The organism is Halomarina pelagica (assembly GCF_024228315.1).
Classification (GTDB): domain Archaea; phylum Halobacteriota; class Halobacteria; order Halobacteriales; family Haloarculaceae; genus Halomarina; species Halomarina pelagica.
Genome location: NZ_CP100454.1, coordinates 3,251,288 through 3,359,642 on the forward strand (window position 1 = coordinate 3,251,288; position 108,355 = coordinate 3,359,642).

General features: G+C 68.7%; 117 protein-coding genes and 1 tRNA gene (2 of these 118 cut by a window edge). 66 read left to right on the forward strand and 52 right to left on the reverse strand.

Annotation, left to right across the window (positions count from 1 at the left end; genetic code table 11):
* A protein-coding gene (locus NKI68_RS16990) for a bile acid:sodium symporter family protein (RefSeq protein WP_254544312.1) crosses the window boundary here: on the forward strand, positions 1-781 show its 3' portion. Its footprint begins 143 nt before the window's first position; 781 of the gene's 924 nt are visible here — the last part of the coding sequence; its start codon lies beyond the left edge, outside the window; it ends in the stop codon at positions 779-781.
* Here NKI68_RS16990 and NKI68_RS16995 read toward each other — a convergent pair.
* Positions 773-1,231 (reverse strand): winged helix-turn-helix transcriptional regulator, encoded by a 459-nt coding sequence (locus NKI68_RS16995; protein ID WP_254544313.1) that lies wholly within the window; start codon positions 1,229-1,231, stop codon positions 773-775. The two genes, NKI68_RS16990 and NKI68_RS16995, sit on opposite strands and share 9 nt — an antisense overlap.
* Between NKI68_RS16995 and NKI68_RS17000 the strand changes: the two genes are divergently transcribed.
* Positions 1,230-1,568, forward strand: coding sequence for a hypothetical protein (locus NKI68_RS17000; RefSeq protein ID WP_254544314.1), 339 nt, complete (start codon positions 1,230-1,232; stop codon positions 1,566-1,568). The genes NKI68_RS16995 and NKI68_RS17000 overlap by 2 nt on opposite strands.
* A 152-nt stretch (positions 1,569-1,720) precedes the next feature.
* Here NKI68_RS17000 and NKI68_RS17005 read toward each other — a convergent pair whose 3' ends face one another.
* Positions 1,721-2,026 carry a chorismate mutase gene (locus NKI68_RS17005; protein WP_254544315.1) on the reverse strand — a complete coding sequence of 102 codons (306 nt, stop codon included), beginning with the start codon at positions 2,024-2,026 and terminating at the stop codon, positions 1,721-1,723.
* Complete coding sequence (locus tag NKI68_RS17010) at positions 1,984-2,898, reverse strand: shikimate kinase (RefSeq protein WP_254544316.1); 915 nt, start codon at positions 2,896-2,898, stop codon at positions 1,984-1,986. Before NKI68_RS17010 ends, NKI68_RS17005 begins: the two co-directional genes overlap by 43 nt.
* A gap of 159 nt (positions 2,899-3,057) precedes the next feature.
* Between NKI68_RS17010 and NKI68_RS17015 the strand changes: the two genes are divergently transcribed.
* A complete protein-coding gene (locus NKI68_RS17015) occupies positions 3,058-3,492 on the forward strand; it encodes a DUF5796 family protein (protein WP_254544317.1) in 435 nt (144 codons plus the stop codon).
* A 24-nt stretch (positions 3,493-3,516) separates the two neighbouring features.
* Here the strand turns inward: NKI68_RS17015 and NKI68_RS23615 are convergent, their stop codons facing one another.
* Positions 3,517-3,651, reverse strand: coding sequence for a DUF7128 family protein (locus NKI68_RS23615; RefSeq protein ID WP_256562647.1), 135 nt, complete (start codon positions 3,649-3,651; stop codon positions 3,517-3,519).
* A 74-nt stretch (positions 3,652-3,725) separates the two neighbouring features.
* Here NKI68_RS23615 and NKI68_RS17020 point away from each other — a divergent pair, with 74 nt between their 5' ends.
* Both NKI68_RS17020 and NKI68_RS17025 read left to right on the forward strand, forming a co-directional pair.
* The gene (locus NKI68_RS17020) at positions 3,726-5,945 is read left to right on the forward strand and encodes an AAA family ATPase (protein WP_254544318.1); all 2,220 of its coding nucleotides are present in this window, start codon (positions 3,726-3,728) and stop codon (positions 5,943-5,945) included.
* Between the two features lie 89 nt (positions 5,946-6,034).
* The gene (locus NKI68_RS17025; RefSeq protein ID WP_254544319.1) at positions 6,035-6,577 is read left to right on the forward strand and encodes a hypothetical protein; all 543 of its coding nucleotides are present in this window, start codon (positions 6,035-6,037) and stop codon (positions 6,575-6,577) included.
* Here the strand turns inward: NKI68_RS17025 and NKI68_RS17030 are convergent, their stop codons facing one another.
* The 3 genes from NKI68_RS17030 to NKI68_RS17040 all read right to left on the reverse strand — a co-directional run bounded on the left by NKI68_RS17030 (position 6,578) and on the right by NKI68_RS17040 (position 10,971).
* On the reverse strand, positions 6,578-7,228 hold the full coding sequence (locus tag NKI68_RS17030; RefSeq protein ID WP_254544320.1) for an HAD family hydrolase: 651 nt from the start codon (positions 7,226-7,228) through the stop codon (positions 6,578-6,580).
* 69 nt (positions 7,229-7,297) lie between these two features.
* Positions 7,298-7,693, reverse strand: a complete 396-nt coding sequence (locus NKI68_RS17035) for a RidA family protein (RefSeq protein WP_254544321.1) — start codon at positions 7,691-7,693, stop codon at positions 7,298-7,300.
* A 428-nt stretch (positions 7,694-8,121) separates the two neighbouring features.
* Positions 8,122-10,971: a DEAD/DEAH box helicase gene (locus tag NKI68_RS17040; protein ID WP_254544322.1), complete on the reverse strand. Its 2,850-nt coding sequence runs from the start codon at positions 10,969-10,971 to the stop codon at positions 8,122-8,124.
* Positions 10,972-11,080: 109 nt separating this feature from the next.
* Between NKI68_RS17040 and NKI68_RS17045 the strand changes: the two genes are divergently transcribed.
* On the forward strand, positions 11,081-11,953 hold the full coding sequence (locus tag NKI68_RS17045; protein WP_254544323.1) for a CPBP family intramembrane glutamic endopeptidase: 873 nt from the start codon (positions 11,081-11,083) through the stop codon (positions 11,951-11,953).
* Positions 11,954-11,963: 10 nt separating this feature from the next.
* On the opposite strand, the gene NKI68_RS17050 is transcribed toward NKI68_RS17045, so the two are convergent.
* From NKI68_RS17050 to NKI68_RS17060, 3 genes are read right to left on the reverse strand one after another with little or no spacing between them, the layout of a single operon-like run.
* Positions 11,964-12,716 carry a metallophosphoesterase gene (locus NKI68_RS17050; RefSeq protein ID WP_254544324.1) on the reverse strand — a complete coding sequence of 251 codons (753 nt, stop codon included), beginning with the start codon at positions 12,714-12,716 and terminating at the stop codon, positions 11,964-11,966.
* A gap of 2 nt (positions 12,717-12,718) precedes the next feature.
* Positions 12,719-14,398, reverse strand: a complete 1,680-nt coding sequence (locus NKI68_RS17055; RefSeq protein WP_254544325.1) for an RPA family protein — start codon at positions 14,396-14,398, stop codon at positions 12,719-12,721.
* Complete coding sequence (locus tag NKI68_RS17060; protein ID WP_254544326.1) at positions 14,395-15,666, reverse strand: Single-stranded DNA binding protein; 1,272 nt, start codon at positions 15,664-15,666, stop codon at positions 14,395-14,397. The genes NKI68_RS17055 and NKI68_RS17060 overlap by 4 nt, the downstream gene beginning before the upstream one ends.
* 86 nt (positions 15,667-15,752) lie before the next feature.
* Here NKI68_RS17060 and NKI68_RS17065 point away from each other — a divergent pair, with 86 nt between their 5' ends.
* Positions 15,753-16,409 carry a 2,5-diamino-6-(ribosylamino)-4(3H)-pyrimidinone 5'-phosphate reductase gene (locus NKI68_RS17065; RefSeq protein ID WP_254544327.1) on the forward strand — a complete coding sequence of 219 codons (657 nt, stop codon included), beginning with the start codon at positions 15,753-15,755 and terminating at the stop codon, positions 16,407-16,409.
* A gap of 104 nt (positions 16,410-16,513) precedes the next feature.
* Positions 16,514-17,857 carry an NRAMP family divalent metal transporter gene (locus tag NKI68_RS17070; RefSeq protein WP_254544328.1) on the forward strand — a complete coding sequence of 448 codons (1,344 nt, stop codon included), beginning with the start codon at positions 16,514-16,516 and terminating at the stop codon, positions 17,855-17,857.
* 20 nt (positions 17,858-17,877) lie between these two features.
* On the opposite strand, the gene NKI68_RS17075 is transcribed toward NKI68_RS17070, so the two are convergent.
* A complete protein-coding gene (locus NKI68_RS17075; protein ID WP_254544329.1) occupies positions 17,878-18,168 on the reverse strand; it encodes a DUF7545 family protein in 291 nt (96 codons plus the stop codon).
* 645 nt (positions 18,169-18,813) lie between these two features.
* Between NKI68_RS17075 and NKI68_RS17080 the strand changes: the two genes are divergently transcribed.
* Positions 18,814-20,190 (forward strand): UDP-N-acetyl glucosamine 2-epimerase, encoded by a 1,377-nt coding sequence (locus tag NKI68_RS17080; protein ID WP_254544330.1) that lies wholly within the window; start codon positions 18,814-18,816, stop codon positions 20,188-20,190.
* A 10-nt stretch (positions 20,191-20,200) separates the two neighbouring features.
* Here NKI68_RS17080 and NKI68_RS17085 read toward each other — a convergent pair whose 3' ends face one another.
* Positions 20,201-21,250: an NAD(P)/FAD-dependent oxidoreductase gene (locus NKI68_RS17085; protein ID WP_254544331.1), complete on the reverse strand. Its 1,050-nt coding sequence runs from the start codon at positions 21,248-21,250 to the stop codon at positions 20,201-20,203.
* A 186-nt stretch (positions 21,251-21,436) separates the two neighbouring features.
* On the opposite strand from NKI68_RS17085, the gene NKI68_RS17090 reads away from it, so the two are divergent.
* A complete protein-coding gene (locus tag NKI68_RS17090; RefSeq protein WP_254544332.1) occupies positions 21,437-22,537 on the forward strand; it encodes an aminotransferase class V-fold PLP-dependent enzyme in 1,101 nt (366 codons plus the stop codon).
* A gap of 58 nt (positions 22,538-22,595) precedes the next feature.
* Entirely contained in the window at positions 22,596-22,880 is a 285-nt protein-coding gene (locus tag NKI68_RS17095; RefSeq protein ID WP_254544333.1) for a DUF357 domain-containing protein, read from the forward strand.
* A gap of 137 nt (positions 22,881-23,017) precedes the next feature.
* Here NKI68_RS17095 and NKI68_RS17100 read toward each other — a convergent pair whose 3' ends face one another.
* Positions 23,018-24,538 (reverse strand): sodium:solute symporter family transporter, encoded by a 1,521-nt coding sequence (locus NKI68_RS17100; protein WP_438267786.1) that lies wholly within the window; start codon positions 24,536-24,538, stop codon positions 23,018-23,020.
* Positions 24,539-24,822: 284 nt separating this feature from the next.
* Here NKI68_RS17100 and NKI68_RS17105 point away from each other — a divergent pair, with 284 nt between their 5' ends.
* From NKI68_RS17105 to NKI68_RS17115, 3 genes are all read left to right on the forward strand, one after another.
* On the forward strand, positions 24,823-25,797 hold the full coding sequence (locus tag NKI68_RS17105; protein WP_254544334.1) for a transcription initiation factor IIB: 975 nt from the start codon (positions 24,823-24,825) through the stop codon (positions 25,795-25,797).
* Between the two features lie 49 nt (positions 25,798-25,846).
* On the forward strand, positions 25,847-26,029 hold the full coding sequence (locus tag NKI68_RS17110; protein WP_254544335.1) for a DUF7836 family putative zinc-binding protein: 183 nt from the start codon (positions 25,847-25,849) through the stop codon (positions 26,027-26,029).
* Between the two features lie 205 nt (positions 26,030-26,234).
* Complete coding sequence (locus tag NKI68_RS17115; RefSeq protein ID WP_254544336.1) at positions 26,235-26,471, forward strand: UPF0058 family protein; 237 nt, start codon at positions 26,235-26,237, stop codon at positions 26,469-26,471.
* A 26-nt stretch (positions 26,472-26,497) separates the two neighbouring features.
* On the opposite strand, the gene NKI68_RS17120 is transcribed toward NKI68_RS17115, so the two are convergent.
* On the reverse strand, positions 26,498-26,983 hold the full coding sequence (locus NKI68_RS17120; protein ID WP_254544337.1) for a DUF555 domain-containing protein: 486 nt from the start codon (positions 26,981-26,983) through the stop codon (positions 26,498-26,500).
* Between the two features lie 82 nt (positions 26,984-27,065).
* On the opposite strand from NKI68_RS17120, the gene NKI68_RS17125 reads away from it, so the two are divergent.
* The 6 genes from NKI68_RS17125 to moaC all read left to right on the forward strand — a co-directional run bounded on the left by NKI68_RS17125 (position 27,066) and on the right by moaC (position 31,627).
* Complete coding sequence (locus NKI68_RS17125) at positions 27,066-27,980, forward strand: DNA-3-methyladenine glycosylase family protein (RefSeq protein WP_254546446.1); 915 nt, start codon at positions 27,066-27,068, stop codon at positions 27,978-27,980.
* A gap of 263 nt (positions 27,981-28,243) precedes the next feature.
* Positions 28,244-28,684, forward strand: coding sequence for an arsenate-mycothiol transferase ArsC (locus NKI68_RS17130; RefSeq protein WP_254544338.1), 441 nt, complete (start codon positions 28,244-28,246; stop codon positions 28,682-28,684).
* A 37-nt stretch (positions 28,685-28,721) separates the two neighbouring features.
* On the forward strand, positions 28,722-28,997 hold the full coding sequence (locus tag NKI68_RS17135; RefSeq protein ID WP_254544339.1) for an acylphosphatase: 276 nt from the start codon (positions 28,722-28,724) through the stop codon (positions 28,995-28,997).
* Positions 28,998-29,152: 155 nt separating this feature from the next.
* Positions 29,153-29,647 carry a double zinc ribbon domain-containing protein gene (locus NKI68_RS17140; protein ID WP_254544340.1) on the forward strand — a complete coding sequence of 165 codons (495 nt, stop codon included), beginning with the start codon at positions 29,153-29,155 and terminating at the stop codon, positions 29,645-29,647.
* A 25-nt stretch (positions 29,648-29,672) separates the two neighbouring features.
* Positions 29,673-31,109 (forward strand): NAD(P)H-hydrate dehydratase, encoded by a 1,437-nt coding sequence (locus NKI68_RS17145; RefSeq protein ID WP_254544341.1) that lies wholly within the window; start codon positions 29,673-29,675, stop codon positions 31,107-31,109.
* Entirely contained in the window at positions 31,106-31,627 is a 522-nt protein-coding gene (moaC, locus tag NKI68_RS17150; protein ID WP_254544342.1) for a cyclic pyranopterin monophosphate synthase MoaC, read from the forward strand. The genes NKI68_RS17145 and moaC overlap by 4 nt, the downstream gene beginning before the upstream one ends.
* Here the strand turns inward: moaC and NKI68_RS17155 are convergent, their stop codons facing one another.
* Positions 31,628-32,218 carry a hypothetical protein gene (locus NKI68_RS17155; protein WP_254544343.1) on the reverse strand — a complete coding sequence of 197 codons (591 nt, stop codon included), beginning with the start codon at positions 32,216-32,218 and terminating at the stop codon, positions 31,628-31,630.
* A gap of 97 nt (positions 32,219-32,315) precedes the next feature.
* Positions 32,316-33,635: a GTPase HflX gene (hflX, locus tag NKI68_RS17160; protein ID WP_368410873.1), complete on the reverse strand. Its 1,320-nt coding sequence runs from the start codon at positions 33,633-33,635 to the stop codon at positions 32,316-32,318.
* Positions 33,636-33,719: 84 nt separating this feature from the next.
* On the opposite strand from hflX, the gene NKI68_RS17165 reads away from it, so the two are divergent.
* Together NKI68_RS17165 and NKI68_RS17170 are read left to right on the forward strand one after the other, a co-directional pair.
* The gene (locus NKI68_RS17165) at positions 33,720-34,034 is read left to right on the forward strand and encodes an FUN14 domain-containing protein (protein WP_254544345.1); all 315 of its coding nucleotides are present in this window, start codon (positions 33,720-33,722) and stop codon (positions 34,032-34,034) included.
* Between the two features lie 87 nt (positions 34,035-34,121).
* Positions 34,122-34,328, forward strand: coding sequence for a hypothetical protein (locus tag NKI68_RS17170; protein ID WP_254544346.1), 207 nt, complete (start codon positions 34,122-34,124; stop codon positions 34,326-34,328).
* A gap of 56 nt (positions 34,329-34,384) precedes the next feature.
* Here NKI68_RS17170 and NKI68_RS17175 read toward each other — a convergent pair whose 3' ends face one another.
* The 3 genes from NKI68_RS17175 to NKI68_RS17185 all read right to left on the reverse strand — a co-directional run bounded on the left by NKI68_RS17175 (position 34,385) and on the right by NKI68_RS17185 (position 36,457).
* Complete coding sequence (locus tag NKI68_RS17175) at positions 34,385-35,110, reverse strand: ribosome assembly factor SBDS (RefSeq protein WP_254544347.1); 726 nt, start codon at positions 35,108-35,110, stop codon at positions 34,385-34,387.
* A 118-nt stretch (positions 35,111-35,228) separates the two neighbouring features.
* Complete coding sequence (gene psmA, locus NKI68_RS17180) at positions 35,229-35,975, reverse strand: archaeal proteasome endopeptidase complex subunit alpha (protein ID WP_254544348.1); 747 nt, start codon at positions 35,973-35,975, stop codon at positions 35,229-35,231.
* 2 nt (positions 35,976-35,977) lie between these two features.
* The gene (locus tag NKI68_RS17185; RefSeq protein ID WP_254544349.1) at positions 35,978-36,457 is read right to left on the reverse strand and encodes an Rpp14/Pop5 family protein; all 480 of its coding nucleotides are present in this window, start codon (positions 36,455-36,457) and stop codon (positions 35,978-35,980) included.
* 335 nt (positions 36,458-36,792) lie between these two features.
* Between NKI68_RS17185 and NKI68_RS17190 the strand changes: the two genes are divergently transcribed.
* Complete coding sequence (locus NKI68_RS17190; protein ID WP_254544350.1) at positions 36,793-37,455, forward strand: helix-turn-helix domain-containing protein; 663 nt, start codon at positions 36,793-36,795, stop codon at positions 37,453-37,455.
* 425 nt (positions 37,456-37,880) lie between these two features.
* Here NKI68_RS17190 and NKI68_RS17195 read toward each other — a convergent pair whose 3' ends face one another.
* The 8 genes from NKI68_RS17195 to NKI68_RS17230 form a co-directional block, all read right to left on the reverse strand.
* The gene (locus NKI68_RS17195) at positions 37,881-38,501 is read right to left on the reverse strand and encodes a class I SAM-dependent methyltransferase (RefSeq protein ID WP_254544351.1); all 621 of its coding nucleotides are present in this window, start codon (positions 38,499-38,501) and stop codon (positions 37,881-37,883) included.
* Entirely contained in the window at positions 38,485-39,180 is a 696-nt protein-coding gene (locus NKI68_RS17200) for an RNase P subunit p30 family protein (RefSeq protein ID WP_254544352.1), read from the reverse strand. The genes NKI68_RS17195 and NKI68_RS17200 overlap by 17 nt, the downstream gene beginning before the upstream one ends.
* 279 nt (positions 39,181-39,459) lie before the next feature.
* The gene (locus NKI68_RS17205) at positions 39,460-39,885 is read right to left on the reverse strand and encodes an RNA-binding protein (RefSeq protein ID WP_254544353.1); all 426 of its coding nucleotides are present in this window, start codon (positions 39,883-39,885) and stop codon (positions 39,460-39,462) included.
* Between the two features lie 10 nt (positions 39,886-39,895).
* Positions 39,896-40,096 (reverse strand): DUF1918 domain-containing protein, encoded by a 201-nt coding sequence (locus tag NKI68_RS17210; RefSeq protein ID WP_254544354.1) that lies wholly within the window; start codon positions 40,094-40,096, stop codon positions 39,896-39,898.
* Between the two features lie 186 nt (positions 40,097-40,282).
* Complete coding sequence (locus tag NKI68_RS17215) at positions 40,283-40,948, reverse strand: helix-turn-helix domain-containing protein (protein WP_254544355.1); 666 nt, start codon at positions 40,946-40,948, stop codon at positions 40,283-40,285.
* Positions 40,949-41,146: 198 nt separating this feature from the next.
* On the reverse strand, positions 41,147-41,554 hold the full coding sequence (locus NKI68_RS17220; RefSeq protein ID WP_254544356.1) for a DUF7344 domain-containing protein: 408 nt from the start codon (positions 41,552-41,554) through the stop codon (positions 41,147-41,149).
* Between the two features lie 105 nt (positions 41,555-41,659).
* The gene (locus NKI68_RS17225; RefSeq protein WP_254544357.1) at positions 41,660-42,316 is read right to left on the reverse strand and encodes a helix-turn-helix domain-containing protein; all 657 of its coding nucleotides are present in this window, start codon (positions 42,314-42,316) and stop codon (positions 41,660-41,662) included.
* Positions 42,317-42,391: 75 nt separating this feature from the next.
* Positions 42,392-43,060: a helix-turn-helix domain-containing protein gene (locus tag NKI68_RS17230; RefSeq protein ID WP_254544358.1), complete on the reverse strand. Its 669-nt coding sequence runs from the start codon at positions 43,058-43,060 to the stop codon at positions 42,392-42,394.
* Between the two features lie 304 nt (positions 43,061-43,364).
* Here NKI68_RS17230 and NKI68_RS17235 point away from each other — a divergent pair, with 304 nt between their 5' ends.
* A complete protein-coding gene (locus NKI68_RS17235) occupies positions 43,365-43,919 on the forward strand; it encodes an NUDIX hydrolase (RefSeq protein WP_254544359.1) in 555 nt (184 codons plus the stop codon).
* 56 nt (positions 43,920-43,975) lie between these two features.
* Here the strand turns inward: NKI68_RS17235 and NKI68_RS17240 are convergent, their stop codons facing one another.
* The 6 genes from NKI68_RS17240 to pyrB form a co-directional block, all read right to left on the reverse strand.
* Entirely contained in the window at positions 43,976-44,863 is an 888-nt protein-coding gene (locus tag NKI68_RS17240) for a hypothetical protein (RefSeq protein WP_254544360.1), read from the reverse strand.
* A gap of 1 nt (position 44,864) precedes the next feature.
* Positions 44,865-45,308: a Zn-ribbon domain-containing OB-fold protein gene (locus tag NKI68_RS17245; protein WP_254544361.1), complete on the reverse strand. Its 444-nt coding sequence runs from the start codon at positions 45,306-45,308 to the stop codon at positions 44,865-44,867.
* The gene (locus NKI68_RS17250) at positions 45,305-46,471 is read right to left on the reverse strand and encodes a thiolase C-terminal domain-containing protein (protein ID WP_254544362.1); all 1,167 of its coding nucleotides are present in this window, start codon (positions 46,469-46,471) and stop codon (positions 45,305-45,307) included. The genes NKI68_RS17245 and NKI68_RS17250 overlap by 4 nt, the downstream gene beginning before the upstream one ends.
* 122 nt (positions 46,472-46,593) lie before the next feature.
* On the reverse strand, positions 46,594-47,421 hold the full coding sequence (locus tag NKI68_RS17255; protein WP_254544363.1) for a hypothetical protein: 828 nt from the start codon (positions 47,419-47,421) through the stop codon (positions 46,594-46,596).
* A gap of 235 nt (positions 47,422-47,656) precedes the next feature.
* Positions 47,657-48,109: an aspartate carbamoyltransferase regulatory subunit gene (pyrI, locus tag NKI68_RS17260; protein ID WP_254544364.1), complete on the reverse strand. Its 453-nt coding sequence runs from the start codon at positions 48,107-48,109 to the stop codon at positions 47,657-47,659.
* Positions 48,106-49,011, reverse strand: coding sequence for an aspartate carbamoyltransferase (gene pyrB / locus NKI68_RS17265; protein ID WP_254544365.1), 906 nt, complete (start codon positions 49,009-49,011; stop codon positions 48,106-48,108). Before pyrB ends, pyrI begins: the two co-directional genes overlap by 4 nt.
* Before the next feature lie 82 nt (positions 49,012-49,093).
* On the opposite strand from pyrB, the gene NKI68_RS17270 reads away from it, so the two are divergent.
* The 3 genes from NKI68_RS17270 to NKI68_RS17280 all read left to right on the forward strand — a co-directional run bounded on the left by NKI68_RS17270 (position 49,094) and on the right by NKI68_RS17280 (position 51,051).
* Positions 49,094-49,768 carry a MinD/ParA family ATP-binding protein gene (locus NKI68_RS17270; protein ID WP_254544366.1) on the forward strand — a complete coding sequence of 225 codons (675 nt, stop codon included), beginning with the start codon at positions 49,094-49,096 and terminating at the stop codon, positions 49,766-49,768.
* Positions 49,769-49,787: 19 nt separating this feature from the next.
* Entirely contained in the window at positions 49,788-50,414 is a 627-nt protein-coding gene (locus NKI68_RS17275) for an RAD55 family ATPase (RefSeq protein WP_254544367.1), read from the forward strand.
* Between the two features lie 310 nt (positions 50,415-50,724).
* Complete coding sequence (locus NKI68_RS17280) at positions 50,725-51,051, forward strand: DUF7344 domain-containing protein (RefSeq protein WP_254544368.1); 327 nt, start codon at positions 50,725-50,727, stop codon at positions 51,049-51,051.
* Between the two features lie 162 nt (positions 51,052-51,213).
* Here the strand turns inward: NKI68_RS17280 and NKI68_RS17285 are convergent, their stop codons facing one another.
* Positions 51,214-52,236, reverse strand: a complete 1,023-nt coding sequence (locus tag NKI68_RS17285) for an FKBP-type peptidyl-prolyl cis-trans isomerase (RefSeq protein ID WP_254544369.1) — start codon at positions 52,234-52,236, stop codon at positions 51,214-51,216.
* Positions 52,237-52,353: 117 nt separating this feature from the next.
* Here NKI68_RS17285 and cyaB point away from each other — a divergent pair, with 117 nt between their 5' ends.
* From cyaB to NKI68_RS17315, 6 genes are all read left to right on the forward strand, one after another.
* Entirely contained in the window at positions 52,354-52,881 is a 528-nt protein-coding gene (cyaB, locus tag NKI68_RS17290; RefSeq protein ID WP_254544370.1) for a class IV adenylate cyclase, read from the forward strand.
* Positions 52,882-52,950: 69 nt separating this feature from the next.
* Positions 52,951-54,156 carry a methionine adenosyltransferase gene (locus NKI68_RS17295; protein WP_254544371.1) on the forward strand — a complete coding sequence of 402 codons (1,206 nt, stop codon included), beginning with the start codon at positions 52,951-52,953 and terminating at the stop codon, positions 54,154-54,156.
* Positions 54,157-54,523: 367 nt separating this feature from the next.
* Complete coding sequence (locus NKI68_RS17300) at positions 54,524-54,991, forward strand: DUF5804 family protein (protein WP_254544372.1); 468 nt, start codon at positions 54,524-54,526, stop codon at positions 54,989-54,991.
* Positions 54,992-55,082: 91 nt separating this feature from the next.
* Positions 55,083-56,186: a glutamate--cysteine ligase gene (locus NKI68_RS17305; RefSeq protein WP_254544373.1), complete on the forward strand. Its 1,104-nt coding sequence runs from the start codon at positions 55,083-55,085 to the stop codon at positions 56,184-56,186.
* Positions 56,187-56,234: 48 nt separating this feature from the next.
* Complete coding sequence (locus NKI68_RS17310; protein ID WP_254544374.1) at positions 56,235-56,729, forward strand: winged helix-turn-helix domain-containing protein; 495 nt, start codon at positions 56,235-56,237, stop codon at positions 56,727-56,729.
* Positions 56,730-56,793: 64 nt separating this feature from the next.
* The gene (locus tag NKI68_RS17315) at positions 56,794-57,294 is read left to right on the forward strand and encodes a phosphopantetheine adenylyltransferase (RefSeq protein WP_254544375.1); all 501 of its coding nucleotides are present in this window, start codon (positions 56,794-56,796) and stop codon (positions 57,292-57,294) included.
* A 45-nt stretch (positions 57,295-57,339) separates the two neighbouring features.
* Here the strand turns inward: NKI68_RS17315 and NKI68_RS17320 are convergent, their stop codons facing one another.
* On the reverse strand, positions 57,340-57,648 hold the full coding sequence (locus NKI68_RS17320; protein ID WP_254544376.1) for a transcription initiation factor IIB family protein: 309 nt from the start codon (positions 57,646-57,648) through the stop codon (positions 57,340-57,342).
* A 122-nt stretch (positions 57,649-57,770) separates the two neighbouring features.
* On the opposite strand from NKI68_RS17320, the gene NKI68_RS17325 reads away from it, so the two are divergent.
* The 4 genes from NKI68_RS17325 (at position 57,771) to NKI68_RS17340 (ending at position 63,595) form a co-directional block, all read left to right on the forward strand.
* Positions 57,771-57,854: transfer RNA gene (locus NKI68_RS17325), tRNA-Leu, on the forward strand.
* A gap of 232 nt (positions 57,855-58,086) precedes the next feature.
* Positions 58,087-58,410 carry a hypothetical protein gene (locus tag NKI68_RS17330; RefSeq protein ID WP_254544377.1) on the forward strand — a complete coding sequence of 108 codons (324 nt, stop codon included), beginning with the start codon at positions 58,087-58,089 and terminating at the stop codon, positions 58,408-58,410.
* Between the two features lie 72 nt (positions 58,411-58,482).
* Positions 58,483-62,505 (forward strand): Eco57I restriction-modification methylase domain-containing protein, encoded by a 4,023-nt coding sequence (locus NKI68_RS17335; protein WP_254544378.1) that lies wholly within the window; start codon positions 58,483-58,485, stop codon positions 62,503-62,505.
* A 538-nt stretch (positions 62,506-63,043) separates the two neighbouring features.
* Complete coding sequence (locus NKI68_RS17340; protein WP_254544379.1) at positions 63,044-63,595, forward strand: hypothetical protein; 552 nt, start codon at positions 63,044-63,046, stop codon at positions 63,593-63,595.
* Positions 63,596-63,755: 160 nt separating this feature from the next.
* On the opposite strand, the gene NKI68_RS17345 is transcribed toward NKI68_RS17340, so the two are convergent.
* On the reverse strand, positions 63,756-63,992 hold the full coding sequence (locus NKI68_RS17345) for a hypothetical protein (RefSeq protein ID WP_254544380.1): 237 nt from the start codon (positions 63,990-63,992) through the stop codon (positions 63,756-63,758).
* A gap of 187 nt (positions 63,993-64,179) precedes the next feature.
* Here NKI68_RS17345 and NKI68_RS17350 point away from each other — a divergent pair, with 187 nt between their 5' ends.
* From NKI68_RS17350 to NKI68_RS17365, 4 genes are all read left to right on the forward strand, one after another.
* The gene (locus NKI68_RS17350) at positions 64,180-64,575 is read left to right on the forward strand and encodes a CBS domain-containing protein (protein WP_368410883.1); all 396 of its coding nucleotides are present in this window, start codon (positions 64,180-64,182) and stop codon (positions 64,573-64,575) included.
* Between the two features lie 76 nt (positions 64,576-64,651).
* A complete protein-coding gene (locus NKI68_RS17355; RefSeq protein WP_254544382.1) occupies positions 64,652-65,005 on the forward strand; it encodes a hypothetical protein in 354 nt (117 codons plus the stop codon).
* Between the two features lie 171 nt (positions 65,006-65,176).
* Complete coding sequence (gene dacZ, locus NKI68_RS17360) at positions 65,177-65,989, forward strand: diadenylate cyclase DacZ (protein WP_254544383.1); 813 nt, start codon at positions 65,177-65,179, stop codon at positions 65,987-65,989.
* A gap of 1 nt (position 65,990) precedes the next feature.
* Entirely contained in the window at positions 65,991-66,776 is a 786-nt protein-coding gene (locus tag NKI68_RS17365) for a mechanosensitive ion channel domain-containing protein (RefSeq protein WP_254544384.1), read from the forward strand.
* A gap of 19 nt (positions 66,777-66,795) precedes the next feature.
* Here the strand turns inward: NKI68_RS17365 and NKI68_RS17370 are convergent, their stop codons facing one another.
* The 3 genes from NKI68_RS17370 to NKI68_RS17380 form a co-directional block, all read right to left on the reverse strand.
* Complete coding sequence (locus tag NKI68_RS17370) at positions 66,796-67,299, reverse strand: acyltransferase (RefSeq protein WP_254544385.1); 504 nt, start codon at positions 67,297-67,299, stop codon at positions 66,796-66,798.
* Positions 67,300-67,367: 68 nt separating this feature from the next.
* A complete protein-coding gene (gene purD, locus NKI68_RS17375) occupies positions 67,368-68,723 on the reverse strand; it encodes a phosphoribosylamine--glycine ligase (protein ID WP_254544386.1) in 1,356 nt (451 codons plus the stop codon).
* Positions 68,724-68,814: 91 nt separating this feature from the next.
* Positions 68,815-69,762 (reverse strand): DMT family transporter, encoded by a 948-nt coding sequence (locus NKI68_RS17380; protein WP_254544387.1) that lies wholly within the window; start codon positions 69,760-69,762, stop codon positions 68,815-68,817.
* Between the two features lie 329 nt (positions 69,763-70,091).
* Between NKI68_RS17380 and NKI68_RS17385 the strand changes: the two genes are divergently transcribed.
* Positions 70,092-72,194, forward strand: coding sequence for a thioredoxin domain-containing protein (locus NKI68_RS17385; RefSeq protein ID WP_254544388.1), 2,103 nt, complete (start codon positions 70,092-70,094; stop codon positions 72,192-72,194).
* A 38-nt stretch (positions 72,195-72,232) separates the two neighbouring features.
* Here the strand turns inward: NKI68_RS17385 and NKI68_RS17390 are convergent, their stop codons facing one another.
* From NKI68_RS17390 to NKI68_RS17400, 3 genes are all read right to left on the reverse strand, one after another.
* Positions 72,233-72,481: a DUF8015 family protein gene (locus NKI68_RS17390; RefSeq protein ID WP_254544389.1), complete on the reverse strand. Its 249-nt coding sequence runs from the start codon at positions 72,479-72,481 to the stop codon at positions 72,233-72,235.
* A gap of 49 nt (positions 72,482-72,530) precedes the next feature.
* The gene (locus NKI68_RS17395; RefSeq protein WP_254544390.1) at positions 72,531-72,908 is read right to left on the reverse strand and encodes a thioredoxin family protein; all 378 of its coding nucleotides are present in this window, start codon (positions 72,906-72,908) and stop codon (positions 72,531-72,533) included.
* Between the two features lie 117 nt (positions 72,909-73,025).
* The gene (locus tag NKI68_RS17400; RefSeq protein ID WP_254544391.1) at positions 73,026-73,463 is read right to left on the reverse strand and encodes a DUF488 family protein, N3 subclade; all 438 of its coding nucleotides are present in this window, start codon (positions 73,461-73,463) and stop codon (positions 73,026-73,028) included.
* 101 nt (positions 73,464-73,564) lie between these two features.
* Between NKI68_RS17400 and NKI68_RS17405 the strand changes: the two genes are divergently transcribed.
* Positions 73,565-74,554 (forward strand): PLP-dependent cysteine synthase family protein, encoded by a 990-nt coding sequence (locus NKI68_RS17405; RefSeq protein WP_254544392.1) that lies wholly within the window; start codon positions 73,565-73,567, stop codon positions 74,552-74,554.
* Positions 74,555-74,560: 6 nt separating this feature from the next.
* Here the strand turns inward: NKI68_RS17405 and NKI68_RS17410 are convergent, their stop codons facing one another.
* Positions 74,561-75,043: an acyl-CoA thioesterase gene (locus NKI68_RS17410; protein WP_254544393.1), complete on the reverse strand. Its 483-nt coding sequence runs from the start codon at positions 75,041-75,043 to the stop codon at positions 74,561-74,563.
* 254 nt (positions 75,044-75,297) lie between these two features.
* Here NKI68_RS17410 and NKI68_RS17415 point away from each other — a divergent pair, with 254 nt between their 5' ends.
* The 5 genes from NKI68_RS17415 (at position 75,298) to purM (ending at position 79,417) form a co-directional block, all read left to right on the forward strand.
* A complete protein-coding gene (locus NKI68_RS17415; protein ID WP_254544394.1) occupies positions 75,298-75,576 on the forward strand; it encodes a HalOD1 output domain-containing protein in 279 nt (92 codons plus the stop codon).
* A 67-nt stretch (positions 75,577-75,643) separates the two neighbouring features.
* Positions 75,644-77,131: a TraB/GumN family protein gene (locus NKI68_RS17420; RefSeq protein WP_254544395.1), complete on the forward strand. Its 1,488-nt coding sequence runs from the start codon at positions 75,644-75,646 to the stop codon at positions 77,129-77,131.
* Entirely contained in the window at positions 77,131-77,745 is a 615-nt protein-coding gene (locus NKI68_RS17425) for a zinc metalloprotease (protein ID WP_254544396.1), read from the forward strand. The genes NKI68_RS17420 and NKI68_RS17425 overlap by 1 nt, the downstream gene beginning before the upstream one ends.
* Positions 77,746-77,960: 215 nt before the next feature.
* A complete protein-coding gene (locus NKI68_RS17430) occupies positions 77,961-78,326 on the forward strand; it encodes a hypothetical protein (RefSeq protein ID WP_254544397.1) in 366 nt (121 codons plus the stop codon).
* Between the two features lie 44 nt (positions 78,327-78,370).
* Entirely contained in the window at positions 78,371-79,417 is a 1,047-nt protein-coding gene (gene purM, locus NKI68_RS17435; RefSeq protein ID WP_254544398.1) for a phosphoribosylformylglycinamidine cyclo-ligase, read from the forward strand.
* Between the two features lie 56 nt (positions 79,418-79,473).
* Here the strand turns inward: purM and NKI68_RS17440 are convergent, their stop codons facing one another.
* From NKI68_RS17440 to NKI68_RS17450, 3 genes are all read right to left on the reverse strand, one after another.
* Positions 79,474-79,908 (reverse strand): universal stress protein, encoded by a 435-nt coding sequence (locus NKI68_RS17440; protein ID WP_254544399.1) that lies wholly within the window; start codon positions 79,906-79,908, stop codon positions 79,474-79,476.
* Between the two features lie 105 nt (positions 79,909-80,013).
* Positions 80,014-80,730: an archaeal proteasome endopeptidase complex subunit beta gene (psmB, locus tag NKI68_RS17445; RefSeq protein ID WP_254544400.1), complete on the reverse strand. Its 717-nt coding sequence runs from the start codon at positions 80,728-80,730 to the stop codon at positions 80,014-80,016.
* A 44-nt stretch (positions 80,731-80,774) separates the two neighbouring features.
* Positions 80,775-80,972, reverse strand: coding sequence for a hypothetical protein (locus NKI68_RS17450; protein WP_254544401.1), 198 nt, complete (start codon positions 80,970-80,972; stop codon positions 80,775-80,777).
* 273 nt (positions 80,973-81,245) lie between these two features.
* Between NKI68_RS17450 and NKI68_RS17455 the strand changes: the two genes are divergently transcribed.
* The 4 genes from NKI68_RS17455 (at position 81,246) to NKI68_RS17470 (ending at position 83,828) form a co-directional block, all read left to right on the forward strand.
* The gene (locus tag NKI68_RS17455) at positions 81,246-81,605 is read left to right on the forward strand and encodes a DUF555 domain-containing protein (protein WP_254544402.1); all 360 of its coding nucleotides are present in this window, start codon (positions 81,246-81,248) and stop codon (positions 81,603-81,605) included.
* Between the two features lie 82 nt (positions 81,606-81,687).
* Positions 81,688-82,233 (forward strand): CBS domain-containing protein, encoded by a 546-nt coding sequence (locus NKI68_RS17460; RefSeq protein ID WP_254544403.1) that lies wholly within the window; start codon positions 81,688-81,690, stop codon positions 82,231-82,233.
* Between the two features lie 166 nt (positions 82,234-82,399).
* Positions 82,400-83,035: an HTH domain-containing protein gene (locus NKI68_RS17465; RefSeq protein ID WP_254544404.1), complete on the forward strand. Its 636-nt coding sequence runs from the start codon at positions 82,400-82,402 to the stop codon at positions 83,033-83,035.
* Positions 83,036-83,078: 43 nt separating this feature from the next.
* Positions 83,079-83,828 (forward strand): MBL fold metallo-hydrolase, encoded by a 750-nt coding sequence (locus NKI68_RS17470; protein WP_254544405.1) that lies wholly within the window; start codon positions 83,079-83,081, stop codon positions 83,826-83,828.
* Between the two features lie 106 nt (positions 83,829-83,934).
* Here the strand turns inward: NKI68_RS17470 and NKI68_RS17475 are convergent, their stop codons facing one another.
* The 3 genes from NKI68_RS17475 to NKI68_RS17485 all read right to left on the reverse strand — a co-directional run bounded on the left by NKI68_RS17475 (position 83,935) and on the right by NKI68_RS17485 (position 87,749).
* Positions 83,935-84,180, reverse strand: a complete 246-nt coding sequence (locus NKI68_RS17475; RefSeq protein ID WP_254544406.1) for a hypothetical protein — start codon at positions 84,178-84,180, stop codon at positions 83,935-83,937.
* 74 nt (positions 84,181-84,254) lie between these two features.
* Positions 84,255-85,358 (reverse strand): DNA topoisomerase IV subunit A, encoded by a 1,104-nt coding sequence (locus NKI68_RS17480; protein ID WP_254544407.1) that lies wholly within the window; start codon positions 85,356-85,358, stop codon positions 84,255-84,257.
* Between the two features lie 3 nt (positions 85,359-85,361).
* Positions 85,362-87,749 carry a DNA topoisomerase VI subunit B gene (locus NKI68_RS17485; RefSeq protein WP_254544408.1) on the reverse strand — a complete coding sequence of 796 codons (2,388 nt, stop codon included), beginning with the start codon at positions 87,747-87,749 and terminating at the stop codon, positions 85,362-85,364.
* A 168-nt stretch (positions 87,750-87,917) separates the two neighbouring features.
* Between NKI68_RS17485 and gyrB the strand changes: the two genes are divergently transcribed.
* The 11 genes from gyrB to NKI68_RS17540 all read left to right on the forward strand — a co-directional run bounded on the left by gyrB (position 87,918) and on the right by NKI68_RS17540 (position 101,654).
* Positions 87,918-89,834 carry a DNA topoisomerase (ATP-hydrolyzing) subunit B gene (gyrB, locus tag NKI68_RS17490; protein ID WP_254544409.1) on the forward strand — a complete coding sequence of 639 codons (1,917 nt, stop codon included), beginning with the start codon at positions 87,918-87,920 and terminating at the stop codon, positions 89,832-89,834.
* 85 nt (positions 89,835-89,919) lie between these two features.
* Positions 89,920-92,427 (forward strand): DNA gyrase subunit A, encoded by a 2,508-nt coding sequence (gene gyrA / locus NKI68_RS17495; protein WP_254544410.1) that lies wholly within the window; start codon positions 89,920-89,922, stop codon positions 92,425-92,427.
* Between the two features lie 89 nt (positions 92,428-92,516).
* Entirely contained in the window at positions 92,517-92,975 is a 459-nt protein-coding gene (locus tag NKI68_RS17500; RefSeq protein ID WP_254544411.1) for a DUF5793 family protein, read from the forward strand.
* A gap of 115 nt (positions 92,976-93,090) precedes the next feature.
* Positions 93,091-94,458, forward strand: a complete 1,368-nt coding sequence (locus NKI68_RS17505; RefSeq protein WP_254544412.1) for a phosphohexomutase domain-containing protein — start codon at positions 93,091-93,093, stop codon at positions 94,456-94,458.
* Between the two features lie 148 nt (positions 94,459-94,606).
* A complete protein-coding gene (locus tag NKI68_RS17510) occupies positions 94,607-95,731 on the forward strand; it encodes a BMP family ABC transporter substrate-binding protein (protein ID WP_254544413.1) in 1,125 nt (374 codons plus the stop codon).
* Positions 95,732-95,770: 39 nt separating this feature from the next.
* Positions 95,771-97,450, forward strand: a complete 1,680-nt coding sequence (locus NKI68_RS17515; RefSeq protein WP_303657479.1) for an ABC transporter ATP-binding protein — start codon at positions 95,771-95,773, stop codon at positions 97,448-97,450.
* Complete coding sequence (locus tag NKI68_RS17520) at positions 97,447-98,760, forward strand: ABC transporter permease (RefSeq protein WP_254544414.1); 1,314 nt, start codon at positions 97,447-97,449, stop codon at positions 98,758-98,760. Before NKI68_RS17515 ends, NKI68_RS17520 begins: the two co-directional genes overlap by 4 nt.
* The gene (locus NKI68_RS17525; RefSeq protein WP_254544415.1) at positions 98,753-99,856 is read left to right on the forward strand and encodes an ABC transporter permease; all 1,104 of its coding nucleotides are present in this window, start codon (positions 98,753-98,755) and stop codon (positions 99,854-99,856) included. Before NKI68_RS17520 ends, NKI68_RS17525 begins: the two co-directional genes overlap by 8 nt.
* Before the next feature lie 59 nt (positions 99,857-99,915).
* Positions 99,916-100,329 (forward strand): cytidine deaminase, encoded by a 414-nt coding sequence (cdd, locus tag NKI68_RS17530; RefSeq protein WP_254544416.1) that lies wholly within the window; start codon positions 99,916-99,918, stop codon positions 100,327-100,329.
* Positions 100,330-100,374: 45 nt separating this feature from the next.
* Positions 100,375-101,181, forward strand: a complete 807-nt coding sequence (locus tag NKI68_RS17535; protein WP_254544417.1) for a nucleoside phosphorylase — start codon at positions 100,375-100,377, stop codon at positions 101,179-101,181.
* A gap of 47 nt (positions 101,182-101,228) precedes the next feature.
* Entirely contained in the window at positions 101,229-101,654 is a 426-nt protein-coding gene (locus NKI68_RS17540; protein ID WP_254544418.1) for a rhodanese-like domain-containing protein, read from the forward strand.
* A 1,206-nt stretch (positions 101,655-102,860) separates the two neighbouring features.
* On the opposite strand, the gene NKI68_RS17545 is transcribed toward NKI68_RS17540, so the two are convergent.
* Together NKI68_RS17545 and NKI68_RS17550 are read right to left on the reverse strand one after the other, a co-directional pair.
* Positions 102,861-104,039 carry an NAD(P)/FAD-dependent oxidoreductase gene (locus tag NKI68_RS17545; protein ID WP_254544419.1) on the reverse strand — a complete coding sequence of 393 codons (1,179 nt, stop codon included), beginning with the start codon at positions 104,037-104,039 and terminating at the stop codon, positions 102,861-102,863.
* Between the two features lie 152 nt (positions 104,040-104,191).
* On the reverse strand, positions 104,192-104,731 hold the full coding sequence (locus NKI68_RS17550) for an HTH domain-containing protein (protein WP_254544420.1): 540 nt from the start codon (positions 104,729-104,731) through the stop codon (positions 104,192-104,194).
* A 90-nt stretch (positions 104,732-104,821) separates the two neighbouring features.
* Here NKI68_RS17550 and NKI68_RS17555 point away from each other — a divergent pair, with 90 nt between their 5' ends.
* Positions 104,822-105,736 carry an NAD-dependent epimerase/dehydratase family protein gene (locus tag NKI68_RS17555; RefSeq protein WP_254544421.1) on the forward strand — a complete coding sequence of 305 codons (915 nt, stop codon included), beginning with the start codon at positions 104,822-104,824 and terminating at the stop codon, positions 105,734-105,736.
* Positions 105,737-105,742: 6 nt separating this feature from the next.
* On the opposite strand, the gene NKI68_RS17560 is transcribed toward NKI68_RS17555, so the two are convergent.
* Complete coding sequence (locus NKI68_RS17560) at positions 105,743-107,032, reverse strand: TIGR00341 family protein (protein ID WP_254544422.1); 1,290 nt, start codon at positions 107,030-107,032, stop codon at positions 105,743-105,745.
* Positions 107,033-107,222: 190 nt separating this feature from the next.
* On the opposite strand from NKI68_RS17560, the gene rocF reads away from it, so the two are divergent.
* Both rocF and NKI68_RS17570 read left to right on the forward strand, forming a co-directional pair.
* Entirely contained in the window at positions 107,223-108,125 is a 903-nt protein-coding gene (gene rocF, locus NKI68_RS17565) for an arginase (protein WP_254544423.1), read from the forward strand.
* 132 nt (positions 108,126-108,257) lie between these two features.
* Positions 108,258-108,355: the 5' portion of a class I SAM-dependent methyltransferase gene (locus NKI68_RS17570; protein WP_254544424.1), read on the forward strand. The gene runs 550 nt beyond the window's last position; 98 of the gene's 648 nt are visible here — the first part of the coding sequence; it begins with the start codon at positions 108,258-108,260; its stop codon lies off the right edge, out of view.

Genomic DNA, 108,355 nt, shown 5'->3' on the forward strand with positions numbered 1-108,355 from the left:
GATCGGAGCGGTCTCGTTGACCCTCGCCCCCGAACGATTTCGGCGACTGCGTGGGCGAACCGTACTCACGATTCTCGTCGTGCAGATGGGAATGCCGCTGCTCGCATTTGTCATCGCCCGGACGCTCGGGCTCTCCCTTGCATTCACCGCAGGGTTCGTCGTCCTCGGTGCGGTGACGCCCGAACTCGTCACGCCCACGATGACCGAACTCAGTGGTGGGGACACTGCTCTTGCGACCGTTGTCCTGGTCCTGGTTGGCCTCGGTACACTCGTGTTCGTCCCGGGAGTCGTCACCGTCGTCTTAGGCACCTCGGTCGCGGTTGAGCCGCTGGTAATCGTCGAGCAGTTGTTGCTCGCTGTGGTCCTCCCGATGAGCCTCGCAGTCGGGGCTCGGTACCGGTGGCCCGACCCCATCGGACAGTACGACGACCTCTACCCGTCGGTATCGGGTCTCATGGTGATCCTCATCATCGGCATCGTCGCTGCGGCCAACGCGTCGCTCGTTCGAGAAAGTGGGAGTGTCCTCCTCCTCGTCTTGCTCGGTGCAGTCGTCCTCAACGGGACCGGCTACGTCGCGGGGTGGCTCGCCAGTTGGACGTTCTCCCGTCCGGAGCGAATCGCGGCGACACTGTCGATAGGAATGCGTGACTTCGCCGTCGCCGCTGCACTCCTCGTCGGAGCCGGGTTCCCGACGGCAGCAACGCTTCCTGCTATCGTGTTCGGCATCGTCGAGATGACGACGAGTGCGGGGCTCGTGAAGTTGTTCAGCCGATCATCCTGAACGTTCTCCTCGGGGCTCCTGTTCGTCCACCCATTCGAGGAGCGGGCCGAGTTTCTCTCTGAGTTCGTCGCCCTTATCGGTGAGTTCGTACTCGACGCGGGGTGGGATCTCCGCGTACTGTTCTCGGGAGAGGTACCCTGCCTTAACGAAGTCGTCGAGGCGGGTCGAGAGTGTCGAACTGCTCACGTCGCCGAAGGCGTTTTCTATGTCGCCGTACCTGGCGGGACCGATTGCGCCGACGATGCAGATCACCTGCATGGCGTAGCGGCGACTCAGCAGGTCCATCACCCCACCCAGCGGGCAGTAACAGTCTATCTCGGTGTTCTTCGATTTGGAGGCGTCGGTTGATGTGTCGGGTATCTTCGCCATAGCTTTCATCCACCGCAGTTCGTTCAATACTTCGGACTTGACAGTATAAGCGTTTCCGGATTCGAAGTAATTCTGTACCATGCGTCAGAACGACTCGACACCAGATGTTGCATGTACGCTGACTGAAGAACAGGAGAAGGAACGGAGCGAGGAAGTTCGCTCGCGTCTCATCACCAGCTACGTCGGGTTCGACGAGTTCGAAAACGGTCTGAGGATTCGTTTCGACGGAACTGAGGAGTCGCTGCTAGCGGTCGCAGAATTCACGTCGGCTGAACTGAAGTGTTGTGCGTTCGCCGAGTACGCGATCTCGGTATCGCCGCCGTACGAGGAGACAGTTCTGACTATCACCGGCCCCGAAGGGACGAGACAGATATTCCGCGATGGTCTGGTTGACCGACTGGAGGTAGAAGCCTCATAGACGCAGTACCGAAAAACGGTTTAGCACGGTAGAAACTGACATAGTGACTCTATTCTGCGTTTCGTTAAGATAGCGATGGTCGAAAGAGCAACCGCCGGGAGAAGATTTAGCCACCCGACCAGCAATAGAGGGTCTGAAACAGTCGAATTCGGCTACCTGCTCTCCCTTTGCTCAACTTTGTTCAACTCGATCAACAGCCGAAAGACCGCCTTCACGAGGTTCGAGTCCACGTCGAATCGTTCCGCGTTCTCGCCCGCGCGTTCCATCACCTGCTCCTCTTGCGCCTCGTCGGTCGTGGCGAGCCCGCGCTCCCGTTTCACGCCGGCGATGGACTCCGCGACGTAGGTTCGCTGGGCGATGAGTTCCACGATCTCCCGGTCGATGCTCTCTATCTCCTCGCGGAGCGCGTCGAGGCTCACGTCCTCCGAGCGCCCGTCTGTTGCGTTCTCGTCAACCATGTGGTTCCCTCGTAGGTGTTCCAGATCTCCCGGACGGGATCGAGCGCCTCCCGGTCGCCGACGGCGACGAAGCTCGGCCCGGTTCCCGACAGCGAGACGCCCTCCGCGTGGGGCATCGCCGCCACGAGCGGGTCGGTCGGGAAGTCGAGCGCGGCGCAGAAGGCGAGGCCGTTCACGGTCATCGCCCGGCCGTAGTCGCCGGCCATCGCGAGGTCGGCGACGAGGTCGGCCATCGGGGCGACGCGCTCGCAGTTCGCCACGTCGGCGTCGGCGCTGAACGCCCGCTCGTCCGGCGTCCAGACGAGCACGTCCCACTCGACGACGTCGCGCTTCAGCACCTCGTCGCGCTCGTTGTCGGTGACGGTCAGGCCGCCGAGCATGGACGCGCTGGCGTCGTCGAACGCCCCGGTGACGGTGACGCCCGCCTCGCGAGCGGCGCGCACGCCGATCCGGGCTGCGTCCTCGCGGTCGACCGTCGCGTCGGGGTCGTCGGGGCCATCCGACGCGTCGCGGCCGTCGGCGTCGTCCGACGGTTCGACGCCGAGCGCGCCGAGGGTCGCGAGCACCGTCGCGTTGGCCGCGGCGCTCGAACTCTTCAGTCCGCCCGCCATCGGCACCTCGCTCTCCGTGCGGACGCGCCCGCCCTCTCCGTCGCCGAAGCGCTCGACGACGAGTTCGACGCACCGCTCGACGAGGCGGGTGTCGGCGTCCGGCGCGCCGGCGATCTCACCCACGACCGCGTCGCTGCCGGCGTCGAGTTCGACGGTCGCCGTCGTGTGCGCGTCGATGGCGAAGGCGCTCCCGACGCCCGTGGCGAGCGCGTTGAGCACCGTCCCCGCCGCGGGGGCGGTCGCCCGTCCGGTCCCGGTCACGGACGCTCATCGCCCGCGCGAACACTTACCGCTGCTGATCGCGGTAACGGTCGGCGTCGTCGGTTCGGCCGGCCGCGTCGAACGCCGCCGACGATCATCCCTGTCCGTCTCGGCGGTCGCGAACGCGGCGCTTTTCCGCGCTCCGACGGAAGGACCGACATGGAGTTCCGCAGCGACATCGCGCCGGACACGCTCCCGGTCGAACTCGACCCGGCGGGCGTCGGCGTCGAGTACACCGACGGCCGGACGGTCTTCTACCACGGCGTCCCCGAGCGGGCCGGAGGGTCCGTCCTCACGCCGCCCGGGAAGGAGGTCCACGTCCTCGTCACCGACCCGACGGGGACACAGGGCGTCATGGTCTACGTGAACGATCGGAAGACCGCGGACGAGATCCTGGAGGACACCGGCGTCGGGCGCGTCCTGCTCGATCAGGGGGGGGAGTCCTCGATCTTCCCCGGCGTCACCGTCCGACAGAAGCCCTACCGCGTGGAGGTGGAGGCCGACCTCGAGGAGGTCGACGGGCGGGTGTTCGTCTTCGCCGAGGACGAACGAGGCGAGTTCTCCTGGGAACTCGGCACGGCGGACGACTCGTGACGCGTGAGTAGCTCCGCCACCGTGTCACTGGATGTAGGTCGGTTCCTCGGCGTCACAGTGCTCCTCGTGGCGCTTCGCGTCGTCGCGGTTGTCGAACATGAGTCCGCAGTCCTCACAGGAGTACCACGTCATGTCGTCCCGTTCGACCTGTGTCACCATACCCGATACTCTCCGCCCCTCGCCTATAGCCGTTACCCCGGTGGGCTGAAGACGCCCCGGTGGAAAGGGTCGGTATGACACGCGGGGTCGATCTGACCGTGCAGGGCGCGGAGAAGCGCGACGCCGGCCGCGGCATCGCGCGCCTCTCGAACGCGACCTCCCGGACGCTCGGCATCCTGAGCGGCGAGACGGTGGTGATCGCGGGCGACGACGGCAGCGAGACGGTCGCGAAGGTGTGGCCCGGCGGCGAGGACGGCGTCGTCCGCATCGACGCCGACACCCGCCGCAACGCGGGCGTGACGATCGGGGACACCGTCACCGTCCGGAAGGAGGACGTCGAGGACGCCCGGAGCGTCACCGTCTCGCTGCCGAACACGCCGGAGCACGAGGACCTCCCCGAGTACGTCAAGCGGCGGTTGCTCGACCGACCGATCCGGACCGACGAGCGCATCCACCTCGGGGGTATCGACGAGTACGCCGTCATCTCGGCGACCGATCCCGACGGGACGGTCCGGATCACAGACGACACCCGGGTGACGGTCGTCCCGGGCCAGGTCGCCGAGGGCCGATCGACCGGCGGGTCGTCGACCTCGACCGGCGGGCCGGGAGCGGCCGGCGGTTCCGACGGTGGGTCCGGATCCAGATCGGATTCGGAATCGCTCCCGCCCGCCGCGTCGACGCCGACGGGACCCGCCGCGAGCGACGTCACCTACGAGGACATCGGCGGGCTGGACGACGAACTCGACCTCATCCGCGAGATGATCGAACTCCCGCTTGCCGAGCCGGAGCTGTTCCGCCGACTCGGCGTCGAGCCGCCGAAGGGCGTCCTCCTGCACGGCCCGCCCGGCACCGGCAAGACGCTCATCGCGAAGGCGGTCGCCAACGAGGTCGCCGCGCACTTCATCACCATCTCGGGGCCCGAGATCGTCTCGAAGTACAAGGGCGAGAGCGAGGAGCGCATCCGCGAGAAGTTCGAGGAGGCGCGGGCGAACGCCCCGACGATCCTCTTCATCGACGAGGTCGACTCCATCGGCGGCGCGCGCGACGAGGACGCCGACATGGAGAACCGCGTCGTCGCCCAGCTCCTGACCGAACTCGACGGGCTGCGCGGGCGCGACGAGATCGTCGTCATCGGCGCGACCAACCGCGTCGACGCGATCGACCCGGCGCTCCGGCGCGGCGGCCGGTTCGACCGCGAGATCGAGATCGGCGTGCCGAACGAGGGGGGTCGACGCGAGATCCTCGACGTACACACCCGCGGCATGCCCCTCGCGGACGACGTGGACCTCGACGCGCTGGCCGGGCGCACGCACGGCTTCGTCGGCGCGGACGTGCGCTCGCTCACGACCGAGGCCGCGATGAGTGCGCTCCGGCGCTACCGGGACGAGCGCGACGACGGGGAGGGGGACGCCCCCGACCTGCTCGTCACGCGGGCCGACTTCGAGTCCGCGATGGCCGCCGTCGACCCGAGCGCCATGCGCGAGTACGTCGTCGAGACGCCCCTCACCACCTTCGAGGACGTGGGCGGGCTGGCGGAGGCGAAGGCGACGCTCCGCGAGACCGTACTGTGGCCCCTCTCCTACGAGCGGCTGTTCGCGGCGACGAACACCGCGCCCCCCTCGGGCATCCTCCTCTACGGTCCGCCGGGGACAGGAAAGACGCTCCTCGCGCGAGCCATCGCGGGCGAGAGCGGGGTGAACTTCATCCACGTCGCCGGGCCGGAACTCATCGACAAGTACGTCGGCGAGTCCGAGAAGGCCATCAGGGAGGTGTTCGAGCGCGCGCGTCAGACCGCCCCGACGATCGTCTTCTTCGACGAGATCGACGCGCTGGCCGGGCGACGTGGCGAGAGCCACGAGGTGACCGAGCGGGTCGTCTCCCAACTCTTGACCGAACTGGACGGGCTCGCCGCCAACCCGAACCTCGTCGTCCTCGCCGCGACGAACCGCTACGAGGCGCTCGATCCGGCGCTCCTCAGGCCCGGTCGCCTGGAGGCCCACGTCGAGGTGCCGCTGCCGGACGAGGGCGCGCGACGGGCCATCCTCGCGGTCCACACCGACGGCAAGCCCCTCGCGGAGGACGTGGACCTCGACGAACTCGCCGCCGACACGGTCGGCTACTCCGGCGCGGAACTGGAGGCGCTGGTCCGGCAGGCGTCGCTGCTGGCGATCCGCGAACTCGCCGGGGAACTCGGCCCGGAGGAGGCGAACGAGCGGGCCGACGAGATCAGGATCGGCCGCGGCCACTTCGAGGACGCCCGAGCGAAGGTCGAACCGCCCGGCGGCGGGCACTGAACGCGACTGTCGCGGGCCGATCGGTCACGCGCCGCCCGCGAGCACCTCTCCCGACAGGTCCATTCACCTCGGGAGCGTAGGGGAGCGCTATGAACGCCGCCCGAGTGCTCGCTCCGATCGTCTCGGCCCTCGCGGTCTGCGCGTACCGGCTGGTCGGTCCCGCCCGGTTGGATCCGGACGCCCGCTGGCCCGAGCGCCTGCACCGACGCTGGTTCCCCGCGCTCACGTCCCCCGTGCGGCGGTGGCTCCCGGGAACCGCCGCGCGCGAGGTGTCCGAGGACGAGTACGCGCTGACGCTTCCGCTCCCGCCCGGGGAGGTCGAGCGAGGGCTCCACGAGCGCGGGTTCGTGCGTCACCCCCTCTCCCGGGTGAAGACGCGCGAGGGGGTCGAGAGCGTCGGGTCGTGGGTCCGCCTCGATCGCCTCCTCGCCCGTCGGATGCTCCACGTGATGCTGTTCGCGGGCGAGGACGGCGAGACGACGCACGTCTACGCCCACGAGGAGTACTCCAGTCTGAACCCGCTGGTCGCCTACGCCCACTACGCGGGCGAGGGCCAGAGCGCGGCGGCGGGCGTCGAACGGGTGCGCGAACTACTGCCCCGCCCCTCGCGTGACGTCACGCCGTCTCCGTAATCACGCGCAGAGCGCCTCGACGCGCTCGCGCAACGCCGCCGGCCCCGTGGCGATCGCGTCCGCGGACGAGAGGTCCTGCGACTCGTTCGCGTCGGTCCGGTAGCCGACGCAGTACATCCCGGCGGCGGCCGCCGCGGCGACGCCGTGGGCCGAGTCCTCGACGGCGACGCACCGCTCGGGGGCGACGTCGAGGCGCGCGGCGGCGCGCTCGTACACGTCGGGCGCGGGCTTGCTCGGGCCGTCGACGTCCTCCGCGCTCACGACCGCGTCGAACGTCCCGCGGAGGTCGAACCGATCCAGAACGAGACGGATCCAGCGGTTGGGCGACGAGGAGACGATCGAGAGCGCCGTGCCGCGATCGCGCAGGCGCTCGCACAGCGGCTCGAACCCCTCCAGGAGCGCGACGCGCTCCGTGTACAGTTCCTCCGCGGCCTCGTCGTACAGCGCGACGAACGCCGCCTCGCTCATCGTCGTCCCGTACTCCTCGGCGAGGTGGGCGTGGAGGTCGGTGACGTTCATCCCGGTGATGTCGCTCGCCGTCACGGTCCCCGACTCGACCGCCCGCGGGAGGATGCGCTCGTTCTCCAGGGGGACCCAGTGGCGCTCTGAGTCGACGATCACCCCGTCCATGTCGAAGCAGACGGCGTCCATGTCCCGACGGTCACGCGACGTGACGATAGTCGTACCGGCGGACGGCGTCGCTGGTCGGCGTAGGGTCGATCAGTCCTCCCCGTCGACGATCGCGTCGGCCTCGATCTCGACCAGCATGTCGGGGTCGACGAGCCGGCTCACCTCGACCATGCTCGTCGCGGGTCGGATCTCGCCGAAGTACTCGGCGTGGGCGTCCCCGATCCGCTCCCAGTCGTCGATGTCGGTCACGAAGATACGGGTGCGGACGACGTCCGCCAGGGAGGCGTCCGCGCGTTCGAGGGCCGCCTCGACGTTCTCGATCGCCCGGACGGCCTGCCGGTAGGGATCGCCGCGGCCGACGATCGCGCCGTCCTCGTCGGTCGCCGTCGTGCCGGACACCCGCACGTGCGGGCCGACGCGGACGGCCCGCGAGTAGCCGACGCGCGACTCCCACTCCGTCCCGCTCGAAACGCGGTGGCGCTCCATGCCCGCCCATCGCGCGGCGGGAGGATAGCCGTGGCGGCGTCCGACCGCTAAAGCACGGTGCTTTCCCCTCGACGTTCCGTAACGGAGAACGGAGAGGCGGTCGAGCGGAACTCCGAATCCCTCGTGCTATGGACTCGCCCTTCGAGTCTACCAAGACGGATGCACCAGGCGACAGCTCGGCACTGGCTGGATTGACCAACCGCCCCTGGCGGATTGAAAGGGCGAGCGCTCTCGGTCCCTCCCGGACGAAGCAAGCACTACAGCGAGCGACCGAGGGGAGCGAGCGAAGCGCGCAGCGAGGCCCGGAGCGGTCGAGAGCGCGAGGGCTTTCGAGAACTGATCTTCGGGTCGACCGTCGTGACGTCCACGTCCTACGTCTACACGAACTGACGGAGTACACGACTCGTTTCGCAAATGTCGCTGTAAGCTCAATCCCAGAACGACTTCGTTCGGGCGTACTGGCGCTCCTGGGCGAGGATGTCGCGGTAGAAGTCGTCCTCGTTCTCGCGGAGCTTCGAGATGATTCGGGCGGCGTTGTGGGGGCCGACGCCGCGCGCCGCCAGCGCGATCACCGCCCGCTTGCCGTGGCTCTGGACGAGTCCGGCCGCGCGGTGGGCGCGCCGGGTCTGCTTCTCCTGCTCCTCGTCCTTCTCGGTCGCCCGGACGGCCGTCACCACCTCGTCGGCCCACGGGTTGAGCGCGGCGATCCGCGTCGACCCGCAGTGCGGACACTCGGGTTGCTCGGGGACGCGCCTCACCTGCTGGGTGCGCTTCCACTCCTCGCAGTGGACGCAGAACAGGAGGACGCGGTCCTCCCGGATGCGCTCGCGCACCGTCTCGACGACGCTCGCGTCGGCGTTCTCGGGCGCGAGCAGTTCGCGCCCGGACGAGCGGCCGCCGCGCCCGATCGACGTGCGCTCGTTGATCGCCTCGACGGCGACCTCGCCCGATCGGATCCGGCGCAGGACGGCGCTCGCGGTCGGAACGTCGAGGTCCTCGTGGAGCACCTCCCGGACGGCCTCGTCGTAGATCGGCGTGTCGCGGAGCGCTTCGAGCAAGCGCGAGCGCCCGAAGCCGTTCGTCCCCCCGCGCCAGCGCTTGAGCGCGCCGAACTTCGCCGCGACCTGCGCCAGCTTGAACTTCAGCGCGTCGGCGTTCTTGAGCGACAGTTCGATGAGCGTTCGCACGTGGTCCGGGTCGGTTTCTTCGAGCACTTCGACCACGTCGTAGCCCGTCACCCCGCGGGGGACCTCCAGTTCGATCCGGTAGGGGTCGACGTCCATCGCCACCGACGACCCGGTACGCTGGCCGAGCAGCGCGGAGACGAGCCGCCCGAGCGTCTCGTTCGCGCGGTGGCCGAAGGCCGCGTTGACCACGACCTCGCGGCCGAAGAACTCGACGACGACGCGGTCGGCCGCGGGCACCGCCGCCTCGTGGGCCTCGATCTGCTTCAGGGCCTCGCCCGCCGTGTGCTCGTCCGTCGGGTACCGCTCGCCGAGCCAGCGGGCGACCGCCTCGCGCGACTCCCCGGCGTCGAACCGCTCGCGCGCCCGCGCCCGGAGGTCGGCCACCTCCTGGGCCACCGGGAACGGGACGGGGATCTCCTGACCGGTCCAGGAGGGCACCTCGCCGGCGGGATCCCCGACGGGCGTCACCTTCACCTCCTCGTCCTCCTCGTCGACCTCCGTGATGCGCCACATCTCGCCGCGCTGGATGAACACCTCCCCCGGCGTGGCGAAGTTGACGACGAAGCGCTCGTCGAGCGTCCCCACCCCCCGCCCGGCGGCCATGTCGTACACCCGGTAGGTGGACTCGTCGGGGATCATCGAGAGGTTGGCGTAGACGTACTGCCACGTCCCGCTCGACTTCTCCAGCCGGTCGGCCGCCTCGTCGAGCCAGAGGATGCGGTTGCCCGAGAGTTCGCGCACCACCTCGCGGAACGCCTCCGGTTCGAGGTCGCGAAACGGGTAGGCGCGGGTGACGATCTCGTACGCCCGCACCGCGTCGATCTCGCTGAAGTCCATCAGCAGGCCGGCGATCTGGTTCGCTACCGTGTCGAGGCTGCCGTGGTGGATGTTGGCGGGTTCGACCGCGCCGCGTCGCGCCCGGTCCGCGATGACCAGCGCCTCGAACGTGTCGTCCGGGCGCGTCGTGACGACCGTCCCCGAGGAGACCACGTCCCGGCGGTGGCCCGCTCGCCCCACGCGCTGGAGCAGACGGGAGACCTGCCGCGGACTGGAGTACTGCACCACGTGGTCGATCCGACCCACGTCGATGCCGAGTTCCATCGACGACGTGCAGAGGAGCGCGTCGAGCGCCCCCGCCTTGAAGTCGTCCTCCACCTCGATCCGCGCCTCCTTCGAGAGCGAGCCGTGGTGGATGCCGATGTTCACGTCGAGTTCCTTGAACCGCGAGCCGAGCGCCTCCGCCGTCTGCCGGGTGTTGACGAACACGAGCGTCGACTCGTTGGCCTCGATCACGTCCCGGATCGCCCGGACGTGGCTCGCGACGTCGGGGTCGGTCATCAGCCGCCCCGCGAGGCGCTCGTCCTCCGGCGTGACCTCGGGCGTGAGCACGCGCAGGTCGAGTTCGCTCCCCACGTCGACCTCCACGATCGCGCACCTCCGGTCGCCCGTGAGGAACCGCCCGACCTCCTCCGGGTCCCCCACCGTCGCCGAGAGGCCGACGCGCTGGAAGTCCCCGGCGAGTTCGTACAGCCGCTCCAGCCCGACGGTCAACTGCGCGCCGCGCTTCGAACTCGCCAGCTCGTGCACCTCGTCGACGACGACGTGGCGTACGTCCGCGAGCGCCCGCCGGAGCTTCTCGCCCGTGAGCATCGCCTGGAGCGTCTCGGGCGTCGTCACGAGCACGTCGGGCGGGTCGTTCGCCTGCTGCGTGCGCCGGTACCGCGAGGTGTCGCCGTGGCGGACGTCGATGTCGAGGTCAAGCTCCTCGCCCCACCACTCCAGGCGCTCGCGCATGTCGCGGTTCAGCGCCCGCAGCGGCGTGACGTAGAGCGCCGAAATGCCGTGGACGCCCGCCGCCTCGTCGGCCCGCCGCCGCACGACGGCGTCGAGCACCGGCAGCATCGCCGTCTCGGTCTTCCCCGTCCCCGTCGGCGCGATGACGAGCGCGTTGCGCCCGGCGACCAGGGCGGGGATCGCCCGGCGCTGGGGCTCCGTGGGCGTCTCGAACCCCCGCTCGGACAGCGCCGCCCGCACCCGGTCGCCGAGGTGCGTGAACGCGTCCATCCCCGCCGTCACCTCGCGCTCACCCATTCGGGTTCGGTAGGACCCTCGGCCGATTAAGGCCTGCGTGTTCGCGGTTGGCACGGCCCCAACGTATCAGAAAGCGTAATGTACCATTGAGCTTTGATATCACACCACGATGGATTCGACGATCTCGGCGCGAGGGAGTCACACCCGACGGTTGAACGCGGACGGGAAGGGACTGGCGGCGTTTTTCGCGCTCGCCTTTTTCCTCTCCTGGCTCCTCTGGATCCCCGCCGCGCTCGCTTCGCGCGAGATCGTCGAAGCGCCGTTGTCGACCGGAACGGCGCGGTTTCTCGGAGTATTCGGGCCGACCGTCGCTGCGCTCGTCGTAACCGGTGCGACGGAAGGTCGGCCGGGCGTCCGTCGCCTGCTCGCCGGGCTCCACAGGTGGCGCGTCGGTGGCAGATGGTACCTCTTCGTCCTGCTCTGGCCGCCGGCTCTACTGCTCGGCGTCGGAGTGCTCGCGACTGCGCTCGGCGGCCCGTTCCCCGACTACGCGACCCCACCGGTACTCGATCTGTATCCGGTCCCGCCCGAGGTGGCGGCGCTCGGTCCGTGGCCGCTCTTCCCCGTCGTCTTCCTCCAAACGCTCCTGCTCGGTAGTCCGCTGGGTGAAGAACTAGGGTGGCGGGGATACGCACTTCCGCGACTTCAGGCGGGACGGAGCGCCCTCGTAGCGAGCGTCCTGATCGGGTTCGCCTGGGGTCTCTGGCACCTCCCGCTTGCACTGACAGTCGGCGATCCGCTCAACGGCACGCGGTTCGCGCCGTACCTGGCGACGGTCGTCCTCGACGCGATACTGTTCACGTGGGTGTTCAACAACACGGACGGTAGCCTCCTGCTCGCGATACTCTTCCACACGTCGATCGCCGTAGCGGGACTGTTCGTCGCCGCACCGGACGCACCGCTGCTCTCACTCGGACTGCGCGCCGCGACCGTCGGGGCGGTGCTCGCGCTGACCGATCCGGCGACGTTGACGAGGCGGTGAGCGCCGTCCGTCACACCCGCGTGTACTCCCCCAGCCGCGTCCCGTCGAGCAGGTACGCCTGCGCGCCGTCCATCCCCTCCGGGAGGAACGGCGCGAGGAAGCCCTGGCCGGCGTTCGTCCACGTCCCGCCGAGGAGGTCGTTGAACGCCGGGCAAACGACGAGTTCGCCGTCGATCTCCACCGACCCGTGGAACGCCTCGAACGGCTCGGGATCCAGGCGGCCGCGGAGCCACGCGCGCTCGGCGCGGCTGCCGCCCACCTCGTCCTCCAGTCGGACCATCGGGTGCTCGTGACCCATCGCGACCACGTCCGCCCGGAGCACGTCCGGGCCGGGCCACGTGTGCCCGTGGACGAACCCGACCCGACCGAAGCGCGCGCCGCGGCTCGGGGTCGTCTCGATCGGGTGGGCGGCGTCGATCGCGTCGGCCGCGTCCTCGACGCCGCCGTCGTGGTTGCCCCGTACCACGGTGACGGGGACGCGCGCCGCGACCGCAGACAGCAGGCGCTCTAACTCGCGGCGCTCCTCGCGGCCCGGCGCGCCGATGGCGTTCCCGAGGTCGCCGAGGAAGACGACGCGCTCCGCGTCGGTGCGCGAGAGCAGGTCGAGCACCGCCTCGCGTCGCGCCGCGGCGCGGCTGCGCAACTCGACACCGTCGTACCGGAGCGCGACCTCCAGGCCCGCGTGGTAGTCGGCGACGACGAGCGCGCGGTCCCCGTCGAGCGTCGCGACGGCCGCCGGCTCACCCGGGACCGGCTCGAACACCGCTAGATGGGCTTGAGGCGGTCGTCGCTCGGCTCGTAGCACTGGCCGCTCATCAGCGCGTCCTGTATCGCGTCCTCGACCTCGTCCCCGCCCGCGCCGGTGGCGTCGGCCACCCGCCCGATCAGCTCGTCGCGCGGCGCGCCGTCGCCGTCGTCGAGTTCGCGCATCGTCGCCAGCAGAACCTCCTCGAGGTCGAAGTCCTCGGCCGGTGCCTCGGCCGGTTCGTCACCGGCCGACGCCTCGGGTGTCTCCGTGGGCTCGGGCTCCTCGGCGGGTTCGTCGCTCACCTCCGCCGCGAGTTCGCGGTCGGAGTCGAGTTCGGGTTCCCCCCCGGCGGTGGGCTCCGCCTCGGCCTCTGTCTCCGACTCGGACTCGGACTCCGGCGTCGGTTCCGGTTCGGGTTCCGCCTCGGACGCGCCCTCGGGTTCGGCGGCGGGCGTCTCGGGTTCGATGTCGGCCTCGCCCGCGGGCTCGACCTCGCCGCCGGTCGAGAACTCCGTGCCGAACTCCTCCTCGACCTCCTGGCGGGTCTCCTCGTCGAGTTCGAAGTCGTCCGGGTCGAACTCGCCCGGATCGAAGTCGCCGAGTTCGTCCTCCGCGGTCGGTTCACCCTCGGCGGCCGCGCCCTCCGCGGCGTCTTCCGACTCGGCGGCGGGCTCGGAGTCGGCGGTCGATTCGGTCTCGGCGGACGCCGATTCGGCCTCGGCGGCGTCCCCCGTCGGCGTCGGTTCGGGCGACGCCGATTCGGGTTCCGGCTCGGGTTCGGGCTCTGTGTCCCCGACGTCGGCCTCCCGCTCCTCAGCCGCCGCCTCGGACTCGGCGTCCGCGTCCGCCGCCGTCCGCTCCGTCGTCTCGGGGTCGGCCTCCGACGCCGACTCGGTCTCCGCGGTCCGCTCCATCTCCTCCGCGTCGGTGCTGGTCGCCATCGTACCCGGCGCGACCGCCTCCACGTCAAGGTCGAGGGCCACGTCGACGGCGGGCGCGAACGGTTCGTCGCCGCCCTCGTCGGGCGCGACGGCGAGGTCGCCAACCTCGTCCACCTCGTCGGCGACGAGGCGCGCGGCGTCGAGTGCGAGGTCCTGTAGCGCAGCGAGGTACCCGCGGGTGGTTCCGTACTGCTCCATCGCGATGGGGATGCCGGCGGCGAGGCTCGCGTCCACGCCGGCGTCGGAGAGCGCCTCGCGCAGCCCCGATCCGCTCAGCCCGGAGTCGAGCGCCGCCGCGAAGGTGGCGACGCGTTCGAGCGTCCGCTCCGCGGCGTTGACCGTCCAGCGGTCGCGCGTGTCGGCGTCGATCTCGCTCACGCTCTCCGGGCGCACGGAGGTGTAGACGACCGCAGAGTCCTCCGGCTGGAAGGTGCGAGCCTTGCCGGTCACGGCGACGAACGCGGGCGGTTCGGCGCGGTCGAGGAACGCCATCGCCTCGGGCTGGTACTGCCCGGCGTAGACGACGAACGCGCCCGTCGGGTCCACGACCCGCGCCCGGAGGATGTTCTCGCCCGCCTGGGTCACCTCCGTGAGGACGCCCGCGACGAACAGCCGGTTGACCCGCGCGCCCGTCGGCGTGACGACGTAGTTCGGCGCGCGCTCCTCGTCGCTCTCCGAGTAGGAGTACTCCGCGTCGTCGAACTCGGCGGCGAACAGGCGGTGGGCGACCTCCCGGCGGCCGGGCGCGGAACTCACGCGCTCACCTCCGTCAGGAGCGCCCGAGCGCGTTCGCCGGGGTCCTCCTCGACGAGGTCGAACTCGCTCGCGTCGAGGTTCGCGCCGTACTCGTCCACGGAGAGCACCCCGCGGACGCGGTACTCCTTGCCGACGACCCGCGCCGCGATGTCGTCGGCGACGACCTCCTTGTCCATCGCGTCGCGGGCGTGTTCGAGGGCGTCTGCGAGCGTCCCGCCGTAGACTTCCTCGGTGAGGTCGCGGTCGAGGACGGCGGTGACGGTGCCCGTTCCGTCGTCGAGGATGGCCTTCACGCGCAGGTCGTCCACGCCGTCCACCTCGCCGTGGCTGCGACACTGGCCGTTCTGGATGACGCGGTTGCACTCCGGACAGCGCTGGATGAGGCCGGAGCCGTCGCGCACGTCGAGCAGGTTGCCGACGAGTTCGACGTCGAACGCGCCGCCCTCGTCGACCGCCTCCCCCACGGCCCTGCGCGGGGCCGCGTCGCTCACCTCGACCGCGCGGTCGAGCGGCGTCACCGTCGTGAACTCAGACAGGTTGACCGAGGGGACGCCCCGGAACTCGCGGACGTAGCAGTCCTCGAGTCTGAGCGACGCGCCCTCGGCGACGTCGGGGTGCGGGTTCCAGTCGGTGAACGGGAGGCGGGCGGTCTCGTCGGCGAGCACGCCGCTCAGGATGTCCGTCGGGCCGTCGCGCCCGTCGATGGTGCGCGACTCCACCTCGATGACGGCGACCTCGACGTTGGCGCCGCGGTCGCCGGGGTCGAGGTCCGCGAGCGACGCGTCGCCGCCGACCTCGTAGGGGACCGAGAGCGTCTCGTCTGCGAACGTGACGTCGGTGCTCTCGCCGAGGTTGAGTTCCGGCTCGCCCTCCCACTCGCGGACGCCCGCGTTCCCGGCGGTGATCGTCGCGCCCGGTTCGAGGCCGAAGTCGGTCCAGGCGGTGTAGGAGATCCTCCCGCTCTCGTCGGCGAGTTCACCCTCGAAGATGGTGTAGTCGTCGCCCTGGTAGCGGATGGTCCGCTTGCCGACGGTCAGGACGCGGGCGGTGACGGTCACGCTCGCGTCCTCGGTCGTGACGTCGCCGATCGACTTCGAGGCGGGGGCCGCCCCGCCGCCGCTCCCCCCGCCGTACTTCCGGCGGAGGCTCTGGACGGCCTCGTCGATCGGGACGTCGTACTCCAGGAGGTTCTGCAGGTCCGCTTTGACCTCCTCTGTGTCTGCGCCGAGGTCGGAGGCGAGTGCCTCGGCACGGTCGTCGATGTCCATCGGGAGAGCATTGCCCGGTCTGTAATAAAAGCGTTCGCACCACCGGGATCCGAAATTCCGATACCCCTCGGCGGTGCACTCACCCCATGCACGTCCTCGTCAACGCCGCGACGAGCGCGGACGGGAAGCTCTCGACTCGACGGCGCGAGCAGGTTCGCATCAGCGGCGACGACGACTTCGCCCGCGTCGACCGCCTGCGGGCGGAGGCCGACGCCGTGATGGTCGGCGTCGGGACCGTCCTCGCGGACGACCCCTCGCTCGTCCGGTTCGACCGCCGGCACCGCGAGCGGATCGGGAAGTCGGGCGTCCCCGCCCGCGTCGTCGCGGACTCGCGGGCGCGCACGCCCCCCGACGCGGAGATCCTGCGAGGCGACGCGCCGACCTACGTCCTCGCGAGCGAGGCCGCCCCCGCGGACCGCCGCGAGGCGCTCGTCGGGGCGGGGGCGGAACTCGTCGTCGCCGGGGAGGGGCGCGTGGACCTCGACGCCGCCCTCGACGCGCTCGCGGACGACGGCGTCGCCGACCTCATGGTCGAGGGGGGCGGCGAACTGATCTTCTCGCTGGTCGAGGCGGGCCTCGTGGACGAACTGTCGGTGTTCGTCGGCCCCCTCCTGATCGGCGGCCGGGACGCGCCGACGCTCGCCGACGGCCAGGGGTTCGTCGAGGACTTCCCACGCCTCGAACTCGACGACGTGGAACTCCTCGACGGCGGCGCGGTGCTCACCTGGACCGTCGTCGGATGACCGCGTCCCACCGGATCGCCGTCGAGCGACGCCCTCCTCCGAGCGAGACCGGAATCACCAGGTAATACCACTCGATTTATACCCGCCTCGTCGGAGGGTGACGTATGTTCGACCGACTGACCCGACTCCGCGAGGTCGCACGGTGGATGGGTCCCTCGTGGCTCGCGGGGGCGATCGCGGCCGGCCCGGCGACGATGGCGAGCCTCCTGACGGCGGGGGCGGCGTTCGGCTACGACCTGCTCTGGGTCGTCGTCCTCTCGGCCGTCCTCGGCACCCTGGCGCAGTACCTCTCCATGCGTCTCGGCCTGCTGACCGAGCGCGGCATCGTCGCCGCCGTCGAGCGGCACCTCGGCGGCGGCTGGGCGTGGGTGCTCGTGGTCGACGCCGTCCTCGCCGCGGGGCTGGCGCAGCTCGTCATCATGAAGGGGCTCGCGGACGTGACGGCGGCGCTCACGGGGATCGACGCGCGGGTCGCGGGCGTCGGCTGGGCGCTCGTCCTCGCGGTCGGTCTCGCCGGCGGCGGGTACCGCGTCGCCGAACTCGGGGCGAAGGTGCTCGTCGCGGGCGTCGTGCTCGCGTTCGTCGCCACGCTGTCGGCGGTCCCGGTCGACGCGACGGCCGCCCTCGGCGGTCTCGTCCCCGCGGTCCCCGACGGCGGCGCGTTGCTCGTCGCGGGGATCCTCGGCGGGGCGGTCCACGTCACGCTCGTGACCATGCACACCTACACCGTCCGCGCCCGGGGGTGGACCCGCGAGGACCACGCCGCGGCGACGCTCGACGTGGTGGGGTCGATGGGCGTCGCCTTCGGCGCGTACAGCCTCGCCATCTTCCTCGTCGCCGCGAGCGTCCTCGGCGGGACCCCCGACGTCACGGCGGTCGCGGCCGGCCGCGCGCTCGCGCCCGTCGCGGGCGCGTCGGCGGAGTGGCTGTTCCTCCTCGGCCTGCTCGGCGCGGCCGTCTCGACGCTCGGCGGGAACACCGTCGTCCCGCCCTACCTCGTGGCCGACCGACTCGGCTGGGACACCGACGTGGAGGACCCCCGCTACCGCGCCCTGCTCGCCGGGACGGCGCTCGCCTCCGCCGCCGGCGCGTTCCTCGGCGGCGCGTTCTTTCCGCTGCTCGTGCTCGTCATCGCCTTCGGTCTCGTCGCGACGCCGTTCGCCCTCGCGGTCGTGCTCTACCTCCTCAACGACCCGGCGGCCGTCCCCTCGGTGAACGGCCGCCTCGCCAACCTCGCTGGCGGCGCGCTGCTGGCGATCGTCGTCGCGGTGAACGTCGCCCGACTGCGCGAGCGGGTCGCGCTCTCCGGCGGCGCGGGTGCGCTCGATCTGGCCGTGCTCGCGTTCGCGGTCGTCACCGGCGCGGCGACGCTCCTCGTACTGGGGAAGCTCTGGCGTCGATCGTACGCCCCCGGACGGCGTCGCCGGACCGATTCCGATTCGCGCTGAGCGCGCGGGAGAGAAGGGCGCTAGTGCTGGTGTCCCGTCGCCTCGCCGAAGGACATCCCGAAGCGCTGCTCGAAGAGGTCCATGGTGGTGCCCTCGATGGCCTGTAGTCGCTCGTCGGCCTCGCCCTGGCCGTGCGCGACGGTCGCGTGGATGCGCTGTGCGCAGGACATGAGCGCGAGGTCGCCGACGACCTCGGCGGCGCTCTGGCCGTCCTCCGCGAGGAGGTCGAGCAGGTGGGAGGGGAGCGTCACTTCGTCCTCGCCGTCCGGCGATTCGATGGTGATCAGGACCGTGTCGTCGTTCGTCGTCATGGCGCTCGCTTGCGGCCGCGAACGTAAACCTCTGCTGGGTCCGGACGCGCCGCTCGTCCGTCCCACTCGCCCGTCAGTCTTCGTGCTCGTCGGTCAGTCTTCGTGCTCGTCCGTCGGTCCTCGTTCTGCTACGGTTCGTCGCGACAGTCCGGACACTCGCCGTCTTCGACGTACACCTCCAGGACCGTCTGGCCGCAGCTCGGGCACTCCACGAGGACGTCGTCGGGTGTTCGCTTGGGCTTCGACATGGTTCTCTCGCGCAGCGGGCGGGACGTCGGGTCGCGGTGGGTGAGGCCGACTCCTCGCCCGATCCGCCGCGAACGAGCGTCTCGTCCCCGTTCCCCGGCGTTCGGTCCCGACCGACCCGCACCTCCTCGATGCGAACGGAGGGAGTACGCCGGTATAAGGCTGCTTGCCGAACGGCCGTCGGAGATGGAGAGCGGCGAGCAGTGAACGGCGATCGGCGAGCGACGTTCGACGTTCGGCCTTCCGGGACGGGGGACGGGAGACGGGAGACGGGGGTCGTCCCCGGAGGAGGGCGTCCGTTCAGTCGTCCGATTCGGCCGCCGCGGGTTTGATTCGTTAGTGGTGGCGTACCGAAGATTCGACCAAAAGAGTCTTGCCATCGGGAAAGGAGCATCATTCATGACGGGAGACATTTCTGTGTACGGCGATCGTTTAGCTCGGCAGATGGAGGCGGGCGAGTTCGTCCTCGCCGTCGTCACGGCGACGAAGCCGGACTTCTATAAGCAGGCTCCACTTGTCGCTGCCGCACGCGATCACGGTGTCCCGTGCTTCGTCCTCCACACGGGACAGCACTACGACGACGTCCTCGGCCACGGGTTAGTTGAGTACGACCTCGAAGATCGTATCGCCGTCGATCTCGGCGTACGAGGCGGTCTTTCGCAAAAGACAGCCGAACTGATGACGAAAATCGAGCGCTTCGCCGACTGTCTCAACGCCGACTATCCGGACACAGAGGTCCTCCCTATCGTTCACGGAGACACCCTCGCGGCGGGTATAGTCCCCCAGGCGTGGCTGTTCGCGACGAACCGACTCGTCGCGCACAACGAGGCCGGACTCAGGAGTATGGCCCCTGATTTCGGAAACTATCGCGACCCCGCTGCCTTCATCCGCAGCCAGTGGGAAGGTGAATGGTCGCTCAACCGTACTGAACCGTTTCCCGAACAGTACGACACCTTTGTCGGATCAGCGGGGGCATTGTATCACTTCGCCCCGACGGACCTCAACCGAGAGCATCTCGCCCGTGAGGGATATCCGGTCGCGGTTCACGGCGACGAACGTATCCCAGTAGTCGGTAACTCCGTCGTCGACGCGATCGAGATGAAGAGCGGTGTAGATTCGAACGAATCGGTCTTCGACGTGTATCCCGACCTGGAGCGCCGCGACGATTGGATCCGCGTCGATATACACCGTCGCGCGAACCTCCTCCCGGATCGCTTTCGGGCCATCGTCGACTGCGTGATCCGATTGGTCGAATCGGGATACGGCGTCAACTTCGTCGAACTCAACGCAACCCGGACGGCGCTCGAGAGCTACGGTCTCCGGGACCGGCTCCTCCGGCTCGCAGACGAACGGGAGAACCTTCTCTTCACTGAACTATGGAAGAAGCACGCTCACGTATACGAGTTTTTCCGATCGGGCCGATGTTTCGCTGCACTGACTGACTCTGGGAGCATGCAGGAGGAGTTGAACCATATCCCCGAGACGTATTGCCTCACCGCACGGTACAATACGGATCGACCGGAGACGGTATTCGAGGCTAACACGAATCTCCTCGTCCCGCCGACAGACGGCGAGGCGATGTTCGAACTGATCGAGCACGTCTTTGAATCGGACGACGTGCGCCACCGACTTCGAGAGGGGCCGACGCTCTACGGCGAGAACGTCGCCGATCAGATCGTCTCGTTTCTCGATGAACGCTGGGAGTCGCGTCCATTCGAGTGGGCGCACGAACGCCTCGGTTTCCGTGGTAGCGAACAGGATTTCGAGTACCTCTGACCGTGTATTCCTAGTCGTCCGATTCGGCCGCCGCGGGTTCGACTGCGCGCTCGGCCCGGTCGAGTTCGTCGAGGTAGTCGTCGGCGTCGAGCGCCGCCATCACGCCCATGCCGCCGGCCGTCGCCGCCTGCTGGTAGTGGTGGTCCACCACGTCGCCCGCGCCGAAGAGCCCGGGGACGGCGGTGGCCGTCTGGTCGCCGCCGCGGCCGCCCTTCGTGAACAGGTAGCCCTCCTCGTCGAGTTCGACGCCGGTGTCGGCCAGGTAGTCGGTGTTGGGCGTGTGGCCGATGGCGAGGAACACGGCACCCACGTCGAGGTCGAACTGCTCCGTGTCGGGGTCCTCGAGCCTCTCCGACGGGTGGCCCTCGGGGTTCCGGACGAGGGTGACGTGCGAGACGCCCTCCTCCTGGCTCCCGTGGATCTCCCGCACCTCGGTGTCGAGCAGGAGTTCGATATTCCCCTCCTCGACCTGCTCCATCGTGCGGTCGACCCAGTAGTCCTCCGCGCGGAACTCCTCGCGGCGGTGGGCGACGTACACCGTGTCGGCGAACTTCGTGAGGAAGTTGGCCTCCTCCATGGCGGCGTCGCCCCCGCCGACGACGAGCATGTCCTCGCCGCGGAAGAACGCCCCGTCGCAGGTCGCGCACGTGGAGACGCCGTAGCCCATCAGCAGATCCTCGCCGGGGACGCCGAGCGTGCGCGCGCTCGCACCCGAGGCGGCGATGACGGCGTCCGCGGTGTAGACGTCGCCGTTCGTGAGTTCGACCCGGAAGGGACCGCCCTCCTCCTCGCGCTCGACGCGCTCGACGACGCCGTGCTCGATCTCCGCGCCGAAGCGCTCGGCCTGCTGGCGCATGTTCTGGACGAGTTCCGGGCCGCTGATCCCCTCGGGGAAGCCGGGGTAGTTGGCCACGTCCGTCGTGAGCGTCAGCTGGCCGCCGGGCTCGCGCCCTTCGAGGACGAGCGGATCGTTGTTCGCCCGCGCCGCGTAGATGGCGGCGCTGAGGCCCGCGATGCCCGATCCGGCGATGACGAGCCGTCGATGGGGGGCGTCTGTCATGGCTACAACTACACGGCGAGCGGGCTTTGTAGCTTGCGCACGAGTACGGCGGGCGCACACTCGCGCCGGCCGACGGATAGGTGAGCGGCTCACAGGTGAGCCACTCACGGGCGAGCGGCTCGGTTCGCGAACGGGCGCGCGTGAGCGAGCGGAACCTTGACGCCGCCGGCCGCGTCAGGTGGGGCCGTGACCCCAGAAGACCTCGGCGCGTCGATCCCCGCGCTCGACGACGGCGTCTACCTGAACACCGGGGCGTCCGGCCCCTGTCCCGAACCGGTCATCGAGGCGACGACCGACTACGTCCGGTACCACGAGGCCGACGCGCCGACCGGCGAGGGGGCGTATCCGGCCGCCTTCGACACCTTCGAGGAGACGCGCGAGCGCGTCGCCGACTTCCTCGGCGCGCGCCCCGCCGAGATCGCCCTCACGTCGAGCACCGCGGACGGCATCAGTCGGATCGCCGCGAGCGTCGACTGGCGGCCCGGCGACGTCGTCGTCCGCACCGACCTCGAACACTCCGCCGGCGTCCTCCCGTGGTGGAACCTCGAACGCCGCGGCGTGGAGACGCGCGTGCTCGAGACCGAGGGCGGGCGCGTCGATCGCGACGCCTACGCGGCGGCCGTCCAGGACGCCCGCCTCGTCTGCTTCAACTCCATCACGTGGAACTACGGGACGCGACTGCCCGTCGCCGACCTCGTGGACGTCGCTCACGACGCCGGCGCGCTGGTGCTCGTCGACGCCGTGCAGTCGCCCGGACAGACCCGCGTGAACGTGCGCGAGTGGGACGCCGACTTCGCGGCCGGGGCGGGACACAAGTGGCTGCTCGGGCCGTGGGGCGCGGGCTTCCTCCACGTCCGCGAGGAGGCGATCGACGACCTCCGGCCCGCGATGGTCGGGTACCGGAGCGTCGAGGAACCCGACGCCGACGAGCCGACGCTCAAGCCCGGCGCGGCGCGCCTGGAGGTCGGGACAACCAACCCCGCGCCCTACGTCGGCCTGCGGGCGGCGATGGACCTGATCGAGTCGGTCGGGCTCGACGCGATCGAGTCGCACGTCGCGGGGCTCGCGGAGCGGCTGGCCGACGGCCTCGGCGACCGGTACCTCGGCCCGGCAGACCCCGAGTCCGGGCTGGTTGCGTTCGAGGTCGACGACCCGGAGGCGACCGTCGAGCGCCTCGCGGCCGAGGGGATCGTCGTCCGGTCGCTCCCCCACCCCGACGCGGTCCGGGCGTCGCTGCACGTCTTCAACACCGAGTCCGACGTGGAGGCGCTGCTCGACGCCCTGTGAGGTGACGAAGTCACCGAGTTCCGCTACCGATTTCCGTCCCCGCGCCGCCCCTCGGGACATGGCCGCCGACCTGGAGGAGAAGACGGACCGCTACGAGCGACTGCTGGCCGAGGCGCTCGACGCCGCGACCGTGGCCGTCCCCGAGGGATCGCCGCTGGCCGACGCCGCCGCGGAGTACCGCGAGATGGCGCGGTCCTACCTCGACGACGGCCGGCACTTCCGCGAGCGCGGCGACCTCGTGAACGCCCTCGCGTCCTTCTCGTACGGCCACGGGTGGCTGGACGCCGGCGCGCGGATCGGGCTGTTCGACGTGCCCGACGAGGGACACCTGTTCACCGTCTGACGTACCGTTCGGAGCCCCGCCCGCTGTTCACGCCCACCCCCACTCGCGCGCCAGTTCGTACACCTCGTAGGCGAAGACGACGAGGACGAGCGCGATCGACCCCCACGCGAGCGCGGCGAACGCGAGCGGCGAGAGGATCATCGCTCACCCCTCCGTTCGCGCGCTCCCCCGCCCGCCTGACCGCCGTCGGCGACCGGTTCCGACTCGTCGAGTCGGGCGATCTCGCGGTCGAGTCGCCCGAGGTCGAAGCGCCTCCCGGAGGCGACCGCGGCGAGGGCCGTCAGTCCGCCCGAGACGGCCGCCGCCCCGACGAACGCGTTGAAGAACGACGCTCGCAGGGGGAGCACCTGGAGCGGTGCGGGCGTGAGCGGGAAGAGCGCCCCGCCGACGGCGAGTCCCGACACGCTGGCGACGAGCGCCCCGAGGCCGGTGAGCCGACGGGAGTACAGCCCCGCGAGCAGGGGGACGAACGTGGCCGTCGCGAGCAGGTCGGCGACGAAGAACACCGTCAGGACGCTGTACCCCTGCGCGGCGACGAAGACGCTCGCGAGCGCGACGACCACGGTGAGGAGTCGCGCCGCGAGCGTGAGCGTCCGATCCCCGGCGTCGACGAGTCGCGGGAGGTCGGCCGTGACGACGCTCGCGATGGCGTTGAACAGCGTGTCGGCGCTGCTCGTCACCAGGAGCACGGCGAGGACGACCACCGCGAGGACGATCGGCTCGGCGAACGCGTCCCGGACGACGACGAAGAACGCCACGCTCGCGCGCTCGGTTCCGATCCCCCGCCCGCGGGCGACGAGACCGAACAGGCCGGCGACGAGCACCATCGGGACCACCGCGACCGCCGCGACGAGGAACGACCGGCGGAGCGTCCCCCGGTCGTCGGCCGCGTAGATGCGCTGCCACCAGGCCTGGTTGAGCATCTCGGCGGCGAGGATGGCGACGATCACGTACGCGCCGAACTCGACCCCGGCGGCGAAGCCGGGATCGAGCAGCGAGGGATCCGCCGCGACCACGTTCGAGTAGATCTCGTCCGTGCCGCCGAGCGAGAGGAGCGCCGCGCCGAAGCCCACCGCGAGCAGCGGGAGGATGACGAGCGTCTGCACCGCGTCCGTGAAGATGCTCGCCTTGAGGCCGCCGTAGGCGGTGTAGAGCAGGACCGCCCCGCCGACGACGAGCGCCGTCTGCCACGCCGGGACGCCCGCGACCACCTTCAGCCCGCCGGCGATCCCCGTCATCTCCGCCGCGAGGAAAGTGAACATGTACGCGACGCTGATGACGAGCACGAAGGCGTACATCGCCGGGCCGTAGCGGACGTAGGCGTACTCCGTGAGGCTGTGGCCCTCGGGGATGAGGCCGCGGATCCGCGGCCCGAGGACGGCGTACGCCGCGAGCGGGGCCGCGCTCCCGAGGGCGTAGCCGACCACGGCCGCGATCCCGCCGAACCTCGCGCCCGCCTCGGCGGGCGAGAACAGTATCCACGCCCCCATGCTGGAGGCGACGATCGTCGCCGTCAACGAACCGCGCCCGACCGTATTCCGCGCCGAGATGAAGTCCTCGACGGTGTCGATACCCCGCCGCGCCGCGACGACGCCGACGACGGCCGTCACCGCGACGACGAGGAACGTCATCGCGAGGGCGGTCTCGGCGCTCACCACGGGCGCTCACCCGCTGTCTGGGTCATTAAGGGGTGGTACTAATCAGTGGTACAAAGGCGTGGCGACATCCGTCGAGAATGGCGAAACTCTAATAAAGGGATACGCTCGGAAATTCCGTCATCACAATACCGACTCGATAGTCGATACCGCCCTCGTCAGTCGATTTCTGACCGCGAGAAAACGAAGGGTTTAAATATCTCGCTCACTAACTGAGGGTGAGTAGCCCCTGTGAGGAGTCTGTCTCTTCTCCCTCCCTCGCAGTGACACGAGCACAACCCATCACCATGACAGATACCACGATCCGAACCTACGACGAAACGGTATCCGAAGCGGACGCCGAAACCGAGGCGGTCGAATCGGAGACGACCTGCCCGGAGTGCGGCGGCCGACTCGTTACCGACACCGAACACGGCGAGACAGTCTGTACGGACTGCGGTCTCGTCGTCGAGGAGGACAGCATCGACCGCGGCCCCGAGTGGCGCGCCTTCGACTCCGCCGAGCGCGACCAGAAATCCCGCGTCGGCGCGCCGACGACCAACATGATGCACGACAAGGGCCTGTCGACCAACATCGGCTGGCAGGACAAAGACGCCTACGGGAGGGCCCTGTCGTCGCGCCAGCGGGCGAAGATGCAGCGGTTGCGCACCTGGAACGAGCGCTTCCGCACGCGCGACTCGAAAGAGCGCAACCTCAAGCAGGCGCTCGGCGAGATCGACCGCATGGCCAGCGCCCTCGGCCTCCCCGAGAACGTCCGCGAGACCGCCAGCGTGATCTATCGCCGCGCGCTCAACGAGGACCTCCTGCCCGGTCGCTCCATCGAGGGGGTGGCGACGTCGGCCCTGTACGCCGCCGCCCGCCAGGCCGGCACCCCCCGCAGCCTCGACGAGGTGACGATGGTCTCGCGCATCGACAAGATGGAACTGACCCGGACGTACCGGTACATCATCCGGCAGTTGAACCTGGAGATCAAGCCGGCGGACCCCGAGAGTTACGTCCCGCGCTTCGCCAGCGACCTCGGCCTCTCCGACGAGGTCGAACGCCGCGCCCGCGAACTGCTCAAGACCGCCCGCGAGGCGGGTCTGCTGAGCGGCAAGTCGCCGGTGGGGCTGGCGGCGGCGGCGATCTACGCGGCGGCGCTGCTCTCGAACGAGAAGGTCACCCAGAGCCAGGTCTCCGACGTCGCCAACATCTCCGAGGTCACCATCCGCAACCGGTACAAGGAACTCCTCGAAGCGAGCGAGGTCACGGCGGCGCTATAACGCGAGTCGAGGCTCAAGACTTTTGTCCGCGCGCGGCGCACGTCGATGCATGCCGACCGAAACGTACGTTCGGTTGCTCTGTCCCGAATGCGGTAAGCAGTGGGAGGCCGCCCCCCGCGACCTGCCGGCGCACAAGGATCAGTATCACTGTCCGAACTGTCACGCCACGCGTCGAATGGCCGAGTTCACGCGGACCGAGCGCGACCTGGAGACGCTGAAACAACTCGGCTGAACGCCACACCGTTTCGGCACCGTTTCGAGGGGCGTCGTTCGCGGTTAACTGCCGATTATCGCCGGTTAATCCCTCCTTAGCGCCGGAGGACGCCCGACCGATATAAAAACTCGCTCACCGGCCGTCTCACGGCTTCTCAGACAGGAATGTGCTAACGGTACTCAGGGTAATACTATATGCCCCCAGTCGTTATCGAGTCCTGAGCATGAAGAAGCAGGAGCTCATTCACCTTCATGGCCTGCTCGCACAGGTACGAGACCACTACCAGCAGCAGATGGAGACCAACATAGAACACGAGACGTACGACGAACTCGGCGTCCGGCCGACGTCTATTCACAAATCGAAGACAGAACACAAGAGAGCCGTTTTCGCACTCGCTAACGGGATAACCTCCGAACTCGAGATCGTCGACGAACAGCCCGTTTCGGCGGCTGCCGACTGACTTCTCGACACGACCTATCCCGACTGTTACTCCGACGAGTCGCTACGCCCGTCGTCTACATCTTCCACGTCGTCCACACCGTCCGGATCGCGACCGTCCGTCTCCTCCGTCTCACCCGCCCCGTCCACTTCGTCCGCTTCGTCCGCTTCGTCCACTTCGTCCACTTCGCCGTCCTCCCCCACCCTGTCGACCCGGAGCACGTCGAGGGGGATGTTACGCATTCGCTGACCGATCTCCTTGCGCGCGATTCGGGCGGCGTGTTGGTCGTCCTCGACGTTAAACACCGTCATCTCCAGTTCGAGCGCGACTAACCCCTCGTCGGCGGCGACGAACGCGGGGTCGAGTTCGCCTTCGCAGTGCGGGCACGCCCGCATTCCCATCGTTATCTCCACGTAGTTCAGGTCTGGATTCAGCATGTCTCCGGTCTTGGAGATCGCGATGCGGACTGCCTCGTCCGCGGACGCGACGTCGTACACCGGAACGGCGGCCTCGACAACGACACGACAGTCCATACCATGCGATTTCTCGTGAAGTGTCATGAACCTTCGCCCCGAGTCGGAACGGGGAAGCGACTGGGTCACGACCGTTCACGCGATGGAGACGGGTAGCATTCCCGTAGACTCGCTCTCGGGTGGGTTCGACCTGCAGGCGACCGTCGAGAGCGGCCAGACCTACGTCTGGTCGCGGGAGGACGACCGGATGTTCGAGGACGAGGTCGCACACGGTGGCGACGCCTGGTACGCGACGGTCCTCCCGTCGAGGCTCACCGACGGCGCGCCGGCGGTCGTCCAGGTTCGTCAGCGAGACGGGCAGATCGAGTGGAAGTCGAGCGTCGACGCGCACGACCACCTCGTCCGCCTCCTGCGCCTCGACGACGACCTCGACGCGATCGCGGCGCGGACGCCCGACGACCCGCTGCTGACGACGGCCTACGACGCCTACCGCGGGATGCGCCTCGTCCGGGACCCGCCGTTCGCGTCGCTCGTCTCGTTCATCTGCTCGGCGCAGATGCGCGTCTCGCGCATCCACGGCATGCAGACCCGCCTCGCCCGCGAGTTCGGCGACCCCGTCGAGTTCGACGGCCGGACCTACTACGCCTTCCCGCGACCCGAGCAACTCGCTCGCGCCACCGAGGAGCGGTTGCGCGAGTTGCGCCTCGGCTACCGCGCGCCGTACGTCGCCCGCACCGCCGAGATGGTCGCCTCCGGCGAGGCACGCCCCGAGGACGCCGCCGACCTCGAGTACGAGGACGCCCGCGAGTACCTCACCCGGTTCGTCGGCGTGGGGGAGAAGGTGGCCGACTGCGTGCTCCTGTTCTCGCTCGGCTTCCTCGAGGCCGTCCCGCTCGACACGTGGATCCGAACCGCCATCGCCGAGTACTACCCCGAGTGCGACCGGGGCGGGTACGCCGAGACCTCCCGGGCCATCCGCGAGCGCTTCGGCGGCGAGTACGCCGGCTACGTCCAGACGTACGTCTTCCTCTACCTGCGGACCGGCGGCGCGGTCTGATAGGCGCTCCTTCGAACCCCCGACGGGTCGCCGCGCGGCGAGCCGCACGAGGACGCCTCGGGTGAACTACGTAGGTCGATATAGCGGACAGTATCCCTCTGACGGTACGTTTATCCGGGCGTCCTCGCAACTGACGCGCGACGGGCGAGACGGGCGGGACGACCACTCGGTCCGACCCCCGTCCTCGCCGGCGTCGACCGCGGCGGCCCGCCGACCGATCGTCGGCGACGGCGCGACTGCGACACCGACACGATACACCGACTATGTCCACCCCACCCGTCCGAATCGCGTTCGTGTGCGTCCAGAACGCCGGTCGATCGCAGATGGCGACCGCCTTCGCCGAGCGCGAGCGTGAGCGCCGCGGCCTCGACTGGGAGATACGAACCGGCGGCACCCACCCCGCCGAGCACGTCCACGAGGAGGTGATCGCGGTGATGCGCGAGGAGGGAATCGACCTCTCCGCCCGGACGCCGCGGGAGATACCGACGGACGAACTCCTGTCCTGTGACTACGTCGCCACGATGGGCTGTTCGACGCTCGATCTGAGCGAGGCCGAATCCGCGGTCGACGTGCGCGACTGGGCGCTCTCGGACCCCGACGGCCGGGACCTCGATCGCGTCCGGGCGATCCGCGACGAGATCGAGACGCGCGTGACCGCGCTGTTCGACGAGATCGAGGCCGACCTCGAGACGGCGACCTCGTAGGGGCACACTTTTTTCGCCCGACGGCGCACGGGAAGATATGAACGGAACCCGCGCACACGTGTTCGTCAGCGGAAAGGTACAGGGCGTCTGGTACCGCGACTCGACCCGGGACGCCGCCCGTAAACGCGGCGTCGGCGGCTGGGTCCGCAATCTCGACGACGGGCGCGTGGAGGCGGTCTTCGAGGGCCGGGAGGACGCCGTCGAGTCGATGGTCGAGTGGTGTCACACGGGGAGCGACCTCGCGCGCGTCGAGAGCGTCGACGTGGAGTACGAGCAGCCGCGGGGCGTCGAGGGCTTCGAGGTGCGCCGGTAGTCGGATCGGGATCGACGGATCGGCGATACTCGACCAACAGTAGAATGCCGTCGGACGTACGTCCGTCGCGAATCTCGCCACCCGGGCGAGTAGCGTCACGACGGTACGTCCAACAGTATAAGCTCCCCGGCACGCAAGGCCGGGTAGAGTCCCCGATGGCAACCGTCGAGACGAGATACTGTCGAAGCTGCGGAACCGAACTGGCTACGGAGGCGGAGGTCTGCGTCGAGTGCGGCGTCAACGTCCGCACGGACGACGTGGGCACGCCGACGGCGTACTGCCGCGACTGCGGCGAGGAGATCAAGGCCGCGGCGGAGATCTGCCCGCACTGCGGGGTGCGCCAGCGTCGGGCTCCGACGACGAGTAGCGACCTCGTCTCCGACGTCGAGCGCGCCGTCAAGGAGAACCGCGCGCTCGTCGCCGCCGTCGCGTCGTTCCTGTGGCCCGGCGTCGGGCAACTCGTGAACGGCGAGGTCGTGAAGGGGCTGGTACTCCTCGTCCTGTTTCCGGTCGCGGCGTTCACGATCGTCTTCGGGATCGGCTTCGTCCTCGCCCCGGCGGTCTGGCTGTACGCCGTCTACGACGCGTACACCACGGGCGAACGGCTCCAGGAGGAGTACCGCGCCCGGGAGGCTCCCCCGCAGGCTTAATCTCCCGCCGGCCGAAGCGCGGTGCATGATTTCGAGCGACAGGATGGCCGCCGTCGACGAGAACGCGGAGGCGCTCGGCGTCCCCCGCAAACAGCTCATGGAGTCGAGCGGAAACGCCGTCGCCCGCCGCGTTCGGGACCTCGTCGACCCGGGCGCGTCGGTCGCGGTCGTGGCCGGACGCGGGAACAACGGCGGCGACGCGTTCGTCGCGGCGCGCTTTCTCGACGGCTACGACGTGACCGTCCACCTCCTCGGCCGCGCGGGGACGATCGCCACCGACATCGCCCGCGAGAACTGGGACGCCCTCCGCGAGTGCGAGTACGACGCCCGCGAGGTGCGCGACTCGCGCAACCTCGACCTCGGGACGCCCGACCTCGTGGTGGACGCGATGCTCGGCACCGGCGTGACGGGCGAGCCGCGGGAACCGGAGCGGAGCGCCGTCGAGGCGGTGAACGCGACCGACGCGGTCGTCCTCGCGGTCGACGTGCCCTCGGGCGTGGACGCGGACACCGGCGAGGCGGCCGGCGTCGCCGTCGAGGCGGACCACGTCGTCACCTTCCACGACCGGAAGCCCGGGCTGGACGCGCTCGACGCCGACGTGACGGTCGCGGACATCGGCATCCCGCCGGCCGCGGAGCGGTTCGTCGGCCCCGGCGACCTGGGTTCGACCCGCCGCGCCTCGGACAGCACGAAGGGCGACGCGGGCCGCGTCTTCGTCGTCGGGGGCGGGCCGTACACCGGCGCGCCGGCGCTCGCCGCGCAGGCGGCGCTCCGGGCGGGAGCGGACCTCTCGTTCGTGGCCGTGCCCGAGTCCGTCAAGACGCCGATCCAGGGGTACGCCGAGGACCTCATCGTTCAACCGTACGGGAGCGACCGGCTCACCCCAGAACGGGTGGACGGGCTGGTCGAGACGGCGACGAGCTACGACGACGTCGTCGTCCTCGGTCCCGGACTCGGCACCGCCGACGAGACGCTCGCGGCCGTCGAGCGGTTCCTCGAATCCTTCGACGGGCGGGCGGTCGTGGACGCCGACGCCCTGTCGGTGGTGCCCGAGGTCGACACTGACGCGACGCTCGTCTGCACCCCGAACCGCCACGAACTCGCGGAGATGGGCGGTCCCGACGCGGACGACCTCCGCGCGCGCGCCGAGGAGATCGAGGCGTTCGCGGCCGACCTCGGCCACGTCGTGCTGGCGAAGGGCGAGGACGACGTCGTCACCGACGGCGAGCGGACGCGGATCTGCCGGGTGGGGACCCCGGGGATGACCGTCGGCGGCACCGGCGACACGCTCGCGGGCGTCGCCGCAGCGATGCTCGCCACGCGGGAGCCGTTCGACGCCGCGTGCGTCGCCCCCTACGTCAACGGTCGGGCCGCCGAACTCCTCGACGAGTCGCGGGGGGACGGCCTGCTCGCCTCGGACCTGCTCGACGCCATCCCGACGGCGATCTGGGGGGAGCGATGACCGAACGGGAAGGCGGCGCGGGGGACGGAGACGGGGGCGACCTGACCCACACCGACGCGGAGGGGAACGTCCAGATGGTGGACGTGGGGGCGAAGCCCGACGCGGCCCGACGCGCGGTCGCGGCGGGGGAGATCCGACTCAGCCCCTCGACCGTCGAGGCAGTTCGAAACGACGAGATCGGCAAGGGCGACGTGCTCGCCACCGCCCGCGTCGGGGCGGTGCAGGCCGTGAAGCACACCTGGGAGGCGATCCCCATGTGCCACCAGATCCCGATCACGAACGTGGACACCGAGTTCGACGTGCGCGAGGACCGCGTGCTCCTCGAAGTCGCGGTCGAGACGACCGGCAAGACCGGCTGCGAGATGGAGGCGCTCTCGGGCGTCACGACCGGCCTCAACGTCGTCTGGGACATGGTGAAGGCCGCCGAGAAGGACGACGACGGCCAGTACCCCGGTACGCGCGTCGAGAACGTGCGCGTCGTCGCGAAGGAGAAGCGGGAGCTGTCGTCGCTCTCGTAACTACCGCAGGGCGGCGTCGCCCGCCTTCCGAACGTCGGTCCGCGTCAGATCGGTGAGCGCGGGGAGGTCGCCCTCGGGGGCGAGTTCCCCGCCGACCGCGGCCGCCACGCCGCCGAACGCGCGATCGATCACGGGCGGTTCGGACGAGCCGAGCGACTCGCGAAGCGCCGTCCACCGCGCGTCGAGCGCGTCCGGGTCGGTCCCGTGCCACGGTCGCGGCGCGTCTGGCACGACGCGGGCGGCGAGTCGGTCGCCCGCGGCGAACGCGAGCAGGCGCTGCCAGCGGAACGCGACGCGCTCGACACGCTCGCGGTACCAGGCCTCGCCGTACAGGCGCGCCGCCTCCGGACCGAGGCGGTCCGCCCAGCCCTCGACGCTCGCGTTGAACGCGAGTTCGACCTCGCCGTCCGGGTAGGTCGTCCCGGCGACGCCGCCGAACTCCTCGACGACGGTCTCCCCGTCGCTCCACCCGAGGGCGATAGAGAGGGGCGATTCGAGGGGACACTCGCGCTCGCAGGCGTCGAGCGTGACGGTCGCGAGCCCGCGGGCCTCGCTCAACTCGCGTTCTGTGGGTCGCAGGTCGTACGGCATGGCGGAACCGTCGGGGAGGGCCGGAAAGGCCCTGTCGGATCGGTCGGGGGAGGGTCGCCGCCCCGACCGGAGCGCGGTCGACGGTTCGGAAGCGACGTCACTCGGCGGGGACGGGTAACTCGCCCGCCTTCGCCCGGGACTTCTCGACGACGACGGGCCGGGCCTCGAAGTCGACGACCACCTGCTCGCCGTAGTCCACGGCGTGGACGACGGCGTTGTCGTGGATCCACGAGACGAGGCTCATCGTCTCGTCGGTCATCGGCAGGACGAGCCGTTCGCGCTCGTACGGCGGGAGTTCGGCGTCGATTCGGTCGAGCAGGTCGTCGACGCCGGTCCCCTCCCTGCCGCTCACCGCGACGGGGGAGGGGGCGAGCGCCGAGAGCGCCGCCTTCTTCTCCTCGACCTCCTCCTCGGGGACCTTGTCCACCTTGTTCAGGACGGTGACGATGGGGGCCTCGTTGCGCTCGTAGAGCGTGTCGTGGCTCGTGACGAGCTTCTCGCGTATCTCCTCGATCGGCTCCGACACGTCCACGACCAGGAGGACGAGGTCGGCGCGGTAGACGGCGTCGAGCGTGGACTTGAACGACTCGACCAGCCAGTGAGGGAGGTCGGAGATGAATCCGACGGTGTCCGTCACGAGCACGTCCCGGCGGTCCATGTCCGCCCGGCGGGTCGTGGTCCCGAGCGTGGTGAACAGCTCGTCCTGGGACTCGGCGGTCGCGTCGAGGTCCGGGTGGAGGTCGTCGTTCTCGTCCACGTCGAGATCCGCCGCCACGCGGCGCAGGAGCGTGGACTTCCCGGCGTTGGTGTAACCCGCGAGCGCCACGAGGTCGAACCCCGACTCGCGGCGCTGTTCGCGGCGGTGCTCCTCGTCGCGCTCGATCTGCGACAGCTCCTCGCGGATGCGGCTGATCCGCGACTTGATGTCCTGCTCGCGGGACTCGTCGTACTCGCCGAGACCCATGAAGCCGGGGCGTTCGTCGCGCTTCGCGAGGCTCACCTTCGCCTCGACGCGCGGCAGTTCGTATCGCAACTCGGCCAGTTCGACCTGCAGTTGCGCCTTGCGCGTCTGCGCGCGCTGCCCGAAGATGTCGAGGATGAGTCGGAACCGGTCGACGACCTCGACGCCGTCGGGGAGTCGATTGCCGAGGTTGTACGTCTGGTACGGCCCGAGGCGATTGTCGAAGATCACGACGCCCGCGTCCGTCCGGGCGACGAGCGCCGCCAGATCGTCGACCTTCCCCTCGCCGAGACACAGCGCTGGGTCCTCCTTGCGGGTCTGCGTGACCTCGCCCGCGACGCGATAGCCCGCCGCGCGGGCCAGTTCGCGCACCTCCTCCGTGTCGGGCGTCCCTCGGTCGACCCGCTTCGCGATGACGGCCGTTTCGGGGTCTCTCTGTGCGCCAGTCACTCGCACGAGGGTACGACAGCCTCGTATATAACTCCGGGGCCGTTCGCCGAAAGAGCCTTATATGTCTTCCGCGTGTAGTATCACGAAACAATGAATGTCGACGTGGCGCAGTTGGGCCTCGACCTCGGGGCGGGAAGCGTCGTCGGGGCGGTGACGGGGTTCGCGGCCAAGAAGGTCGCCAAGCTCGTCGCCGTCCTCGTCGGCGTCCAGCTCGCGCTGTTCAAGTACCTCGAATCGCAGCGGATCCTCGTCGTCGATTGGGAACGCCTCTCGGCGGGTCTCCTGAAGGCCGGCGGTGCCGCGTCCTCGAACGCGCCCCCCTCCTGGCTGACGTCGCTCCTCTCTACGGCCTCCGTCACCGGCGGGTTCGCGGCGGGGTTCCTCCTCGGGTTCAGGGCAGGGTGAGCGCCGTCGTCCGCACCGTCACATCGCCACGACCGACCCCGACCCGACGACAGAAAGCTTTTACCGAATCAGCGAATCCACAGACCGATGCCCGTCCACTCCCCGTACGCGAACCTCGCAGTCCTCGCGGCCGTCCTCGCCGCCGGCGCGCTCGTCACCCTCTCGGTCTCACCGGCGGTCGCGTTCGCCCCGATCGATCGTCCGACGCGAGCCACGACGCTCGGCGGTCTGGTCGCGCTCCTCGGCGGATGCTTCGCCGTCGCGGTTGCCGGTTCAACCCTCGGATCGCGATGAGGTCGCCCCGATAGCGTCGGTGGTACGGACGAGCGGCGGGGGCAGGCGGCCTCGGTTCACCGCGTGCTCAGTTCGTCCTCGTCCTTGATGATCCGCGTGTCCGCCTCGCCGCTCGACGTCTCGTTGACCAGGTCGTAGAACTCGTTCTGGAGCCCCGCCGGGAACTCGACGACGCCGACCCACGAGCCGTCGTTCTGCCACTCCTCGCGCTGGAGGTCGCCGAACTGACGGATGCGCGCCTGCGCGCTTCCGGCGTACTCCGGGGGGACGCGGACGGCCATCACCACCTCGTCGAAGCGGATGGGGATGATCGGACGGAGCGCGTCGAGCGCGTCGTCGACCTGTCCCTCGACGGGGAGCATCGGATCGACCGTGAACCCCGCCTCCTCCAGCGCGCGCTCGATGCGCTCGGGCGGGTGGGGCGCGTTGTCCATCTGCGGGTTGACCGCGTTGCGCGCGATGCGGTCGACGAGGCGGCGGCGCTTCTGCTCCTGCATCTCGCGGCGCTGCTCGGCCGTGATCTGTATCTCGCCGCGTTTTATCACCTCGGGGATGATCTCCATCGGATCGGTCGTCCCGAACGCGTCCTCGAGATCGCTCTCGGCGGGCCGGTCGCCGCGCGAGGCGTCCTCGAAGACGTCCTCGGCGGCGATGACCTCCTCCAGTTCCCCGTCGAATTCGTCGCGTTTGATCGCCAGCGCGGCGTCCGGGTCCACGAGCACTTCGAATCGAGCGCCGTGCGATTCGAGTCGAGCCGTCACCGCCTCGTCGAGGGAAATCATGACGGAGAATACCGCTTCGCTCCTAAAGTGTGTTTCTTCGGCGGCGAGCCGTCTCGACGCGGACCGACGAGCGGCGACGCCAGCGCCGGGCGCGGCGCGATCGGACGCGACCGCGCGGTTACTGCTCCTCGTCGGCGAGGAGGTCGTGCTCCTCGAGGTAGGACGCGATCTTCTCCTCGTCGAACTCGTCGTACTGCTCGGTCTCGGCGTCGATGGTGGCGATGCCGAGGCCGTCCGATCGGAGTCCGTCGTCGCTGACGGACGCGAGCGCGTTGAGCGCCAGGCCGACGCCCGAGTCGAGGTCCATCTCCTCGCGGTAGTGCTCCTTGAGGTAGTCCTCGATGGCGCTGCGGTCCGCGCCGACGGCGAGCGCCTTCCACTCGTAGGGCGTGCCCGACGGGTCCGTCTCGAACAGGCGGGGACGGCCGCTGTCGTCGATGCCCCCGATGATGAGCGCGACGCCGAAGGGGCGCGCGCCGCCGACCTGCGTGTACTGCTGGATGTTGTCGGTGACCGCCTTCGTCAGCGTCTCGACGCTGATGGGTTCGCCGTAGCGCAGCTGGTTGATCTGCGCCTGCCGACGGGCGTAGTCGATGAGCTGTCGGGCGTCGGCGACGTGGCCCGCGCTCGCGATGCCGATGTGATCGTCGGCCTTGTGGAGCTTCTCCACGCTCGATCCTTCGAGGAGCGGGGAACTGATGCGCTTGTCCGCGACGAGGACCACGCCGTCGGTCGTTCGAACGCCGATACTTGCGGACCCGCGCTTCACGGCTTCGCGGGCGTACTCGACCTGATAGAGCCGTCCGTCCGGGGAGAAGATGGTGATCCCCCGGTCGTAGGCCTGCTGTTGACTTTGACCCTGCATCGTTAGTTGAGATCGTGTCCTGTCGCCCCCGCGAACCCCGACTCGACCCGCACGTCGACGCGGTCGTCCCGCGCGACTGCCGGCCGCTCGGCGCCCTCGAACGCGACGGTGTTCTCCTCCGAAAGTTCCGGCGGGCGCCGTATATACCTTTCTTCGCAGGCCCGGACGGTCCCCCCGACTCCCCGGACGGTCACGCCGATCGGGTGGCCGTCCACCTCGCGGACGCAGGCGAGGACCGCCCGCCCCCGGCTCACCTCGCCGCGCCGGACGCGGACGACCGCGTACCCCGCGCCGTCCTCGAAGGCGAACCCGTAGACGCTCAGGTCGAGCGCCGCGCTCCCCGCGTCGCCGACGAGGTTCTGCGCGGCGTACCACACCTCGCGCTGGAACGCCCCGCGGTCGAAGTCGGCGTCCGGCCAGCCCTCGAGACCGACCCCGAGGTAGCGCCAGCGCGGGCGGAGGTGCTTCGGGAGGTGTCTCACGTCCCGAAGTCGGCGTCGGCGGGGGTTTAATCGCTCGGAATCGCGTCGCTCGAACGCGCGCTCGCGGCCGAGCGCCGCCGGCGTCCGTCCGTCGGTTCGGGCGGCGCTCGGTTATACGGCTGCGACGTGTGCGGGGCGATGGTTCGGCGGTTCGCACACGAGGGGGCGAGAGCGTGCCCCGACTGTACGAGCGGGGTCCTACGACCGGTGTGATTCGGCACCGGGACGGCGAACTCCCCGTGTACTCTTCCCTCGGCGGTGGTGAGCGGCCCGGACGTTCGCTCGAACTGAGCGGTAAGCCGGGAGGTTATCCGGCTCCGAGGTGAGACGGGCGTATGAGCGTAATCGCGGACTGTACCGTCCCGACCGAGTCGTTCGCGCTCCGAGGAGCACTCGAGGACAACCCGCAGACGGCACTGGAGGCCGAACGGGTGGCCACGCACAGCGCCGAGTGGGCCCTCCCATTCCTGTGGGCGAGCGGCGGTGATCGTGAGGCCTTCATCGCGGCGCTCCGAGACGATCCGACGGTCGAGGACGCCGCCGTCATCGAAGCAGTGGACGGCAGCGTGCTGTACAAGGTGCAGTGGTGCGATCGAGTCATCGAACTCGTGAACGAGATGATCGACCAGCACGCGGTCATCCTAGAGGCGGAGGCGCAGTCCCGACGCTGGCGATTCAAGCTCCGCTTCGCCGAGGAGGGACAGGTCGCCACGTTCCAGCGCCACTTCACCGAGCAGGGGCACGCGTTCGAGGTCAACAGGCTCTACCGCCCGACGGAACCGCGCCGGCGGGAGTACGGCCTGACCGCCGAGCAGTACGAAACGTTGGTGACGGCGCTCGATCGGGGGTATTTCGAAATCCCGCGCACTGTCTCGACCGACGACCTCGCGGAGATCCTCGGTATCTCCTCGAACGCCGTCTCTCAGCGGCTCCGGCGTGCGTCCGCGAACCTCGTCCGAAACACGCTCCTGATCGGGCCCCGGGACCCCGGCACGTGATAGAGAGCGAGGGGACCTCCCGCGCTCGAGGGATCGACGGTTCGCGGCGGCGGCGCACGTCTCGGACATAAAGCCCGGTACGCTCGCACGCGAAGGTCCTTGCTCCGGCCTATCCTCCCGATAGTAGGCGCGGTCCCCGGACGAAATCATCAGCAGTAAGCGATCGATCACCGGGTCCGTCGGGCAGCGCTTCCGCTACGTGTGCCATCCGATGCATCGCGCCCGGGCGGATTCGGACACGAAGCGATCGTCGAAATCCCACGATCAACGACCGCGCCTACGACGTTTTTTCGGCGCAGTGACGGTCCGGCCGTCGCGCCGTCGTACTCGAACGTCCCACAGCCGTCCCTCGCGAGCGCTCGAAGCGGAAGAGGGCCACGCCCGACTCCGTACGGCGCGCGGAGAACCCACTCGTGGGGTAGCGGCTACTCGCGCGCCTCGGCCCGCTCCGCCACCAGCACGCCGAACTGCTCGTGGACCATCTCGACGGCGGTCAGCGCGAACCCGGCGTCGGTGAGCGCGTCCGCGAGCATCCCGACGGTGGCGGGGTCGTCCACCTCGGGGCTGTACAGCGGGTTCTCGGGATCGGGCGACCCGAAGAACATCACGTCGCCGAGGACGAACCGCCGCGGGCCGAGGGCCGCGATCGCCTCGATCGCCTCGCGCTTCTCCTCGTCCGCGAGGTGGTGCATGGCGAAGTTGGAGACGACCACGTCGACCGCCCCGTCGTACGCGGGGTCGCGGAACGTCCCCTTCCCGAACTCTACGTTGTCGAGGCCGAGGTCCGCGGCCTTCTCGCGGGCGCGCTCCATCATCCCCTCGCTGATGTCGCGGCCGACCACGCGCTTCGCGCGCCCGGCGAGCGCCAGCCCGATGGCCCCCGTCCCGCAGCCGAGGTCGAGGACCACGTCGTCCGGCCCCGGGTCGGCGTAGTCGACGACGAGCGAGACGCACGCCCGGTACTCCTCGGTCTGGTTCTGCGAGTCGTCGTAGTCGGCGGCGATCTCGTCGAAGCGGTCGGCGTGTTCCTCAATCGTCCTCTTCATACCTCCCACGTCGGACCCCCGGCTCAATGAACGAATCGGACCGCCGCTCGCGGTTCCGGGCGGCGAGTCGACCCCACTCGCGCAACCCCTCGCGGATCCACTCCGCGTCGAGGCCGATCACCTCGCCGACGGCGACGAGTTCGCGCGGCGCGCGCAGTTGGAGGTGCCCCCGCGCGTCGGCGCTCACGACGTGGGGCGCGTCGTACTTCGCGACGAGTTCGCGCAGCTTTCGCAGGTCGGCGATGGCTCGCACCCGCGGGCCGCCGTCGGCGCGGAGCACCCGCGAGAGGTCGAACTCGATCCGGACGCCGTTCTCCGCGGCGGCGCGGGCGAGGACGTGGTTGACGTCGCCGCCGTCCATCGGGTGTGCCAGCACGTCCACGCGCTCGTCCTCGACGGCGAACCGGTTGAGCGGGCCGCCGTGGACGCAGACCACCGTACGTCGCGTCCGGTGGCTCGTGACGAACCCGGCCGCCCGCGAGCGGCGCTCGGCGCGCACCTCCACGCCGTCGACGACGTCGACGCCGTACTCGGCGGTGATCGCCTCGGCGTCGTAGTCGGCCGTCGCGTCGCCGTGGTTGCGGACCACGAGCCCCTCGTATCCCTGCTCGGCGGCGGTCAGCGCCATGCGGGCGACGGTGCTCTCCCCGTCGGGGCGGACGTGGACGGCCTCGTACATACCCCCCGTTCCGCGGTGGACGGTTTGACGGTTGCGTTCCGGGCGGCGTCGGTCCCGGGAAAGAGTGGTCCGGCGTGCCGGGCCACGCCGGACGGCCGCGCTCGTCACGGTGGTCGCCTGACTCGCGCGGCCGTCCGATCCGACGGACGACGTCCGAATAGTTACGAGCCTGTTACGCCGTGAAAACAACGGGCAAGGTGATATTTATCGGGGTGCCGGCGGTTTCGGGGCGGCCTCCGATCGTCGAGCGCCGTCGGTCGGGGATCGATCGGCGACCGTTCAGAGATCGGCGAGCGTCTCCCGCGCGTTCTCGACGGCGGCGTCCTTCCGCGCGGGGTACGCCTCGACCTTGGCCCGGAAGGAGATGCCCTTCCCGAGCGCGACCCGCCCCCCGAACGCCGCCTGCTTGTCGAGGTAGAGGTAGAGTTCGCAGTCCTCGGTGACGCGTCGGTCGAGTTGGCCGAGGATCTGGTCGAGGTCGTCCGAGGTCGCCAGTCGCGACAGCACGTGACGGATGCCGTCGGCGTTCTCGACCCGCGCCGAGCGGACGACGATGCGGTCGCCGTGGTGGCCGACGTTCTCGGCGCGCTCGATCGGGAACTCCTCGGGGAGGAACGTCCGGAGGGCGTCCTCGACGCGTCGCTCGTCCTCGGTCGCGTAGGCGAACGCCTGCAGGTCGACGTAGTGGAAGGGAACGCCCGACATCCGCGCGGCGCTACTCCTCGCTCGCTTCGCTCTCGTCGGCGGCCTCGAGCGAGTCCTCGGGGACGCCCTGCTCCTGGCCGTCCTCGAAGCTCACCGTGTAGGTGGCGTTCCCGAACATGTTCTCGACGACCTGCGTGATCGTCCCCGTCCGCCCGTCGAACTCGCTGTGCTGGTCGTGCAGTACGACGCGGTCGTCCTCTTCGAATGCCATACGAGGTGGTACCCGAGGCCGGGACAAAAAGGCCGTGATTTGCCCGACGGACGACGGATCCGGCGTCGGTCCGGCGTCGGTCCGGCGTCGATCCGGCGTCGATTCACTGTCGATTCACCGTCGCCGTCGATTCACCGTCGATCGATCGCGATTCGTCGTGGATCCATCGATGTGTCGCCGACTCCGTCAGTCGCCGTCGTCGCCGTGGCCCGTCATCAGCGCGTGTTTGATGAGGGTCTCGTGGCCCCGGCGGAGGCGTTCGGAGAGCGCCTGGTGGGAGATGCCGAGTTCGTGGGCGAGTTCGGCCGCGGTGACGTCGCGGGGGACCTTGTAGTAGCCCCGGTCGACCGCGGTGGTGAGCGTCTCCTGTTGCATCTTCGTCAGCCCAAGTTCGCTGTGACGCCCCTCGTCCAGCCGGTAGATCCGCGTGAACCGCAGGGCGAGACCGTTCTCCTCGCAGTACTCGTACGTCTGCGAGAGGGCGCTGTGTTCGGGAAATAGGACGCGAAAGCGCCACACGTCACCCTTTCCGACGGCGGCGAGGATCGTCGCGTCCTCCTCGACGAGCAGGTGCACGAGCGACTGGATGCGATCGATCCACTCCATCTGGTAGAGCTGTTCCTCCTCGCCGTCGACGAGCAGCCGGAGGTTCTCCACGCTGGGATCCGCGTCGAGCGTCGCCGTGAGCGCCTCGGAGTCCGCGCCGAGCGCCCAGACGTACGGCATGACGCGGTCCATGTCGTGGGCGACGAGGCGCTCGATGTCGAACTCGACCTCCTCGAACGTCTCGAGCGTCTCTCGTAACGCGAATTCGTTCGCCGGTATCTCCACCTCCGCGACAGTACCCCCCATGATCCCCGAAGGCTAACCGGGGGGACCGTATATCGTCGTCGGTGGGGGGTCGGCGTCTCTCGGCGGGGGACGCTGTCGAACGTCCCGCTCGCGGTCGTGGTCGTGGGGATGGTCGTGGGGATAGTCGTGGTCGTGGTCGTGATCGCGCGTCGTACGATCGCCGCGTCGAGAACGTCGCTCGCGTCCGGGGTCAGAGCGCTACTTCTCCGGCTCGTCCGTCAGTTCGTCGGTCAGCGCCTCTATCTCGTCGAGCAACGATTCGACGGTCGGCCGGTCGGCGTACCTGATCCGTCCCCGACGGGGGTCGTACTCGAGGAGTCCGGCCTCGTCGAGTCGGGGGAGGATCGTGTGGTGGAGGCGGATCGCGAGGCGTCGTCGGTCCCTCTCCGGGTCGGTCTCGGGTTCGCGAGCGGCGTGCTCGTACAGCCGTTCGCAGAGGGCGTCGAGGGTGACGACTTCGTCCGACGCGGCGCTCAGACGGGCGAGTACGCGGCGTCGGTTCGCGTCGGCGAGAACGTCGAGCAACTCGTCCCGGGGGACCCGGCTCGGGATCTCGGCCGTACCTCCGGTGATCGCCTCGCGGCGATCGGATTCACCAGGATTCACGTTCCCACGACCGACCGCCGGACCAAACACGTTCTCCCTTGTTACGTCCAGCCGTTGAAGTGCCCCCGTACCGCGGGCGTCCCCGGTCCGCTCGTCCGGCGCTCGTCACCGACGATCCTCCCCCTGGAGGACGTGTTCGAGGATCGCCTTGTTACCCCGGCGGATGCGCTGGGAGAGCGCCTGCTGGGAGATGTCGAGTTCGTCCGCGAGATCCGAAAGCGTCGACTGACTGGGAGTGTCGAAGTATCCGCGTTCGAGCGCGAGGAGGAGCGCCCGTCGCTGTTCGGGCGTGACGTCGAGTGGATCGCTCTCGAGGATCGGATCGCTCAACGTGTAGACGCGGCCGAGGGAGTAGGAGATGCCACCGTCGAGACAGGCGTTGTGGAACTCGGAGAGGTGTTCGTGCGTCGGGAAGATCAGCCGTAGGTCCCAGCTCTCGTTTCGGTTCTGCGCCTGGAGGACGACCGCGTCCGTGACGGTCAGCGCGTCGGTGAAGTCCCGCACCGTCTCGTTCCACTCGGCGGCGTAGAGGACGCGGTTGTCGAACCGCTCGAGCGCGGTGAGTTCGGTCACCTGTCCGCTCTCCTCGACGCGCCGCTCGAACGCCTCCAGGTCGCCGTTCTTCGCCCAGAAGAGCGGCAGTGAGCCGCTCCCCAGCGGAACGATCCGTTCGAACTCGACGGCGAGATCCGGCGCGTCGTTCAGAATCGAACCCAGCGGAAAGTAGGACGGTGAGAGGGAGATTTCGGCGATGACGGCCATTGCGGCGAACCATCATTCGCCGCCAGGATCTGTCTCTGCCTTGTTCCAACAAGGTATATTTACGATTGGACGGGGTCACTCGACCGATGCACTCGAAGCGCCCAGCAGGACGTGTTCGAGGATCGCCTTGTTACCCCGGCGGATGCGCTGGGAGAGCGCCTGCTGGGAGATGCCGAGTTCGTCCGCGAGCGAGGTGAGCGTCACCTCGCTCGGGGTGTCGAAGTACCCCTCTTCGAGCGCCAGCAAGAGGGCCTCCCGCTGTTCGTCGGTCAGGGAGACGCCGCCGCCCTCGGTTCCAGTATTGGACAGAGTGTAGACGCGACCGAGCGTGTACGACAGACCGATCTCGAGGCAGTGGTTGTGAAACTCCGAGAGCGTCTCGTGGGAGTGAAACACCAGGCGGAAGTGCCAGCTCTCGTCGTCGTGACCGTGCGCGCGCAGGATGAGCGCATCGGTGACCGCGAGCCCGTCGATGAACCCCTTCGCCTCGCCGCACCACGTGACCGAGTACAGGGTGCGTCCGTCGGTCCGGACGAGACGCGTCAGCTCGCCCACGTCGTCACTGGTTCGAAGCCGCCGTTCGAACGCCTCCATGTCGCTCCCCCACGCCCAGAGGATCGGCATGGCGTCACCATCGGTCGGGATGATCCGTTCGAACTCGACGTGTACGTCCGAATCGGCAGTGAGGAGCGTACCCAGGGGAAAGCCGTCCGGCGGAAGGGCGACTTCGGCAATGACTGCCATGCGCTACGTAGGTAGCCGAGCAGCAGCGGCGTAAAGGTTACCCCGGCGATCGAATTCGACGAGGCCGCACCCGCCGAGTTCGCCCCGCGAGACGACCGTAGCCGGTCGATACATCGATCCGACTTCAGATAGTTCAGAGATCTAAGCTGGTTAAGACCTCATTAATAGTTAAGCGAACGATTACGTTATAGAGCGTTAAGATAGTCTGTGACGCCTCCCGCGCTCCGGTCGGCAACGAAGCCTTATTCCCGACGCTCGACGTACCCGAGACGATGAACGATCACGGGACAGCGGGGGGTTCACCGTGACGCTCGACGAGTTGTGGTTCCTCGCGGACGAGGCGTCCCGGCGCGCCGAGCGGGCGTACCACCGACTGTGCGAGCACTCGGACGGCACCCTCGAGTTCACGCGAGAGCGCGCCGTCTCGCGCCGGCGGTTCGAGACGCTCGCGGAGCGCATCCGGGCGACGGGGGCGCCCTACGGCGCTCACTCGGTCGTCCACCGCGAGTCGGGCGAACTCCTCCTCGTCCGCCACGAGGGGGTCGACATGTGGGTTCTCCCGGGCGGCGGCGTCGACGGCGACGAGTCGTTCCGCGAGACGGCCCGGCGCGAACTCGCGGAGGAGGCGGGCGTCGAGGTGACCTACGAGGGGCTGGCGATGCTCACCCGCGTCGAACTCCGTCACGGGAACTACGAGACGTGGGGCGTCCTCCCGGTCTTCGCCGCGCGGGCGGAGACGGTCGAGCCGACCGTGACGGATCCCGACGGGGAGATCAGCGAGGCGCGCTGGTTCGCCGACCTCCCGGCCGACACGCGCGACCGCGAGGAACTGCTCGCCTGGCGGGCGGAGGCGCTGTGACCGCGCGACGCACGTGACGGGTCCGCCGGGTCGCCCCCGACGACTCCCGCACGCGGTCACCTCGCCGCGCCGACGTCGGCGCACGCGTCCAGCAGGTGCGCCCGCAGGGCGTCGTGGGCGACGGCGGCGGTCACGTGCCCCTTCTCCACCGTCCGGAGGTCCATCCCGTCGTAGCACCCGCGCTGCTCGTCGTACTCGACGAGTCGGTCGTAGCGCGCGAGCAGCGGCGCGACGCCCCCGGACTCGGCGTCGTCGTACGCCGCCTCGAAGTTCAGAACCTCGCGCAGCACCCCCGGGCGCGACCGGGCCTCCGGGGCGGTGAGGTGGCGGTACGCCGAGGCGGTGAACAGCAGATCCGGTGCCGCGCCCGCGAGCATCGGGACGTACGCGTCCGCCGTGTCGAACGCCGCCCGGTGGAAGTTCGTCACGAACCCGCCGAGGCTGATACCGGACACGGCCGCGGGACCGTCGAGTCCTTCGACGACCGCCTGCGCGAGCGCCGCGGACGCGGCGACCATCGCGGCGAAGTTGTCGAGCGACTCCATCGCCGCGAGGTACGCCATCGACGGGACGTCGTGAAAGGCCGCCCTGATCGCGATGCAGTTCGCGCCGAGCGGTCCGTCCGCGGGACGGACGACGTCGCGAAACGAGTTCGTCGCGGCGTCGTCCGCGTCCGGCCGCTCGCCGCTCCCGTGGTGGTAGAGGAGCGTCGGCGCGTCGGGGCCGTGCCACTCCGCGACGACCAGCCCGAGCGGCAGTCGCCCGACGAGCGTCCGCGCCACCAGTTCGTGCGTCCCCGGCGTCAGCGGCGGGCGGTCGAGGCGCACCGCGTCGAGGTGCTCCGCGAGCGGCGGGCTCTCGAGTCGCCGGGAGAAGATCCGCGGACCGACGAGCGCGGCGGTGGCGCGGACGGTGAGCGCGTCGAGCGCGCCGTGTCGGTTCACGTCAGACCAGCTCGAAGGCGTGAATCGGCCAGTCGCTCTCGTAGGAGAGCGCCGCCGACCGCTCCGCGTCGGTGGGCTCCCGGACGACGAGTTCGACCCGCGCGCCGATCTCGACCGCGTCGTACGGCGCGTCCACCCGGCCGGTGAGGCGAGCGCCGGAGTCGAGTTCGACGATCGCGACGGTGTACGGCGCGAGGTCGGCGAACGCCGGCGGCGGCGTCCGGACCTCGGTGTGGGAGACGACCGTTCCCGAACGCGGCTGTTCCTCGACGTCCACCGCCCGATTCCCGCAGGCGTAGCAGGCTGGGCGTGGGGGGACGAGCGCCGCCCCGCAGTCCCCGCAGGTCGCGCCGAGGAGCCGTCCCTCGGAGAGCGCCGCGAAGAACCCCGGCAGGGTGAACGGGCTGTCGGCGTCGAGGTCGTCTGGCGCGAGCGGTCCGGTCATGTCGCGGTCACCACGTGCGAGACGGTCACGGCGTCGGCGACGCCGCCCTCGTTGACCAGGAGCGCCGTCCGGGCGTCCTCGACCTGTCGCTCGCCGGCCCGGCCGGTGAGCTGTTCGTACGCCTCGACGGCCTGGGCGATCCCCGTCGCGCCGATGGGGTGGCCGCGCGCCTTCAGCCCGCCGCTCGTGCTGAGGCGCACGTCGGTCCAGCCGTCGGAGCGCTCGGCCGGGTCGAGCGCGCTCTCGTAGCCCAGCCCGCGCGGGGCGAACCCGACCGCCTCCGAGAGGAGCGCCTCGCAGACGGTGAACGCGTCGTGGACCTCCGCGAGGTCGACGTCCTCGGGTCCGACGCCCGCCTCCCCGTAGGCCCGCTCGGCGGCGACGTTCGCCCCCTCGACGAACGTCAGGTCCCGCGCTGCGACGCCGATGTTGTTCGCGGCCGCGCCGACGCCCGCCACCCGTACTTGCTCGTCGCGCTGGACGAGGTCGTCCGCGAGTTCCGGCGTGGTCACGAGCGCGACGGCCGCCCCGTCGGAGACGGGCGCGCAGTCGAACAGCTTCAGCGGCGGCGCGATGTAGTTCGACTCGAGGACGGCGTCGAGGTCGATCTCGCGGCGGAACTGCGCGCGCGGGTTCCGAGCCGCGTTCCGGTGGTTCTTCACGGCGATGCGCGCGAGGTCCGCCTCGGTCGCGTCATGCTCGTGGAGGTACCGCTGTGCGAGCAGCGCGTACTGGCTGGGCGCGGTGATCCCCGAGCGCTGTTCGAGCGCGCGGTCGAACGCCGCGGAGAGGGCGTCGGTCGCGCCGGCCGTCCCGCCCGCGGTCATCTTCTCGACGCCGCAGGCGAGGACGGCCTCGTGGGTCCCCCGACGCACGTCCTCGACCGCGTGGCGGAGCGCGAGCGCCCCGGCGGCGGCACAGCCCTCGACGCGCTCGGCGGGGACGTTCCGCAGCCCCGCCCACTCCGCGAGGAGCGTCCCGTACATGATCTGGTGCTCGTACGCCTCCGACTGGTTGCCGACGTAGAGGGCCTCCACCACCTCCGCGGGGTCGGGGAGCCCCTCGAACGCCTCCGCCAGCGCGACCGAGAAGAGGTCCCGGCCGGGCAGGTCGGTGCGACCGATCGGCGAACAGCCGACCGCGACGATCCGTGGGTCTGGCATGCGTGCACACTGCACGAGCACCGCTAAATCGTTTCGCCCTCGCCGCACCGGTTCGTCCGGTTCGCGTGACCGTCTCCCGCCCCGACCGGGTAAATCGTCCCCTACTCGGGACGGATCGGCCGCTACTCCGGACCGAACGTCTCTCCCGGGCGCGCGTCGGCGTCCATCCGCCGGAGGGCGGCGCGGGCGTTCGCGGCGTCGTAGCCGAACAGCACGTCCTTCGAGTAGGCGTCCGCCACCTCGCTCGCCTTGATGAGGCGATCGACGTCGACGTTGACGGCGTACAGCTCGATCGAGAACGGCGTCACCAGCTCGTCGACGAAGCCCGAGGCGATCACCTCGAGCCAGTAGGTCGTCGAGTAGGCCATGTCGTAGATCGGGACGACGAACTCGTCCACGTAGTCGTCCAGCGCGGCGGGGTCGAGCCCCGCGCGCTCCCGGAGGTGCCCGGGGTACGGGTCGGGGTAGAGCGTGAGGTGGAGGCGACCGGGCACGCGCTCGCGCGCCTCGGCGACGAACTCCTCGATGACGTGCGCGCGCCACTCGAAGCGATCCTCGAAGTCGCTCTCCTCGAACCGCCGCCGACACCGATCGCAGTAGCAGTACTCCGGGCGGGGAAAGCCCACGTCGTCGAGGCGAACGTCCGGCGAGACCGCCGCGCAGTCCTCGATCGTTTCCAACAACCCCTCGCGGTACGTATCGTGCGTGGGACAGACGTAGGACCAGTCGAAGAACTGGCGCTCGCGCGTGGCGGGCTGTCCCTCGTCGTTCACCGGCAGGAGGTCGGGTTCGGCCCGCGTCGCGGCGTTGTCCGCGAAGCAGGAGACCATGTTCACCGCCCCGGGGACGGGGTCGGAGGCGCGCCCGGAGACGTCCTTGGCCTCGTAGAACCGCCGGTCGAACTCCTCCCACTCCAGTTCGGGCGGGTTGCGCGTGACGACGCCGTACATGCCCTCCGCTTGCGCGGGGGCACGCCTAAGTGGTTCGTTCGGCGGGGACCGCGCCCCGGGGAGGGACGTGTCCGAAGGATTCGGTCCGGTCGTCTGTTCGGGTCGTTCGGCTATCGCTTCACGTAGAACGCGACGGCGATAGTGACCAGTGCGACGAGTGCGAGTACTTTCTTGGACATCGACCGATCGATCGCCGCGACGGATCATAATCTTTCCCCCTCGTCGACTGAACGGTTCAGATGTGGTCGGCGATGTCCCGTCGGATGATCGTGTCGCAGTAGGCACACCGAACGCCGGCGTCGAGGACTTCGAAGGCGGACGCTACCGGCTCGTCTCCCGTCGTGATGCAGTTGGGGTTCGGGCAGGCGAGCACGCCCTCCACGCGGTCGGGACGGACGACGCGGTTCTTCTCGACCACCTCGTAGTCGCGGACGATGTTGATCGAGGCGGCGGGCGCGATGAGCGAGATGACGTCCACCTCCGCCTGGCTGAGTTCGCGGCCCTCGACCTTCACGATGTCCTTCCGGCCGAGCTTGTCGCTCGGGACGTTCATCCCGACGCTGACCGTCTCGCCGGCGGAACCGTCGATGCCGAGGATGGCGAGCACCTTGAGTGCCTGCCCGCCGGGGACGTGGTCGATGACGGTGCCGTCGCGGATCTTGGAGACGCGGAGCGTGTCGTCGCTCATCGGTCCTCACCCCCGATCATCGCGTCGAGCAGCGCCATGCGGACGGGGACGCCGTTGTGCGCCTGCTCGAAGTACTTCGCGCGAGTCGTGTCGTCGACGTCGGCCGAGATCTCGTCCACGCGCGGAAGCGGGTGCATCACGACGAGGTCCTCGCGGGCGGCCGCGAGCGTCCCCTCGTCGATCCGGTACTGCCCCGCGACGGCGCGGTACTCGTTCTCGTCGGGGAAGCGCTCGCGCTGGATGCGCGTCACGTAGAGCACGTCCAGTTCCGAGAGCACCTCCTCCAGGTCGGTGTGTTCGCGGACCTGCGCGCCCGCCTCGTGGAGGTCGTAGCGCACCGACCGCGGCAACCGGAGGCTCTCGGGGCTGACGAAGTGCTGGCGGGCGTCGAAGTTCGTGAGGGCCGACGCGAGCGAGTGGACCGTCCGGCCGTACTTCAGGTCGCCCATGATCCCGATGGTGAGGTCGTCCAGCCCCGCGTTCTCGCGGATCGTATAGAGGTCGAGCAGCGTCTGGGAGGGGTGCTGTCCGGCCCCGTCGCCCGCGTTGATGAGCGGGACGTCGACGAACTCGCTCGCCATCTTCGCCGCCCCCTCGCTCGGGTGCCGGAGGACGATCGCGTCGGCGTACCCCTCGACGACGCGCACCGTGTCGGCGAGCGTCTCGCCCTTCTTCACCGAGGAGGTCTCGACGGGCCCCATGTCGACGGTGGTTCCGCCGAGGCGCTTCATCGCGGCGTCGAAGCTCATCTTCGTCCGCGTGCTCGGCTCGAAGAACAGGAGCGCGAGGATCGCGTCGCCGTGATCCGGGGGGTCGTCCGCGATGGTCGCGGCACGGTCGAGCACGGCCTCGATGTCGTCCCGCGAGAGCTGTTTCGCGCTGATCAGGTGGTCGTGCCGCATCAGTTGCAAGCCGGACACCGAGGGGCTTGAATCTCCCGAACCGCACCGTGGGTTTACGTAGGAGGACGGACCCAGCGACGGTATGCTGGCGGTCGCAGGCGGCAAGGGCGGGGTCGGGAAGACGACGACGACGCTCTGTCTCGCGGAGGCGCTCGCGCGGATCGAGGGGCGAGCCGTGGCCGTGGACGCAGACAGGGAGATGCCGGACCTCGCTCGAGCGGCCGGACTCGAAGACGGGACGCGCGAAGCGCCGAGGGGGGACGTCGCCGCGATCGCCGAGGGGCGGTCCCCCGGCGAGGCCGGTCGGCCGCTCCCCTCGAACCCGCGCGTTACCGTCGTCTCGACCCGCCGCTGCTCGGCGGCGACCCTCCGTCGCGCACTCTCGGCGATGCTCGAGGCGGACGCGCCGGTGCTCGTCGACTGCCCGGCGGGCGCGGGTCGCGACGCGGCGCTCCCGCTTCGATGCGCGGAGCGCGCGCTCGTCGTCTCGACGCCGACGCCCGCCAGCCTCCGCGACGCGGCGAAGACCGTCGCGATGGCCGAGGCGCTCGGCACGCCCGTCGTCGGCGCGGCGGTCACCCGGTGCGACGGCGTCCCGGAGACGGCGTCCCGGCTGCTCACCTGTCCGATTCGCGCCCGCATCCCCCCGGCGACGTCGCCCCGATCGAACCGCGGCGTACGTGCGGCGTACGCGGGGCTCGCCGAACGTTTTATTTCATTGAACACTAACCAAAATAGCTATACATACACGGACTAATGAAATCCCGTGAAGTGAGATGGTCGAGAGGCTCCAGACGGGCGTCGACGTGCTCGACCGGAAGCTCGGCGGCGGCATCCCCGCCGGGAGTCTGGTCGCGCTCTGTGCGCCCCCCGCGAGCCAGGCGGAGTTGTTCCTCCACGAACTCACCGCGACCCGGGGGACGCTCTACGTCACGCTCGCGCGCACGGAGGCCGCCGTCGCGGATAGCTTCCGGAACTCACCGACGCGGGCGGGCACGCCCACCGTCAGGCACGTCACCGGCGACGCGCCCCTCGACAACGCGGCGAAGCTCGTGAGCGCGCTCCCGGAGACCTCCAACCTCATCGTCGACCCGGCGGACGTCCTCGAACGGCACGACCAGGACCGCTATCGAAACTTCCTGAACGGACTCCAGAACCACATCCAGAACACGGGCGGAGTAGCGGTACTCTACTGCCTCGACGGGGTGGCCGTCCCGACGGGTCGAGACACGACCAGACACGTGGCGGACATCGTCTTCGACCTCGAAACGCGCGTCGGGAACGACGCCGTCGAGAACCGCCTCACCGTCCCCAAGTTCCGCGGCGGCCGTGCGCTCCCGGACGTGGTGAAGCTCGAACTCGCGGAGGGGGTCACCATCGACACGAGCCGGGACATCGCGTAGGTCGGACATATCATCTGCGCTCACTGCCGATTGTCAGCGACAGTGGCTGTTCGAGGCGGGCGTGTGTCACCGTAGCGAGAGCGTTACGCGTCCCTTACCCCGCTCCGTCGGTGGATGGAGGGCCGTTTCGGCCCCCGTCCCCGGCGCGTTTCCCCGGAAAGGTTAGCGATACGTGATACTCATTCAGGCACCTCCCAACGAGAAAACCGTGGTGCGGAGCCGGGGTGAAACGGTCCGAAACTCCGCGGGACCGTGCGGAACGTACTCACAGTGATATAACGCTGCGAGCCAGTGGTGAAGACGATTACACATGGACGATGTCACGAGTGGGATACTGGCAAACCACCGGCGGCGGTACGTGCTCTCGTACCTCGAGGACTGTCCGCGCGAGTCGGTCTCGGTCGCCGACCTCACCAGTCAGGTGATCGCCCGGGAACTGGTGATGGGACCGGTACCGGTGGACCCGGAGTCCGTCGAGGTGACGCTCACGCGCGTTCACCTCCCGCGACTCGACGACGCGGGGGCCATCGAGTACGACCGCGACGCCGACACGGTCCGACGCCGCCGTCCGGACGACCTGGAGGTGGCCCTAGAAGACAGTACAGTTCGCATACCGCAAGAGGGGAGTTCCGCGTAGGGCCGACCCTTCGCCCTCGCCGTTTCGCCGCCCCCGCCGTCTCCGCCTCCTCGCTCTCCTCACTCCCCGCTACTCCCTTCCGTTCTCGGAACAGCTAGAACGTCGTGGGGACGGAGCGCGTCGCCCCGCGTCGGTTCGACCCCCGTCCGGGCGGGGGTACTGTTACTCCTCGTCCAGTTCGTCGACGATGTCGTCGGCGTCCACGTCGGCCTCCTCCAGCGCCGCCTCGAGGTCGGCACCGCCGGCACCGCCGGCACCGCCCATGCCGCCCATCATGCCCCCGAGTCCGCCCATCCCGGCGGCCGCGTTGTCGATCGTCTCCTGAATGATCACGCGGTCGAGGTCGACCTGGTCCATGATCTGCTGGGCGATCTGCTGCTTCTGGAACATCCACTGCTGGTTGAACGAGAGCTGCGGGCTCGCCTCGACGTAGAGCGTCTCCTTCTCGACCGTCACGGTCTCGAACTCGGGTTCGGCCTCCTCGTCCTCCTCGCTCTCTTCGTCCTCGTCGGGCTCGACCAGCTGTTCCTCCTCGACCTCGTCGGTCCGGATGTCCATCTCCAGGTCGGCGTCGAGGTACATGTCGAACAGCCCCTTCGCGCGTTCGAGTTTGTCCTCGACGACGCCGACGACCTCGTAGTCGTACTCGATGTCCTCGCCCGCGAGCGGGTGGTTGAAGTCGACGCGCGCGCGGCCGCCGATGATCGTCTCGAGGTAGCCCTGCTGTCCGTCGACGTTCACCTGCGCGCCGGGGTAGCGGTCGTCCTCCGGGATCTTCTCGGCGCTGACCGTGCGCACGTTCTCCTGGTCGTACTCGCCGAAGGCCTCGGCGGCCGGGACCGTCACGGAGCCGGAGTCGCCGACCTCCTTGCCGACGACGTCCTCCTCGACGGCCTCGAAGATGTGGCCAGCACCGAGGACGACGACGCGCGGTTCGAACTCACGCTGTTCGGTGTCGATCCCCTCCTCCTCGGCGACCTCCTCGTCGGTCGTGTCGACGAGCTGGTCCCCCTCGACGGTGCGAGCGGTGTAGGCGAGCCGGACGAAGTCGCCGTCCTGGACGCCCTCGGTCTCGGCCTCCTCCTCTTCGACTTCCTCCTGCTCGGCGTCCGTCTCCTGCTCGTCGACCGCTTCCTGTTCGGTCTCCTCCCGCTCGGCGACCTCCTCGTCGGGTTCGTCACTCATACCGAACACGTCCTCCCGAAGCACCCTTAATAACCACGTTTCGAAGAGGCGAGTGAGTCGGCGTACCACGGCCGTGAGTTCAGGTCGTTTTTTACCGTCTCGGGCCCCTCCCAGCGTATGTACGAGGTCGAGGTCAAACTCCCGGCGGACCACGAGCGCGTCCGCCGTCGGCTCGACGAACTCGGTGCCGCCCACGAGGCGACCGTCGAGCAGCGCGACACCTACTACGACGCTCCCCACCGATCCTTCTCCGAGACCGACGAGGCCCTCCGGATCCGTCGCGTCCGGCGCGACGGGGAGACGGACGCGCGGGTCACCTACAAGGGGCCGCTCGTGGACGACGCCTCGAAGACCCGCGAGGAGGTGGAGACGGGCGTCGAGGACGTCGACGCGATGGCCCGCGTCCTCGACCGCCTGGGATTCGACCCGGTCGCCACCGTCGAGAAGCGCCGAGAGGTGTACGCCCTTGACGGGTACACCGTCGTCCTCGACGCGGTGGAGGGACTCGGCGAGTTCGTCGAGGTCGAACGCGAGAGCGCCGAGATCGACGCCGCCCGCGAGGGGGCCTTCGACCTCTGTCGCGATCTCGACCTCGATCCCGACGACCAGATCCGGGCGTCGTACCTCGAACTCCTCTTGGAATAACTGTAGAGCATATTTGAGGAGTTCAAGGTTTCCGTAAGTTATACGACCGGGGACGGTGAATGGCGGCTAATGAGCCAGCGAAACATCCGCGTCGAGCCGATGGCGGGCCTCGCCGTCGAGGATCAGGCGGTGGAGATCGTCGAGCGAAAGGGCCTCGGCCACCCCGACTCTATCTGCGACGGGATCGCCGAGCACGTCTCGCAGGCGCTCGCCCGCGAGTACCTCGACCGCGTCGGGACGGTCCTCCACTACAACACCGACGAGACCCAGCTCGTCGCCGGATCGGCCGCGCCGGCCTTCGGCGGCGGCGAGACCATCGAGCCGATCTACCTGCTCATCGTCGGCCGCGCCACGAAGGAGTACCGGGGGACGAAGATACCCACCGAGACGACCGCGCTGCGCGCGGCCCGCGAGTACCTCTCGTCGCACTTCCCCGAACTCGAGTTCGGGACGGACATCGTCGTAGACGTGGAACTCGGGGAGGGATCGGGCGACCTCCAGGAGGTCTTCGGCGACGAGGGGCGCGCCGTTCCGATGGCCAACGACACGAGCTTCGGCGTCGGACACGCCCCCCTCACCGAGACCGAGGAGATCGTCCTCAACGCCGAACGCCGGCTGAACGCCGAGTACGCGAGCGACCACCCCGAACTCGGCCAGGACATCAAGGTGATGGGCAAGCGCGAGGGCGACCGCATCGACGTGACCGTCGCCGCCGCGATGATCGACGCCTACGTCGACGGACTTGACGACTATCGCGACGCGGTCGCCGGCGTCCGGGAGTTCGTCCTCGACCTCGCCACGGACTACACGGACCGCGAGGTCGAGGTCCACGTCAACACCGCCGACAGCTACGAGGAGGGCGCGATCTACCTCACGACGACCGGCACCTCCGCCGAGCAGGGCGACGACGGCTCGGTGGGACGGGGCAACCGCGCCAACGGCCTCATCACGCCCAATCGCTCGATGAGCATGGAGGCCACGAGCGGCAAGAACCCCGTCAACCACATCGGGAAGATCTACAACCTCCTCTCGACGCAGATCGCCCGCGCCGTCGTCGCGGAGGTCGACGGCATCCGCGAGATCCGCATCCGCCTGCTCTCCCAGATCGGCCAGCCCATCGACGACCCGCACGTCGCGGACGCCGCGCTCGTCACCGAGGCTGGCGTCGAGGTCGCTGACATCCAGGCCGACGTCGAGGCCGTCGTCGACCGCGAACTCGCGAACGTTACCTCGATCACCGAGCGCGTGATCGCCGGCGAACTCGCCACCTTCTAGGAACCACCTTTTTGCAGGGGGTCCTCGGCGCTCGCTCCGCGAGCGCCTCGAATCCCACCAAAAATCTGCATTGTTGGACGCTTTGCGTCCAACAGGCTTCCAGAACCGCCGGCGGTTCTGGAAGGACCAAAAAGGCCGCCTCGCTCCGCTCGGCGCGTGAACCGCTCGCTCCCTGCGGTCGCTCGCGGACGCTTCGGTCTCGGCGATCCACTCCGACGAGTTTCGCGCCGTCTCTTCAGGTGGCGTATCGCGGCTCGCGGGTGCGGAACTGCGAGCGTACAGTATCTTTGACCGGGACGCGCCGCATCTCGCATCCCGCCACGCCGCGTAACGAAACCGATTTCCCGCGCCTGCGTCGAGTACGCCCATGACCACGGTCTGTCTCCTCGGGGCGGACGACTGCGACCTCCGCTACGAGCTGCTCTCCCGGGAGACCTCGCGCGAGGCGCTGTCGACCTACCGGCTGGACCGGCCGTTCGAGAACAGCCTCGCCGTCGAGACCATCAGCCTCGGGAGCGCCGTCTCGCTGCTCAACGACCTCGACTGGTACCTCGTCCGGTTCGCGGAGGCGGCGCTCGTGCTCGAACCCTCGGTCAGCGAGACGGAGTGGCTCTCCCGGAACCTCGCCGAGGCGATCCGCGAGGGGAGCGTCGCCCCCGAGGCGTCGGACCGCTACCTCAAGGTCTACGGCCTCGAAACCGCCGACGAGGGCTCGACGCGGCCGGTCGAGCCGATGTACGTCGCCCGGACCGGGCGACAGCTACCCGAGTACGACCTGCGGGAGGTCGAGGAGACGATGCTCGTGCGCGTCACCGAGGACGAGTTCGGCGGGTGAGGGTCGGCCCGCCCCCGACGGCCGTCCGGCCGCTTCTCGACGGCTAGGGCCAGAGGGCAAGTGTTTACTCGGCGGGACGGACAGTGCTGGTATGGAACTGGGGTCCGCCGACGCGTTCGACCGGACGGGGACGCTCGGCATCGAAGAGGAGTTCTTCGTCGTCGACGAGCGGGGTCGCCCCACCTCCGGGACGGACGAACTCGTCTACGGGACGGAGCCGCCCGCGATACTGGAGGGGCGACTCGACCACGAGCTGTTCAAGTTCGTGATCGAGACGCAGACGCCGACGATCGAGTCGCTCGCCGACGCCCGGGACGCGCTCGTCGAGGTCCGCGAGGCGCTGGTCGAGCACGCGGCGGCCCACGGCTATCGCATCGCGGCCGCCGGGTTGCACCCCGCCGCGAAGTGGCGCGAACTCGAACACGCCGAGAAGCCGCGCTACCGCGCCCAGCTCGACCGCATCCAGTACCCGCAGCACCGAAACACGACCGCGGGCCTGCACGTCCACGTCGGCGTCGACGACGCGGACAAGGCGACCTGGATCGCCAACGAGATCCGCTGGCACCTCCCGGTTCTGCTCGCGCTGTCGGCGAACTCGCCGTTCTGGGACGGCTACGACACCGGCCTCGCCTCGGCCCGGGCGAAGATCTTCGAGGGGCTGCCGAACACGGGCATGCCCACCGCCTTCGGGTCCTTCGAGGAGTTCCTCCGGCTCGAACGGCTGATGATCGAGACGAACTCCATCCGGGACCGCGGGGAACTCTGGTACGACGTTCGCCCGCACTCCGCCCACGGCACCGTCGAGGTGCGGACGCCCGACGGTCAGGCCGACCCCGAACGCGTGTTCGCGTTCGTCGAGTACGTCCACGCGCTCGTGACCGACCTCGGAGAGCGGTACGAGGACAGTCGCGACCCGTGGGCGGAGGCGCGCCACCGCGGCGACGGGACGCGCCACCGACGTGAGACGCTCGACGAGAACAAGTGGCGGGCGATGCGCTGGGGCCACGAGGCCTCGTTCATCGACCGCGCGTGCGAGTCGACGTGCGACCTCGGCGAGGTCGTCGACCGCGAGTGCGAGCGACTCGGGACCTCGGGGATCCGGGACGTGTATGCGGGAGAGAGCGGTGCCGATCGACAGCGCCGCCTGCGGGAGGAGGGCGGCCTCGACGCGCTCTGCGAGTCGCTGCTCCTCTAGGGGAGGATTTTTGTCGATCAATTCCCTGGCATCGGATACAATCAATCTATGGCGACAGATAACGAGAACGACGATACACCGGGGATTCACGGGGGAAGCGTCCGCGGACGGATCGAGGGGGGTGCGGAGGGAGCGGTGGAACAACTCGACGACGGACTCGTCGAACTGCTCACCTGGGTCCTCGACACCGAGACGCGGGCGCGCATCTACATCTACCTCCGCCAGCATCCCGACTCGACGAGCGATGAGATCGCCGAGGGGACCGGCCTGTACCCCAGCACGGTCCGGGAAGCCCTCGCCGAACTGACCGACGACGGCACCGTGACGCGGCGAAAGCGGAAGTCCGCCGGGGCGGGAAACAACCCCTACGAGTACGTCGCTATCTCGCCGAGCGACCTCGTGGCCGACGTCGTTGGGGACGTACAGGACGAACTGAACACGGTGTTCAACCTGGACGACGTGCTCGCCGATCGGACGAGCGACGCCCAGCCGGTGCAGATCTCCGTCGAACGCCCCGCCGAAGGAGCCGCTGACGACGATTGATCGACCCGATCGATCGCGAATCGATAGCCGAAGGCATAAGCCGCGCGCGGCCCACGTGAGTCGTATGAATGTCGCGCTCGGGGGGACGTTCGATCCGGTGCACGACGGCCATCGAGCGCTGTTCGAGCGGGCGTTCGAACTCGGCGACGTCACCGTCGGTCTGACCAGCGACGACCTCGCGCCGAAGACGCGAAACGAGGAGCGGTACGTCCGCCCGTACGAGGAGCGACGGCGCGACCTCGAACGCGAACTCGCACCGTACGCCGACCGCTACGACCGCGAGTACGAGATCCGAACGCTCGAGGAACCGACGGGGATCGCGACGGAGGAACCCGACTTCGACTACCTCATCGTCTCGCCGGAGACGACCGAGGGCGGCCGACTCGTCAACGAGATCCGCGAGGAGAAGGGGTACGATCCGCTCGAGATCGTCGTCGTCGAACACGTCCCCGCGGAGGACGGCGAGCGTATCTCCTCGACGCGCATCGTCCGCGGCGAGATCGACGAACACGGCGACCTCACGCCCGACGCCTCGGGACGGCCTCCCGCGCGGGAGCAGCGCTGACGCCGTTCGCCGCCACCCGTCCAGCGGGTCGAACCCACCGGCGCGTCACCAGTTCGGCCGGCGCAGCCCCGCCTCCTCGATCAACTCCTTCCACCGCTTCTGGATCGTGAGCCGCGAGACCTCGGCCGCGTCGGCGACGTCGCCCTGGGAGCGTCGATCGCCCTCGATGAGCGCGCCGACGTAGACGCTCGCCGCGAGCGTGGCCTGCTTCGAGCGCTCGGACTCGGGCAGCGTCGAGAGGAAGAGGTCGGCCGCGCGCGAACGGGCCGGGCCACCGAGGTCGAGGCGGTCCCCGATCCGGTCGAGGGCCGCCAACCACTGCTCGTTCTCGACCTGGTCGCGCGCGCGGAACATGGTACACGGTGGACGCCCGACGCGCATAGCGCTTTGGTTCGACGGACCTTGATCCGTCGGCGTCTCTGCCGGCGGTGAGAGAGCGACAGGTTCATTGTGGGCATCGAGGTACGTGGAAACGAGCGTGGGTAGCCAAGCCAGGAAACGGCGCAGCGCTTAGGACGCTGTCCCGTAGGGGTCCGCCGGTTCAAATCCGGTCCCACGCATTTTCTGTCCGAGCGACAGCGAGGACGAAAATCGAACGGAGCGGATTCTGAATCCTGTCGGTCGCAGCGGTCGAGCGGAGCGAGGCCGACCGTCCGACTCCGGTTCAAATCCGGTCCCACTCATACCTACCGCAGTGTCGCCTTGCGGTTTTTCTGACAAACTCCCGTGCTGGCCGTGCTTCCACGACGGATTCAAGACTCCAGCAGACACGGCGGAGGTAAGCACGGAGCGATGACCCGCTCTCGGATACTCGGCGTTCCGCTCGTCACTGTGGGCGTGGTCATTATCATCATCGGTACGCTCGTGATACTCGTCGGCGTGGACGAGCAGCGGTTAGCCGAGGAGTGGGCGCAACAGAAACAGTACCAGTGTGAGAATGCAGTTATTCAGACACTCCCAAACGATGCCTCACCAGAAGAAGTCTCACTGACGCTTCACGAGAAGCGCAGTGGCTCGTACCGAACGAGTCCCTACCATTTCGGGGGTATCAAGGTGGTCATCAGGGTCGTGCCTGCGCTACTCGGCGGGGCTATAGCCTATCACGGAACTCGCTGATTCGGTCTGCTTCGGCCCCTATCTTTCCGTCACATATTTGTAATCTCAGGTGAGCATCTTTGTCAATCACTAATGAGCCAGGCAACTCTCTCTGACCGGCCTTACGTCAATTCGAATCTCTTCTCGGGTCACTATTTGGACGAGCGGGTATCGGAGCGAGACGAGTGGGACTGCGATACCGAAGCCGAGGAAGCGCTGGAAAAACTCCAGTCGCTCTACGACCTTGAAGGGAGTCTGGTCGAGGGATACAAGGAAGACCCGCTTATCGACAACTGGATTGACGAAGTACTGGATATCCTCGGGTTCGGCACGCAAGTCGAGACAACGCTTCCCGGTGGTGGTGGGTTCGTTGACGTGCTACTCTTCGAGGACGATGTCACTCGACGCGATACCGCTGAAGTCTATCTGAAGACCGAAAGCACAACGGACCTATTCGAGGGCGGTATCAGCATCGTCGAGGCGAAGCGGTGGGACGCCGACTTCACGCAACGATTCAGTGAACAGCGACCGTACCGGAACGCTTCGCATCAAATTAAGCACTATCTGGAGCGCACGTCTGAGAACATCCAATGGGGCGTCCTGACGAACGGACGTAAGTGGCGTCTGTACGGGACCAAGGATTACGAGACGCAGACCTACTACGAAGTTGACCTGCCGGAACTCCTCGAACAAGGTGGTCTTGATGCGTTCAAGTACTTCTACGTCTTCTTCCGACCGGCTGCCTTCCGCGACTCCGCTGGCACGACATTCCTCGATACGGTATGGGCCGAAAGTGAGACGGCAGCGCAGGAACTTGGTGAAGACCTCCAAGACAACGTCTTCACGGCGTTGCGAGTTCTCGGACGAGGATTCGTCGAGACGAACGACTTCGATATTGACCCTGACGACGAGGACACCCTCAACGAACTCAAAGATCAGTCGTTGGTGTTGCTGTACCGGTTGATGTTCTTGCTCTACGCCGAAGCACGAGGACTAATCCACCCCGAAGGTCAGAAGGCGAAAGACGAATACGAGCAGAATTTCAGTCTCGATACCCTCCGACAGCAGATTCACGACGCAATCGGAGAAGTCGACGAGGGCTTTGAAGACGAGTTCAGTGAGTACTCGACGGGGATGTGGAGCCGGCTTCAAGACCTATTCCGACTCATTGACGAGGGGGAAGAGTCGTTGGGTATTCCGCCGTACAATGGTGGCCTATTCAACCCGGAAGAACACGCCTTTCTGTCCGAACATGAGGTGAGCAACCGCTATCTCGCGGAGGTCATCTACCGACTCTCAACGACGCCGAACGACGAGGGGCGCTTTGTTCTCGCCGACTACGCCGACCTCGATACCCGCCACCTCGGCAGCGTTTACGAAGGCCTCCTCGAACACCAGTTCCGAATCGCGCCCGAGCAGTATGCGGCGGTCGCAGAGGACGGTGGTCAAGTCTGGAAGCCAGCCACTGAGGTCAGTGTTGCCGAGGCCGTCGAGACGGTTCCTGAGGGCGGCCTGTACGTCGTAAACGACGAGGGCGAGCGTAAGGCTACGGGTGCCTACTACACACCGGATTACGTAGTGACGTATATCGTCGAGGAGACGGTCGGGCCGCTGATTGAGGAGATACGCGAGGATCTCATTGACCAAGGCTTTGAGCCGGGCACGCAGGAATATATCGGTCCGTTCTTCCGACGCGTGACTGACCTACGAATTCTTGACCCCGCGATGGGAAGTGGTCACTTCCTGACGAAGACAACAGGCTACCTCTCCGAGCAGGTAATGGCGGAGGTCCGCGAGGCCGAAACCGAGTTCGGGGTGGCGTTCGACGAACAGCATATCCGGCGTGAAATTGCCAAGGAATGCATCTATGGCGTCGATTTGAACGGAATGGCCGTTGAACTGGCGAAGCTATCGATGTGGTTGGAGACGCTGGCCGCTGACCGTCCACTGGCGTTCCTTGACCATCACCTGATGCATGGTAACTCGCTCGTAGGGAGTGATGTCGTAGACATCCTCGGCGATGACGACGAGAAAGCGGGCCAGACAGAGCTTTTTGATTACATGGATCAGGCCCGTCAGCAGGCCCTCAAACACGTGATGGAGCTGATGCAGGACTTGATTTCCATTGACAACGAGACTCTTGACGACATTAAGGAGATGGAGCGGGTCTACGGGGAGATCCGCGATGACCCGCAGTACCAACACCTCCTCCATATGATAAATGTCCATACTGCAGAACAGTTTGGACTTGATGTCCCTAGCGGAGCTTACGAAACGATAGCAAAAGCACTTAAGAACGACGATTGGGAAACTGTTGAGGACGAGGATTGGTATCGCTCGGCGCAGGCGATAGCCGACGAAGAAGCTTTCTTCCATTGGGAACTGGAGTTCCCGAGCGTGTTCTACGATAAAAACGGCGAGCGACGGAACGACGAAGGGTTCGACGCCGTGATCGGGAATCCGCCGTGGGTTGATATTAAGGGGCTTGAAAATCCCGACGTACTCTTTGACCTGTTCGAAACCAGTTTTAACAGAGTAAATATCTACTCAGCTTTCTGTGAGCGAGCTACAAATTTGATTCGAGTAAATGGGAAATTCGGGTATATAACTCCCAATTCCTACATGACACAGAGTTCGTATCGACCACTACGCATGCATTTTATTGACAATTACGAGATTGAACGGCTTGTCCGTCTTCCAGATAGAGTATTTAGTAACGTTACGATGGAAACCGCCATTATTGTGTCCACGAAGATGGAAAACCAAGAGATTCAGGACGACAGTTTGACTGCGATCATATACGATCGAGAGTCAACGGTTAGTCAGATTCCGGACTCTCATGCTGAAGTAAAAGATGTCAATCCGTCCTACTGGAACAGGGACGGTTTAATTTTCGATATATTTACTTCGAATGAAGATCGAAAAGTTCTAAATATGTTGGAGGAGTCACAATTCCGGATCGGAGATTTATTCGAAACCTCTCTCGGACTCACTCCGTACGATAAGCATCAAGGACACACCAAAGAGCAGATTGAAAATCGTGTCTTTCACGCAGATGAGAAAGAGACAGGGAATCACCACAAACTCACAAGCGGGTCTGGAATCGGACGATATCGACTATCGTGGGAAGGCGGCGAGTGGATTGAATACGGCGATTGGCTCGGTTCTGAGCGTGAAAAGAGGTTCTTCACCGAACCGAGATGTATTGTCCGGCAGATCGTTTCAACAGGTGGAAAATATGGCATTAATGCAACTTTCGCCGATGAGACGATGTTTCATACGCAGGTTGGATTCGTTCTCCTTCCGAAGGACGGAGACAAACAGAAAGCAAAGAATATCGTCGGACTGCTGAATTCCCGTCTTCTAACGTTCTACCATCGGAAACGATACTTGGACGAGAACAAGGATACCTTCCAAAAGATACTCATCCAAGACGCGAAAGAGTTCCCCGTCCCAGAAGGATTCACTACAGACGAATTAACGAGTAAAGTAGAAAAAATAGAAGAGCTAATTGAGGAGCGAGAAAGACTCAACCTCAACCTCCTCGATTACCTCGGCAACTTTGACAGCGGTGAGCGACTACCAGATAATGGATTCTATCAGCCCGTGGCCGAGTCGGATTCCATCCTCCACGAAACCGCGGAAGACAACGATGACCACCTGCGCATCCGCATCGGGGACGTGCGTGTGGTCCGCGAGGACGATGACACCGTGCTGGTGGAGGCGACGGCACGATACCGCCCCGACGAGGACGAGGACTTCGTCGAAACGGAGTGGAAACCGACGTTCCGGCTGACCAGTCTCTCTGAGACTGAGGCTGACCTCGTTGAGGCGTTTGTGCCCGTGGCGTCTGAGGAGGGCGGCGGATTTGCGGGCTTCCGAAAAAAGGCGACCAAGACGAACTCGCTCATTGACCGGTTGAAGGCTCTCACACTCCCGGACCCCGATGACGTTGCCGACGACCTCGCTCACTACCTGCACGCCGTCGAACGCGCCGAGAAACTCGACGAGAAAATCGAGAAAACGGACAAGCTGATTGACGAAATCGTGTACGAACTCTACGGATTGACTGACGATGAGATCGAGGTCGTGGAGGAAGCGCTGGCCGACAACTGATACGGAATCACGGTCCTCCTCGGGTTTCTGATACCGGGCGGCTTTCTAACTCAAGATGGTTCACGGCATGACGCGATGCCCGAAATTGAGACAGGGGAAATGGTGATTGATTGTCTATTCTATGGCAACAGTCGCTAACACTGTCCCGTTAGTCTTTAAATACTACCGAGTATGTATTACTTAAATAAAGGTTCCAAGAAGATTGTAACGGACACGAAACAGGGTCTTAGACGCGCCTCTGGAGAGTCTGTGCTTAGGACGCTATCCCGGAGGAGCCTCGTAGTCCAAATCCGGTCCCACGCACTACGACCTTTTACTACGAGCGGGCTCCGCCCGCTCCGTAAAAGCTCGACCAAAAGCACAGCGTCGCTCCCTACGGTCGCTCCTTGGCCCGAGCGCCGCAGGCGCTCGGTGAACGGCTTCGCTCGGGTTCTTCGAACCGCTCACTCGCCGACGTTCGAACCCGGCGGATGTACGGCGGTTTTCCGACGACGGTCGCACAGAAAGGCTATGCCCGAAACGGTGGTATTCCACCGACGTGTCCTCCTACTCCCGTCGCGCCGCGCTCCGTCGGTGCGCCCTGGTCGGTGCGGTCGGCGTCGCCGGCTGTCTGGGCCGGCACGGACGCGGAGACGATCGACGCGGCGGAGCGACCGCGTCGGCCGAGTTTCACGAGGACTGCCCGGACGACGGGTCGGTGACCGCGTGCGTCGAGGACGTCGTCCTCCGGCAGGGGGAGTCGGGGACCGCCGCGGTTCTCGTCCGGCACGCGAGCACCGTACAGGTGTTCCCCCCGGAGACGTTCGCCGAGTCGCTCCCGCCCTCGCACGCCTCTCCCGTCGAGATGGGCCTCGGGATCGACGACGCGTCCGTTCGCCCCCGGCCCGACGGCACGATGGAGTCGTACCCGCCCTACTGGCGGTGGGACGAACCGCGAGACCGGGTGACCGCCGAACTCCCCGTCTTCGTCGAGTCGACCGCGCCGCCGGGGACGTACCGGTACAGCGTCGAGGCGCGGCCGAGGGACGTCTCGGCCGATCGAAAGCCGGTGACGGCGAACGGCACGATAGACGTGACGGAGCGTGCGTAGGCGGGCACTCGGGTGTCACCTCGCGGGCCGGTCGTGGACTCCGACGGCGAGTTCGTCGCGTTACCGGAGCGAGTACCGGCTCTCTCGAAGCCGGTCGACGCTTCGGACGGATTATTCCGCACACGGGGCCGCCGCCCTCCCCGACCCGCAGCCTCGATCGTCATCGGCTCCACTTTCGGTTGCTCTCCCCGAGGTAGACCCGTCGAAAGAGCGGGAGGAACGCGCGACCGAGGACGACGCCGACCGCGAGGAGGACGAAGACGACGGACACGCCCTCCAGACGGAAGGACAGCGCCACGGCGACGCTCGCGGCGACGCACAGGAGCAGGAAGAAGGCGAACAGCGCGACCTGAACGAATCGTCCGTGCGTCGGTGCTGCCGCCAACGAGAGTGACATACCGGGTGAACTCGGCGGGATAGTATATGCCTTGTGGCGTTATTCGACGCTCAATCACGATAACGTTCAGTTTCTCCCATCGGGGCCGTGGGGTCCGGGGGAGAGGTCCCCCGAGCACGGCGGCTCTCTATCGCAGAGCGGCACTCCGAGGACAAGAGACAAGCCGCCGGCCGAGAGTGAATGGAGTATGAGTGTTCTTACCGAAACGCGCGTGGAAGCGGTGATGACTGCGCCGGTGGAGACGATCCCCTCGGACGCGACTATCAGGGAAGCGGCGGAAGTGATGCGCGATCACGACATCAGCGCGCTCCTCGTCCCGGGGGTCGACGCGGGGATCTTCACGAGCACCGACCTGCGGGACGCGATCGCCGACGGACGCGACCCCGACCAGTGCCGCGTCGCCGACGTGATGACGACCCCGGTCGAGTCGGTCACCGCGGAGTTGCGGTTGGGTGAGGTCGTCGCGATGCTGACCACGTACGGCTTCAACCACCTCCCGGTCCGCGACAGCGATGGGGACTACGTGGGGATCGTCTCCTCGACCGACATCAAGGAGCGCCTCGCCGCGTCCGTAGACGAGTAATCCTCCCCCCTGATCCGCGACGGGCGCGCCTGTGCAACCCCAGGACCTACCCGGGTCGAGTACCTTTCAGTGACGCATGGTCGAGAAGGAACTCGGACAGGCGACGATCGCGTACGAGGATCCGGACGAGGGGACCGTCGAGCGGACGGTCCAGAACGAGCACGTCGCGTACTTCCAGGACCACTGGATCGTGAAGACCGGCGAGGACGACGAGGGCCGCGACGTCGTCCGCCGGATCCCCGCGACGCGCGTCTACTATGTCGAACGGACCGTCGAGCGGTTCGAGGAGGAGGTCAAGACGCTCCGCGATCAGGTGCAGTCGTTCACCGACGACCTCCGGACGAAGTTCCTGGGCGGTGGCGACGGCGGCGACGGGAACGACGTTCGCCGCGTGGACGTAGAGAGCGGCGAATCGAGCGGGCGGAGCTGATAACCGGCGTCGCGCGCATGCCGGAGCTACGAGCCGCGGCGAGAAGCGTCCGGTTTTTTTTGAACGTTCAGGCACGCGAGAGGCGAGACGGAACACGTCCGTCAGACGCACGTCCGCCGTCCGAACGACGTTCGCAAAGGTTTTTGACGTACTCCCTAGACATAGGAGTATATGTCCGCGCTGGGTGACCTGCTGGACGACATCGTTGAGGATGTCGACGTCGTATTTCTGTTCTCACCGAGCGCCTCTACGCACGAGCGCTTCGCCGAGTACGAGGAGACGCCGCTCGTCGTCGTCGCGCTCGAGAACACCGTCGACGCGGAGGCGTTCGTCGAACTCCCCCTCGAGTTCAACGAGTTGACCGAGCGGATTCGGTTCGGTCTCGAAGGGGGACTGGACAAGGGATACGTCACTGAGGGGGATCACGTCGCCTGCGCGACGAAGCTCTTCGACGACAGCATCGACACCGTGACGCGCGTTCGCGCCGGCGAGTTCACCTACTCCGGGGTGTACGACCTGTTCGTCAGCTCGCGGGCCGAACCGTCGGTCATCCGCGACGTGCTCGAGGTGGCGATCGAACTCGGCAAGAAGGGCCAGAAGGGCAAGCAGGTGGGGGCGCTGTTCGTCGTCGGCGACGCCGGGAAGGTGATGAACAAGTCGCGGTCGCTGTCGTACAACCCCTTCGAGAAGTCACACGTCCACGTCGGCGACCCCATCGTGAACGTGATGCTGAAGGAGTTCTCCCGGCTCGACGGCGCGTTCATCATCAGCGACTCGGGGAAGATCGTCTCCGCGTACCGCTACCTCGAACCCTCCGCGGAGGGCGTGGACATCCCGAAGGGACTCGGGGCGCGGCACATGGCCGCCGGGGCGATCACCCGCGACACGAACGCCATCGCCATCGCCCTCTCGGAGAGCGACGGGCTCGTGCGCGCGTTCAGCGGCGGCGAGTTGATACTCGAACTGGACCCGGAGGAGTACTGAGATGACGCAGGTCCGATCGTTCGCCCAGGACGTCGTGGAGATCGTCTCCACGTCGCTCGTCGCGATCGCCGTCCTCGTGTTCGGACTCGTCCTCGGCTTCCTCGTCGGACGGCTCACGCAACGGCTCCTGGTCGCGGTCGGCGTCCCGTCGGCCGTCGAGGGGACGGCGTTCGAGCGGGCGGCACAGCGCCTCGGCACCTCGACGGTCGGGCTGGTCGCCACGCTCCTCACCCTGTTCATCTACCTCGCGACCATCGGCGCGGCGCTCGAACTCGAGGGCTTCCTCGAGACGCGCCTCTCGCTGATGGCGTTTCTGGGGTACCTTCCTCAGGTGTTCGCCGCCGTCCTCGTGCTCATCGTCGGTCTCGTCATCGGCGACAAACTCGAACTCGCCATCCAGGAACGGTTCAAGGGCGTGAAGCTCACCGAGGTGAACGTCCTCCCGCTGGTCGTCAAGTACAGCGTCATCTACCTCGCCGTCGTCGTCGCGCTCTCGACGCTGGGACTCCCCGCGGGGGCGCTGCTGGTCCTGCTCGGCGGCTACTTCTTCGCGGTCATCGTCTTCGGCGGGCTCGCGCTTCGGGACGTGCTCGCCGCCGCCTCGGCGGGCGTCTTCCTCCTCCTCACCCAGCCGTACGGCATCGGCGACACGGTCGAGGTCGACGGCCACCGGGGCATCGTCCAGGAGGTCGACGTCTTCGTCACGCACGTCGAGAGCGACGACGAGGAGTTCATCGTCCCCAACCACCTCGTCTTCAAGTCCGGCATCGTCCGGGTTCGTCAGTGAGCGACCCCCGAGTCGGTAGTCAGTCCCGGTCGACCGGTTCCGCCGGCACGCCGACGACCGTCTCGCCCGGCGGCACGTCCTCGACGACCAGCGAGTTGGCTCCCACCTGCGCGCCCGCACCGATCGTCACGCCCGGGAGGACGACCGCCTTCGCGCCGATCATGGCGCGCTCGCCGACGACGACGTCGCCCAGCCGGTACTCGTCCTGCAGGAACTCGTGACAGAGCAGGACGGCGTCGTAGCCGACGATGCAGTGGTCCTCGAGGGTGACGCGCTCGGGCCAGAACACGTCCGGGGTGGCCTCGAGCCCCCACGAGACCCCCTCGCCGACGGTGACGCCCATCCGCCGGAGCGCCCAGCTCCGCAGGCGGAGGCTCGGGGCGATCCGCGCGAGCAGGACGAGGAGGTAGTTGAACGTCACCCGGAGCGGCGACTTCGCGTCGGTCCAGTGGCGCAGCGAGTTGAGCGCCCCCGGCGTCGGGATGCGATCCAGGCGGTCGTGACGGCGCGCGTCGTCGGTCACGGTCGCGCTTCGGCGGGGAGGGTAATGAACGGGTACGGATACGATACGGATCGAGGTACGGGTCCGCGTCAGCCCCGGAGTTCCTCCACGTGGTCGATGCGCCGCTGCACCAGCGCGCCGGTTCCGATGTCGTGGCGCACGTGCAGCCCCTCCTCGCCCGCGACGGAGAGCGCCTTCTCGGCGATCCGCTCCGCCTCCGCGATGGTGTGTCCGACGCCGACGACCGCGAACGACCGGGAGGTCGTCGTGTAGATGCCGTCCTCGCGCTCGTCCACGCTGGCGTAGAAGAGGAGCGCATCGCCGTGCTCCACGCTCGACGCGTTCGCGGCGCGCGTCACGCTGGCTTCGTCGATCTCGACTCTCGCGCCCGCCTCGGGGTCGGTCGGGTACCCGGCGGGGACGGCGTACTTGCAGACGGTCGCCCTGGCGTCGAAGGCGAGTTCCGGGAGCGGGTCGCCCTCGCGCGCGGCGACGAGCACGTCCAGGAAGGGCGTCTCCAGCACGGGGAGCGTGTTCATCGCCTCGGGGTCACCGAATCGGGCGTTGAACTCGACCACCCGCACGCCGTCGGCGGTGAGCATGAACTGGCCGTAGAGGACGCCCTTGTAGCCCTCGAGCGCCTCGACAGTGGCCTCGACGATCGACACCGCCTCGTCGTAGTCGGCCTCGGTCATGAAGGGGAGTTCGAACGAGGCGTCGCTGTAACTGCCCATCCCGCCGGTGTTCGGCCCCTCGTCGCCCTCGTAGGCGCGCTTGTGGTCCTGCACGGCGGGCGAGACGCGGACCTCGCCGCCCGCGACGAACGCCTGTACGGTGAACTCCTCGCCCACGAGGCGCTCCTCGAGCACCACGCGGTCGTACCCCGACTCGCGGAGGTACGCCTTCGCCTCCTCCTTGGTGATCTGATCGCCCGTCACGCGGACGCCCTTCCCGCCGGTCAGGCCCGCCGGCTTCACCGCGAGGTCGCCGTCGGAGGCGTCGACGTACTCGCAGGCGGCCTCCACGTCGTCGAACGTCTCGAAGTCGGGACAGCCCGGGATCCCCTCCTCGCGCATGAACCGCCGCTGGAAGGCCTTGTCCGTCTCGATGCGGGCCTGCTCCGCGCGCGGGCCGAACGCGTAGACGCCCGCCTCGTCCAGCGCGTCGGCCACGCCCGCCGCGAGCGGTGCCTCCGGGCCGACCACCGCGAGCGTCGCCCCGACCGCCTCGGCGTAGGCGACGACCGCCTCGGGGTCGGTCTCGTCCAGCACCTCGAACCCGTCTGCCAGGGCGACGATGCCGGGGTTGCGGTTGCTCGCACAGGCGTAGAGCGCGCAGTCGGGGGCGGAACGCGAGGCGTCCGAGGGGCCGGGGGCGGACGCCAGCGCGCGGGCGATGGCGTGTTCGCGGCCGCCGCCGCCGACGAGGAGCACGGTCTCGGTCATGCGCGAGAGGCGTGCGCAGGGAGATGTAAAGGTTGCTCTTCGAACGACGAGTCGTGTGCACGGACGTGGGTATTCGGAGGGGGCGACGGTCTCAGTCGTCCGCCTCGTCGGCGTCCGCCGGCCGGCCGAGGCGCGCCCGGACGAGGGCGAACTCCTCGGCGAGGACGTCGCGCTCGACGAGGCCGAACCCGAGGACGACGACGGCGAAGCCGAGTGCCGTCGACGCCGCGATCCGCTCGTCGAGGACGAGCGCGCCGGCGATCGCCGCGACGACGGGGACGGCGTAGGTGACGAGGTTCGCCCGGATCGGTCCCACCCGCTCGATGAGCGCGAAGTAGGCGGGGAACGCGCCCGCGGTCGAGAAGAGCCCGAGGTACGCGACGGCACCGAGCGCGACGGGCGTCCAGGCGACCGCGGCGGGCGACTCGCCGAGCGCGAGGCTGGCGACGTGGACGAGCGCGGCCGAGAGCGCCATCGCCCACGCGGTCATCGCGAGGCTCCCCACGCCCGGGTCGATGCGCCGGAGGAGGACGCTCCCGAAGGCCACGGACACCGCCGCGACGGCGACGAGCGCCTGTCCGACCGCGCCCGCGGCGAGCAGCCGCGACGGGTCGGGGGCGACGACGATCACCACGCCGATCAGTCCGAGGAGGACGCCGAGCGCGCCGACCGCGGAGATGCGCTCGTCGGGGAGGAGGAAGCGCGCGAACAGCGGCGAGAGGACCGGCGCGAGGCTGAACATGACCGCCGCGGCCCCGCTCGTCGTGTACTGCTGGCCGACGAAGAGCAGGACGGCGTTGAGCGAGACGAGGAAGACGGCGCTGACGACGACGGCGCGGTAGTCCGCGCCCGTCAGGGGTCGCCAGTAGCCGCCGCGGACGGCGACGACCCCGAGCAGGACGAGCGCGCCCACGTCGAACCGGAGCGCGGCGAAGAGCACCGGCGGCAGGACCGTCAGCCCCACCTCGATCGCGGCGAACGCGGTCCCGAACAGCAGCGCGGTCGCGAGGAACAACCCCGCCGTCGCGTACCGCCTCACGCGGTCGCCTCCGACGCTCCTCGCACCGTTCCCGACGGCTCGCTCGACGGACGCGGTGGTCGTCCGCGGATCGACGCGCTCCCCCTCACGATACCTCACGGTACGCGGGGGGCGGCGTTACCGTGTCGGTCGCCGCACCAGGTAGTGTTCAGATACGCTCCGACTGACCGGACCCCGCCACTGGGTGGGATTGAAAGGACCGTCGTCGAGACGGCGGGGGCTTTCGAACCGTCCCGATCGACCGATGCGACGCAGACTTGCGTATCCGAACGCCACCCCGCGCGACGGGCACGCCACGCCTTTACCGCGTGCGGGTCCAAGGGGGAGACATGAGCGCCACGGATCGAAACCGCCTCGACGAGGAGCGGAGTCCGTACCTCCGCCAGCACGCCGACAACCCCGTCAACTGGCAGCCGTGGGACGAGGACGCCCTCGCCGCGGCGCGCGAGCGGGACGTCCCGATCTTCCTCTCGATCGGCTACTCCGCCTGCCACTGGTGTCACGTGATGGAGGAGGAGAGCTTCGAGGACGAGGGGGTCGCCGAACTGCTCAACGAGCACTTCGTCCCGATCAAGGTCGACCGCGAGGAGCGCCCGGACCTCGACAGCCTGTACATCAGCATCTGCCAGATGGTCCGAGGGAACGCCGGGTGGCCCCTCTCGGTGTGGCTCACGCCGGACGGACGACCCTTCTACGTCGGGACCTACTTCCCGAGGGAACCCCAGCGGGGGATGCCCGGCTTCCGCGGACTGCTCTCGGACATCGCCGAGTCGTGGGCCGACCCCGACGACCGCCGCGAGATGGAGACGCGCGCCGACCAGTGGACGCGCGCCATCGAGGACGAACTCGAGTCCGTCCCCGACCAGCCCGGCGAGCCCCCGGAAGCGGACCACCTGGCGCGGGTCGCGGAGGCGACCGTCCGCGCCGCCGACCGCGAACACGGCGGGTTCGGGCAGGGCCAGAAGTTCCCCCAGACCGGTCGTATCCACCTGCTCCTGCGGGCGTACGACCGCACGGGCCGGGACGCCTACCGCGCGGTCGTGGATGAGACGCTCTCGGCGATGGCGAACCGCGGGCTGTACGATCACGTCGGCGGCGGCTTCCACCGCTACACGACCGACCGCTCCTGGACGGTGCCCCACTTCGAGAAGATGCTCTACGACCAGGCCGAACTCGTCCGGGCGATGCTCGCGGGCTTCCAGGCGACCGGCAACGCCCGCTACCGCCACGTGGCCGACGAGACGCTGGCGTTCGTCGAGCGCGAACTCCGCCACGAGGGGGGCGGCTTCTTCTCGACGCTCGACGCCCGGAGCGGCGGCGAGGAGGGCACCTTCTACGTCTGGACCCCCGAGTCGGTCCGCGAGGCGGTGGACGACGGGACGGCCGCCGACCTCTTCTGCGCCTACTACGGCGTCACCGAGTCGGGCAACTTCGAGGGGGGGACGACCGTCCTCACGGTCTCCTCCTCGCTCGCCGACCTCGCCGAGGAGTTCGACCTCGACCCGGGGACGGTCGAGGCGAAGCTCGCGGCGGCGCACGACGACGTCTTCGAGGCGCGCGAGCGGCGCGAGCGCCCGCCGCGCGACGAGAAGGTGCTCGCGGGGTGGAACGGACTGATGATCTCCGCGTTCGCGGCGGGTGCGCTCGTCGCGAGCGAGGGGTACGCCGACCGCGCCACGGAGGCGCTCGCGTTCGTCCGCGAGCACCTCTGGGACGCCGACGAGGGCGTCCTCCACCGGCGGTACAAGGACGGGGAGGTCGCCATCAGGGGGTATCTCGAGGACTACGCCTTCCTCGGGCGCGGCGCGCTGCGCTGCTACGAGGCGACCGGCGAGGTCGAGCACCTCGCGTTCGCGCTCGACCTCGCCCGCGCGATCGAGCGGGAGTTCTGGGACGGGTCGTCGGGGACGCTCTACTTCACGCCCGAGAGCGGCGAGGACCTCGTCGCCCGCCCGCAGGAACTCACGGACCACTCGACGCCCTCCAGCGCCGGGGTGGCCGCCTCGCTCCTGCTCGCGCTCGATCACTTCGCCCCCGACGAGGGGTTCGGCGACGTCGCGGAGTCGGTCCTCTCGACGCACGGGAACCGGATCCGCGGCGACCCGCTCCAGCACGCGGCGCTCGCGCTGGCGGCCGACGAGTACGCCTCCGGACACGTCGAACTCACCGTCGCCGCCGACGGACTGCCCCGCGAGTGGCGCGACCGGCTGGCGACGACGTACCTCCCCCGCCGCCTGCTCGCCCCGCGACCGCCGACCGACGACGGGCTGTCGGCGTGGCTCTCTGAACTGGGGCTGGACGACGCGCCGCCGATCTGGGCGTCGCGCGACGCAATCGACGACGAGCCCACGGTCTACCTCTGTGAGGACTTCGCGTGCTCGCCGCCGCAGACGGCGCTCTCCGACGCGCTGGCGTGGCGCGGACGCGAGTGACCGACCACCGTCTCGGCCGACCTCGATCGAGCCGTCGATCAGCGGGTCGGCGTCGGCCGCGGCGGGTTGCGAAAGAGGCCGTCGCCGACGACGGCGGCCGCGACGACCGACGCGCCGAGCAGCGCGCGATCCGACGGTACCGCGAACGCCTCCGCGACGAGGAGCGCCGCCGCGAACGCGACGGGAACGGCGAGGAGGAGCGCGTCGTAGCGCGTCAGCGGCGGCCGTCCCCCGGTCGGTCGCTCGGACTCGGTCCCGGCGTGCGCGGTGCTATCGCTCTCCGGCATGAACGCTCACCGGTCGGGAGTATCCCGCCGATTCCACTAAAATTTTACGTCAGTCCAGCGCGCGGAGCGCGTCCGCGACGTAGACGGCCGCGGGGACGTCTTCGGACTCGACGAAGCGGACGAGTTCCTCGCCGCCCCGCTCGACGACGATCGTCGGGATGTACTCGACGCCGTACTCCTCGACGCCGGGACCGACCTTGTTCCCGTCCTCGTCCTTCTCGACGGGGAAGTCCTCGATCCGCTCGTCGGGGACGTCAGCCGCGCGGAGCGCCGCCGCGAAGTCGGGCAGTTGCGCCCGGCAGTCCTTGCACCAGTCGCCGCCCCACACCTTGTAGGTCACGTCGTCGGCCGCGCGCAGCGTCTCGACGGTCTCCCCGTACGCGTCGGCCGACCAGACCGGGTTCGGCGACATCGTCTCTAACCTCATTGCCCAGACTCGACGGGCGGAGGGCTTAACGGCCACGCTCTCGGGTCCGCCCGTCGCTCCTACACCGCCCCGCTCGGTGCGACCGCCCGCGTCGGCGACGCGCTCGACCGCGCGCGATCACACCTCCCTCGCGACGACCTCCCGGAGCGCGTGGCGGTGGCAGGCCTTCTTCTCGCCCTCGAAGCAGACGAGCACGACGTCCTCGCCCGACCGGACCCGCCGCGCGAGGTCCTCGACCGCCGCCCGCGCGTCCTCGCTCTCGGCGAGGTGCTCGCGGTAGCGCCGCTCGAAGTCGACGTCCTCCCAGGCGGCGTTGTGCGCCCCCTCGTCGCACAGCCCCCGGGCTTTGAGGTCCTCGTGGCGCGCCTTCACCTCGTCGAGCAGTTCCGCGGGCGGACCGAGTTCGGGACGGTTCTCGTCGACCGCGCCGCTGAACCAGCGCGTCGGCCGGCGGACGACCCCGACGAGCGTCTCCCCGCCGGAGAGATCGGCGAGGTCGTGCTGGACGGCGGCGAGGTACGTCTCCCCGAGCGTCCCCGCGTCGCTCCCGCTCATACCCCGACCTCCGCGCTCGGCGGGAAAAACCTGTCGCGGTCGGGCGGCGCGTTCTGCCGGTGTCCGCCATCCCTTTACTCGTCCGACCGGAAGTCACGTCCATGGACGACTCCATCCTCGACGCGATCGGATCGCCGCTCGTACGGGTGGCCTCGCCGCCCGGCGCGACCGTGGCGGCGAAGATCGAGTCGAAGAACCCCGGCGGCTCCGCCAAGGACCGTCCGGCGATGGCGATGGTGGAGGCCGCGGAGCGCGACGGCCGCCTCCGTCCCGGCGACCGCCTCGTCGAGCCGACGAGCGGCAACACCGGCATCGGGCTGTCGATGGTCGCCGCCGCGAAGGGCTACGACATCACCATCGTCATGTCCGAGGACATGTCGCCGGAGCGCCGCCGGATCATGCGCGCCTACGGCGCGGACATCGAACTCGTCGAGGGCGACATCTCGGCGGCGAAGGCGCGCGCGGACGAACTGGAGGCGGCGGAGGGGATGGTCCAGCTGCGCCAGTTCGAGAACGCCGCCAACCCCGAGGCCCACTACCGGACGACCGCCGAGGAGATACTCGAACAGGTCGGGGGGCGACGCGTCGACGCGCTCGTCGCCGGTGTCGGCACGGGCGGCACCCTCTCCGGCACCGGCCGCCGCCTCCGCGAGGCGTTCCCCGAGATGGAGGTCGTCGCGGTCGAGCCGGCGGACAACGCCGTCCTCTCGACCGGCGAGGGCGGGCGCGACGACTTCCAGGGCATGGGGCCGGGATTCGTCAGTCCGAACCTCGACCTCGACCTGATCGACTCCGTCGAGACGGTGGAGGTCGAGGCCGCCGAGGCCGAGTGCCGCCGCCTCGCCCGCGAGGAGGGGATCCTCGTCGGGCAGTCCTCCGGCGCGTCGAACCTCGCCGCCCGCCGGGTCGCCGCCCGCCTCGCCGACCCGGCGGCCGACTGCCCCGAGGCCCCCGAAGCGCCCGCGCCCGATCGGCCCTCCCAGCAGCGCCCGGTCGTCGCCGGGGACGGCGGCCGGGCGGACTGCCCGCTCGTGATCACGGTGTTCTGGGACAGCGGCGAGCGCTACATGTCCACCGGGATGTTCGACTGAGGACGACTACGCCTCCAGCCGATCGGCGACCTGCTCCAGCTGCGCCCGTCGCTCCTCGATGGCCTCCTCGCGCATCGACGCCTCCTCGTCGGTCTCGCAGACCACGTCGGGGACCGGCGTCGGCCGGCCCTCCTCGTCGAGCGCGACGAAGGTGAAGAAGGAACTCGTCGTCGAGCGGTTCGGCCCCTCTCGACGGGGGTTCTCCGCGTGGACGTCCACCTTCACGTCGAGGCTGGTGCGGCCGGTGGCGAAGACGTACCCCTTCACGACGACCACCTCGCCCAGTTCGATGGGCGAGATGAAGTCCACGTGATCCATCGACGCCGTCACGACCTGGTTGCTCGCGAAGCGCATCGCCGCGATGGCACCGCAGATGTCCATCCAGTTCAACACCGCGCCGCCGAGCGCGCGACCCAGGTTGTTCGTGTCGTTCGGCAACAGGATCTCGGTCATCTCGGTGTACGACGTCGCCAACGGTACCGGTTCCATGTCCCTCCCGTGGCGTCGGTCGACAATAGGTGCTGGTGTCGACGGCCCGGCCCCGCCCGGACACGTCTCGTTCCGCCACTTTTACGAAGTAGAGAATAACTCCAAAGCTTATATGTTTGCGGTGCTAATCACTCTCATCCGTCGCCGACGACGGTGTCCAGCGGTCGGCCGCGGTTGCACGCCGTGTCCGGGGTCCGGTGTCCGTCCCGGGCCCCGGACGAGGGAACAACTCACTGACCGACATCAACAAACGCATGTCGAAAAACGCCACATCACAGACGGTGTACAGCCCGACGAGCGTCGACGCCCCGATCGGCAGTTCGGACCTGTCCGAACTGCTCGTCTACGCCATGGAGGAGACGCTCGGATCCGACGCGCCGCGGACGCTCTACGAGGTGATCGACCCCGACGCGCTCGACGCGCTGTTCGCCCCGCGTTACAACGGCGAGCCGCGCGAACCGGGTACGGTGATCCTCGACTACGGCGGACGCACGTTCATCGTCGAGAGTACGGGATCGGTCCTCGTCGAGTGATCCGTCCCGGTCGTCGTCCCCTCCGACGGCGATACTGGTATGAAGGCTGAACCGATAGCCAGTAGCAATGAGTGAGCAGGCCCCGGAGCGGGGGTCCGTCCACGTCGTCGGAACGGCCCACGTCTCCGCGGACAGCGTCGAGGAAGTCGAACGCGTCATCGAGGAGGAGCGGCCCGACGTGGTGGCCGTCGAACTCGACGAGGGGCGGTACCGCCAACTGCGCGGTGACGGCCCCGAGGACCTCGACGCGAGCGACCTCCTTCGCGGTAACACCGTCTTTCAGTTTCTCGCCTACTGGATGCTCTCCTACGTGCAGGCCCGCCTGGGCGACGAGTTCGACATCAACCCGGGCGCGGACATGCTCGCGGGGATCGACGCGGCGGAGCGACTCGGTATCGACGTCGCGCTCGTCGACCGCGACATCCAGGTGACCATCCAGCGGTTCTGGGCGCGCCTCTCGGCGTTCGAGAAGCTGAAGCTCGTCGGCGGACTCGCGCTCAACGTCACCGACGGGCGGAGCCTCGGCCTGGCGACGGGGCTGTTCCTCGGCGCGTCGATCGCCGTCGTCGCCGAGGCGGTCGCCGGGCCGTTTCTCGTCCCGCCGGTCGCCCCCGGGGTGCTGGTGGCCGTCGCCGACACCGCGGTCGTCGCGCTGGCGGTCGGCGCGGCGCTGGGCGCGGTCCTCGCCCTCGCGTTCGGCGTCCTCGACGAGGAACCCGAGGACGTAGAGGAGTTCGACATGTCAGACCTCACGAACACCGACGTGGTGAGCGCGATGATGGAGGAGTTCCGCCGGTTCTCCCCCGGGGGTGCGGAGGCGCTGATCGACGAGCGCGACGCCTTCATCGCCCACCGCCTGGTCGCGCTCCGCGAGGGGGGACGCGACGTGGTCGCCGTCGTCGGCGCGGGCCACCGCGAGGGGATCGAGCGCTACCTCGCCCGCCCCGAGACGCTGCCGCCGATGGACTCGCTGGTCGGGACGCAGTCGGGACGGCGCGTCTCGCTCGCCAAGGTCGTCGGTTACCTGTTCACCCTCGGCTTCCTCGCGTTCTTCGTCCTGCTGGCGATGGCGGGGGTGCGAAACAGTTTCCTGCTCGAACTGTTCGCCGCGTGGTTCCTCGTCAACGGCGTATTCACGTTCGCCCTGGCGAAGGTCGCCGGGGCGCACTGGACGAGCGCGCTCGTCGGCGGTGCCGTCGCGTGGCTCACGAGCATCAACCCGCTGCTCGCGCCGGGGTGGTTCGCGGGGTACGTCGAACTGCGCTACACGGACGTGAACGTCGCCGACATCGCCACGCTCAACGAGATCCTGAGCGACGAGGAGAGCCCCGTCCGCGACCTCCTCGCCCGGATGCGCGAGGTGCCGCTGTTCCGCCTCATCCTCGTCGTCGCGCTGACGAACGTCGGCAGCTTCGTCGGCTCGATGGTCTTCCTGTGGGTGTTCGTCCCGGTCCTGTTCAGCGGGCAGGGGATCACCAGCGCGGGCGAGATCGTCGGGCTCCTGCTCGAGGGGGTCAGAAACAGCGTCGACCTGCTCCTCGGGGTGGCGGTCTGATGCGCTTCTCGACCCGCGAGGTGGTCGACCTCGGCGCGGCGTGGGTTGCCCTCGGGATCGCCTTCACCCTCTTTCTCGACCGGGGACTCGCGTTCTCGCTGGTGTGGGGCGACCTGGCGCTCTCGGCGGTGCTCGACACGCTCGCCGTCAGCATGGTCACCGTCGGCGTCGGCTTCCTCCTGCACGAACTCGCGCACAAGGTGGTCGCGGTGCGCTTCGGCCAGCTCGCGGAGTTCCGCGCCGACTACGGGATGCTCGCGCTCGCCATCGGCGCGGCCCTCGCCGGGTTCCTCTTCGCCGCGCCCGGCGCGGTCTACCACGGCGGGCGGCCCATCACCGAGCGACAGGTCGGCCTCATCGCGCTGGCCGGCCCGGCGACCAACGTCGTGCTGGCCGGCGTGTTCGCGCCGCTTCTGGCCGTCGCCCCGCTCGGGACGGTGGGACAGCTGGGCGTCACGATCAACCTCATCCTCGCCGGATTCAACATGCTCCCCTTCGGCCCGCTCGACGGTCGGAAGGTCCTCGGCTGGAGCAAGGTGGTGTTCGCCGTCTCGTTCGTGATCTGCGCGGGGCTGGCGGCGCTCTCGCTGGCGTTCGTCGGGACGGGGTTCTGAGAGGGGGGACCGCGGCGTCCCCGGCCGAGCGCTCTCGATCAGGTCGCGTCACCCCGGGTCGCCGATCGCCCGGGAGCGCGACCGCGTCCCGGATGGAAACCAGTGTGAAGGGGTGAGTTCGGACGTGAGCCCCCGGAACCGCCCACCTCGCGAACCGGCGTCGCAGGGGCCGGAGGGGAAGATACTTATCGACACAGGATACGTAACTGACAGGTATGACCACCGAACTGCGGGAGACGGCGTTCGACGGCGCGGTCGTCGCGGCGAGCGCCCTACTGTTCGTCTCGTACGTATTGGGACTGTTCTCCTCGTACGCCCTGCCGTTGGCCGGCGGCGTGCTCGTCCTGGCGGTGGCCGCCCTCGCCCCGCGCGGCGCGCGGTGGCTCCTCGGCTTCGGGGCGACCCTCGGCGTCTTCCTCGCCGGGTGGGTGGTCCCCCGCCTCGTCTTCGAGCATCCGGGCGTCCGCGTCCCCCCGGGAGTCGAACCGTACCTCGCCGCGGCGCTGAGCGGCGTCGTCCTGTTCGCTCTGTTTCTCGCCTTCTACGTCGTCCCGTTCGCCCCGTCGTCCCGTCCCGCCTGACGCCATCCGGTGGGCTTTTGTCCGCCCCTCGCGCGCTCTCGCGCATGAACGAGGACGGCGCTCGCGACGGCGGTGAGGACGCCGAACGGGGGGCGAACGACGAGGAGCGGATGACCTACTCGGGGGCGGGCGTGGACATCGCGGACAGCGAGGCGGCGACGGCGGCGCTCGTCGGCGCAGTCGGCGAGTTCGAGGGCGACTACGCGGGCCTCCTCGACATCGGCGACCGCTACCTCGCGCTCGCCACGGACGGCGTCGGGACGAAGCTGCTCGTCGCCGAGGCGCTTGGCGACTTCACCACCATCGGCGTCGACTGCATCGCGATGAACGTCAACGACCTCGTCGCGGCGGGCGTCGAGCCCGTGGCGTTCGTGGACTACCTCGCGGTCGACGCGCCGGACGACGACGTGGCCGAGCAGGTGGGTCGGGGGCTCGCGGCGGGCGCGGCCGAGGCGGGTATCGCGCTCGTCGGCGGCGAGACGGCCGTGATGCCCGACGTGATCAGGGGACTCGACCTCGCGGGGACCTGCGCCGGCCTCGCGCCGAAGGACGCGATCTTCCCGGGCGAGGCCGAGGTCGGCGACGCGCTCGTGGGGTTCCCGGCGAGCGGCGTCCACTCGAACGGCCTCACGCTGGCGCGGAAGGCCGCCACGAGGAACCACGAGTACACCGACCCGTTCCCGCTCGACGAGTCCCGCACGGTGGGGGAGGTCCTGCTCGAACCGACGCGCATCTACGCCGACCTGCTCGCGCCGCTGCGCGAGCGCGACGCGCGCGCCGCCGCCCACGTCACCGGCGGCGGCTGGACGAACCTCCTGCGGATGGGCGCGCGCCGCTACGTCGTGGACGACCCCTTCGATCCGAACCCGGTCTTCGAGTTCGTCCGACGCGAGGGGAACGTGGCCGACGAGGAGATGTACCGGACGTTCAACATGGGCACCGGCTTCGTGGCGGCGTGCGCGCCGGCCGACGCCGAGGCGGTCGTCGAAGCGACGGACGACGGTCGCGTCGTCGGTCGCGTCGAGGCGGCGGGCGGGCAGGCGGGAAGCGAGGCGGGGACGGTCGAGATTCGAGGGCTGACGCTGTCGTAGGGGCCGTCCGACGATCGAACCGCCGGACGGCCGGACGAGGACGACGAGCGCCCGACCTACCGGACGGTCACGACGGGGACGGGCGATCTTCGAGTGACCTCCTCCGCCACGCTCCCGAGGAGGGCCTTCTTCAGGGTCGAGCGACCGTGCGTGCCGACGACGACCATGTCTGCGTCGTGGTCAGCGGCGTACCGCACGATCATCTCGTGGACGCGGCCGACGGCGACGGCCGTTCGGATCGTCGCCCCCTCGCGCTCGGCGATCGCCTCCGCCTGCTCGAACAGTTCGGCCGCGCGTTCGCGCTCCTCGTCGAGCCAGTCCTCCCACTCGTGGGGGTCGTCGCCCCACCCTTTCATGGCGGTCGGGTCGCGCTCCCGGTCGACCACGTAGAGGGCGACGACGTCGTCGTCCGGGAACTCGCTCGCGGCGAACGCCAGTCCGCGTTCCGCGAGCAGCGATCCGTCGTAGGCGACGAGCACCCGTCGGGTCATGGTCCACGCTACGCGGGCCGGGGACAAAGGTGACACTCAACGTACATCACGCGATGGAACTCTCTCGCGGAGGAAGGAGGAAGCGAGAGCGAGAACGGGACGCCGCTACAGGACCTCGTCGAAGTCCTTGTGGCCCTGGATCTCGACGCCCTCGTCGGTCACCTCGGCGAGGAAGACGCCGTTACCGGAGCCGGTGTCGCGCTCGACGGCGGCCTTGACGGCGCTGGCGGCGACCTCCTTGGCCTCGTCGTTGGTCATGCCGTCGCGGTACTCGCGTTCGAGCGTCCCGTAGGCGACCGTCAGGCCCGAGCCGGTGACGGTGTAGTCGTCCTCCATGACGCCGCCGGCGGGGTCGATGGAGTAGACGTGGTGGCCCTCGTCGTCGACGCCGCCGAGGATGGGGTTGATGGCGAAGAACGGACCGCCGCGGGCGAAGTTGCCCGCGAGCGTCGAGAGCGCCTGCATGCTCATCGGCTCGCCGCGACGGGACTCGTAGAGGTTCACCTCGGCCCGGAGCGAGCGGATGAACGACTGCGCGCCGCCGACGCTCCCGACGAGCGTGAGCGCGGCCGTCGGGTGGATCTGCTCGACCTTCTGGACGTTCTTGTTCGAGACGAACCGCCCGCCCAGCGAGGCGCGCATGTCCGTCGCGATGACGACGCCGTCCGTGGTCGTGATGCCGATGGTGGTCGTTCCGGTCTGGTTCACCTTCTCCAGGTCCTTCTCCGAGACGTCCGGCAACTGGCCGACTTCCGGTTCGTAGATGGGAACCTCGTAGTCGCGCCGGTCGTACTCGAGCGAGGACTGATCGTGGCGGTACATTACCACGGACTATCCGTCCTGCGCTGATAAAAGCACCCCTTCGCTCACTCGGCCGGCGACTCCGCGAACTCCCGCGACCGCTCGTAGGCGTCCCCCAGTCGCGCGATCGCGCGGTGGACCGGGAGGAACGGGAGGCCCACGCGACGCGCGACCATCGCCAGGGGGAGCATGAGGATGCCCGTGAGGAGGGCGGCCTGATACAGGGCGAACAGGGTTACGGACCGAAGCCGTTCGAACACCATTTCGTATCAGTCCTCAGCCACAGAAGCACACATAAACGTTGCGGACCATCGAGTGCCACGACACGTCCACACACGGCCGCCACGTATAGCGATTCAACCGTACTTGATCGGGGAGCAACCGCGTCGATCTACGGGTCCCCGTTTCGCGTAACTGGCAGTTTAGCGATCGGCAATATCCGCATACGTTATGGCGAAATTCGACGTGACGTGCGCGCCGGGCGGCGCGCGGACGGAAAACACAAAGACCGATAACGCGGAGGGCGAGGTGGGCGTATGACGAACTATCTGGTGGCGATGGAGGCGGCGTGGCTCGTCCGCGACGTCGAGGCCATCGACGACGCGATCGGCGTCGCCGTGAGCGAGGCGGGAAAGCGACTGAACCGGAAGGACATGGACTACGTCGAGGTCGAGGTCGGCGGGACGCCCTGTCCGGCCTGCGGCGAGGCCTTCGACTCGGCGTTCATCGCCGCCGACACAGCCCTCGTCGGCCTCCTGCTGGAGATGAAGGTGTTCAACGCCGAGGGCGAACAGCACGCCCAGCGCATCGCCAAGAGCGAGGTCGGCGGCGCGCTCCGCGACGTCCCGCTCAAGGTGATCGAGACGTTCGAGCTACAGGACGACGAGGAACAGTAGGCGTCGTACCCCGCCTCGCACCCTGGGTGGCTCCGTTCTCCACCGTCGGTAGAAACAAGTATGAGCAGTAGTTATTTCGACCATGGAACTCCCCACCCCGCAGGACCTCCGCGAACGCCGGACGGAGTTGGAGTTGACGCAGAGCGAACTGGCCGACCGGGCGGGGGTCTCACAGCCGCTCATCGCCCGGATCGAGGGAAACGACGTCGACCCGCGCCTCTCGACGCTCCGGCGCATCGTGAACGCCCTCGACGAGGCCGAGGGCGACATCCTCCGCGCCGACGACATCATGCACGGCCCGGTCGCCGCCATCGCGCCCGACGACAGCGTCCGCGGGGCGGTCGAGGTGATGAGCGACGAGGGCTACTCCCAGCTTCCGGTCGTCCACGACGGGTACCCCGTCGGCATCATCAGCAACAGCGACGTCCGTCGGGTGGGCGACGACGAGGGGCTCGGCGACCTCCCGGTCGCCGACGTGATGCGCGAGTCCATCACCACGGTCACCCCCGACGCGACGCTCGACGAGATCGACAACCACCTCGACCACCACGACGCCGTCATCGTGATCGAGGGCGGGCGGATGACCGGCATCATCACCGAGGCGGACGTGGCGGTCCACCTGCAGTGACGACGCGGACCTCGGACCGCCGCCCTCCTCTCGGGTGACTCGGAGTCCATCCCCCCTCGTTCACCGCCTCTGTTCTGTCGAGAAATCTCATTCGTAGCTTCTGTAAAAAGTATTACACCCTCCGAACCGAATTGTCGTGACAACCCGTGCCATCTGGGGGACGACCATGTCAAACGCTACCGGGGAACTTACTGTCGCGTGTTACGTCCGGCCGACGCAGCTCCTGGAACCGATCGACGCGCACGTCGAGACGCTGAAACGGTGCGAGCGCGAGGGGCACGTCGACGCGCTGTTGGTGCGGGCGTGGCCCGACGAGGTCAGCCTCTCGGGATCGGTGACGTCCGACGAGACGCTCGCGACCTTCCGGCGGTTCAGTCGGTGGGCGGAGCGCGAGGGCGTCAGCGTCTGCCCGCCGTTCGAACGACTGACCCTGATCTCTGAGATAACGGACGAACGCCGCGAGGTGCTGCGGACGCCGCTCATGTGTCTCGCGGTCTACGTCGACGACCGCCTCGGCGCGGTCTTCCCGCACACCGACGGCGAGCGAACCCACGGCGTCACCGAGGCGACCGCGACGCTGCGCGCCGGCGACCTCCCGCCGCGGGTCGCCGACGTGGTCCCGTCGGAACCCGACGCGGTCGGGACGTGTCCCGGCTGTACCCGGGAGGTCGTCTCGGGACAGGGCGTCTTCGCCTGCCCCGACTGCCGCTGGACGGCGACGGTCGCGCCCGGGGGACGCTATCGGGACGCGCTCGAACTCCGAACCGCGCCGGCGATGCGGGTGGACCGGCCGCTCGATTGACGCGGTCGTCCGGCTTTTTGTCCCGTCGCTCCGTACGCCCTCCATGACCGTCCGCCACCGAGGACTCGCGATCGACTGGTTCGGCTACGCCACGGTCCGCATCGAGACGCCCGAGGGGTTCGTCGCCTACCTCGACCCCGGTCGCTACGGCGTGCTGACCGGCGAGTGGGAACCGGACACGCCCGGCGTCGGCCACCCGCCGGCGCGGGACTACGCGCCCCGCGACGGCGACCTCGTCTGTGTCACCCACGACCACCACTACGACTCCGACGCCGTCCGGCGCGTCGCGGGCGAGGACGCCACCCTCGTCGTCTACGAGGCCGTGGACGCGGCGAACGTCTCGCGGGACGTCGAACCCGTCGAGGGGCTTCCCTACCACGTCGAGCGCGTCGGCTACGGCGACGAGGTCGCCTTCGACGGCGTCGAGGTGCGCGCGATCCCCGCGTACAACGAACCCGACGGCCCGCACACCCGCGAGGGGGGCGAGCCGTACCACCCCGAGGGATTCGGCTGCGGCTTCGTCCTCGAGATCGGCGGCGCGACCGCCCTCTGGCCCGGCGACTCGGACGTCCTCCCGGATCAGGAGGCCGTCGACGCGACGCTCCTCCTCCCGCCGATCGGCGGGTCGTTCACCATGGACCGCGAGGGCGCGGCCGACCTGGCCGAGACGATCGCCCCGGAACTCGTCCTCCCGATCCATTACAACACGTTCGCGGCGCTCGAAGCGGACTCCGGGGCGTTCGCGGCGGACGTGGCCGGGCGCGGGATCCCGGTCGTCCTCGACGAGCGGTGACGCCGGCGCGCCGGGCGCGCGGCGCTACTCCCGACCGGTCGTCGGTCGCCGCGGGTCGTCCCCGCGGGTTGTCACCGCCGATCGTCGTCCATCGCCGTCGCTCCCGTCACTCGTCGTCGGCCTCCGCCGTCGCCCACTCCATCGCGCGGTCGATCGCGGCCTCGACCCCCTCGAACGTCCCGAGGTCGGTCCACTCGTCGGTCGCGTCGTCGTAGAGCCAGACGGCGTAGGGCTCTCCCTTGTATCGCTGGTCCTCGACGTAGAGTTCCCGCGATCCCTCCTCCTCCAGCCAGATGCACACCTGCTTGCCGCCCTCCAGGTCGCGGCGGCGGGTCCAGCCGTTCATTCCCATGTCTACAGTGTGGAGGGCGAGCCGGAAAACCGTGATTCACGGCCGCGAGAGTCTCCCGACGACCGACCCGCCGATCAGACGACGTCCATCTCAGAGAGCCGTTCGGGGAGGTAGGTGTCGGTGACGAAGTCGAGCCCGCGGGAGGCCAGCGCCTGCTGTTCCGCCTTCTTCCCGATGTCGAGCTGGAGTTCGATCTGCTCGGTCCAGTACTCCGACTGGAAGCGGGGGTCCTCGAGTTCCGACTGGAGGGCGTTCACGTCCGAGTCGCTGAGGGGGTCCGTCGGGAGGTCGTAACTGACGATGTCGGACGGCTGGATGCCGACGAACTGCGCCTGGGGGGTGGCGAGGCGCTCCGAGAGGTGCGCGGACTTGATCGACCCGTAGGCCACCGAGCCGTAGATGCGGTAGGACCACGGGTCGCCGTCGGTGAACACCACCACGGGCAGGTCGAGTTCGTCGCGCAGTCGCTTGGTGATGCGTCGGGTCGCGCGGGCGGGCTGGCCCTTCAGGTGGACGATGATGACGTTGTAGTCCGTGTCGAAGCCGTTCTCGACCAGCCGATCGCGCATCCCGCCGGTCTCGACGCACAGCACGAAGTCGGCGTCGTGATCGAGGAACTCGATGGTGTCGGGGTTGTTCGGGATCTGGTAGCCCCCCTCGCCGACGTCCTCCTGGCAGTGGATCTCGCGCTCGCCGCGGCGGGTCTGCTCGCGGAGGAAGAGCGGTCCCATCAGGGTCGCGCCGGACTCCTCCGGGCGCATGTTGAAGTCCTCGCGGGTGACGTGCGAGACGATCTCCAGGTCCTCGACGAGCTGGTTCGACTCGTCCTGGTCGCTGAACTGCGCGGCGTCTGCGTCCCACGACTCGCTCAGGTAGTACAGCTCACGCAGGGTCGAGGAGCGTCCCTCCTCGAGCTGGTTCGAGAGGAAGTCGATGACGTAGACGGCCTTCAGGAGCTTCTGCGCGCCGCCGACGGAGTTCGCCGAGCGCGTGGAGTGGCGGTCGCCGTAGACCCACACGCCCTGCTCCTCGTCGTACTCGATGTTCGACTTCGTGCGCGTCGGGATGCGCATCTCGGGGACCTCGCCCGCCGCGAACTGGTCGTAGAACGCCGCGGCGAGGTCGATCAGTCGTTCGCGCGCTTCGTCGTTCTTCGGGTTGGGTGTATCTGTGCTCATGGGTTACGCGTTGATGGTGAGTTTCGTCTGCTCGACGCCCTCGACGGTGATGTCGAACGACGCCTCTCCGTCCACGTCGTACTCGATGACTGCCCGCTCGCCGCTCGGGACGGTCGGACTCCACTTGACGAACCACTCGCCGTCCATCTCGACGACGGTGGCGTCCTCGAGGTCGCCCGGGTCGGCGCTGACGATGTCGGTCACGTCGAGTCGCTCGTTCGTATCGGAGAAGTTGTGCACGACCACGCGCACGCGGCCGTCCTCGACCCGACGCTCGACGAGGACGTTGTTCATGATCCGCGCCAGCGAGTCCTCGATCGCGAGCGGTTCGCGTTCGGTGACGGCCGAGAGCTTCTCGGCCATCCGCGGGAGGATCTCCGCGATGACGTCCTGCTTGCGGCGGCGGCGCTCCATCGACCGGCGCTTGTTCAGGTAGCGCTTGAGGTCGCGGGCGGCCTCGCGGAGGGCGAGTTCGATCTCGTCCTCGATGGCCGGGACGCTCGCCACGGCGTCCTTCGACTCGCTCGTGAAGGGCACGTTCGTCGAGGCGACGTGGACCATCAGGACGGCCGGGCCGTTCGGCATGCCGCTCCCCCCGGGCTGGTCGAGGCCGTAGTTGCGCCAGTTGATCCGCTTCACGACGCCCGTGATGGCGCAGGCACCCTGCTGGTAGACGAGCGGGACGCGGTTGGCGAAGCGCAACACCTTCGTCCGCCCGTCGGCCGGGATATCGCCGCCGTAGGCGATGCCCGCCTCGACGATGAACGGGTCGCCGCTGTGGACCTCCGCGTCGCGGGTCGCCGCCGCGTAGAAGTCGGCGTCGAACTCCTTGCGCAGGCCCTCCTCCAGCAGTCCCGCGGTGATCGGCGCGAGGCAGTCGGTCGGCGGCGCGAGGATGTCGGTGGCGCGCATCGCCTCCAGGAGGTCGCTCGCGGCGTCGCGATCGTCCGCCACCTGGCTCACCTTCGGCACCTCGTCGGGGACGGTCCGACAGACCCCCCAGATCGCCTCGACGACGTTCTCGCGGGCCGTCTCGCCGAAGCTCACGTCCTCGCGCTCCCTGGCGCGGTCGGCGGCGCGGTCGACCCGCGCCGCGAGCGTCGCGCGGGTGACGCGGTCGCGCGCGTCCTCGTCGGTGGCGAACGTCGTCGCGATGCGCCGCGCGAGGGCGGAGACGGCCGCGTCGTCCTTCCGGCTGGTCGTGACCTCGTCGACGAGGCGGTGGAGGTCGGCCTCGCGGTCGGCGGTAATCGCCTCCCACGCGGCCTCGACCGCCCGCTCCCGGACGGTGTCGCCGAAGGTGGTCCCCGTCTCCTCGGCGGCGCGATCGGCGGCGTTCCCCACGACGGCGACGAGTTCGTGGTGGGAGAGACGCGTGCGCTCGGTCACGACGTCGGCGATCGCCCCGGCGAACGCCTCGGTCGCCTCCGCGCCCTTGCCGTTGACGGCCTCGGCGACGGCGGCCTCGACGTCCGGTTCCTCGTGGGCCTCCGGCGGCCGCCAGCTCATCTCGCGGCCGAAGTGCTGGTCGCGGAAGCTCTCGAGCAGGCTGTCTGCCGTCTTCTGGCCGACGCGCGTGAACTCCGACTGGAAGAACCCCGACAGCGAGTAGGAGTCGGTCCGCCCGAGCATCTTGATGAGGGTCCCGAGTTCGACGCCGTGAGGGTGGGGGCGGATCTCCTCGGTCCGGGCGGGGAGCTGGTCGGTCGCGCGCTCGAACTTCAGGTGCTCGCTCGGCTCGCGGAACTCGATGCGGGCGTGGGGGTTGACGATCGCCGTGTTCTCGACGTAGTCGTGGAGCTGCCCCCGGGCGCGCATGTTCGCCTCCATCTCCAGTTCGATGCGCGTCCCGTGGGGGCGCTCCCAGGAGGTCGTGGATTCGACTGCGATCTCCGGTTCGTTCTCGTCCGTGTCGATGATCAGCTCGAAGTACTGCGCCTCCGCGTCGCCCTGCGTTCGGGAGGTGATCTTCGCAGGCTTGCCGCTCGTCAGCTGCGAGTAGAGCACCGCGGCCGAGATTCCGATGCCCTGTTGTCCGCGGTTCTGCTCGCGTACGTGGAACCGCGAGCCGTACAGCAGTTTCCCGAACACCTTGGGGATCTGTTCGCGGGTGATGCCGGGACCGTTGTCCTCGATGACGAGCCGGTAGTAGTCGCCGGCCTCCGCGATCTCGACGTAGATGTCGGGGAGGATGTCTGCCTCCTCCGTGGCGTCGAGGGCGTTGTCGACGGCCTCCTTGACGGCGGTGACGAGCGCACGCGCCCCGCTGTCGAAGCCGAGCATGTGCTTGTTCTTCTCGAAGAACTCGGCGATGGAGATGGCTCGCTGGCCCTTCGCCAGTTCCTCGGCGACGTTACCGCCGCCACCGAGTTCCGACTGGTATGACGTCATTCCTGTTCCCTCTTTGTGAAGCCCAGCTTAAAACCTCCGCGCAAGCGAGGTGAAAGTGGTTCGTCGGCGCGCGAAAACCGTGACACGTGATGGCAGTATAGCGTCACTGCGCCCGCGCGCGTGCGAGGGTTTTATGAGGAGCAACTTCTAAGGACTGCCAAGAAGTTCATGTCTCACGAATCAGACTATAGCGCGGGTCAAATCCAGGTCCTCGAGGGGCTCGAGGCCGTTCGGAAACGGCCCGCCATGTACATCGGCTCGACGGACACTCGCGGGCTCCACCATCTCGTCTACGAGGTCGTCGACAACGCCATCGACGAGGCGCTGGCCGGCTACTGCGACACCATCGAGGTCACCATCCACGAGGACGACTCGGTGACGGTGACCGACGACGGGCGCGGCATCCCAGTCGACACGCACAGCGAGTACGACCTCCCCGCGCTCGAGGTCATCATGACCGTGCTCCACGCGGGCGGGAAGTTCGACAACAAGTCCTACCAGGTCTCCGGCGGCCTCCACGGCGTCGGCGTGAGCGTGGTGAACGCCCTCTCGAAGTGGCTCGAGGTCGAGGTACGCCGCGACGGGGCGGTCTGGACGGACCGCTTCGACCACGGCGAACCCGAGCCGGACGCCTTCCAGCGCGTCCGCGACATGGCCCCCGACGAGGAGACGGGCACGACCGTCCGCTTCTGGCCGGACGACGCCATCTTCGAGACGACCGACTTCACCTACACGACGCTCGAGTCCCGGCTCCGGGAACTCGCCTTTCTCAACCCGGGCGTCGAGATCACGCTCCGCGACGAGCGCTCCGGCGAGGAGGCGACGTTCAAGTACGACGGCGGGATCCGCGAGTTCGTCGCGTACCTCAACGAGACGCGCTCGGCCCTCCACGACGACGTGGTCTACTTCGCCACGGAGCAGGAGGGGATCCAGGTCGAGGTCGCCATGCAGGCGACCGACGGCGTGCAGAGTTCGATCCACGCCTTCGCCAACAACATCAACACGCGCGAGGGCGGCACCCACCTCACCGGGTTCAAGACGGCGCTGACGCGCGTGATCAACGACTACGCCGGGAAGAACGGCCTCGCGGACGACGTGGACGGCAACCTCAAGGGCGAGGACATCCGCGAGGGCCTCACCGCCGTCATCTCCGTCAAGCACCCCGACCCGCAGTTCGAGGGGCAGACGAAGACGAAACTCGGCAACAGCGAGGTCCGCGGCATCGTCGAGAGCGCCATGCACGAGGAGCTACGGACGTACCTGGAGGAGCACCCGCGGACGGCCGAGACCATCATCTCGAAGGCGGTGGAGGCGGCGAAGGCCCGGATGGCGGCGAAGAAGGCGGAGGAACTCACCCGGCGAAAGAGCGCCCTCTCCTCGACCTCGCTGCCCGGCAAGCTGGCCGACTGCCAGACGCGCGACCCCGAGCGGGCGGAACTGTTCGTGGTGGAGGGCGACTCCGCTGGGGGGTCGGCCAAACAGGCACGAAACCCCGAGTTCCAGGCGATCCTCCCGCTGTTCGGCAAGATTCTCAACGCCGAGAAGCACCGCCTCGACCGCGTGCTGGAGAACGAGAAGATCCGGAACCTCATCACCGCGATCGGGACGGGGATCGGCGAGGAGTTCGATATCGAGGACGCCCGGTATCACAAGATCATCATCATGAGCGACGCGGACGTGGACGGCGCGCACATCCGCACGCTGTATCTCACCTTCCTCTACCGGCACATGCAGCCGCTGCTCGACGCGGGCTACGTCTACGCGGCCCAGCCGCCGCTCTACCGCATCCGGTACAGGGGCGAGACGTACGACGTGATGACCGAGGAGGAGCGCGAGCGCGTCGTCAGGGAGGTCTGCGGCGGGAGTCCGGACCAGGTCCAGCGGTTCAAGGGCCTCGGCGAGATGAACCCGAAGCAGCTCTGGGAGACGACGATGGACCCCGAGAACCGCATCTTGAAGCAGATCACCATCGAGGACGCGGCCGCGGCCGACCGCATGTTCTCCGTGCTGATGGGGGACGCGGTCGAACCGCGCCGCGAGTTCATCAAGGAGCACTCCACGGACGCAGAGTGGGTAGACATCTGACGGGACGAGACACGACAATGGACGCGATTACCACCGAGACAGAGACAGGTATGGGACGGATCGAAGCGACGCCGGGGGTGCGCCGATGAGCGCCGACCTCCCGGGCGAGGAGCCGCCGGCCGCGGATCGGGTGAGCGCCGTCCGCGTCGAGGAGGAGATGGAGCAGTCGTACATCGACTACGCGATGAGCGTCATCGTCGGTCGCGCGCTGCCCGACGCTCGCGACGGGCTGAAACCCGTCCAGCGGCGCATCCTCTACGCGATGCACGAGGAGGGGATCTCCTCGAACGCGGGCCACCGCAAGGCCTCGAACATCGTCGGGGACACGATGGGGAGCTACCACCCCCACGGCGACCAGTCGATCTACGACGCGCTCGCCCGCATGGCCCAGGAGTTCTCGCTCCGCTACCCGCTCGTCGACGGCCAGGGGAACTTCGGGAGCGTCGACGGCGACCCGCCGGCCGCCATGCGCTACACGGAGGCGCGGATGGCACCCCTCGCGGAGGAGATGCTCCGCGACATCGAGAAGGACACCGTCGACTTCGAGTCGAACTACGACGACCGCCTGCAGGAGCCGGTGGTCCTCCCGGCGGCGGTGCCGAACCTCCTGCTCAACGGCGCGTCGGGGATCGCCGTCGGGATGTCCACGAACATCCCGCCGCACAACCTCGGCGAGGTGATCGACGGCGTCGTCCACCTCATCGACAACCCCGACTGCACGGTGAGCGACCTCATGGAGTTCGTGCAGGGGCCGGACTTCCCGACGGGGGCGAATATCGTCGGCCGACAAGGCATCTACGACGCCTATCAGACCGGCCGCGGGAAGCTCCGCGTGCGCGCCGAACTGGAGGTCGACGAGGAGGAGGGCCGGATCGTCGTCACGGAACTCCCCTACCAGGAGAACAAGGCCCGGCGCATCGAGCGCATCGCGAACGACGTCAACAGCGGCCGCATCGAGGGTATCAGCGACCTGCGGGACGAGTCCGACCGCGAGGGGATCCGCGTCGTGATCGAGCTGAAGCGCGGCGCGAACGCCGACGTGGTGAGAAACCAGCTGCTCGAACACCACCTCGAACGGACGTTCGGCGTCATCTCGTTGGCGCTGGTCGACGGCCAGCCCCGTGTGCTGAACCTGAAGCAGTTGCTGGAGGAGTACCTGAAGCACCGTCGGGAGGTCGTCCGCCGGCGCAGCGAGCACCTGCTCGCGGAGGCTGAGGACCGCGCGCACATCCTCGAGGGTCGCCTGAAGGCCCTCGAACACGTCGACGAGGTGGTCGGCCTGGTGCGAAACGCGGAGGACCGCGACGGCGCGAAGGCCGCCCTGCGCGAGGCGTTCGAGTTCTCGAAGGCGCAGGCGGAGCACATCGTCCGGATGCAGCTCGGGAGCCTCACCTCGATGGAGGCGGCCGAGTTGCGCGAGGAGTACGAGGATGTCACTGCCGAGATCGAGCGCCTCGAGACCATCCTCGGCGACGAGTCCGAACTGCTCGGCGTCATCGAGGAGGAACTGCTCGAGGTGAAGGCGAAGTACGACGACGACCGGCGCACCGCGATCGTCGAGGACACCGGGAGCGTCACCGACGAGGACCTCATCCCCGAGGAGGAGATGGTCGTCGTGCTCACCGAGGACGACTACGTGAAGCGGATGCCCCTCTCCTCGTTCGACCCGCAGCACCGCGGCGGGAAGGGCATCATCGGCACCCGGCTGAAGGACGGCGACCGGGTGAGCACCGTCTTCCAGGCGAGCACGCACGACTACCTCCTCTGTTTCACCAGCGCGGGGCAGGTCTACCAGCTGAAGACCTACGAACTGCCCGAGATGGGTCGCACCGCCCGCGGTCGGTCGGCGGTCAACGTCCTCTCGCTCGACCGCGACGAGCGGGTGACGGCCATCGTCAACACCGACGACTTCGACGAGGACGAGTTCCTCACGATGGTCACCCGCGGCGGCTACATCAAGCGGACGCCGGTCGGCGAGTTCGACAACATCCTCTCGACGGGCATCCGCGCCGTCTCGCTCGAGGCGGGCGACGAACTCGTCGACGTGGCGGTCACCGACGGCGAGTCCGACGTGATCGTCGGCACGGAGGGCGGGATGGTCATCCGCTTCGACGAGACGGAGGCGCGGGCGATGGGCCGCACCGCGCGCGGCGTCAACGCCATCAAACTGACCGACCGGAACGTCGGGAGCGAGAACCTCGCCGACCGACGCGACTGGGAGGGCGACGCCGTCGTCGGCCTCGTCTGCGCGACGGAGGCCGACGACCGCGACCTGCTGACGGTGACCTGGCACGGGTACGGCAAGCGCACGCCGCTCTCGGCGTACCGCAGGCAGTCCCGGTACGGCAAGGGGCTCATCGACATCAAGACGAACGCGCGGAACGGCCACGTCGTCGCGCTGAAGACCGTGAGCGAGGACGACGACCTCGTCATCATGAGCGAGGGCGGGCAGATCATGCGGACGCACGCCCGAGAGGTGTCCGAGCAGGGCCGGAACACGATGGGGGTGCGGGTGATGCGCCTCGACGACCGCGACTGGGTCGCGAGCGTCGACGTGTTCGACGCATCGACCCGCGCCGACGCCTCCGAGTGAGTGGGGGCCGCTGACGCCCGGGAGAGGCGAGCGTCGAAATCGCCCCGCGGCGTTACGTTCATGGCCCCCGACGGCCAACCACACGATAGATGAGGCGAGATTACTTCACCCTCGACGTCGACCCCGGCTCCGAGGAGGGCGCGAAGCCGGTGGTCGACATCGAGTTCATCGGTCCCGAGGGACAGTTCGAGGACCGTCTGATCGACGAGTCGGGCGCGACGCTCGGTTCGAAGCAGATCGACGTCTCCTATCGGCTCCGGGAGTCGGAGATGGTCCCCGAAGCGATCGGCGTCTTCGCCATGACAAATCGCATCACCGGCGACTACGTCTTCGAGGTGAACGTCGACGGCGGGACGGTCCTCGATCTCGTGCACGCCGCCCGCGAGTACGGGAAGGCGGCAGACATCGACGACGGCCGGTATCAGATCGCGATCTCGACCGGCGACCGACAGCTCGTCAGCTACGACAAGTCGACGTTCCTCGTCTACGACCTCGACGGCGAACTCCTCCGCCAGCACAGCCTCATCCCCAGCGGCGTCGAACTCTGAGAGCGCCTGCGCCTTTTTCGCGGGAGTTCCCTCTCCTCCCCGGGGCCGCTCGCCTCCCCGTTGCGGCCGGAGGAAGACGGTACCTGATAAGTACCTCCCGTGCGGCCGTACGTCCATGGAACTGTTCGGAACCGCGGGGATCCGCGGCGACGTCCGCGATCGGGTGACCCCCGAACTCGCGCTCGCGGTGGGGCGCGCGGTCGGCCGGGAGGCGGACGAACTCGTCGTCGGGCGCGACGGCCGCGAGACGGGGGCCGCGCTGGCCGCCGCGGTCGAGGCCGGAGCCGAGAGCGCCGGGGCGACGGTCCGCCGGGCGGGGCGGGTGCCGACCCCGGCGCTCGCGTTCGCCGCGCGGGGCCGCCACGGCGTGCAGGTGACCGCGAGCCACAACCCGCCGACGGACAACGGACTGAAGCTGTTCGTCGACGGCGAGGAGTACGACGGCGAGGGGGAGGCGCGCATCGAGGCGCGCGTCGGGGCGAGCGACGGTCCCGTCCCGTGGGACGAGTGGGGCGACGGCGGGAGCGTCGCCCCCCTGCCGGACTACCGCGAGGCGGTCGTCGCGTACGCCCGCGAGCGCGGCCCCGCGCTCGACGGTCTGACGATCGTCGTCGACTGTGGAAACGGGATGGCCGCGCTCGCGACACCGCAGGTGCTCCGCGCGCTCGGGGCGCACGTCGTCGCGCTCAACGCGAACGTCGACGGTCACTTCCCGGGCCGGCCGAGCAAGCCGACGCCGGAGACGCTGACCGACCTCCGGCGGTTCGTCGCCGACCGCCCGGCCCCGGTCCTCGGCCTCGCCCACGACGGGGACGCGGACCGCATCGTCGTCGTCGGGCGCGACGGCGAGGTGGTCCACGAGGACACCGTCCTCGCGATCCTCGCCGAGCACTACGTCCGCGCGAGCGACGCGGCCGACCCGGTCGTCGTCACGACGCCGAACGCCTCCGGACGGATCGACGAGCGCGTCGCCGACGCGGGCGGCCGCACCGAGCGGGTGAAACTCGGCGCGCTCCACGAGGGCATCGCGGCCGCGCGCGCCGCGGGCGGCGACGTCGTCTTCGCGGGCGAACCGTGGAAGCACGTCCACACCGCGTTCGGCCCGTGGATCGACGGCGTCGCGAGCGCCGCGGTGCTATCGACGCTCGTCGCCGACGCGGCGGCGGCCGACCTGACGGGGGGGCTCGCCGCGCTCCGCGACCCCGTCACCGAGCGGCCGTACCGGAAGGTGAGCGTCCGGTGCCCCGACGAGCGCAAGGCGGGCGCGATGCGGCTGCTGGAGGCGCGCCTGCCGACGGCGTTCCCCGAGGCGGCCGTCGAGACGGAGTACGGCGTTCGCCTCGACTTCGGCGGCGCGTGGACGCTCGTCCGCCCGAGCGGCACCGAACCCTACGTCCGGGTCTACGCCGAGAGCGAGGACGTGGACGCGCTCGTCGATCGGGTCGTCGACGCCGTCGAGGGGGCCGTCGCCGACGCCGGGTGAGTCGACGACGCGCCGGACCCGCGTCGTCGGAATGAATTCATACACCTATCTCGGAAATAATGACGCGTGTGACGACGCGGCAGGGCGAACGGTGAAACGATGTACTTATTCGGGATCCGTCACGGTTTCTTGGTAGGTGTCTATAGCCATGGAGAGGCGTGATTTCCTCAAGGGTGCGGGTATCGTTACGGCGGCCGGTCTCGCCGGCTGTACCGGCGGGCCGACCGAGGGCGGCTCCGGAGACGGCGACGGCGGCGGAAACGGGAGCGGCAACGGTTCCAACGGGACCGGCGGCGGCTCCGCGGAGGCCGCGGCGCAGATCGCGATGGTGTACGCGACCGGCGGTCTCGGCGACGGGTCGTTCAACGACCAGGCCCAGCAGGGCGTCATCGAGGCGAAGAAGAAGCTGAACGTCGCGTACGAGGAGGGCGAACCGAGCAGCGAGTCGGACTTCTCGACGTTCCAGCGGCAGTACGCCCAGTCGACGAGCCCCGACTTCGACCTCGTCTGCTGCATCGGCTACCTCCAGACGGACGCGCTGAAGAACACCGCGCCGGAGTTCCCCGACCAGAAGTTCATGATCGTCGACAGCGTGGTCGACGCGAAGAACGTCGCGAGCTACGTCTTCAAGGAGCAGGACGGCTCGTACCTCGCGGGGCAACTCGCCGGTCTCCTCACCACGACGGACTTCTCGGCGGGCGCGGGGAAGACGAACGGCGACGCGAAGGTCGGCTTCGTCGGCGGCGTCGAGGGGTCGCTCATCGGTCGCTTCGAGGCCGGGTACGAGGCGGGCGTGAAGGCGGCCAACCCCGACGTCGAGGTGCTCTCGAACTACGTCGGCAGCTTCAACGACCCCACCGGCGGCAAGGAGACCGCCCTCTCCCAGTACAACCAGGGCGCGGACATCATCTACCACGCCTCCGGCAACACCGGGACGGGGGTCTTCCAGGCCGCCCAGGAGCAGGGGCGGTTCGCCATCGGCGTCGACCGCGACCAGTCGGTCACGAAGGAGAACTTCGCCGACGTCATCCTGGCGAGCATGGTCAAGCGCGTCGACACGGCCGTCTTCACCTCGATCGAGGCCGTCGTGAACGGCGAGTTCGAGGGCGGGCAGACGACGACGCTCGGCCTGAAGGACGACGGGGTCGAACTCGTCTACGGACAGCAACTCGGGGGGTCCATCTCGGGCGAGGTCAAGTCCCGGATCCAGACCGCCCAGGAGAAGATCATCGACGGGACGATCACGGTCCCAACCGACCCCTCGAAGGTCTAACGACGATCCGATGCGACATCGAACCCACACCCCCGTACGATGACGACCGCCGTCCACCTCGACGGGATCACGAAGCGGTTCCCCGGCGTCGTCGCCAACGACGCCGTCGACCTCTCCGTCGAGCGCGGTACGGTCCACGCGCTCCTCGGGGAGAACGGAGCGGGCAAGACCACGCTGATGAACGTCCTCTACGGCCTCTACCGACCGGACGAGGGCCGAGTGATCGTCGACGGCGAGCCGCGAACGTTCGACTCCCCCCGTGACGCCATCGACGCCGGCGTCGGGATGATCCACCAGCACTTCATGCTCGTCGATCCGATGACCGTCGCCGAGAACGTCACCCTCGGGAACGAACCCCGCAAGTGGTTCGGGCTGACCGTCGACCGCGAGCGGGCCGCCCGCGAGGTCGCCGACCTCGGCGAGCGCTACGGCTTCGACGTGGACCCCGACGCGCGCGTCGAGGCGGTGAGCGTCGGCGTCCAGCAGCGCGTCGAGATCCTGAAGGCGCTGTACCGCGGCGCGGACGTGCTCATCCTCGACGAACCCACCGCCGTGCTCACGCCCCAGGAGGTCGAGGACCTCTTTTCGGTCTTCGAGGAACTCACCGAGCAGGGGAAGACGATCGTCTTCATCACCCACAAGCTCGGGGAGGCGATGCACGCCGCCGACGAGATCACCGTCCTCAGGGACGGCCGGAACGTCGGCACGGTCGCCGCCGAGGAGACGGATCGCGAATCGCTCGCGAAGCTGATGGTGGGCCGGGAGGTGCTCCTCGACGTGGAGAAGCGCCCCCGCGCCCCCGGGGAGACGGTTCTGACCGTCGACGGCGTCTCGGTCGCCGACGACCGCGGCGTGCCGGCCGTCGCCGACGCGTCGTTCCGCGTCCGCGAGGGCGAGGTGTTCGGCGTCGCCGGCGTGGACGGCAACGGCCAGTCCGAGCTGGTGGAGACGATCACCGGCCTGCGCCGCCCCGACGCGGGGCGCATCCTCCTCGGCGACGAGGACGTCACCGACGCGTCCCGACGCGAGCGCATCGAGGGGCGGATGGCCTACATCCCGGAGGACCGCCAGGAGCGCGGGCTCGTGATGGAGTTCGACCTCGTGGAGAACGGCCTGCTGGGTAACCAGCACCGAGAGCCGTACGCCCGCGGCGGACGCATCGACTGGGAGCGGACCCGTGCGCACGCGGAGGCGGTCATCGAGACGTACGACGTCCGCCCGCCGAACCCCGACGCGAACGCGGGGGCGCTCTCGGGCGGCAACCAGCAGAAGTTCATCGTCGGGCGGGAGTTCGCCCGCGATCCGCGGCTCGTGATCGCCACACATCCGACCCGCGGCGTGGACATCGGCTCGACCGAGTTCATCCACGAGCGACTGCTCGCGCTGCGCGAGGAGGGGGTCGCGGTCCTGCTGGTCTCCTCGCAACTGGAGGAGGTACAGGGCCTCTCCGACCGCCTCGCGGTGATGCACGCCGGCGAGATCATGGACGTGGTCGATCCCGACACGGTCACCGAGGAGGAGATCGGCCTGCTGATGGCGGGCGAGCGCCCCGACGCGGGCGAGACGGTCCGCCTGGACGACGGAGCGGGCGCGGGCGAATCCTCGTCCGTCGGCGCTGACGAGGCGGACGAGGCGGAGGGTGCGAACGAGGCGGACGGGACGAGCGAGACGGACGGGGCGGGTCACGAGGCGACGGCGGGCGGAGGTGAGGGCCGGTGAGCGCGCGCGACCGCGTCGAGGCGGCCCTCGAACGACTCGTGCGGGCCTCTGCGACCGAACGGTTCCTCATCAGCGCCGCGGCGCTCCTGCTCTCGATGCTCGTCGGCACCGTCATCGTCCTCGCGGCGGGACGGATGACCACCTGCGCGCCCGGGACGGGCGTGCACTACTTCGGCGTCGGGTTCTGTTACGACCCCGCGCGGGTGTACGACCGCCTGTTCCTCGGGGCGCTCGGCAACCCCATCAACCCCTACTTCGACCCGCTACACGGGCAGTTCGCGCCGCCGATCCAGCGCGGGTGGAGCCCGCTCAATCCGAAGGTCGCGCGGACGCTCGCCGAGACGACGATCCTCGTGTTCACGGGGCTCTCGGTCGCGGTGGCGTTCCGCGCCGGCATCTTCAACATCGGGACGCAGGGGCAACTGATCGCCGGCGGTCTCGCCTCCGTCCTCGCGATGCTCGCCGTCGCGCCCGCCCTGTCGGGGCTGGTCGGCGGTGCCGCCGGGACGTTCGTCGCGACGACGCTGATCCTCCTGGTCGGTCTCCTCGTCGGGGCGCTGTTCGGCGGCCTCTACGGGGCGATCCCGGGGATCCTGAAGGCGTACGCCGACGCGAACGAGGTCATCACGACGATCATGCTGAACTTCGTCGCGTCGCTGCTGGCGCTCTACCTCGTCGGGAACCACTTCAAGGACCCCGAGGCACTGGCGACGAAGACGCGCGACCTCCCCGCGTTCGCCGGGTTCGCGGACACGCTGTTCGGCTACTCGCGGTTCTCGATCTTCGCGCTGCTCGTCGCGCTCGCGCTGGTCGGCGGGATCTACTACCTGCTCGGCCACACCGCGTACGGGTTCGACCTGCGGACGAGCGGCATCCAGCCGGAGGCGGCTGAGTACGGCGGCGTGGACGCCAAACGCACGATCGTCTCCAGCATGACCCTCTCGGGGGCGCTCGGCGGCGTGGGCGGCATGGTCTACGCCGTCATGTTCTTCGGGTACTTCCAGACGCCGATCCCCGCCTACGGGTTCGACGGCATCACCGTCTCCATCCTCGCGGGGAACAACCCGCTCGGCGTGATCCCGGCGGCGTTCCTGTTCGGCCTCCTCAAGAGCGGGACGCTCGCCATCCAGCTCGACACGGCGCTCGACGTGCCGGTCGAACTCGTCGGCATCCTCCGCGGGCTGATCATCCTGTTCGTGGCGATGCCGGAGTTCTTCCGAATCGTCGGCCAGCGGGTCGTCGATCTCGACCCGGCGAGGCCGGTCGCGACGGACGGCGGCGACCGCGACGGAGGTGCGTCCGATGAGTAACGAGACCGTCGCTTCGACCGGGTGGCGGGGGATCTCGCGAGCGCACATCGCCGGCGGCGGCGGCCTCCTGCTGGCGCTGTTTGCGATCGTCGGCCTCCTGTTTCCGACGTCGTGGGCCGGCGTCCTGCTCGACATCGTCACCCGGACGTCGACGCTGGCGTCGACGCTCCGGCTCGCCGTCCCCATCGCGCTCGCGGCGGTCGGCGGCATCTTCGCCGAGAAGAGCGGCGTCATCAACATCGGCCTGGAGGGATTGCTCATCGTCTCGGCGTTCACGGCCATCTACGGGGTCGACGTGACCGGGAGCGTCTGGCTCGGTTTCCTCCTCGGCGTCGCCGCGAGCGTCCTGCTCGCGGCGGTGTTCGCGGTCGTCTGCATCGAGTTCCGCGCCGATCAGATCATCGCGGGGCTCGCCATCTGGCTCGTCGCGCTCGGCCTCGCACCGTTCCTCTCGCAGGTGATCTACGACCAGATCAACACCGCACAGGTGGCGACGTTCACGTCGCTCCCGCGGCTGATCGACTCGCTCGGCGTCCCGGCGGTGCCGGAACTGCTCCGCGCGCTGGGCGGGATCCCGTTCTTCGGCGCGCTGTTCACCGCCTCGCCGACGGTGTATCTCATGTTCCTCTCGGTCGCCGTCGGCTGGTACGTGCTCAACCGCACGCCGTTCGGCCGGTGGGTGCGCGCGAGCGGCGAGAACCCGAAGGCGCTCGACACGGTGGGCGTGAGCGTCCACCGGGTTCGCTACGCCGCGGTGCTCCTCTCGGGGGTGTTCGCCGGGATGGGCGGGGCGAGCCTCGCGCTCAGCCTCGGCCAGTTCACCGGCGGCGGCCAGACGATGGTCAACGGCAAGGGATTCATCGCCATCGTCGCCTACCTGTTCGGCAACTACAACCCCGTCGGCGCGCTGCTCTCGACGATGCTGTTCGCGGGGCTCGAGGCCGTCCAGATCCGCCTGCAGTCGGGGGGGTTCGGCGTCCCCAACCCGCTCGTCCGACTCATCCCCTACGTGTCGGTCATCGTCGTGCTCGCGCTGGTCGGCCGCACGAAGATCCCCGCCGCGGCGGGCGAGCACTACGAGTCCGGCGAGGACTGACCGCGGACGAGCGGGCGGCGTGCACAGGCTATTTCTCCCGAGTCCGCGAACGGCGTTTCATGGAGGCGACCGAACTCGTCGAGCGCGCCCGCGAAGCCCTCGCGGCCGCCTACGTTCCGTACTCCGAGTACCGCGTCGGCGCGGCGCTCGAGACCGCCGACGGCACCGTCTACACCGGCTGTAACGTCGAGAACGCCAACTACTCGAACTCGCTACACGCCGAGGAGGTCGCCGTCGCGGAGGCGGTCAAGAACGGCCACGCCGAGTTCGCGCGTATCGCCGTCTCCTCGGGCGCGCGCGACGGCGTCACCCCCTGTGGGATGTGTCGCCAGACGCTCGCCGAGTTCAGCGAGGACGACCTCCCGGTATTCTGTGACGAGGGCGACTCGATCCGCGAGTACGCGCTCGGCGACCTCCTCCCGAACACGATCTCGCTCGACACGCTGGAGGCCGCCCGTGGGCGGCGCTCGTAGCGCGTAACCCACCTGCTATTTGTTCGCCGACGAGGAACGTCGCGCATGAGCGACGCAGACGACGTGCAGTACCACATCGAGGCTGGACCGGGCGACGTCGCCGAGACGGTGCTCCTGCCGGGCGACACCGAGCGCGTGGACAAGATCGTCGCCGGCTGGGACGCCGCCGAGGAGGTCGCCTCACACCGCGAGTACCGCACCGTCACCGGCGAGTACGAGGGGACGCCGATCTCCGTCACGTCGACGGGGATCGGCAGTCCGTCGGCGGCCATCGCCGTCGAGGAACTCGCGGCGGTCGGCGCGACCACCTTCGTCAGGGTCGGTTCCTGCGGCGCGATCCAGCCGGAGATGGCGATCGGCGACCTCGTCATCTCCTCCGGCGGCGTCCGGCAGGAGGGGACGAGCGCGGCGTACGTCCGCGAGACGTACCCCGCGGTCGCGGACCAGGAGGTCGTGACGGCGCTCGTCGCGGCCGCCGAACGCCTCGGCTACGACTACCACGTCGGCCTCACCGCCTCGACGGACTCCTTCTACGCGGGACAGGGTCGCCCCGGTTTCGGGGGATACGTCTCCCGGGCGGGGACGGATCTGTTCGAGGAACTGCGCGACGCGAACGTGAAGAACTTCGAGATGGAGGCGAGCGCCATCTTCACGCTCGCGAACGTCTACGGCCTGCGCGCGGGGGCCGTGTGTACGGTCTACGCTAACCGCACCACCGGCGAGTTCCGCGTCGAGGGCGAGAACCGGGCCGCCGAGACCGCCTCCCTCGCGGTCCACCTTCTCGCGCGGATGGACGCCGTCAAGGCCGAGGCCGGGGCCGACCGCTGGCACGCCGGGCTCTCGCTTGAGTGAACGGCTCGTCGACAGACCTTTGGCACTCGTCGCCGCACCACACGGCGATGACCGAACTGCGCCGTACCGCGTGGGGGATGGCCGAGGAGGCGGAGCGGAACGTAGAGCGCCTCTCGATCGAGGAGGTCCTCGGGACGTACGACGACGAGGACGTGACGCTCGTCGACGTCCGCGACGTGCGCGAGCTGTGGCTCGAGGGGACGATACCGGGCGCGAAGCACGCGCCGCGCGGGATGCTCGAGTTCTGGGCGGACCCGGAGACGAAGTACTACCGCGATTACTTCGACCCGGGGCGGCGCTACGTGCTGTTCTGTAACGAGGCGGGCCGGTCGGCGCTCGCCGCCGCGCGGTTACGCGAGATGGGCTTCGAGGACGTGGCACACCTCGGCGGCGGGTTCACCGCGTGGCAGGAGGCCGGATACCCGATCGAGGAGGTCGAGCAGCGCGACTACGAGAACCGGTCCGACGGGTAGGCCGGGGCGGGCGAACGGGCGACCCCCGCCAGGGGTCGCGGGGCGTGGCGTCGAGCACCCGCGAGTGAGCGCCGCAGGCGCGAACGAGCGGACCGACGTTCACGAGAGTGAAACGCTCGTGAGCCAACCGGAACGCGCCGCGTTCCGGTGACGACCCCCCGAGGAGCGCCGGAGGTGCGACGAGGGGGTGAGGAGGGTTTGCTCCAGCTTTTGCCAGCGAACGAGGCGCGCAGCGCCGAGTGAGCGTGGTCCGAGAGACGCCAGAGGCGTCTCTCGTCATCTCGGAGCAGCGAAGCTGCTCCGACGACTCGTCGGAAGACCGGAGGTCTTCCGAGATCTCGCAGGAGCGAAGTTCCTGCGGACTCGTCGAAGTGCCTCCGGCACTTCGAGATCTCGAAAGGCGCGAAGCGCCTTTCGGCGTTCACGAGAGCTTCGCTCTCGTGCCGTGTGGAAGATGCAACGCGTCTTCCATGCCCACAAGAACGACTTCGTCGTTCTTGGGACAGCCCATCAGAACCGCGAAGCGGTTCTGAGGACGACAGCAAAACGTGGGCGTGCAGACGACGTCGGCACCGCGACCGCTCCGCGGGGCGTGACGTCGCACAACCGCTCGCGCCCCGCGGCGACTCTCAGGTCACGGGGGAGCCTGATCCCGTTCTCGGTTATGTGGTTGCAGGCGAGAAACCCCCGCCCTTGAGGGCGGGGATGAATCGCCGTCTTTGGTCGTAACCGGCGAAATCGAAAGGCTTGAGTGCCCATACTGCGCGTCTGTGAGTGTCGTTGCGACGGCCCCCCGTCGTAACTGACCGTTCGAAAACTGGCAGTTGACTTGGTGTTTGCCTCATCAAAAGGTAAGCCTTCGAACAACACACCGACACAAAACAACCAGATACCTCCGAGTCGCCGTGTCCGTCTTGGACACCCGATAGGAGTAACGGGGGCGTGGCACTCCCCCCGGCACGTCGGGCCGGAAACCCGAGGTTCCCAAACCAGCGCACTGCGGTGCGGGCGTGGGAAGCCCCGCCGGTTACCGCGGGGAGGATGTCACAAACGTTCGGCACCCGTCGAGCCGACAGCAGCCGCGGTGCGCTCCGTGTCGTACCGCGAGCGAGTGAAACGAGCGAGCGGCGTTTTTTGGTGCAGATTTTTTGGCGGGGTTCGAGGCGCGGCTTCGCCGCGCCGAGGACTCCGCCAAAAAAGGTGCGTCTACATATCCGGCCACGCCTTCGCGGCGCGACCGGGACCCGAGACGCGGTTGATCCAGCGCGAGGCGACCGACTTCTTGAGCGCCTCGGCGGGGAACCCGCCGAACAGCTTTACGGGGAGCGAGAAGCCGTTAGCGGGTTTGACGCCGTAGGCGACGGCCTCGTCGCCGACCGAGATGAGCGTCCCCTTGTCGACGTGCTCCCACTGCTTGAGCGGCTGGCCGTTCACGGCGCGCTTTACGTTCTCGCCGACGACCTCGGCGGCCTGCCAGGCCGCCTGTGCGGTGGGCGGGGCGGGTTCGCCGTCGAGCTGTTCGACGAGCGCGGTGTCGCCGAGCGCAAAGACGCGCTCGTCGCTCGTCTGGAACGTCGAGCGGGTAGTGAAGCGGTGGCTGCGCTCGTCCTGTTCGACGTCGACGTTCTCCGCGACCTCCCGGCCCGTGATCCCGCCGGTCCAGAGGAGGACGTCGTACTCGAGTTCGGTGTCGTCGCCGATGTAGACGGTGTCGTCGTCGACCTCGCCGATGAACTCGCCGGTCATGATGTTGACGTCGCGCTCGCGGAGCATCTCGTCGAGCTTCTCCTGTAGTTCGGGCGCGCCGGGCGGGAAGACGTTGTCGAGCCCCTCGACGAGGTGGATGTCGATGGGCGCGCGGTGCTTGTCGCGGAACTCGGCGATCTCGCCGGCGCTCTGAATGCCGGAGAGGCCCGCGCCGCCGACGACGACCTGGGCGCGGTCGCTGCGCGAGGCCTCGCGGGCGGCCCGCTTGACGGCGTCGTGGATCTCGAGCGCGTCGTCGAGCGACTTGAGGGTCAGGGCGTGCTCCTGTAACCCCTCGATGCCGAAGAAGGCGGTTCGCGAGCCGATGGCGACCACGCAGTAGTCGTAGTTGACGGTCGTTCCGTCGTCGAGTTCGATCTCGCGGTCGTCGGTCTCGAGGCCGGTGACCGCGGCCTGGATGAACCGGGTGGAGGGGGCCTTGATCTCCTCGACGGGGAGGGCGATCTTCTCCTTGACCGCGGGGGTACGGATGACGCGGTGGGCCTCGTGGAGCACCAGGTGGTGGTCCACGTCGGAGATCCACGTCAGGTCGACTCGATCACCGAGGTTCTCTTCGATACTCTTGACCGCGCCGGCCCCGGCGTACCCGGAACCGAGGACGACGACGTTTTCCGTCATGTCCACCTCTGCAACCCCCTCGGATACAAAGGCTTTGGAACGGTCGTGAGCGTCCGTATCGTGGCATTTTATCGCAAATCGACGGTGTGATCGATCGATCCGGAGCCGGCGACAGAGCGGGCGAGAACAGAGGCGTTACGGAGCCGCGCGGATCAGTGCTCGGGCGCTTCCTCGCCGGAGGGCGCTTCCATGCCCGTCGTCGAGACGATGAGGACGTTGTTCGTGTCGTCCTTCCCGTCGAGGACGCCCTCGATGCGGAGCTTCGAGCGGGGGGTCGGACCGACGACGACGGTGTCGCCCTCGTGGAAGTCTTTGATGGAGCCGTGCAGGCGGATCTCGGCGCGACAGAGTTCGGGGTGGTGGACGCTCGTCAGGTCGATCTCCTGGACGTTCGCGTCCGGGACGCGCTCGCCGTTGTGGTAGAAGGGGACGTCCGCCGGTTCGTCGAGCTGTTCGAGTTCGAGCGCCTCGTAGGCGGTCGCGGTCGGTTTGTACCCCCCTTTCGGTCCCGGGACGCCCTCGACCAGCTGGAGCGCCTTGAGGCTCTGCATCTGGTTGCGGATGGTGCCCGGGTTGCGGTCTACCTTCGCCGCGATGTCCTCGCCCTTTACCGCCCGCTCCGAGACCCCATAGAGGTTGATGAGTTCCTGGAGGATCTCACGCTGGCTCGAGGTGAGTTCGATTGATGACATGGCTTATCATTTGAAACTACCCGCAATAAGTCCGACGGTGAGTCGGGGCGAGGCGGTATCGCTTAGTATCCCGCCCCTGGGAGAGTGAGTATGGAAGGCAAACGAGTCCTCGTGACGGGCGGTGCCGGATTCATCGGGTCGAACCTCGCCAACCACCTCGCGGCGTCGAACGACGTCGTCGCCGTGGACGACCTCTACCTCGGCACGCCCGACAACCTCGACGACGCCGTGACGTTCGTCGAGGCGAGCGTCCTCGACGACGACCTCCCCACCGACGTGGACGTCGTGTTTCACCTCGCCGCCCTCTCCTCGTACAAGATGCACGAGGAGAACCCCCGCGTCGGCGCGCGGGTGAACGTCGAGGGGTTCGTCAACACCGTCGATCAGGCCCGTCACGACGGCTGTGACACGGTCGTCTACGCCTCCACCTCCTCCATCTACGGCTCGCGCACCGAACCCTCGCCGGAGTCGATGCCCGTCGAGGCCCGCACGGGCTACGAGGCGTCGAAGCTCGCCCGCGAACGCTACGGCGAGTACTTCTACAACCACTACGACGTGCGCTGTGCCGGCCTCCGCTTTTTCTCCGTCTACCAGGGGTTCGAGGGCGGCAACGAGGAGCACAAGGGCGAGTACGCCAACACGGTCGCCCAGTTCACCCACCAGATCGCGAACGGCGAGCGGCCCGTCCTCTTCGGCGACGGCTCGCAGACCCGCGACTTCACCCACGTCGACGACGTCGTCCGCGGCATCGAACTCGCCGCCGACCACCGCCTCCAGGGGGTCTACAACCTGGGGACCGGCGAGAGCTACTCGTTCAACGAGATGATCGACATGATCAACGCCGAACTCGGCACCGACGTCGAGCCGGAGTACGTCGAGAACCCCCTGCCGGTGTACGTCCACGACACGATGGCCGATCCCACGAAGATGCGGGAGGCGACCGGGTGGGAGCCGCGGGTCGACTTCGAGGAGGGCGTCGCCCGGGTCTGCGCCCCCTACCGGTGACCGCGCCTACTCCGACCGAAGGCGGTCCGTGAACCGGACGTCGACGACGACCGGGCGTCCCGTCCGCTCCTCGATCGCCCGGTCGAGGGCGTCCGCCAACCGGGGGTACGACTCGCCCGCGGGACGCGCGACCGTCACCGAGACCGTCGGCCGCTGGCCGAAGTACGCGACCGAACTGATCTCCGTCCGCACGCCCGTGATCTCCAGTCGCCGGTACTCCGGGCCCTCGATCACCGCGGCCACCCCCTCGTTCACGTCGTTGTTGTACGCGACCTGCTCTGCGACCAGGCCGCCGGCGAGCGCGAACGTCGCGAGGAGGACGAGCAGCGCGCCGACGAGCGAGACGTACTGCCGGGCGGAGCGGCCGCCGTCGCCGTCGACCCAGCCGTCGGGGCGGTAGCCGAGGTACCAGAGGACGAGAAAGCCCGCCAGGTTCACCGTGACGGCGTTGACCACGAGCAGGAGGAGCGCGCCGATCGCGACCGAGGGGAGCCCCCAGGCGACGCCGATGCCGACCGCCGCCGCGGCGGGGATGAGCGCCGCCGCGATCATCACGCCCACGAGCGAGACGGGGAGCGCGGTGGCGAGCCCGAACGCCCCCGCCCCGCCCGCGCAGACCGCGACCGACAGCGAGAGCAGTCCCGGCGAGATGCGCTTCGAGATCTGGTTCACCGTGGAGACGTCGAGGACGGCGGTGACGAACCCGCCGGTCTTGAGCGCGTAGCCGAACGCGAGGGCGGCGACGACCGCGAGGCCGAGACCGAGCGCCTGGGACTTCAACCCCAGCCACGTCATCCGGCGGTCGTCGAGCGCCATGCCGACGCTCGCGGTCATCGCCGATCCCACCTGCGGCGCGATGACCATCGCGCCCACCACGACCGCGGGCGAGTCGAGCAGGAGGCCCGCGGCGGCGACGATGGCGCTGAACACCGTCATCGAGTAGTAGGTGAGCGCGTTGCGGTGCATGTCGAGGGCCTTCGCGCGGATCTCCTCGGTCGCGACGGCGTCGTCCTCCTCGACGCCCGCGACGAAGCGGTCCTCGAGTTCCTCGAAGTGGGTGGTCTTCGCCGTCTCGGCGCTGGCGATGACGGTGTACTGCCCGTCGTCGAACCCGGCCTCGCGGAGTTCCCCCAGGACGAACTCCACCGCCTGCGTCGGGAGCGGGAACTCGAGCAGCGCCGTCTCGCCGTCCGCGCTGGCGTCGCGCGTGAGCACGAAGTCCACGTTCTCCCCCTCCAGAACGGACACCGCCTCGTCGCACCTGGTCCGCGGGACGACCAGCTTTATCAGCCGCATGTACGGACACTCCCTCGACGGGGAGGTATAGTCGTTCGTGCTCGCGTTCGTCCCGGGGCGGAACCCGACCGGGACGACGGATCCGACCGGGCCCGACGCGCCCCGGCCAGTCCGACGGTCCGACGATCCGACCGTACGACCGGACGACCGAACCGAGTTCACTAAACCGCCCGACTGAGTACCCCTCGCCATGTCACGACCCGTCACCGTCATCGGCGCGCCGATGGACCTCGGCGCGGACCGACGCGGCGTGGACATGGGCCCCTCCGCGATCCGCTACGCCGGCCTCGCGGAGACCCTCGGCTCGCTCTCCCGACCCTGCACCGACGCCGGCGACCTGCCGGTCGTCCACCCGGAGCAGGGGGACCCGGACGCCTCGCCGGAGGGCGGACGCGCGAAGTACCTCGCGGAGGTTGAGGAGGTCTGCGTCCGCCTCGCCGACGAGGTGGCCGCCGCGCTCGAGGCGGGGGCGTTCCCGCTCGTGCTCGGCGGCGACCACTCCATCGCCATCGGGAGCGTCAACGGGAGCGCCCGCGACGCCGACGTGGGCGTCGTCTGGTTCGACGCCCACGGCGACTTCAACACCCCCGCCACCTCGCCGAGCGGGAACGTCCACGGGATGCCCGTCGCGGCCCTCCTCGGCGAGGGGTCGTTCGCCGACGCCGGGTGGGCGCACGCCGCGCCACTCGATCCCGCGAACGTCGCCCTCGTCGGCGTCCGCAGCCTCGACGACGCCGAACGCGAGGCGCTGACCGAGTCCGACGCCACCGTGTTCACGATGACCGACATCGACGAGCGCGGCGTCATCGACGTGACCCACGAGGCGCTCGACATCGCCGGGCGCGGGACCGACGGCGTCCACGTCAGCCTCGACCTCGACTGGCTCGACCCGGACGAGGCCCCCGGCGTCGGCACGCCCGTCCGCGGCGGCGTCACCTACCGCGAGGCCCACGCCGCGATGGAGGTCGTCGCGCAGCGCGACCTGCGCTCGCTCGAGGTCGTCGAGGTGAACCCCATCCTCGACCACCACAACCGCACCGCCGAACTCGCGGTCGAACTCGCGGCGAGCGCGCTCGGCAAACGTATCCTCTAACTGATCTTATCAATCTTAGCTGGCTATACTATCTGTGCGCTCGAAGCCATTTATCCCCGATTCCCCAGTCGCGCTCCCTGCTTCCGCCCATCGGAGAGTACATTCCGACCGACGCCGTCGTCGGAGACGAGGATGACCGATCGCCGGACCGTGCGGGAGACCTACGACCGCATCGCGTCGCACTTCGCGCAGACCCGCGAGTACGCCTGGCCCGAGGTCGAGGCGTTCGT

Bases quoted from the DNA above. Each gene is read 5' to 3' on its own strand.
- NKI68_RS17060 (WP_254544326.1), bottom strand. From the start codon at position 15,666: ATGGACATCGACGACCGTGCCGAGGCACTCGCCTCCGACCTCGGCGCA.
- NKI68_RS17390 (WP_254544389.1), bottom strand. From the start codon at position 72,481: ATGCCGGAGAGCGATAGCACCGCGCACGCCGGGACCGAGTCCGAGCGA.
- NKI68_RS17295 (WP_254544371.1), top strand. From the start codon at position 52,951: ATGAGCCAGCGAAACATCCGCGTCGAGCCGATGGCGGGCCTCGCCGTC.
- NKI68_RS17045 (WP_254544323.1), top strand. From the start codon at position 11,081: ATGGATTCGACGATCTCGGCGCGAGGGAGTCACACCCGACGGTTGAAC.
- NKI68_RS17405 (WP_254544392.1), top strand. From the start codon at position 73,565: ATGGACGACTCCATCCTCGACGCGATCGGATCGCCGCTCGTACGGGTG.
- NKI68_RS17170 (WP_254544346.1), top strand. From the start codon at position 34,122: ATGCCCGTCCACTCCCCGTACGCGAACCTCGCAGTCCTCGCGGCCGTC.
- NKI68_RS17080 (WP_254544330.1), top strand. From the start codon at position 18,814: ATGACGGGAGACATTTCTGTGTACGGCGATCGTTTAGCTCGGCAGATG.
- NKI68_RS17430 (WP_254544397.1), top strand. From the start codon at position 77,961: ATGACCACCGAACTGCGGGAGACGGCGTTCGACGGCGCGGTCGTCGCG.
- NKI68_RS17230 (WP_254544358.1), bottom strand. From the start codon at position 43,060: ATGGCAGTCATTGCCGAAGTCGCCCTTCCGCCGGACGGCTTTCCCCTG.
- NKI68_RS17365 (WP_254544384.1), top strand. From the start codon at position 65,991: ATGACGCAGGTCCGATCGTTCGCCCAGGACGTCGTGGAGATCGTCTCC.
- NKI68_RS17330 (WP_254544377.1), top strand. From the start codon at position 58,087: ATGACCCGCTCTCGGATACTCGGCGTTCCGCTCGTCACTGTGGGCGTG.
- psmB (WP_254544400.1), bottom strand. From the start codon at position 80,730: ATGTACCGCCACGATCAGTCCTCGCTCGAGTACGACCGGCGCGACTAC.
- NKI68_RS17210 (WP_254544354.1), bottom strand. From the start codon at position 40,096: ATGGCATTCGAAGAGGACGACCGCGTCGTACTGCACGACCAGCACAGC.
- NKI68_RS17135 (WP_254544339.1), top strand. From the start codon at position 28,722: ATGAACGGAACCCGCGCACACGTGTTCGTCAGCGGAAAGGTACAGGGC.
- NKI68_RS17355 (WP_254544382.1), top strand. From the start codon at position 64,652: ATGGTCGAGAAGGAACTCGGACAGGCGACGATCGCGTACGAGGATCCG.
- NKI68_RS17015 (WP_254544317.1), top strand. From the start codon at position 3,058: ATGGAGTTCCGCAGCGACATCGCGCCGGACACGCTCCCGGTCGAACTC.
- cdd (WP_254544416.1), top strand. From the start codon at position 99,916: ATGGAGGCGACCGAACTCGTCGAGCGCGCCCGCGAAGCCCTCGCGGCC.
- NKI68_RS17505 (WP_254544412.1), top strand. From the start codon at position 93,091: ATGGAACTGTTCGGAACCGCGGGGATCCGCGGCGACGTCCGCGATCGG.
- NKI68_RS17555 (WP_254544421.1), top strand. From the start codon at position 104,822: ATGGAAGGCAAACGAGTCCTCGTGACGGGCGGTGCCGGATTCATCGGG.
- NKI68_RS17310 (WP_254544374.1), top strand. From the start codon at position 56,235: ATGGCGACAGATAACGAGAACGACGATACACCGGGGATTCACGGGGGA.
- NKI68_RS17020 (WP_254544318.1), top strand. From the start codon at position 3,726: ATGACACGCGGGGTCGATCTGACCGTGCAGGGCGCGGAGAAGCGCGAC.
- NKI68_RS17155 (WP_254544343.1), bottom strand. From the start codon at position 32,218: ATGCCGTACGACCTGCGACCCACAGAACGCGAGTTGAGCGAGGCCCGC.
- pyrB (WP_254544365.1), bottom strand. From the start codon at position 49,011: ATGCGGCACGACCACCTGATCAGCGCGAAACAGCTCTCGCGGGACGAC.
- pyrI (WP_254544364.1), bottom strand. From the start codon at position 48,109: ATGAGCGACGACACGCTCCGCGTCTCCAAGATCCGCGACGGCACCGTC.
- NKI68_RS17350 (WP_368410883.1), top strand. From the start codon at position 64,180: ATGAGTGTTCTTACCGAAACGCGCGTGGAAGCGGTGATGACTGCGCCG.
- NKI68_RS17130 (WP_254544338.1), top strand. From the start codon at position 28,244: ATGTCCACCCCACCCGTCCGAATCGCGTTCGTGTGCGTCCAGAACGCC.
- purM (WP_254544398.1), top strand. From the start codon at position 78,371: ATGAACGAGGACGGCGCTCGCGACGGCGGTGAGGACGCCGAACGGGGG.
- NKI68_RS17075 (WP_254544329.1), bottom strand. From the start codon at position 18,168: ATGACGACGAACGACGACACGGTCCTGATCACCATCGAATCGCCGGAC.
- psmA (WP_254544348.1), bottom strand. From the start codon at position 35,975: ATGCAGGGTCAAAGTCAACAGCAGGCCTACGACCGGGGGATCACCATC.
- NKI68_RS17145 (WP_254544341.1), top strand. From the start codon at position 29,673: ATGATTTCGAGCGACAGGATGGCCGCCGTCGACGAGAACGCGGAGGCG.
- NKI68_RS17455 (WP_254544402.1), top strand. From the start codon at position 81,246: ATGACGAACTATCTGGTGGCGATGGAGGCGGCGTGGCTCGTCCGCGAC.
- NKI68_RS17415 (WP_254544394.1), top strand. From the start codon at position 75,298: ATGTCGAAAAACGCCACATCACAGACGGTGTACAGCCCGACGAGCGTC.
- rocF (WP_254544423.1), top strand. From the start codon at position 107,223: ATGTCACGACCCGTCACCGTCATCGGCGCGCCGATGGACCTCGGCGCG.
- NKI68_RS17175 (WP_254544347.1), bottom strand. From the start codon at position 35,110: ATGATTTCCCTCGACGAGGCGGTGACGGCTCGACTCGAATCGCACGGC.
- NKI68_RS17465 (WP_254544404.1), top strand. From the start codon at position 82,400: ATGTCAAACGCTACCGGGGAACTTACTGTCGCGTGTTACGTCCGGCCG.
- NKI68_RS17500 (WP_254544411.1), top strand. From the start codon at position 92,517: ATGAGGCGAGATTACTTCACCCTCGACGTCGACCCCGGCTCCGAGGAG.
- NKI68_RS17000 (WP_254544314.1), top strand. From the start codon at position 1,230: ATGCGTCAGAACGACTCGACACCAGATGTTGCATGTACGCTGACTGAA.
- NKI68_RS17285 (WP_254544369.1), bottom strand. From the start codon at position 52,236: ATGAGTGACGAACCCGACGAGGAGGTCGCCGAGCGGGAGGAGACCGAA.
- NKI68_RS17245 (WP_254544361.1), bottom strand. From the start codon at position 45,308: ATGACCGGACCGCTCGCGCCAGACGACCTCGACGCCGACAGCCCGTTC.
- NKI68_RS17085 (WP_254544331.1), bottom strand. From the start codon at position 21,250: ATGACAGACGCCCCCCATCGACGGCTCGTCATCGCCGGATCGGGCATC.
- NKI68_RS17485 (WP_254544408.1), bottom strand. From the start codon at position 87,749: ATGACGTCATACCAGTCGGAACTCGGTGGCGGCGGTAACGTCGCCGAG.
- NKI68_RS17525 (WP_254544415.1), top strand. From the start codon at position 98,753: ATGAGTAACGAGACCGTCGCTTCGACCGGGTGGCGGGGGATCTCGCGA.
- NKI68_RS17195 (WP_254544351.1), bottom strand. From the start codon at position 38,501: ATGAAGAGGACGATTGAGGAACACGCCGACCGCTTCGACGAGATCGCC.
- NKI68_RS17345 (WP_254544380.1), bottom strand. From the start codon at position 63,992: ATGTCACTCTCGTTGGCGGCAGCACCGACGCACGGACGATTCGTTCAG.
- NKI68_RS17110 (WP_254544335.1), top strand. From the start codon at position 25,847: ATGCCGACCGAAACGTACGTTCGGTTGCTCTGTCCCGAATGCGGTAAG.
- NKI68_RS17335 (WP_254544378.1), top strand. From the start codon at position 58,483: ATGAGCCAGGCAACTCTCTCTGACCGGCCTTACGTCAATTCGAATCTC.
- NKI68_RS17300 (WP_254544372.1), top strand. From the start codon at position 54,524: ATGACCACGGTCTGTCTCCTCGGGGCGGACGACTGCGACCTCCGCTAC.
- NKI68_RS17095 (WP_254544333.1), top strand. From the start codon at position 22,596: ATGGCCGCCGACCTGGAGGAGAAGACGGACCGCTACGAGCGACTGCTG.
- NKI68_RS17535 (WP_254544417.1), top strand. From the start codon at position 100,375: ATGAGCGACGCAGACGACGTGCAGTACCACATCGAGGCTGGACCGGGC.
- NKI68_RS17315 (WP_254544375.1), top strand. From the start codon at position 56,794: ATGAATGTCGCGCTCGGGGGGACGTTCGATCCGGTGCACGACGGCCAT.
- NKI68_RS23615 (WP_256562647.1), bottom strand. From the start codon at position 3,651: ATGGTGACACAGGTCGAACGGGACGACATGACGTGGTACTCCTGTGAG.
- NKI68_RS17205 (WP_254544353.1), bottom strand. From the start codon at position 39,885: ATGTCGGGCGTTCCCTTCCACTACGTCGACCTGCAGGCGTTCGCCTAC.
- NKI68_RS16995 (WP_254544313.1), bottom strand. From the start codon at position 1,231: ATGGTACAGAATTACTTCGAATCCGGAAACGCTTATACTGTCAAGTCC.
- NKI68_RS17165 (WP_254544345.1), top strand. From the start codon at position 33,720: ATGAATGTCGACGTGGCGCAGTTGGGCCTCGACCTCGGGGCGGGAAGC.
- NKI68_RS17510 (WP_254544413.1), top strand. From the start codon at position 94,607: ATGGAGAGGCGTGATTTCCTCAAGGGTGCGGGTATCGTTACGGCGGCC.
- dacZ (WP_254544383.1), top strand. From the start codon at position 65,177: ATGTCCGCGCTGGGTGACCTGCTGGACGACATCGTTGAGGATGTCGAC.
- NKI68_RS17560 (WP_254544422.1), bottom strand. From the start codon at position 107,032: ATGCGGCTGATAAAGCTGGTCGTCCCGCGGACCAGGTGCGACGAGGCG.
- NKI68_RS17515 (WP_303657479.1), top strand. From the start codon at position 95,771: ATGACGACCGCCGTCCACCTCGACGGGATCACGAAGCGGTTCCCCGGC.
- NKI68_RS17305 (WP_254544373.1), top strand. From the start codon at position 55,083: ATGGAACTGGGGTCCGCCGACGCGTTCGACCGGACGGGGACGCTCGGC.
- NKI68_RS17425 (WP_254544396.1), top strand. From the start codon at position 77,131: ATGCGCTTCTCGACCCGCGAGGTGGTCGACCTCGGCGCGGCGTGGGTT.
- NKI68_RS17270 (WP_254544366.1), top strand. From the start codon at position 49,094: ATGCTGGCGGTCGCAGGCGGCAAGGGCGGGGTCGGGAAGACGACGACG.
- NKI68_RS17450 (WP_254544401.1), bottom strand. From the start codon at position 80,972: ATGGTGTTCGAACGGCTTCGGTCCGTAACCCTGTTCGCCCTGTATCAG.
- NKI68_RS17410 (WP_254544393.1), bottom strand. From the start codon at position 75,043: ATGGAACCGGTACCGTTGGCGACGTCGTACACCGAGATGACCGAGATC.
- gyrB (WP_254544409.1), top strand. From the start codon at position 87,918: ATGTCTCACGAATCAGACTATAGCGCGGGTCAAATCCAGGTCCTCGAG.
- NKI68_RS17470 (WP_254544405.1), top strand. From the start codon at position 83,079: ATGACCGTCCGCCACCGAGGACTCGCGATCGACTGGTTCGGCTACGCC.
- NKI68_RS17040 (WP_254544322.1), bottom strand. From the start codon at position 10,971: ATGGGTGAGCGCGAGGTGACGGCGGGGATGGACGCGTTCACGCACCTC.
- NKI68_RS17105 (WP_254544334.1), top strand. From the start codon at position 24,823: ATGACAGATACCACGATCCGAACCTACGACGAAACGGTATCCGAAGCG.
- NKI68_RS17200 (WP_254544352.1), bottom strand. From the start codon at position 39,180: ATGTACGAGGCCGTCCACGTCCGCCCCGACGGGGAGAGCACCGTCGCC.
- NKI68_RS17460 (WP_254544403.1), top strand. From the start codon at position 81,688: ATGGAACTCCCCACCCCGCAGGACCTCCGCGAACGCCGGACGGAGTTG.
- gyrA (WP_254544410.1), top strand. From the start codon at position 89,920: ATGAGCGCCGACCTCCCGGGCGAGGAGCCGCCGGCCGCGGATCGGGTG.
- NKI68_RS17440 (WP_254544399.1), bottom strand. From the start codon at position 79,908: ATGACCCGACGGGTGCTCGTCGCCTACGACGGATCGCTGCTCGCGGAA.
- NKI68_RS17070 (WP_254544328.1), top strand. From the start codon at position 16,514: ATGTTCGACCGACTGACCCGACTCCGCGAGGTCGCACGGTGGATGGGT.
- NKI68_RS17540 (WP_254544418.1), top strand. From the start codon at position 101,229: ATGACCGAACTGCGCCGTACCGCGTGGGGGATGGCCGAGGAGGCGGAG.
- cyaB (WP_254544370.1), top strand. From the start codon at position 52,354: ATGTACGAGGTCGAGGTCAAACTCCCGGCGGACCACGAGCGCGTCCGC.
- NKI68_RS17320 (WP_254544376.1), bottom strand. From the start codon at position 57,648: ATGTTCCGCGCGCGCGACCAGGTCGAGAACGAGCAGTGGTTGGCGGCC.
- NKI68_RS17005 (WP_254544315.1), bottom strand. From the start codon at position 2,026: ATGGTTGACGAGAACGCAACAGACGGGCGCTCGGAGGACGTGAGCCTC.
- NKI68_RS17140 (WP_254544340.1), top strand. From the start codon at position 29,153: ATGGCAACCGTCGAGACGAGATACTGTCGAAGCTGCGGAACCGAACTG.
- NKI68_RS17255 (WP_254544363.1), bottom strand. From the start codon at position 47,421: ATGTACGGCGTCGTCACGCGCAACCCGCCCGAACTGGAGTGGGAGGAG.
- NKI68_RS17025 (WP_254544319.1), top strand. From the start codon at position 6,035: ATGAACGCCGCCCGAGTGCTCGCTCCGATCGTCTCGGCCCTCGCGGTC.
- NKI68_RS17385 (WP_254544388.1), top strand. From the start codon at position 70,092: ATGAGCGCCACGGATCGAAACCGCCTCGACGAGGAGCGGAGTCCGTAC.
- NKI68_RS17215 (WP_254544355.1), bottom strand. From the start codon at position 40,948: ATGGGGGGTACTGTCGCGGAGGTGGAGATACCGGCGAACGAATTCGCG.
- NKI68_RS17400 (WP_254544391.1), bottom strand. From the start codon at position 73,463: ATGAGCGGGAGCGACGCGGGGACGCTCGGGGAGACGTACCTCGCCGCC.
- NKI68_RS17475 (WP_254544406.1), bottom strand. From the start codon at position 84,180: ATGGGAATGAACGGCTGGACCCGCCGCCGCGACCTGGAGGGCGGCAAG.
- purD (WP_254544386.1), bottom strand. From the start codon at position 68,723: ATGACCGAGACCGTGCTCCTCGTCGGCGGCGGCGGCCGCGAACACGCC.
- NKI68_RS17250 (WP_254544362.1), bottom strand. From the start codon at position 46,471: ATGCCAGACCCACGGATCGTCGCGGTCGGCTGTTCGCCGATCGGTCGC.
- NKI68_RS17420 (WP_254544395.1), top strand. From the start codon at position 75,644: ATGAGTGAGCAGGCCCCGGAGCGGGGGTCCGTCCACGTCGTCGGAACG.
- NKI68_RS17550 (WP_254544420.1), bottom strand. From the start codon at position 104,731: ATGTCATCAATCGAACTCACCTCGAGCCAGCGTGAGATCCTCCAGGAA.
- NKI68_RS17225 (WP_254544357.1), bottom strand. From the start codon at position 42,316: ATGGCCGTCATCGCCGAAATCTCCCTCTCACCGTCCTACTTTCCGCTG.
- NKI68_RS17030 (WP_254544320.1), bottom strand. From the start codon at position 7,228: ATGGACGCCGTCTGCTTCGACATGGACGGGGTGATCGTCGACTCAGAG.
- NKI68_RS17115 (WP_254544336.1), top strand. From the start codon at position 26,235: ATGAAGAAGCAGGAGCTCATTCACCTTCATGGCCTGCTCGCACAGGTA.
- moaC (WP_254544342.1), top strand. From the start codon at position 31,106: ATGACCGAACGGGAAGGCGGCGCGGGGGACGGAGACGGGGGCGACCTG.
- NKI68_RS17190 (WP_254544350.1), top strand. From the start codon at position 36,793: ATGAGCGTAATCGCGGACTGTACCGTCCCGACCGAGTCGTTCGCGCTC.
- NKI68_RS17395 (WP_254544390.1), bottom strand. From the start codon at position 72,908: ATGAGGTTAGAGACGATGTCGCCGAACCCGGTCTGGTCGGCCGACGCG.
- NKI68_RS17120 (WP_254544337.1), bottom strand. From the start codon at position 26,983: ATGGACTGTCGTGTCGTTGTCGAGGCCGCCGTTCCGGTGTACGACGTC.
- NKI68_RS17125 (WP_254546446.1), top strand. From the start codon at position 27,066: ATGGAGACGGGTAGCATTCCCGTAGACTCGCTCTCGGGTGGGTTCGAC.
- NKI68_RS17035 (WP_254544321.1), bottom strand. From the start codon at position 7,693: ATGGAGCGCCACCGCGTTTCGAGCGGGACGGAGTGGGAGTCGCGCGTC.
- NKI68_RS17280 (WP_254544368.1), top strand. From the start codon at position 50,725: ATGGACGATGTCACGAGTGGGATACTGGCAAACCACCGGCGGCGGTAC.
- NKI68_RS17275 (WP_254544367.1), top strand. From the start codon at position 49,788: ATGGTCGAGAGGCTCCAGACGGGCGTCGACGTGCTCGACCGGAAGCTC.
- NKI68_RS17545 (WP_254544419.1), bottom strand. From the start codon at position 104,039: ATGACGGAAAACGTCGTCGTCCTCGGTTCCGGGTACGCCGGGGCCGGC.
- NKI68_RS17480 (WP_254544407.1), bottom strand. From the start codon at position 85,358: ATGAGCACAGATACACCCAACCCGAAGAACGACGAAGCGCGCGAACGA.
- NKI68_RS17065 (WP_254544327.1), top strand. From the start codon at position 15,753: ATGCACGTCCTCGTCAACGCCGCGACGAGCGCGGACGGGAAGCTCTCG.